The following is a 114,022-nucleotide window of genomic DNA, read 5'->3' on the forward strand; positions in this document are numbered from 1 at the left end:
GAGGATGAGCTATCTGGTCGTCGGTATCAGCCACCGCTCAGCTGACATCAACGTCCTCGAGCGCGTGGCGCTCGATCCGGACGCGGCGACCAAGCTGGCCCTGGCGGTCAAGAACACCCCGGCCGTCGCCGAGTCCGCGGTGATCGCCACCTGCAACCGGACCGAGGTCTACGCGACCGTCGACCGCTTCCACGCGGGCATGGACGAGGTCACCGCGATCCTGTCCGACGTCACCGGCGTACCGCTGCTGGACCTGGCCGAGCACCTCTACGTGCACTTCGAGGAAGGTGCCGTCGCCCACCTGTTCCAGGTAGCGGTCGGGCTGGACTCGATGGTCGTCGGCGAGAGCCAGATCCTCGGCCAGGTGAAGGAAACGCTGCGCGTCGGCCAGGACCTGGAGACCATCGGCACCGACCTGAACGCCCTGCTCCAGCACGCGTTGCGGGTCGGCAAGCGGGCGCACGCCGAGACCGGCATCGACTCGGCCGGTCGGTCGGTCGTGTCGGCCGGGCTGGAAGCTCTCGGCGGGTTCGAAGGCCGCCGCGCGCTGGTCGTCGGCGCCGGCTCGATGGCCTCGCTCGCCGCGCAGACGCTGCTCAACAACGGCGCGCAGAGCGTGACCATTGCCAACCGCAACTATGACCGCGCGGTCGCGCTGGCCGAGCGCGTCGGCGGTACGGCGATCCAGCTCGCGAACGTGCCCGACGCACTGGCCGAGGCCGAGCTGGTCGTGTCGTGCACCGGCGCGCGAGGCGTTGTGCTGACCGAGGAGATGATCCGGAACGCGACGGACGGACGGCCGTTCGGCGTACTGGACGTCGCTCTGCCGCGGGACGTGGCTCCTGAGGCCGCGCGCATCCCGGGCGTCACGCTGGTCACCCTGGCCGACATCGCCGGGACGGCCGGCGGCAGCGAGGCCGACATCGACGAGGTACGCCGGATCGTCAGCGAGGAGACCGGGGCGTTCGAGGCGACCCGGCGGGCCGCATCGGTCGCGCCGACGGTGGTCGCGCTGCGGGCGATGGCGACGGAGCTGGTCGACTCCGAGCTGGCCCGGCTGGAGCGCAGGCTCCCTGGCCTGGACGACGTTCAGCGCGAAGAGGTCACCCGGACGATCCGCCGCGTGGTCGACAAGGTGCTGCACAACCCGACGGTCCGGGTGAAGGAGCTCGCCGCTGATCCGGGCGGGCCGACGTACGCGAACGCACTGCGTGAACTCTTCGCCCTCGATCAGGCGACGGTCGACGCGGTGACCACGCCGAAGGCGCGCGGAGGTGAGCACGCATGATCAGGCTCGGCACCCGGCGGTCCGCGCTGGCGACCGTACAGGCAACCATGGTCGCCGACTGGCTGCGCGAGCTCGGCCACGAGGTCGAGCTGGTGCCGATCGTCACGACCGGGGACGTCAACAGGGCGCCGGTGGAACAGATCGGCGGCATCGGCATCTTCGTCAGCGCACTGCGCGACGCCTTGCTGGCCAACGAGATCGACATCGCCGTGCACTCGCTGAAGGATCTCCCGACCCAGCCACTCGAGGGGCTGGCCATGGGCGCGATCCCGGTCCGCGAGGACCCGCGCGACGTACTGGTCGCCCGCGACGGGCTGACCCTGGGTGAGCTGCCATCGGGTGCACTTGTCGGCACCGGCGCGGCTCGCCGGGTGGCGCAGCTCGACGCGCTCGGCCTCGGCATCGAATGCACCGGGATCCGCGGCAACGTGGACACCCGGATCGGGATGGTCACCGAAGGCAAATTGGACGCGGTGGTCCTCGCGAGGGCAGGGTTGTCCCGGCTGGGACGGCTCGCCGAGGTGACCGAGACCCTGGATCCGATCCAGGTCCTGCCCGCACCGGGACAAGGTGCCCTGGGCATCGAATGCCGGGCGGGCGACACCGAGGTGCTGGCCGCCCTGGCTCCGCTGGACGATGCGGCCACCCGGGCCGCGGTCACGGCGGAACGGCAACTGCTGGCCACGCTCGAGGCGGGTTGCACGGCTCCGGTCGGCGCCCTCGCCGAGGTGGTCGACGGTGAGGACGGCCCCGAGCTGTGGCTGCGGGGCGCGCTCGGCCAGGACGACGGCGTACGGCGGCTCTCCGCGAACGGGCCGGTGGACGATCCGGTGGCCCTGGGCAAAGCGCTGGCGAACGAGTTGCTGGAGCGAACATGACACCGGCACGGGGAACGACGGCCGCCCACAAGGGGGCCCATGAGACGGCGCACAAGACGAGCAGGACGAGGACGAGGGCGAAGGCAGACGTGAGCAGCGCGAAGACAGCGGCCACCGCAGCATCCAGCACACCTCAGAAAGTGCCGGCGAAGGCTGCAGCCACCAGCACGGTCAAGCAGACCAGACCACTCGGCCATGTCACGTTCGTCGGCGTCGGGCCGGGTGACCCGTCCCTGCTGACCCTGGCCGGCCGCGACGTCCTGGCGAACGCCGACGCGGTCGTTGTCGAGGGCCCCGAGCACAACGCGTTCCTGGCGTACTGCCGCCCGGGCGTCGAGGTGATCGACGGGTCCGGCGCCGAGGGCAGCCGGGCGCTGAAGGTCGCCGCCCGGGCCCGCCTGGTGGTGAAGACGGCCAAGACCTCGGCGAACGTGGTCCGCCTGCTCACCGGCGACCCGTTCACGTTCTCCAGCGGAGCCGAGGAGGCGTCCGCGTGCCGGAAGGCCGGTATCAGCTTCAACGTGGTCCCGGGTGTCAGCGAGGTCAGCGCCGTTCCGACGTACGCCGGGATCCCGCTGACGATGAAGGCTGACCGCGAGGTCACCGTGCTCGACCTGGCCGAGGCCAAGTTCGACCTGGGCCGGCTGCACCCGAAGCAGACGCTGGTGCTGCTGAACGCGGTGGACGTCCTGAAGGACACCGTGACCGCTCTGATCGAGTCCGGCTTCGACGGCAGCACACCGGTCGCGGTGACCGTCGGCGGTACGACGACCGCGCAGACCAGTGTGGTCGGGACCTTGGAGACGATCGTCGCGGACCTGCGCGCGGCCAAGGTGACCGGCGAGGCCGTGATCGTGGTCGGTGCCGTGGTCGAGCAGCGCGAGGCGCTGTCCTGGTTCGAGACCAAGCCGCTGTTCGGCTGGCGGATCCTGGTGCCGCGCACCAAGGACCAGGCCGGGCCGCTGATGGATCGGCTTCGCCGCTACGGCGCGATGCCGGAAGAGGTCCCGACGATCTCGGTCGAGCCGCCGCGCAACCCGCAGCAGATGGACAAGGCGATCCGCGGCCTGGTCGAGGGCCGGTACGAGTGGGTCGCGTTCACCTCGGTCAACGCGGTCAAGGCGGTCCGGGAGAAGTTCGACGAGTACGGCCTGGACGCGCGGGCGTTCTCCGGCCTGAAGATCGCCGCGGTCGGCGACAAGACCGCCGAGGCGATCGGTGCCTGGGGCATCCGTCCCGACCTGGTCCCCTCCGGCGAGCAGTCGGCCGCCGGGCTGGTCGAGGACTGGCCGCCGTTCGACGAGGTGCTGGACCCGATCAACCGGGTGTTCCTGCCGCGTGCGGACATCGCCACCGAGACCCTGGTCGCGGGTCTGACCGATCTCGGCTGGGAGGTCGACGACGTCACGGCGTACCGGACCGTGCGGGCCGCTCCGCCGCCCGCGCCGACCCGGGAGGCGATCAAGTCCGGCAAGTTCGACGCGGTCGTGTTCACCTCGTCGTCGACGGTGCGGAACCTGGTCGGCATCGCCGGCAAGCCGCACGCGTCAACGGTGATCGCGGTCATCGGCCCGGCGACGCTGAAGACGGCCGAAGAGCACGGCCTGCGGGTCGACGCGATGGCCGAGACCCCGGCCGCCGAGGAGCTGGCCGACGCCCTCGCCCGGTTCGGTGCGGACCGGCGTGACACCATGGTCGAGGCCGGTGAACCGGTCACCCGCCCGTCCGAGCGGCGCTCGGGCTCACGCAGGAAGAGCTAGGTCCGTGTCTGGTGGATTCCCGGAGGTCAGGCCGCGACGGCTTCGGTCGTCGGCGGCGGTGCGCAGGCTGGTCGCGGAGACCACGCTGGAGCCGCGGCAGCTGATCCTGCCGATGTTCATCCGGGAAGGCGCCCGGGAGCCGATCGCGATCAAGTCGATGCCGGGCGTCGTACAGCACACCCGCGACACCGCGCGGAAGGCGATCGCCGAGGCGGCCCAGCTCGGGCTCGGCGGCGTGATGCTGTTCGGCGTACCTGCCGTGAAGGACGAGGTCGGGTCGGGTGCGTTGGATCCTGACGGCATCCTCAACGTCGCGATCCGGGACGCTGTCTCGGAGGTCGGCGACGAGTTGCTGGTGATGTCGGACCTGTGCCTGGACGAGTTCACCTCACACGGGCACTGCGGCGTGCTCGACTCCTCGGGTCGCGTGGACAACGACGCGACGCTTGCGATCTACGCGGAGATGGGTGTCGCGCAGGCGTCCGCCGGCGCGCATGTGGTCGGCCCGTCCGGGATGATGGACGGCCAGGTCGGGGTTGTTCGTACGGCGCTCGACGCGGCCGGGTATCTGGACACGGTCATCCTGGCGTACGCCGTGAAGTACGCGTCCGCGTTCTTCGGCCCGTTCCGCGAGGCGGTGGACTCGTCGCTGCAGGGCGATCGGAAGACGTATCAGCAGGACAACGCGAACGCCCGCGACGCTCTGCGTGAAGTCGACCTGGACGTCGCCGAAGGCGCCGACATCGTGATGGTGAAGCCGGCCCTGGCGTACCTCGACATCATCCGCCAGGTCCGCGACCACGTGAACGTCCCGGTCGCGGCGTACAACATCTCCGGCGAATACGCCATGGTCGAAGCCGCCGCCGCCAACGGCTGGATCGACCGCGACGCCGCCGTCCTGGAGACCCTGACCTCAATCCGCCGAGCCGGCGCCGACACAATCCTCACCTACTGGGCAGCGGACGCCGTACACCTACTGAACCGCCGCTGAGCTACTGGAGTCTCACCCACGCGTGCTACGCCGGCGCTCCTGCGTCGCACCCGCTACGCGCGCTCCCACCCGCCCGGCTCTTCAACCGGGCTCCAGATAGTTGCTTCAAGCAACGATCAACGGGTCAACCACCGGGCGATGTCGTCCGGCAAAGCAGCGTCGACGCGGCGCGGATATAGGCATCGTGTGCCGGCTTGTCTCCGACGGACAGGAACCAGGACCCGGCCTGCGTGGCGAGGGCGAACAGCCAGGCCCTAGTGCCCTCGCGTTCAAGGCCGAGCCGGTCTGCCAGGGCATCAGCGCGCAGTGTGGTGGCGACGTCATTCATTTCGTTCATGAGGAACCGCGCCACGTCGAAGGACGGGTCGCCCACCATCGGGGCCGGGTCGATTGCGAGCCAACCACGTTCTGACAGAAGAACGTTCCGCCGATGGAAGTCGCCGTGGAGCAGGGCAGTACGACTCGTTGAACGAGGCAGAGCGGTGAACAGCCTGGCAGCCTCGTGGAACGGTCCAGGGTCAACGACCTCCCCGAACTGGTCGGCACGTGCTTCCATGAGCTTCGCGCGCTCGGCTGCGTTGCTGTTCACGGTATTCAGATCCATCGACGCGGGAAGGTCGGCCGCCCACAACTGCGGCAGGACTTCGGCGGCGATGTCATCTGCCTCGGCTTGAGGCAGGTCGGCGGCGTCGGTGCCTGGGGCACACAACTCGATCAACGTGGCCCGGATCGTCGCATCATGAGCGAATACCTTCACTGCGCCCCTACCTGCCCATGCCTGCAGTGCAATGAGGTGATCACGGCGTACGGGCATTGGCACGGTGATCTGGAGAACGGCCATCGCGCCAGTGCTCAGCTTCACCGGCGCCGTCCAGCTCGTGTCTCCACCTGGCTCGAAGGCGGGAAACAACGTGAGGCCCCACGTGGCGGCACAGCTCGCTATCAGGTCGGGCAGCTCCTGCAGCCAAGCCGCGCCGCTGGAGTGGTACGACCGGATCCTGTCGGCGAGGGATGCTGGTATCAGGTTCTCGAACTGACCTGACGTGGCGCCAGTCATGTCAGAGCCCCTTCACCCCAGCTGCCCTGAGGTGTGGTGTTTTTGGATGAACGCGAGGGTGGTGTCAGCCACGGGTTCCCAGCCTGAGTCAATGACCAGGGAGTGGCCTCGGGTGGGGAGTTCTTCTATTTCGGTGATGGAGGGGTTGGCTAGTTGCTTGCGGTACGACGCGTTGATGATGGCCCAGGGGACGGTGTGGTCCTTCTCGCCGGAGAGGAACTTCATCGGGCCACGGTTCGGGTTGGCTCGGTCGACCGTCGTCTCGCTGTTCGGGTTGAAGTTGGCGACCGCGGCCTGGAAGAGCGGCAGCCCAGGCGCCGGCACCGGGAACTCGTCGTACAGCTTGCGGGCCTCGTCCTCCGGTACGGCGTTCACGAAGGCGTACCGGAACTGGCGATACGTCAGCATCACGGCCTTCTTCCGGTTCGCCGGGTTCCGCAGAGCCGGGAACGACGCGCGCAGCGCGGACAGCGGCAACGGCAGGATGCCGCGCCCCGGCGCCGGGTCGATCGGGACCGAGACAGTCGCGAGGCCCATCCCGGCGAGCTTCTGCGTGATCAAGCCGCCGAACGAGTGCCCGACGATCGCCGGCCTCCGCTCGAGCCGCGAGATGATGTCCGCGTAGTACTCCGTGACCGCGCCGACCGACTTCCCCGCGAAACTCTCCGGATTCGCCCGCCCCTCGCCGACGCTCTCCGGATCATCCGGCCAGCCCGGCGTCACCGTTGCGTACCCGGCCGCCTCGAACTTGTCCCGCCATCGCTGCCAGCTCCCGGCCAGCAACCACAGCCCATGAATGAACATCACCACCGGCCGCCCCGAGGTGTTCGCGATCTCGACCTCGCCCAACTCTCGTGCAGTGGCCATCCGCCCGCACCCCCTTTCGCGCAGTAGACCACACTCCCTACGCGCGGAGAAGCGGACGAGCCGCAGCGGCGATCAGCCCTTCAGGCCGGTCTGGGCCAGGCCCTCGACGAACTGCCGTTGCGCCAGCACGAAGATGATGAGCACCGGCAGTGCCGACAGGGTCGCGGCAGCGAGCTGGGTGTTCCACATCGGGCCGCCGTACGCGTCGACGTACTGCGTGAGCGCTTGCGGGATGGTGAACTTGGACTTGCTGGACAGGAAGACGATCGGCTCCAGGTACAGGTTCCAGCTGTGCAGGAAGGTGAAGATGGCGACCGCTCCGACGGCCGGGCGGGCGAGCGGAAGACAGATCCGCCAGAACAGACCGAAGCGACCGAGACCGTCCACGCGGCCGGCTTCCTCGAGCTCAGCGGGGAGTGTGATGAAGAACTGCCGCATGATGAACGTCGCCAGCACGCTGGGCGCACCCAGCATCGGGATCAGGATGAGCGGCCAGTGCGTGTCCACCAGCCCGAGCGTGTCGAACATCCGGTACAGGGGGATGATCGTCACCTCGTTCGGCACCAGCAGCCCGGTCAGCACGATCATGAACACGATCCCCGCGCCATGGAACCGGATCCGCGCGAAGGCGTACCCGGCCAGCGCCGACACCGCCAGCGTCCCGACCGTGACCACCACGGCGATGTAGAGACTGTTCAGATACTGCCGGCCGAACGGTTGCAGCTCGAACACCTGCCGATAGGCGTCCAGCGTCGGCGACCCCGGCAGCAACGACGGCGGGAACGCGAAGATCTCGGACAGCGGCTTCAGCGACGTCGTCGCCATCCACCAGATCGGGAACACGAACGGCACACAGCACACCAGCAGTACGCCGTACAGCAGCACCTTGAGCTTAGGGCTCATGCCTAGCCTAGTTTTCATAGAAGGCCCACCTCCGGCGCATCCGCCACTGCACGACTGTCAGCACGAGAACAATCAGGAACAACAGCAGCGAGAGCGTCGCGCCGTACCCGAAGTGGTGGAACTGGAACGCCTGCTGGTACAGGTAGTACACGAGCACGGTCGTCGACGTCCCGGGTCCGCCCTGCGTCAGTACGGCGATCTGGGCGAACACCTGGAGTGAGCCGACGATCGTCAGGATCATCGTCAGCAGGATCGTCGGACTGATCAACGGCACGGTCACCCGGTGGAACCGCGCCCACGCCGACGCGCCGTCGATCCGCGCCGCCTCGTACAGCTCCGCCGGCACACCCTGCAGCGCGGCCAGGAACAGGACCATGTTGAGACCGACGTTCTTGAACAACTGGACCACGATCACCGATGCCATCGCCGTCCCGCCGGAGCGCAGCCAGTTCGGTCCGTCGATCCCGAGTACGTCGAGGAACGCGTTCACACCGCCGTTGTCCTGGAGCAGGAATCCCCAGACGATGGTCCAGGCGACCAGGGTCACCACGACCGGCGAGAAGAACAGCGTGCGGAACACCACCGTGCCCCGCAGCTTCTGGTTGAGCAGGACAGCCAGGAACAACGCCAGGCTGAGGTTCAGCACCACCAGGCCGGCCGAGAACAATCCCGTTGCCCTGAGCGCCGGCCCGAGCTGCTGGTCGTCCGCGAGCGCGGCGTAGTTGTCCGTTCCGATGAAGGTGAAGGAGCCGGCCAGCACGTTCCACTCGTGCAGGCTGTACCAGACCACCAGCCCGAGCGGAACGATGACGAAGGCAACGATCCCGGCAAGCTGCGGCGCGACCATCAGCCAGCCGGCCAACTCGTCACGCCGCCGCATCGTCCAGTACGGCGCTTTGTCCGTCATCGCCGGCGCCCGGGCCGGCTTCTCCAGGAGCAGGGTCATTTCGCCAGCAACGGGTTGATCTTCGAGCACACCCCGGCCAGGACGGACTTCACATCCGCGTCCGGCTTCCACAGCGGGTCGAGCGACGCACGGACGGTCTGCTGGATCTCGGCGTACCCGGTGTGGCTGGGTTTGATCGTGCCGCGTTCGATGCCCTGGACAACGACACTGTCCAGCTGTGCCGGTTTGAGCAGGGGATTGGCCTTGCCCAGCGTGGCGGCGTTCAGCTGCGACTTCCGAGGCGGCGGGAAGAACTGCGCGAGCTTGGCCGAGTTCTCCGCGTTGGTGAAGTAGGCCAGGAACTGCTTGGCCGCGTCGGCGTGCTTGCCGCGCTTGAACACTCCGATCCCGGCCTGGCCGACGACGGCGTAGTCACCCGCCGGACCCTTGGGCAGCGGGACCAGGTCCCAGGTGAACTTCGCCTTCTCCAGCAGGGCGGCCCGGCTGATCTGGGTCAGAATCATCCCGGAGTCACCCGCGAAGAAGTCCTTCGTCACGCCCGGACCCGGCATGCCCTTGTCGGTGAAGACCAGTTTGTGCAGGAACGTCATCGCGTCCACCATCGCCGGCTGGTCGAACTGGCACGTCTTGCCGTCCTCGCTCCACGGCCGCGCGCCCCAGCCGGCCCAGACCGCGTTCAGTGTGTCCCAGCCCTTGTAGTCGAAGTCGCCGACCACCAGCCCACCCTTGCCGCGAGCCTGAACCGCGGCTGCGGTCTTCGCGGCCTCGTCCCAGGTCCAGGTCCCGGCCGCGATCTGCTCGGCCGGCGACGGTCGCCCGGCCGCCTTTACCAGGTCGGTGTTGACGAAGACGCCGAGCGGCGAGGTGGAGAACGGGTAGGCGTACAGCTTGCCGTCCTTCTCCCAGTTGGCCGTCGTACTGGGCACCAGGTCGGCGTCCTTGTCGATCGGCTCGAGCGCGCCCGAGCTGACGAAGTCGGGCGCACTGCTCTCGAAGATCCAGGCCAGATCCGGTACGTTGCCGCCGCCGATCTGGGTCGTCAGCGTGGTCGTGTAGCTGTCGAACGGGATCGGCTCGAAGGTGATCTTTCCGACCTCGGGATGATCCTTCTTGTAGTCGGCCGCGATCTGGTCGAACAGCGCCAGGTGCTTGGCGTTCGCGCTCCAGATCGTCATCCGCAGGTCGACCGGTCCCTCGTCGGCCGAGCCGGACCCGCCACCACCACAGCCGGCCAACGCCAGCAGGGCCGCGGCGGACAGTGCCGCAGTCAGCGTCTTCATCAGGTGTCCTCCATCAGTAGCCGGTACTCAGTAGCCTGTGATGGCCGGCCAGTCGAGTTCGATGCCCTGGGCAATCAGCCGGTCCTGGAACTGGCCGAGCAGGGCGGGAGTGCCGCGGACCGCGCGCGGGCTGACGTCGCGGTCCAGGCAGAAGGCTGCGAGCAGGCCGGCGGCCTCGCCGACGTTCCACTCGACCGGGTGCAACCGGTAGCAGCCGTTGGTGATGTGGGTGGTGCCGAGGTTCTTGTTCGCCGGCAGCAGGTTCTCGACGCGTTGCGGGATCAGCGCGCCGAGCGGGATCCGGAACGGGCTGCTGGCCACGTCGATGTAGTTGTCCCCGCCGGTCGACGGGTGCAGGTCGATCCGGTACATCCCGATCCCGACGCTGTCGTCGTACTCGGCCGCGCCGCGGTCGCCGCGGATCGCAGCCGACAGGTCCTGTTCGACGATCGTGTACTCCGCCTTGATCCGCCGGGACTCCCGGATGTATGGCGCCTGGGCCAGGCCGTCCGTGGATCCGAGCAGATCGCCCCGCAACCGCAGCCCCCGGAAGCCGGCGCCACCATCGGACCGCGGCGCCTCGGTCTGCAGCCAGTAGAGGACGGCGTGCGACAACTCCTTGGCCGCGGCCAGATGCTTCGCCGCGTCCGGTACGTCGATGACCGGACCCTCGAAGTAGTCGATCATCGGCCAGTTCACCAAGCAGATGTCGCTGTCGTACGCACCGGGAACGAAGTGCCGGCGGGCCGCGATCCGGCGGAAGGTCCAGAGATTCGTGTCGCCGCCGGTCCGGCGCTGATCCGCGACCACAGCCAGCGGGTCGTCATCGGGGTTCGGCGTGAACGTACGCCGCGAGCTCTCCAGCGTGCGCGGATTCGGCGCCGTCCAGGACAGCAGCCGATCACCCCAGAACGAGGGCTGATAGTTCCGCCAGAACGAATAGTTGGCCGGCTTGTCGCCGAGGTGATCACCGTCGACGTGGTCGATTGCGAAGCAGTACGACACCGCCTGCATGTTGAGCGGCTGCGCCTCCGCCGGCGCGCTCGGCTCACCGGTCTCGCTCTGTGCCTCGAACCCGGTGACGTACTCCGTCCCGGTCAGCGGCAGCAACTCCCCGGTCTCCGTCGCGTCCAGGATGTACGGCGCCGTCACAGTGACCTGCTCATCGCCGACGCGATGCTGCACGGTCACCGCGGTCACGCGATCGCCGTCGGTGTCAGCGGCGACCGGGCGATACGGCTGCAAGACCTGCAACCGCCCACTCGCCCGGTACGGCGCGAGCATCGCCTCCAGCACCGCCAGCGCAACCCGCGGCTCGTGACAGAGCTTCGACACGTACCCCGCGCCAGGGTTGAGATGAACATCCGCGCGGGACGCCGACGTCAGCGGATAGTGGCGGCGGTAGTAGTCGCGGATGCCTTCCCGCAGAGCCCGGTACGACGCCGTGACGCCGAACTGCTCGACCCAGCTGTGCTCGTCCGGCGGGACGGCCTGACTGGTCGACTGCCCGCCGAGCCAGTCGAACTCCTCGGTCAGGACGACCGAGCGACCGGCGCGCAGCGCGGCCAAGGCTGCGGCGACTCCGCCGAGCCCGCCGCCGACCACGAGAACATCTGTATGCATCAGACCCCTTTGCTGGGTGGAGTGAGGGTGGTGCCGTCGGTCAGCTCGCAGGGGAGCAGCAGTTGGCGCTCGGTGGCGGTGCCGCTGAGGATGGCCTCCAGCAACTCGACCGCCTGCAGGCCCATCGCCCGCCGCGGTACGTGGAAGCCGGTGAAGTCGATGTCGCTCTCGGCCGGCCGGGTCGAGTCACCGAGTGCGATGACGGACAGGTCGGCCGGGACCCGGACGCCTCGCGCGGTCGCGGTCGCATGCAGGGCGACTGCATCGGCCCGCTCCTCCACGAAGACCGCGGTGACCTTCCGCTCGAGCAGAGCGTCGAGCAGCGCATCGGGATCGGCTCCCGGCAGCCACGGCACACGTGTGCCAGCGGCCGCCCGGAAGCCGAGCAGCCTGTCGGCCGAGGACTCGGCACCGGCCCCAGGCCCGGCGAAGGCGATGCGCCGGTGCCCGAGCGCCAGCGCCTGCTCCACCACGACCCGCGTGGCCTCGACGTAGTCGGCCCCGACGTACGGGACCGGGCCACCGGCGTCGTCGCGGCGGCCGACGGAGACGAACGGATACTCCTCCGCGATCAGCCGGGCCAGCTCGTCGGACGGGATCTGACGACCGAGGAGCAGACAGCCGTCGGCGATCCGGAGCCGGTTGTTCTCATGGAAGATCTGCCGTCGTCCGGACGTCACCGGGGCGCTGGTGAACAGCAGCAGGTCCAAGCCCAGTTGCTCCGCGCAGTCCTCGATGCCGGCCAGGAACGGGTGGTAGAAGTCGCCGCTCGCACTCGGGAACACCGACTCGTAGGTGAACACGCCGAGGATCTGGTTGCGCTGCTTCAGCATCCGGCGGGCCAGCGGATCCGCCTGGTAGCCGGTCTCGCGGATCACCTTGAGGACCCGGTCGCGGGTCTCGGCCGGGATCCGCGCGGTGGCGTCGCTGCGGTTGTTCAGCACCAGTGACACCGTGGTTTGGCTGACCTTGGCCAGCCGCGCGATGTCGCGCTGGGTGAGTCGGGTGGTCGCCTTGTCCGGCATCGATCAATCCTTCGCAGTAATACGCATTGCCGTGAACCGTAGAGCAGTCTCCGAATCGTCGTCAAGAGCCGGATCGTGCTGATAATGCGAATTATCATTACCGGGATCTTGACCAGCGGTACGGCGGCGAAGAACACTCACGGCAGTCCGCTCATCGCGAGGAGGTCTCCATGCTGAGTCGTCGCCACTTCACCGGTCTGGCCGCCGCAGCCGTCGCAAGCCCGGTCGTGCTCATCTCCCGGCCGGCGTCCGCGAGGTCGGCCGGCGTCGACCGTGACCCGATCAGCTTTCGGTCGGCGTACGACGCCTGCCCACCCGATCCGACCGCGGTCGTGCTCGGATCACCTGGCTTCGAGGTGTCCGGCGACGTGACGGCCGCTCTGCAGGCGGCGGTCGACGAGGCGTCCAGGCGCGGGACCGTCAACCGGCTCGGCGACATCCTCGGCGGTGGCCGCGACTTCCCGCTCGGCGACGGTGGCGGCATCGTCCTCGTCCCGCCCGGCACCTACCGCCTGTCCGCGCCGATCGACGTACACGACTCCGTGCGCATCATCGGCTTCGGCCGGAACCGCCCGCGGTTCGTGCTGGCGGAGAACAGCCCCGGGTACGCCGGGACCACGCCGCGCGACGTGTTCTCGTTCCGGCGCCGGCCGGTCGGCGGGCCGATCACCTACGCGAACAACGACACCTTCGGCTCCGGGCTGATCAATCTGGACGTCACGATCGGCGCCGGCAACCCGCAGGCGATCGCGGTCCGGTTCGGCGGCGCGCAGTTGTGCGTCCTGCAGGATCTCGATCTCGACGTCGGCGGCGGCTTTGCTGGGATCGACCACAACGCGAACCTGATCCAGCGGGTCCGCGTCCGCGGCGGCGCGGTCGGCTTCAACGCGTACGCCGCCTCGGCCGGGTGGCCGACCACCGTGCTGGACTGCCGCTTCACCGGACAGCGTGAGACCGCGATCCGGGCAAACAACGACGCGAAGCTGGTGCTCGTTCGCACTGTCCTGGGCGGCGCTCCGCGTGGCGTCGAGTGCGTGCCCGGTCAGTTCCTCCATCTCTACCTGGAGAACTGCGTGCTCGACGAAGTTGCCGAGGGCATCGTCATGAACGACAGCGATCAGTTGCCCGGGGCCACCGATCCACGGATCCGGAACAGCAACCAGGTCAACCTGATCGACAGCGTCGTCCGCAGTACGCCGACCCTGCTCACGCTGGCTCAGAGCGGCCGCCGTACCCCTGCCCGGGACGGCGTCGTCCGAGAGCTCACCTACGGCCTGCGGATCACGCGCGGACTGTCGTCGCGCGAAGCGCGTGCTGACGGTGTCGTGGTGTCGCTCGGGTCCCGCGATACCCGGATCGGTGAGTTGCTGGAGCCCGACGTACCCGATCTTCCGCCGGTGTCCACGTGGGTCAGCATCACTGACGTGGCTGCGCGGATGGGGCGAACGGTCGGCTCGGGCGCTGACGATCTCGCTGTCTTCCAGGCGGCCGTGGATCGGCATGAGACCGTCTTCGTGCCGATCGGTGCGTACGTGCTCGGCGGGATGTTGCGACTGCGGAAGAACTCCAACCTGATCGGTCTGCATCCCCGTCAGACTTGGCTACGCACACCGGACGCTACGGCGTACTTCGGTGATCCCGAGCGGCCGCGGGCGTTGGTCGAGACTCCGGCCGGCGGGCGCAACATCGTGCACGGTCTGGGGCTGGACACCGCCCAGAACACGCCGGGTTCGGTGAACATCAGTTGGCGGTCGGGGCGTGGGTCCTACCTGGCCGACATCACCACCCAGTTCGTGAAGTGGCATCCCGACGACGTCGCCAGTGGTGATCCCGGCTACACGTACAAGGGCAAGCACAAGTACGGCGTCTGGGTCCGCGGTGGCGGAGGTGTCCTGTCGAACATCTGGAGCGCGGCCGGCTGGGCTGACAACGGACTCCTGATCGAGTCGTCGAGCGTCCCGACGTCGGCGTACGAGCTCTCGATCGAACACCACCAGTACCGCGAGGTCGTCCTCCGGCACGTGTCCGGCTGGCGGTTCTTCGGCCTGCAGACCGAGGACCACATCTACGGCTGGCAGTCCCAGGCCGTGGAACTCGACCACTGCCACGACCTGCTCTTCGCCAACTCGGTCCTCTTCCGCGTCGCCACGGTCCTCGGCCCTTCTCCGTACGGCGTCGGCCTCAACCAGTGCCGCGACATCACCTTCCGAGGCAACCGCGGCTACCGCGACAAAACCCCCGAGTTCACCCAGTGGGCCGCCTCGGCCGCCGACATCCGCACCACCCGCACCATCCCCGACCCAGAATTCACCCTCCTGGAAATCCGATGACCCGGCGACCCTAGGCGGTCCGCAGGCTGAGGACCTGGCGGGTTGGGATGCGGCCGGTGAGGTAGACGCGGAGGCCGTCCGGGGTCAGGTTGCCGCCGAGGTAGGTGTAGCGCTCGCCTGGGTCCATACCTACCCGGGCGGCGCCCGAACCCGGGCCGAACTCGATCCGGTTGGAGCCGACGGTGTAGCTGCCGGTGCCGGCCACCAGCTGGTAGTTGCCCGGGGCATCTAAGGCCTCGACGCCGGCCAGCGTGCCGCCGGGCCGGAAGCAGAGCTCGATCGCGTACGCCGTCTCGTCGCCGTCGAGCTCGAAGGTCAGGTCGAAGCCGTTGCCGACTTCGACGACGGTCACCTCGGTCCGCAGCGTGCGGTACTGCTTCGGCCGGTGCGGGAAGTCCATCGATGCGTAGAACCGTCCGTCAGGCGTCAGTGCGTACATCCCGTCCTTGCGCCGGTACCGCTTCGGCAACGGCAGGTGGTACGGCACCTTCACCTCGTCGGCCAGCTTGAAGCTGCTATCGCCCGTACGACGCAATCCGTCGCTGCGGAAATGCCCGGTGCTGAAGAACTGTGGCGACAACCGGACCGAGTCGAGGATCGCCGCACCCTGGCGGAGCTTGAAGAAGGTCGGGTTGGTGGACAGCCCGGACGAGATCACCGGGAGGTCGTGGAAGTCGGTCCCGCCGAACACGGTCGCGGTCCGATCGCCGCGCCGGATCCGGGCCGACCCCTGGGTCGGGAAGTGCTGGGCGAAGTCGGTCGGTACAGCCTCGGCGGCGGGCAGGACCGCGGCCAGCTCCGGCCGCTCGAGCACCTCGGCGAGGAAGTCGCCGAGCTCACCGGTCCCACGCTGCTCGATGCTCTTGGCAACGGTCGCGAACCGTCCGTCCCGGTCGTGCAGGGCGAGCTCGCGGTACTGCGTCAGGTACCACCAGACCTCGCGGATACTCTTCTGGTCCTGCCGGCGGGACGCGGTCGTGTCGACCTCCCCGTTCGGCTCCAGCAGGTACAGGGTCGAGTCCAGGTTCCGCCGGACGAACCCCAGCAGTTCGGGCTTGTCCCGCAGCCACGCGATCGTCAGCAGACAAGGGTTCGTCACCTCGGCGGCGTACGTCGAACTCCGCTCGCTGTAGAAGCCCTCCGGGGTCGCGTCGATGCCCTCGTCGAGCCAGTCGTCGATCCGCGCGGCGTACCGGCGATCCGGGAACAGGTGGTGCGTGCGCGCCAGGGCGGCCGAGACCTCCCAGCGGTGGTTGGGCGTGTGCACACCACCGCTCGCCAGCGCCGGTCCGGCCTTCCGCAGTACCTGCTCGAGGATCGTGCGGTGCGGCTGCGTGGCCGGCTGGTCGTCTGCGTCGAGCAAGGCGTAGAGCATGCAGACGTCCTGGATCGCGAACGCGCTGTCCGGCGGTGAGTGCAGGTTGCCGACGTCGTACAGGCCGTCGTCGTGCTGCCGCGCGGCCAACTGCTCGACCAGCCACTGCAGCGGTGCCAGCAGTGAGGCGTCATGGTGGTACGACGACCGTCCCCAGACGTACCCGGAGATGAGGCGCCGCGCCTTGCGGGCCACGGTCCGGATGCTGTCGGAGGCGTTCTGGTAGTTGCCGAGCACCAGCGGGATCTGCTTCTGGTTGGCGTTGGTGAGAACGGTCAGGAAGTCGTCGTCCACGGTGGCTCCTGCGGCGTTCGCCGCGGCGGTCTGGGTAGTCGAGTGCAGTGCGCCGACCGTGAGAGTGGTCAGCGAACCGGCGAGAAAGGTACGGCGCTGCATCGGGCGGCCTCCACCGAGAATCATAGGAAAGCGGTTTCCCACTGCGCAGAACTGTTGCCTCGGGAGTTTGTCCTGTCAAGACCTCGCAGCTGACCGCATCCGGTCAGTCCGGGCCACACCGAGGTCTTGTGTAAACCGGTTTCTCGTACTAACTTGACCGGCCAAGGCAAACGCTTTCCGGCAACCGCCTGGAGCTTTCCGGAGGGAAGAAAGTATGAGTGCGCTGGGTGAGCTCGGCAGCCTCCGGCGGAAGAAAGTGGCCGGGCAGCAGCCGAATCGGAGCAGGTGGACCGGGAAGGTCAAGAAGAAGGACAACCTGTCCGCGTACCTGTTCCTGACGCCGTGGCTGCTCGGGTTGTTCCTGATCACGATCGGGCCGATGCTGGCCTCGCTCTACCTGTCGTTCACGGACTACAACCTGATCCAGGCGCCGAAATGGATCGGGCTGGAGAACTTCACCCGGATGCTGTCCGACGAGCGGCTGCACAACTCGCTGCGGGTGACCTTCACCTACGTGTTCGTCTCGGTCCCGCTGCAACTCGCGATCGCCCTGCTGCTCGCCGTCGTGCTCGACCGCGGCGTTCGGGGGATGGCGTTCTACCGTTCGGTCTTCTACCTGCCGTCGCTGCTCGGCTCGAGTGTCGCGATCGCGGTCCTGTGGCGCCAGGTCTTCGGCACCGAGGGCCTGTTCAACCAGTTGCTCGGCCTGGTCGGCGTCGACGGCAAGGGCTGGATCTCCGACCCGAGTACGGCGCTCGGCACGCTGGTGGTGCTGAACGTGTGGACGTTCGGGTCGCCGATGGTGATCTTCCTGGCCGGACTGCGGCAGATCCCGACGATGTACTACGAGGCCGCGTCCGTCGACGGTGCCGGCGTACTGCGGCGGTTCTTCAGCATCACGCTGCCGCTGCTCACCCCGATCATCTTCTTCAACCTGGTGCTGCAGATCATCCACGCGTTCCAGTCGTTCACCCAGGCCTTCGTGGTCTCCGGGGGCAGCGGCGGGCCGTCGGACTCGACCATGTTCTTCACGCTCTACCTCTACGACCGGGGCTTCGGCAATTTCGACATGGGCTACGCGTCCGCGATGGCGTGGTTCCTGCTCGTGATCATCGGGGTCTTCACCGCGGCGAACTTCTTCGCCTCGAAGTACTGGGTGTTCTATGACGACTGAGACGATCCGCAGCAGTGTCGCCGCGCGGCGGACCACCGGTGTGAGCTGGGCCCGGGTCCGCCCGGTGCTGATCCACGTCGCGCTGGCCGCGGCCGCCCTGGTGATGCTCTACCCGTTGATCTGGATGGTGGTCAGCTCACTGCGGCCGGGCAACGAGATCTTCCGCGAGCCCGGGATCCTGGTGAAGGACCTGCACATCGACAACTACCGGCTCGGCTGGAACGCGCTGGCCGAACCGTTCACCCGCTACCTGCTGAACTCGGCGGCGGTGGTGCTGGGCGCGATCATCGGCAACCTGGTGTCCTGCTCGATGGCGGCGTACGCGTTCGCCCGGCTCGACTTCAACGGCAAGAAGTTCTGGTTCGCGATCATGCTGGTCAGCATCATGCTGCCGATCCACGTGGTGATCGTGCCGCAGTACATCCTGTTCTCGCAGGCCGGCTGGATCAACACGTTCCTGCCGCTGGTGGTGCCGAAGCTGCTGGCCACCGACGCGTTCTTCGTCTTCTTGATGGTGCAGTTCATCCGCGGCATCCCGCGCGAGCTGGACGAGGCGGCCCGGATCGACGGCTGCGGCCGGGCCGGGATCTTCCTGCGGGTGATCCTGCCGCTGATGACGCCGGCGCTGGCGACCACCGCGATCTTCACCTTCATCTGGACCTGGAACGACTTCTTCAGCCAGCTGATCTACCTGACCGATCCGAAGATGTACACCGTGCCGGTCGCGCTGCGGTCGTTCGTCGACGCGACCTCGAGTACGAACTGGGGATCGATGTTCGCGATGTCGGTCGTCTCCCTCGTTCCCGTCTTCCTCGCATTCCTGCTCGGCCAGCGGTTCCTGATCAAGGGCATCGCCACCACCGGCATCAAGTAACCCCCTGAAAGGTGCACATCATGAGGCCGCTCATCCCACCCACCGCAGGCCGGCGCCTGCGGGCCCTGGCCGCCGTCGCGATCGCTTCCACCCTGCTGGCCGCCAGCGCGTGCGGTGGTGACTCCGGCGGTGGCGGCGGTGGCGACTCCGCCAACGGCGAGGTCACGCTCCGCTTCACCTGGTGGGGCGGTGACACCCGGCACAAGATGACCCAGCAGGCCATCGAGGCGTTCCAGAAGGACCACCCGAACATCAAGATCAAGGGTGAGTTCGGCGAGTGGGCCGGGTACTGGGACAAGCTCGCCACCACGGTCGCGGCCAACGACGCGCCGGACATCATCCAGATGGACGAGAAGTACCTGCGTGAGTACGCCGACCGCGGCGCGCTGCAGGACCTGAAGAAGTCCGACGGCCTGGACACCGGCAAGTTCGAGAAGGACACCCTCAGCGCCGGTGAGTTCGACGGCGGGCTGTACGGGCTGAACGCCGGCATCAACTCGTTCGCGATCGTCGCCAACCCGGCCGTGTTCAAGGCCGCCGGGGTCGCGCTGCCGGACGACACGACCTGGACCTGGGACGACTACACCCGGATCGCCGCGGAGATCACCGCGAAGACCGGCGGCAAGGTCTCCGGTACCGGTGCCCCCGGCACCAACGAGGCCGCGCTGAACCTGTGGGCCCGCCAGCACGGCGAGTCGCTGTGGACCCAGGACGGCAAGCTCGGCATCTCGGCCGGCCAGGTGACCGACTTCTACACCAACCTGCTGAAGATGCGGGACGCCAAGGCGATCCCGTCGGCCGAATCGGTCTCGCAGGACATGAACGCGCCGCTGGACCAGTCCGCGCTGGCGACCGGCAAGCTGGCGATGAGCTTCATCTGGAGCAACCAGCTGGTCGCGTTCAGCAAGGCGGCCGGGACCGAGCTCAAGCTGCTGCGGATCCCGAGCACCGACGGCAAGGCGGCCGACAACGGCTCGTACTACAAGGGCTCGATGTTCTGGTCGATCTCGTCGCGCTCGAAGCACCAGAAGGAGGCGACCGAGTTCGTCAACTTCCTGGCCAACAGCACCGCCGCCGGCAACATTCTGCTGGCCGAGCGCGGCGTGCCGCCGAACACCGAGATCCGCGCGGCCGTGGACCCGAAGCTGCAGCCGGCCGACGCCGCCTCGTCGAAGTTCATCCAGGACATCGGCAAGGAGCTCGGCGACCCGTCGCCGGCGCCGCCGGTCGGTGGTGGCCAGGTGGAGAAGATCACCCAGCGCTACACCACCGAGGTTCTGTTCGGCCGGCTCACGCCCGACAAGGCGGCCCAGCAGTTCATCGACGAGGTCAACGGGGAGCTCAAATAGTGTTGCTGATGGCAACTGATTGGCAATGACTGCTCGCGTGGCCGTGGCGGGTGTCCACGGCCACGGGGCGTCCCACGTACGCAACGTCGTACGTCTGGCCGCCGAGGGGAAGGCGCAGCTCGTCGCTGTCGCCGACCCTCGGCCGGCCGAGGATCTGCCCGCCGGGGTTGAGGTTTTCGGTGGGCTGGACGAGTTGCTCGCGTCGACGGCGGTCGACGTGGTGATCATCAGTACGCCGATCCAGACGCACGTGGCGCTGGCCGAGGTGGCGATGCGGGCCGGGGCCGACGTACTGCTGGAGAAGCCTCCGACGGCGTCGCTGGCGGAGTTCGAGAAGTTGTCCGCTGTTGTCGCTGAGACCGGGCGTGCGTGTCAGGTTGGATTCCAGGCTCAGGCGTCCGAGGCCACGTTGACGTTGGCGTCGATGGTGGCTGATGGGCGGCTTGGGGAGATCCGCGGGATCAGCGCGGTTGGTAAGTGGGTGCGGAAGGCGCGGTACTTCCAGCGGGCGCGGTGGGCCGGTCGACGGACGCTCGACGGTGTTGCGGTGGTCGACGGTGCGGTGACGAATCCGCTTGCCCATGCGACTGCGGCTGCGTTGTCGCTTGATGGGTCGACCGGGGTGGACGACGTACGGTCCGTCGAGACGGAGTTGTTCCGGGCGAACCCGATCGAGTCGGACGACACGTCCACGGTCCGGATCGTGACGAGCCGCGGTACGACGATCCTGATCGCGGTGACGCTGTGCGCGTCGGAACATCTCGAGCCGCGGGTGATCGTGCACGGGTCCGCTGGTCGCGCCGTACTGCGGTACACGACGGACACGCTCGAGATCACCGACAGCAGTGGTACGAGCGAGACGACGTACGACCGGGCCGGGCTGCTGGAGAACCTGCTCGATCATCGCGCGGATCCCGGCGTACCGCTGTATGTTCCGCTGGCCGCGACCGGCGGATTCACCCGGGTCGTCGACGCGGTCCGGTTGGCGGACGCGCCGTCCGAGATCCCGAGCGAATACGTCCGCTGGGAAGGCGAGGGACTCGAGCGACGGCCGATCGTCCTCGACATCGAGAAGTGGGTAGACCGAGCCGCCGACGAGCTAGCCCTCTTCAGCGAACTCAGCGCCCCCTGGACGCCAGGCTCAGCGGGGTAGCGCGAGAGTGAACGTCGTGCTCGCGGGCTGGGAGGTCAGGCTGAGAGTGCCTTGGTGGGCTTGGGTGATGGATTGGGCTAGGGAGAGGCCCAGGCCGGTGCCGCCGGTGGTTCGGGTTCGGGCGGTGTCGGCTCGGGTGAAGCGTTGGAAGACGGTGGGTTGGAGGTCGGTGGGGATGCCGGGGCCGTCGTCGTGGATGGTGAGTACGGCGGAGTGCGCGGACGAGGTCAGGGCGATCGTGACCGTCGTACCCGGTGGAGTGTGACGGCGGGCGTTGCCGAGGAGGTTGGTGACGACCTGGTGCAGGCGTTGCTCGTCGCCGATGACTACGAGGGGATCCGGCGGCAGGCTCAACCGCCAGACGTGCTCAGGCGCCACGATCTGCGCGTCGGCGATCGAGTCGCTCGCCAGCCGGCTGAGGTCCACCGGGCGACGGTCGAGCGGACGACCCGCGTCGAGGCGAGCCAGCAACAGTAGGTCCTCCACCAGCGCCGCCATCCGCGTCGCCTCGACCATCACCTTGCCCATCGCCTGCGTGTACAACTCCGGATCACGCCGCTGCAGACTCAACTGCGCATACCCGTGAATCGTGGTCAGCGGCGTACGCAGCTCATGGGACGCATCGGCAACGAATTGCCGCACCTGCACCTCACTCCGATGCCGTGCATCCAGCGACCGCTCCATGTGTCCCAGCAACGTGTTCAACGCGACAGCGACCTGACCGACCTCAGTCCGTTCATCCGTCAGCCGTGACGGCACTCGCGCCGTCATCCCGATCTCACCAGTGTCCAGCGGCAGCCCCGCCACCTCACGAGCCGTCTGCGCGACTCGCCGCAGCGGCCGCAGTTGCCGTCGTACGACAAACACCGCGACACCGCCCGCGGCCAGTACGCCGACGCCGCCGAACAGCACCTCCCATCCGATCAGACTGTTGACCGTGTCATCGATGTCCTTCGTCGGCAGTCCGGAGATCACCGTGACGTCGCCGATCCGGGAGGCGTGCACGCGGTACTGCCCCAGACCGGGAACGGCCACGGTCGCATTCGTGCCACCGGTCGGTACGGCCTCAAGGACAGCGAGGTCCTGGTCGGACAGGGTCGTGACCTCGCCGGCGCTCGTGATCACGTTGCCGATGGCATTCGACGTACTCCGGTAGACGGTGACCGTGCCGGCGTCCTGCCCGTGCGGGACGTCCGGGGGCGGCTTGTTCCCGCCGCCGTTGGTCAGTACGCCGAGCGCCCGCCCGTGCGTCGCCATCACCTTGGTGTCGAGCTGCTTGGTCAGGTACGAGCTGATGGCAGCCGTCGTCAGCACACTGATCAGCACACTCACGACCGCGACCAGCAGCACGACCGCGGCCGCGACCCGGGCGGTCAGCGAGGCAGGCACGAACCGCGTCATGCATCCCAGCATGAGCGACCACCCCTGGAGGAACCTCCGCGCCGGCTGGGGAAATGCTGTGAGTCAAAGGATCTCGGCCGCGTCCTGCCGCAGCGCGTCGAGCTCGCCGGCAGCCCACCCTTCGGCTCGCGACTCGGTGCCCCGGAACGCCGGCTTGTCGACCAGGTGGAAGCGCAGGTTGAAGATCCGCCCGACGACCCGCAGGTATGGAATGGCTGCTTCGTCGGACGCCGAGATCGGTCGCCGAGTCCTGTACCCCCACTTGAACGACGACCAGTACGGCGTCGACGCGACGCCGGTGAAGTCCGCGGCCCGGGGACCGATCGCGGCGAGGTCGAAGTCGAGTAAGAGCAGTCCCTGCGGCGTCAGTAAAACGTTGTCGAGACTCACGTCGCCATGGCAGACACCGTGGTCGGAGTACTGCGTGACGTTCTTCCGTACTGCGGCCGCCAGCTCCCGGAGCAGGTTTTCCTCCGCGCGATCAATCGCGAGGATCTGTTCGAGCGGTTCGTCGAGCCGATGGGCGACATCCGCCGGACGACGCCCGTACGGCGACGAGTAGTTGTCGGCGGCATCGTGGAACGCGGCGAGTTGCGCGCCGAAGGCAGCGTACAGATCGTCGTCGAACGGCGGCCGCGGTGTGGTGCCGTCGACGAATGTCGACAGGGTGAACGGCCGCGGTCCCTCAGGTGCATCGAGTACGCCGACAAGGTCACCGGAAGGCAACGATCGAATTGCTGGAACGAGCAGTCCGGTGGATCGCACGTGTTCCGAAAGCCCTGCCTCCCAACGGATTTCGTCCATGTGGCGTGCGTCGTACCGATAGAGCTTGAAGACGTACCGGGCGTCCCCGGTGGTCATTACATAGACGTCGTTGACCAGCGACCGGAGCAACTCGCAGCCGGTGAAGCGGAGACCGTAGAGCTCGCCGAGGTGAGCGCTCAGAGCGCGTGGGTCAGGCAACGATCGCAACGTCTGGACCATGGCCCGACCCTAGGAGACGGGGTTGGATAATTCCTGTGAATTCGAGGTGTGAAGTCCGGACGGAGTGGGGAGGTTCGCAATGTTTCCGGATTCGCCTCCCCTTCTGGGGCCGGAAACCGGTAGCCTCGTTCAGCGGTCCTTGGGGGAGGCCTACCGAGCCACCGCATCCATCCCGACGAACTGCCGGAGAGCCCAAACCGGTCAGGAGACCACGTCTTGCAGGAGAACACCAGCAATCCCAGTACTGGCGAACTGGCGAACGTACCCCTTACCGGTGCGGACAAGGTCGCCTATGCCTTCTACGCCACTGCGGCTGCGGCCGCACTAGTCGGCCAGGTCTGGGCCGGCGTGACCCATATCCCCTGGCCCGAGGAAGGCTTCTCGCAGTTCCTCAAGATCGCCGTCGTGACGCCCGCGGTGGCCGTGCTCGAGCTCGGTGGTGTCGCCACCGCAGCGCTGGCCGACCTGCGCCGGCGCAAGGGTGAGCAGGCCTATGCCTACCGCGCGATGTCGTTCTTCGCGGCGCTGGTCGCGGTCGTCTTCAACGTCGTGGGTCACTGGCGCCCGGAGGAGCGGTTCCTCGCCTTCGGCTTCGGCGGCCTGTCCGCGTTCGCCTACGTGCTCTGGCTGATCCACAGCTCGGCCCGGCGCCGCGACGCGCTGCGCCGGGCGGGACAGATGCGCGAGACCGGCCCGGTGTACGGCGTGGTCCAGTGGGTGCGCGAGCCGCGGGTGACCTGGCTGGCGCGGTCGCTGGCGATCGAGCACGGGTACAGCCTGTACGAGAGCCTGCGCGCGGCCCATCACCAGATCCGGAACAAGTCCCGGCGCGACGCCATCGCCGGGACCGTTGCCGAGTACATCCGTTCCGAGCACCAGGACGAGCGGCTGGCGAAGATCGCCGAGACGACGTACGACCCGGACCGGCTGGCCGGGATGCTCGAGGAGCGGATCAACTACGAGGTCATCACCAGCAAGCTGACCAAGGCGATCTCGCCGCCGCCGGAGCCCGAGGAGCGGCCGGCAGTACCGGCTGCGGTCTGGGTGCTCGAGGGCGGGCAGCCGCGGCGCGCGGACAGCACCGGGGTGTCGTTGCGCGACGAGGACGCCTGGACCGGCGAGCTGATGGCCATCGTCGACCAGCCCGACACCGACGAGCCGGTCGCCGAGGCGATCGTGGTCGAGGACGAGAGCGAGCCGGAGCACGTCGTCCAGAACGGTGCGTCCAGCAGCCCCTCCAACGGTGCGGTGAATGGCAAGCTCAAGCCGCTCGCGCCGCAGCCGAAGGCCGAGCCGGTGGTGCAGAAGCCGCAGCCGCCGTCGCCGTTCGCGGACGCGACGGACACCCAGCCGCCGGCGTTGATCACGACGGCGCCCGCCGAACCGGTCGCGCGGAAGTCGGTCGTCGACGAGTCGGTGGTGGCGAAGCCGGCGATGGAGTCGATGAAGATCGACGAGCCCGCCGCCGAGCCGACCGCCTTGGAGAAGAAGCGGATGCGCGCGTGGGCGCTGCTGTCCGACTGGCCGGAGGGACACGAGCGTACGGCGAAGAAGCTGGCCGACGCGATCGGCTCCAGCGAGCCGATGGCCGCGCGCTTCATCGACCAGTACGAGGCCGAGCACGGCCTCGTCTTCACCTCGCAGAACTGACGAACCCCGCGCCGGCCGCACCCCGGCGCGGGTCGATCAGTTCCCGAGGTTCACCGGTAGTTCCGCGAGGCCGCTGACCAGGACGCGGCGCCACTCGAGGTCCTCGGCCGGCTTGGCCAGGCTCATCCGCGGGAAGCGTCGTACCAGGGCCAGCAACGACTCCTGCAGTTCGATCCGGGCCAGCTGTGCCCCGAGGCAGAAGTGCGGTCCGAACCCGAACGACACGTGCTTGTTGTCCTTCCGGTCCAGCCGCAGTTCGTCGGGTGCGTCGTACGCGCGGGGATCCCGGTTGGCCGAGTTCAACGCCGCCATCACGCCTTCGCCTGCCTTGATCTGTACTCCGTGCAGCTCGACGTCCTCGAGTGCGACGCGCAACTGGCCGACCTCGCTGAAGCGGTTGAAGCGCAGCAGCTCCTCGATCGCGGACGGGACCAGTGTCGGATCGGCGACGAGCTTGGCCCAGTTCTCCGGCCGGCGCAGCAGGGTCGCGACGCAGCTCGAGATCTGGTTCGCCGAGGTCTCGTGGCCGGCGACCAGCAGGTTCACCCCGAACGCGATCAGCTCTTCCTGACTCAGCCGGTCGCCTTCCTCGCGGGCCCGGACCAGTTCGTCCAGCAGGTCCTGCGCGGGCTGGTCGGTGTTCGCCAGCTTCTTCGTGACCAGGTCCTCGATGTACGCCGTCAGGTTGGTCATCGCGTCCTCGACCAGGTCCTTCTCGGCCATCTTCATGCTGTACCCGAGCTCGGTCCACTCACGGAACTGCGCGCGATCCGCGTACGGTACGCCGAGCAGCTGGCAGATCACCTGGATCGGCAGCGGCAACGCGACCAGTTGCCGGATGTCCGCACCGTCTCCGGCCGCCGCGACATCCTCCGCGAGCTGCGCCGACAACTCCGCGACCCACGGTCGCGTCTGCTCGATCTTCCGATGCGCGAACGTCGGCACGACCAGCCGGCGCAGCCGGGTGTGCTCGGGCGGGTCGGTCGTGGTCAGACTGTTCGGCATCGGCTTGGCCAGCGCGACCCGGGGAGCACCTTGCTTGACCACCGCGGCCCGCGAGAAGCGCGGGTCCGCGAGCACCATCCGTACGTCGTCGTGCCGCGTGACCAGCCAGACCTCGGCCCCGGCCAGAGTCCGCACCCGAGCCACGGGCCGGTTCTCCCGTAGCTCGGCGAACGTTGGCGAGGGATCGAACTGAAAGGCATCCTGGAACGGAATCTCCAGTACCGGCTCCGACATGTCTTCGACCCTAAGCGACTTAGGTAACCCTTGCCCGGTCCTCAGCGCGTCGTTGGGGAGGGGCGGGTGGCGACGGCCGGGACGATGAAGGCGGCGGCGATGAGCAGCATCAGGACGGCGCCGATGAGGGAGCCGATGGTGATGCCCTCGACCACGGGCAGGGTGCCGCCCAGGCTGAGCGCGGCGTCGACGTTCGGCGAACCGTCGGCGTTCATGATGACGACGGACCAGTCGCCTCCGGTGGCGTTCCAGTCGAGGGTTCTGGTGCCGGAAGCGACCCAGAAGGACTGGTCGGCGGGGGCGCCGACGGGTGTGTCTCCGGCATGTGCCGTGGTCGAGAGCTTGAACGGATCGACGTCGAAGTCCGCGACCTCGTCGTGGCTGACGCCGTTCAGGTACGTCGCAACCTCGGCCGCCGGACCGATCCCGACGAACACCGGCGTGCCGTTCTTCGACTCGATGTCGATGCGGACGTCACCGAGGAAGTCGTCGGTGTAGAAGGCGTCCGGCCCGGTGCCGCCGACATCCAGTGTCGGCGCCAGCAGAGCGTAGGAGCCGGTCGTGACGCGCTCCGGTCCGGCGGTGAAGTAGCCGTTGTCGCGTTGCTGCTGCGCCCAGAGGCCGAAGCCGCCGATCGCGAACAAGAGGAGGCTGACCATGCCGAAGAAGGTGCCGATGACAACGAGCAGAGTACGGCGGCCGCTCCACGAGCGTTGGACTGTCGGAGTGGTGGTGGTCATGAGACTGTCTCCTTGACGTTGAGCTGGTCGATGGCTGCGGATGGTGCGGGACTGGTCCAGAAGCGGCGGTAGGCGATGAGCAACACAGCGGCGACGGCCCACCAGACACCGACGTACAGCCAGGTCTCCCGGGTCAGATCGGCGCCGGTCGGCCAGAGCTCACTGGTGTTGATGCTGCCTTCGGTGGCATGGGCGATCAGCGTGATGAGGACGCTGCCGGCAGCGTGGTTGAACAGCCACGCGTACCAGAACGTGACGCCGACAGTGGTCAGGGCCTCGAAGGGCCGGAGCCCGAACGAGGAGATGAAGAACAGCGGCGCGTGCCAGCCGGTGATCGCCACGGCCAGGATCGCGGTCGCCGCGAGCGGAGTGCGGGTGGCCTGCAGCTTCGGCTGCGCGTAGCCGCGGAAGCTCGGTTCCTCGTTGAACGGGCCACCGGTCGGGTCGACCATGATCAGGCCGACGACCATCGCCAGGCTGTACCAGGGCGTGAACTGCCCGGTGTCCGGCGCCGGTGCGCCCAGTGCCACATTGAGCGACATCGTGACGAAGTGGACGACGAGCGGTACGGCGATCGCGACGACGTACCAGACCCAGCGGACCCGCCAGCGGATCACGCGGGCGCCGAGGGCGCGCAGACCGGCGAGTCCCTCGGTCAGGAAGACGACGACGATGGCGGCGACCAGGGCGCCCGGGGCGAAGAAGCTCCCGAACGGGACGCCTCCCCAGGCGAGGACGTAGGCGAGCACGAAGAAGCTCAGCACGGGGTGGTTGCGGATGAAGGTCATGACGGATCTCCTACGGATCGGGGGCGGCGGACTCGGTTGATGGCTCGGCCGGCGTGGAGGCTCGGGGTCGTTCTGGATCACGCGGGACTTGTGCACTGCTCCTCCAGGGACTCGGTCTACGTCCGAGACTCGCGCTCCTGGGCGCGTTCGGGAGACCGGTCGACCGGTGGAGGAATGGTTCGGGTTTCTGGTGTCAGGCGCGCAGATAGAGCAGTACGGCGAGCACCCGGCGGGATTCGCTGCGGGTGGACGGGATGCCGAGCTTGGTGAAGATGCCGGACACGTACTTCTCCGCGGCGCGCAACGTGATCGTCAGCGCGTCCGCAATGCCCTGGTTCGAGGCACCGGTCGCCATCAACTCCAGCGCCTCGCGCTCGCGCGGCGTGAGCACCGCGAGCGGATCGTCACCACGCCGCCGCTTCAGCAGAGTGGAGACGATCTTCGGGTCGATGGCCGAGCCGCCGGCGCTCACCCGGCGTACTGCGGCGACGAAGTCGTCAACGTCGCTGATCCGGTCCTTGAGCAGGTAGCCGACACCCTCGGCGGACTCCGACAGCAGTTGCATCGCCAGACCGAGTTCGAGGTACTGCGACAACACGAGTACGCCGACCCCCGGATGCTGCGCGCGGATCCGCAGGGCGGCGCGCATCCCTTCGTCGTTGTGCGTCGGTGGCAGCCGGATGTCGAGGATCGCGACCTCCGGCGGGAAGCTGCGGACGTACCGCAGCAGGTCGTCGGCATTGTCGTACGCCGCGACGACCTCGAGGCCGGCACCACTCAGGATCCGGGTGAGCCCCTCGCGCAGCAGGACACTGTCCTCGGCGATCGCTACTCGCACGGGAACTCCGCTTCGAGCCGGGTGCCGTGCCCGGCCGGGCTCCAGATCCGCAACCGGCCACCGACCGCCTCGACCCGGTCGGCGAGTCCGCGAAGCCCGGTCCCGCGCTCGGTGTCCGCCCCGCCGACGCCGTCGTCGACGACCTCGACCACCACCGTGTCCGCCGATCGCGTGACGTGGATCGAGGCCACTGTCGCGTGGGCGTGCTTGGCGATGTTGGTCAGGCTCTCGCTGACGACGTAGTACGCGGCGACTTCGATCCGCTCGGTCAGCCGTCCGTCGACCGCGACCTCGAGCTCGACAGGTACGGCGGCCTGTGCGGCCAGCGACTCCAACGCGACGGCCAGGCCGTGGCCGGTGAGTACGGCAGGATGGATGCCGCGGGCAACGTCTCGCAACTCGTCGAGCGAGACGCTCACCTCACGCTTGGCCTGTAGCAGTCGCTCCGAGGTCTCGCCGCCGGAACTTCCGGCGAGCAGACCGAGTTCCAGCGACAAGGCAACCAACCGCTGCTGGGCACCGTCGTGGAGATTACGCTCGAGTCGCTGCCGCTCCTTCTGGCCGGCGTCGATGACCCGGGCCCGGGAACCCTGCAGTTCCTGCAGCCGGGCGCGGAGTTCCACCTGCAGGCGGTTGTTCTCCAGCGCGATGCCCGCCGCCGCGGCGACGGCGTCCAGCAACTCCCGCTCGTCCTCGAGCGACCGGTCGAACTCCAGCGCGATGATCGGCTCGTCATCGCGGTTGACGACCCGCGTCGCCCGCCCGTCCTCGGCTCCCCGCAACGTGATGGCCCGTCCCTCCTGGTCCGCCCAGGTGTCGTACTGCGGTAACCAATAGGCAAGCGTCAGGGACGGATCGTGCAGTGCCCGCGCCAGTGGTTCGCGCAGATCGCCGGCCGGGTGGGCTCGTAACTCCATCAGGAGTGCGCCGACGTCGGTCCGGGCCAGCCGGGCATCCAGCAGGCCGAGCAGGAACGCGACCGGCGCGAGCCCGAGGGCGGCGAAGGCGATGTGGCGGACCGCTTCGATCTGCGGCCAGCCACGCAGACCGGCGACGTACAGGAGCGCGAGTGCGATCAGGGCCAGTCCGAACGTGTCCACCAGCAGCGTCACCGGGCGTCTACGCGTGCCGCCCGTGAACGGACGCCGTACGAAGAGCAGAACGGTGCCGATCAGGAGCAGCACGCTCATGGTGATCAGCTGGACTTGCTCGATCCGGGCCGCCAGCGCGGGCTCGGAGCTGATCGCGAGCAGGCTGTCGGGATTGCCACCGAGCAGGATCTTCGCCAGTTGGAGGACCACGACGTTCACGTAGGCGGCGATGACGACCACTTGGCGTGGCCGGGTCTCCAGCCGTCCGGTCGGATACGCGAGGAACACGTGCAGGAACATGGCCGACGGAACCATGTCGAGCAGGTGGCCGAACGAGTGCAAAGCGGGCACCGAGGACCACTGCAGAGCGGTCAGCGCCATCACGAACGCCGTGGCGATCATCAGTGGACCGAGACGGCTCTCCGGTCGGCGCCACCAGGCCAGGGTGCCGCTGATCAGGTACGGAATGGTGATCCAGTTGAACAGCAGTGCCTGCAGACCCGGCCGGACCAGTTCGTCGCCGGCCATCGCGAGGACCACCGAAACCACCAGGGTGCCGAATCCCGCCACGACGGTCGCCCACAAAGCCCACGGCCGCGGCGCTCTCCGCGCCGCCCACCCCTCCACACGTCCACCACCCTCCCACCCCTACCTGCCACAGTGCATCCGCCTCCCACCCCGCACAATGCTTCAGCCCTCGGAGCGGCTGAAGGTTCGGCGGTGGGTGGTCGGGGTGGTGGAGAAGGTCCTGGTGAAGTGCTGGCGGAGGTGGAGCGGGGAGGTGAAGCCGCAGGCGGTGGCGATCCGAGAGACCGGGAGCGTCGTGGTTTCGAGGAGCTCCTGGGCTCGCGTGAGGCGCTGACGGATCAGCCACTGCAAGGGCGTGGTGCCGGTCTGGACCCGGAACTGGCGTGACAGGGTGCGCGGGCTCATCGCGGCCTGGGCGGCGATCGTGGTGAGGCTGAGCGGTTCGTCCAGATGATCGAGCATCCAGCGCATCACCGGTTCGAGTGAATCGGTGCCGGAGAGCGCGGGCGCGGTACCGAACTGGGCCTGGCTGCCGTCGCGATGCGGCGCCATCACCATTCGCCGGGCGACGGTCGCCGCGACCGCCGAGCCGTAGTCGTTCCGGACCAGGTGCAGGCAGAGGTCGAGTCCCGCGGTGACCCCGGCGGAGGTCAGTACGTCGCCGTCGTCGACGTACAGCGCATCGACGACCACCTTGACCTCGGGGTAGCGCCGCGCCAACTCGTCCGCGTGTGCCCAGTGCGTCGCGGCACGTCGCCCATCGAGTACGCCGGCCGCGGCCAGCAGGAACGCACCCGTGCAGATCGACGCGATCCGCACACCACGCCGATGGGCTTCCCGCACGAGCTCCACCACCTCGTCATCCGGTTCGAAGGACGCGGGCACGATCAGGGTGTGTGCGTTGAGCGCTTCCTCGAGCGGGTACGGCGGGTCCACGCGGAGGATGGGCAGGTCGTGCGCGACCAGCGTCGTACCGGGCAGGCCGCAGACCCGTACGTCGTAGCGGCCCGCGGCGGTGGCGAACACCTGGCAGGCGCCGGCCAACTCGAGACCGATCGTGCCGTCCAGGGCGAGCACAGCGACCGTGAGCATGGCGCGAATCTATCTGATGATGTCTTTCCAGCCACTCCCGCCCGATGGTCCACCGGCCGCAGGGTGGTCCGCATGCGGATCGACGTACTGATGTTCGAAGGAGTGGCCGAGGTCGACGCGCTGTCGACGTACGCGGTGTTCGCCAATGCCAAGCGCCGGGGGCTGGCGGTGGATCCCCGGCTGGTGACCGCGGATGGGGCGACCGAGGTGACTGGTTGCTACGGGACGACGTTCGCCGGGCTCGAGCCGTGGTCACCGCGGACGGCTCGGGTCCTCGCGGTCTCCGGCGGATGGATCCTGGAGGAGATCGAGCGCGGGGTGATCCCGCGCCAGCTCGCCGAGGCGAAACGGGCCGGAGGCAACGACCTGGTCCTGGCCGGGATCGACTCGGGCGCCCTGCTGCTCGGTGCCGCCGGGCTGATCGAGGGCCGCCCGGCGACGACCCACCGCGCCGACTACGAGCGGCTCAAGCAGTGGGCGGAACTCGTCGACGCCCGGATCGTCGACGACGGGGATCTCGTCACCTGCGGCAGCGGCTGGTTCGCCGGTGTGGACCTCGCCTACTGGCTGCTGGAACGCGAGCTCGGGGCCGCGGCCGAGGTTGTCGCCATGGAGCAATGGATCGGCCGCGACCGGCAGGGCACGGTCTGGCGGCCGGCGGCGGGGAAGGTGTAGGCGCCTTCCCCACCACAGGGCGACTACTTGGTGCCGAAGGTGTAGACGGTGGTGGTCGCGTAGGTCTCGCCGGGGCGGAGGACCGTCGACGGGAAGTTGGGCTGGTTGGGGGAGTCCGGGAAGTGCTGGGTCTCGAAGGCGAAGGCGTCGCCCTGGCGGTAGGCCTTGTTGCCGATGCCCAGGAACGTGCCGTCGAGGAAGTTGCCGCTGTAGAACTGCGCGCCCGGCTGGTCGGTGTGGACCGTGACGGTGCGGCCGCTCTCGGGCTCCCAGAACCGGGCGGCGAAGCGCAGGCCGTCGTGATCGGTCTTGCCGCCGAGGACGAAGTTGTGGTCGTAGCCGCGGCCGACGATGAGTTGCGGGTGGTCGCCGCGCAGCCGCGCGCCGATCGGAGTCGGCTTGTTGAAGTCGAACGGCGTACCCGCGACCGGGGCGATCTCGCCGGTGGGGATCAGGCCGGCGTCGACCGGCGTGTACGACGGAGCGTTCAGCTCGAGCACATGGTCGTCGATGGACCCACTGCCCTCACCGGCCAAGTTGAAGTACACATGGTTGGTCAGGTTCACCACGGTCGGCTTGCCCGCGACGGTCGCGTGGTAGTCGATCCGCAGGTTGTCCCGCCGGTCCAGCGTGTAGGTGACCGTCGTACTCAGCTCACCTGGGAAGCCCATCTCGCCGTCCGGGCTGACGTAGCTGAACGCGACCCCGACCGAGTCGTCGGTGCGCACGGTCTTGGCCTTCCACACCTTCTTGTCGAAGCCGATGGTGCCGCCGTGCAACGCGTTCTCGCCGTTGTTGACCGGGATCTGGTACGTCGTCCCGTCCAGCGTGAACCGGCCCTTCGCGATCCGGTTGCCGTACCGGCCGATGGTGGCGCCGAAGTACGGGCTGAGCGCCGCGTAGTCGGGCAGGTTGTCGAAGCCCAGGCTGATGTTCTTGGTCCGGCCGCGCCGGTCCGGGGTCTCGACCCGCTGGATGGTGGCACCCCAGGTCAGCATCGAGATCGTGACCCGGCCGTTGGTGAACGTGTAGACGTCCACCGCAACGCCCTCCGGGGTGGTGCCGAACGGGTCCTTGCGGATCTCCAGCTTGCCGTGGTGTGCGCCCATGGCGGCCAACTTATCCGGCCTACCAGCGACCGAACCGGCCTGGGTGGTCGCCTCCGCGGTACTGCTCAGGGCGCCCGCGGCGGCGGCACCCAGACCCAGGGCGCCGGCCGTACGCAGGACCTGGCGGCGGGGCAGGTGATCGGGCATCGCATTCCCCTCACTGAGTCGACGGTCGTCGGCGAGAGCGTTTCCACGCCGACCCGGGCACGATACGCACGGCTGTCCAGTGTTTGGAACAGTTCGTAACGGTTTGAATTCGTCCGATGACTGCACGAGTATCGAAAGGTCCGCCGACCGCTGACCGGATCGGTCCGGTCCCGGCCCCGATCGGGTCTTCTCCGGTACGCCGGGAGCACGCGAGCATGGATGCTATGAGCGCAACCGCACTGATCGTGATCGACGTCCAGGAATCCTTCCGGGTCCGGCCGAACTGGCAGGCCGTCAACAACCCCGACATCGCCGATCGGGTCGGCCGCCTGGTCCGCGCGGCCCGGGACCAGGGCGACCTCGTCGTCTGGGTGCTGCACACCGAGCCCGGCACCGGCGGCGCGTTCGATCCGGCCAACGGCCACGTCCGGCTGATGGCAGGACTCGAGCCGATCGACGGCGAGCCGGTCCTCACCAAGACCTCGCACAACGCCTTCACCACAACGAATCTGCAGCAACTCCTGACCCAGCACGGCGTCACCGAGTTGGTCATCGGCGGCATCCGGACCGAGCAGTGCTGCGAGACCACCACCCGGATCGCCTCGGACCTCGGGTACGCCGTCACGTTCGTCACCGAGGCCACGGCGACGACCCCGCTGCCGCACTGGACGATGCCGGCCGACGCGACCCTGGCCGAGATTCTGGCGGATCCGCGCACGCTCAGTCCTGAGCTCGTCACCGAGCGGACCGAGTACGCGCTGGCGGGCCGGTTCGCCACCATTCGGACACTCGACGAACTGACCGGCGTACCCGTGTCATCCTGACCAGATCATGAGTAGTACTCGGGTCGTCTTCCTGCTGGTGCCGAAGCTGCACCTGCTGGATCTGGCCGGGCCGGCGCAGGTCTTCTCGACCGCGAACGATCTCGGCTACGGCTACCAGCTGAGCTATGTGGCGGAGGTTGAGGAGATCGCCACCGCCCAGGGCGTGCCGGTGAAGGCGCAGCTGCACTGGCCGGAGCTCGGTCCGGACGACCTGATCGTCGTACCCGGTTGGCGGTCGCCGCGGTTGTCGCCGGTGCCGCCGATCGGGCCCGAGACCAAGCAGCGGTTGCGCACTCATCACGCGGCCGGCGGATCGGTGGCCAGCGTGTGCTCCGGCGCCGATGCACTCGGCGCCGCCGGACTGCTCGACGGCCACCGGTACACCACGCACCACGACCTGACCGAGGAACTGGCCGCGCGGTACCCGAAGGCGAGCATCGTGCGGGATGTCCTGTACGTCGTGGACGACCGCGTCATCACCTCCGCCGGGATCGCGAGCGGGATCGACCTGGCCCTGCACCTGGTCGCGGTCGAGCGCGGCGCCGAGGCGGCGGCACGGGTAGCGCGGGAGATGGTCGTGTACGCGCGGCGCAACGGCGACGAACTGCAGGACAGCGTGATGCTGCGGCACCGCGGTCACCTGAGCGACCTCGCTCACCGGGTGCAGGACGTGATCGACGCGCGGTACGCCGACCGCCTCCTGCTCGCCGAGCTCGCGCACGAGGTGGGCGTGAGCGAACGGACCCTGACCCGGATCTTCACCAATGCCACGGGTCTGACCCCGCTGCGCTACCAGCAACTCCTCCGCCTCGAGCGGGCCGAACACCTCATCGGCCACGGTGCCACCGTCGAGTCCGCCGCCCGCACCGTCGGCTTCGAGGACGCCCGGATGCTCCGCCGTCTCCGCGCCCGTACGGCGGAGCCGGTCGCGGGGTAGACCTAGGTCCACCCGGCCGGGGGACTCAGCGCTCCTGAGTTCCGCCCGCCGTCCCACGAGGCTCGTTGTGTGCGAACAACGAGAGGTGGGGACAGCGTGAGCGCTGGTGGCGTGACCGTGCGGGTTGCACGGTGGAGTGCGATCCATCCATGGCGAGCGATCGGCCTCTGGCTGCTGCTCGTCGTCGTCGCGGTCGGGATGTCGGTGGTCATCCCGAAGCAGCAGATGCAGAGCAAGGACACCTGGGTCGGCCAGTCCGGCCAGGCAGCCGAGATGATCGAGCAAGCCGGGCTGGGCGACCGGCCCGCGGAGACCGTCCTCGTGACCGATCCCGACGGTCGGTTGGACAAGGCGGCCGCGACGACCGCGATGACCCAACTGCGGCAGAAGCTCACCACGCTGGACTCGGTCCAGGCGGTCGGTCAGCCGGTCTGGTCGGACAACGGCAATTCTGCCTTGCTGCCGATCGAATTGAAGGGAACGGCGGACGACGCGGCCGACGCGATCGAGAAGGTCGTCGCCACCACCGCCGAAGTGCAGCAGGCCAACCCGGACCTCAGCATCAACCAGGCCGGCACGGCCTCACTGGACGCGGGGATCTGGAAGCAGGTCGGTTCGGATCTCGCGAAGGCGGAGAAGCTCAGCCTGCCGATCACGTTCGTGCTGATGCTGCTGGCGTTCGGTGCGCTGATCGCGGCCGGGATCCCTGTCCTGCTGGCGTTCTCGGCGGTCGGCGCCGCGCTCGGCTTCTACGCGCCGCTGTCGTTCCTCTTCCCCGACGGCGGTTCGGTCGCCAACGTCGTCCTGCTGATCGGGATGGCCGTCGGCGTCGACTACTCACTCTTCTACCTCAAACGCGAACGCGAGGAACGCCGCAAGGGCCGCAGCACCCTCGACGCCGTCGAGATCGCCGCGGCGACGTCCGGTCACTCGGTGGTCGTCTCCGGCCTCGCCGTGATCGTCTCGATGGCCGGCCTGTACGTCGCTCAGGACATGACGTTCTCTTCGATGGCAACGGCAACGATCGTGGTCGTCGCGGTGGCCGTCCTCGGTTCCTTGACCGTGCTGCCCGCACTACTCGCGAAGCTCGGGCATCGGGTCGACCGTCCGCGCGTTCCGCTGCTCTGGCGGCTCAACCGGCGCATCGGTCCCGGCGGGATCAGCCGCCGCATCCTGGCTCCGGTACTGAGCCATCCGCGGGCCGCGCTGTCCGTCTCGATCCTGGCCGTGGCGGCTCTCGCCGTCCCGGCACTGGGGATGAAGACCGAGCCGTCCGACCTGAACACGCTGCCGCAGAGCATCCCCGAGGTGCGCACGTTCAAGGCCCTGCAGGAGAACTTCCCGTCCCAGGGCGGTCTCTCGTACGACGTGGTGGCGCGTGGCGAAGATGCCGTCGGGGCGTTGACCGGGCTGCAGGAATCCGCAGTACAGAGCGGCAAGTTCGTCGTACCGCAAGGAGCGGCGATCCGGCAGGCGGACGGCACCGCGGTGCTCACGTTGGTGTCGGTGTTGCCGGAGAGCAGTGCGAACGCCGAGACTGCGTTGAACCAGTTGCGGTCGGACTTCGTACCTACCTCGCTCGGGTCTGTGCCGACCTGGGCGGTCGGTGGGGAGCAGGCGGAGTCGGTTGACTACGGCAACAATCAGCGGGACAAGCTGCCGTGGGTGATCGCGTTCGTGCTGGCGCTGACGCTGGTGATGATGGCGGTGACCTTCCGGAGCGTGGCGATCGCGTTGCTGACCACGGTGCTCAACCTCGCGTCGGTGGCGGCCTGCTTCGGAGTGCTGTCGCTGGTGTTCCAGCACAGCTGGGCCGAAGGGCTGCTCGGGTTCACGTCCTCAGGCTTCGTGGTGTCGTGGATCCCGCTGTTCCTGTTCGTGATCCTGGTCGGGCTGTCGATGGATTACCACGTGTTCGTCCTCGGCCGGATCCGCGAAGGAGTGGCCGAAGGGCTGACGCCTCGCGAGGCGGTCCGGAAGGGCATCACCGAATCGGCCGGTGTGGTGACCAGCGCGGCCGCGGTAATGGTGTCGGTGTTCGCGGTCTTCGCCACCCTCGGCATGCTCGAGATGAAGCAGATGGGCATCGGCCTGGCCGTCGCCGTTCTCATCGACGCGACCCTGGTCCGGATCGTCATGCTTCCCTCCATCCTCGTCCTGCTGGGCCGCAAGGCCTGGTGGCCGAACCGCCTGCACCGGCAGGAGCCGGCGCAGCCGGAGCGCGAGCTGGTGACGGTCTAGTCCTGTTCGAACTTTCCCCGCGACCGCGTCGTCTACTCAGGCGGACCAACCAGCAAGGGGGAATGCGACATGAAGACTGGGAAGACGATGCGGACGGCAGTGGCCGCCGGAGTCGCGGCTCTGGTAGCCGCCGGAGGAATCGCAGCCGTGGGTCTGGGGACCGCGGCTGCGTCCACGGCTCAAGCGGCGGCACTGAATCGGACGCAACTGCTGACGATCCAGCAGGTGGCCGCAGCCGATCCGGGTGGCGAATGGATCAAGCAGGTCGACCGCGGCATCCTGCCGAAGACGTACTGCGGACCGGCGTCGACCGAGGGGAAGCGGGTCTCGGAGCGGATGGCCCGGGGCTTCACCGACGACATGGCCAAGTACGGCGCGCAGTACGTGAGCCGGTATCCCGACGTGGCGACCGCGAAGGCGGCGTACGCCTCGATCAAGGCGACGTTGAAGAGTTGCCCGGCGGGCAAGCCGGCGCCCACGCACACGCGCCGGCTCACCGACAACCGCGTGGTCACGGGGGCCTCCGGCGACGGGACCGTGGTGATCCGCTGGTACGACTACCCGCTGCCGAGCGATCCGGGCAGCGAGGACGGCGCGTTCCCTTATGCGGTCACGCTGAAGGGACGCACCGTCTCGGTCCTCGCGTTCAGCTCGATGGGTCAGGGCATGTCGCGGACGAACGTCGACAAGGTCGCCCGTCTGGCCGCGGCGAAGATCATCCGCTGAGCCTCGACGCCGCCGTCAGTTTGCTGACGGCGGCACTCAGCTGTCCGGTCAGGAGCAGGTGCTCGGCGTCCGACGTGAGTTTGGACGCCGGCTCTGTGACGTTCTGACCGATGTGGTTCTGCGCGATCCAGCGGGCGGCGCCTACTACCGCATCGCCTTCGGTAAAGGCGTCCGCCTTGGTGCGCTCGAGGTACCGGGCGGACTGGGTCAGAGCGGCGAGAGCAGTAGTTGCCTGAGGCCCTGACCAGTCCTTCGCCTGGAGTGCGACAGAGGCAGCGACCGCAGCGGCCAGCGCGTACGGATCATGCTTCTGCAGAAGGGTGTTCCGGGCGTCCGTCAGCTTCTGCCGAGCCGTGGCCTGGGTGGTCAGACCCCAACCATAGGGGTACTGCGGATCGTAGGAGGCGTCACCGACATTCAGTGGCTCCTGCGCCTCCGTACGCGGCCAGCTGACCGGAAGCCGACCGGTGAACGGCCGCTTGCCGAACAGGACATCCGCGACCCCGGCGCCCTCAGTGCCCGGCAACCACGACGCGACCACGGCGTTCATCTTGCCGAGCTGGTCGGCGATCGCCTGAGGCCGGCCGGACACGATCAGCACGACACACTTCATCGCGCCGCAGACCTTGTCCACCGCGGCCTTGTCGGCGTCCGACAGCAGTAGGTCGTGACCGTTGCCGACGTCACCGATCCCCTCGGCGTACGGGCGTTCGCCGACGACGACCACGCCGACGTCGTGACCCTCCAGTGGAGCGGAGGCGCCCGCGCTGAACGTTGCCGTCGGCACCACCTGCTTGATCCCGTCCAGGATCGTCGTACCGGTGGTCGTCGGACCGGAGCCGCCCTGCCAGGTGATGCTCCAGCCGCCCATCTGGTTGCCCAGGTCGTTCGCGTTGCTGCCGGCCACGTAGACCTTCGACGTGGATGCCAGCGGCAACAGGTTGCCGTCGTTCTTGAGCAGCACCTGGGACTTCGCCGCCGCTTCCCGGCCGACCGCACGGTGTGCGGCCGATCCGATGTCGGCGAGGTGCGTGGTGTCGGCGTACGGGTGCTCGAACAGGCCGAGCTTGAACTTCTCGGTCAGGATCCGCCGGACCGCGTCGTCGACCCGGGCCATCGGCACCCGGCCGGCGGCGATCTCGTCGGTCAGGCCCTGGGTGAAGCCCTGGTAGTTCGTCGGCACCATGATCATGTCGAGCCCGGCGTTGATCGACGTACGGATGTCGCTCGCGTAGTCGCCGGGCAGTTGGTCGATCGCCTGCCAGTCGCTGATCACGAACCCGTCGAAGCCCATCCGCTGCTTGAGTACGCCGTTGATCAGCTCGCCGTCACCGTGCATCTTGACCGGCGCCCCACCGTCGATGGCGACACTCGAGTACGACGGCATCACGGTCCCGACCCCGAGATCGACCGCGGTCCCGAACGGCGCCAGGTGCAGCGTCTCCAACTGCTGACGAGTGACCTCGGTGATGCCCTGGTCGATCGTGTAGTTACCGGTCGTCGAGGACCCGTACGTCGTACCGCCGTCGCCGACGAAGTGCTTCGCGGTGGCCAGCACGCGGGTGTTCTGTGCGAGTTGGCTGCCGTCCGCCTTGCCCTGCATGCCGGTGATCACGGTCGCCATCGACTGCACCAGCGCTGGGTCCTCGCCATACCCCTCATACGCCCGACCCCAGCGGTCGTCGCGGACCACGCAGACGCACGGCGAGAAGTCCCACGGGATGCCCGTCGCGCGTACCTCGGTCGCGGTCACCTCACCGGTACGGCGGGCCAGGTCCGGATCGCGGGTCGCGCCGATGCCGATGTTGTGCGGCAGGATCGTCGCGCCGACCACGTTGTTGTGGCCGTGCACCGCGTCGACGCCGTAGATCAGCGGGATCTGCAGCCGGGTGGCCTGGGCGTTGAGCTGGAAGTTGTCGATCATCGCCGCCCACGCGGCCGGGGTGTTCGGCGTCGGCACCGAGCCGCCGCCGGACAGCAACGAACCGAGCGCGTACGACGCGATGTCGGTGCGCGACCGGAGTGCGTTGCGCTCGGCCTGGGTCATCTGGCCGACCTTCTCGGCCGTCGTCATCCGGGCGAGCAGGTCGGCGACCCGCTTCTTCACCGGGAGCTTGCTGTTGAGGTACGGCAGGTCGTGGGCGTTGATCACGACGACCGGCTGGGTCGTCGGTGCCTTCGCGCCAGTGACGGTGAGCTCGAGCGGAATCGTCTCGGCGGCCTCCGCGGAGTGGTCCTTGCGAGTCGTCACGGCCACGGTCTGCGCGGTGCCGGAGGCCGTACCGGCCGGGAAGGTGATCGTGCCGGTGACCGGGTTGTAGTCGTCGGCGCCGGCGGACCCGGTGCCGGTGCGGTACTCGACGGTGACCGGCTCTTCGAGCGGGGTGCTGCCGGTGGTCGCGACGGAGATCTTGACCTGCGCGGTGCCGCCTTCCTTGACCGGGTAGACACCGGCGTCGGTGACGACACTCGCCTTCAGAGCGGGGTCGGCCTTGCCGTAGATCTCGACCTGGTCGATCGCGAACTCACCCGGTGAGCCGACCGGCATGGTGATCGCGTAGCCCCACATCTGGGTCAGGTTGAGCACCTGGTCGATGCCGCCGACCGGCTGGTAGTCGGCGCGGTAGACCAGATCGCTGAACGGGATCTCGACCAGGTGCCAGCCCTGCCAGTCGTCGGTGAAGCTGGTGTTCCACAGCTCGGAGGCCTCCGCGTTGGCGCCGCCGTCCTTGATCTCGAAGAAGATCCGCTTGCCGGAGCCGGGCGGCAGCGGTGCGGTGTTCTGGCCGTACCACCAGAACCGGATGCCCTTGTGCGCGGACCAGTCGCCTGGGTTCTGGTCGAACGTCACGTCGTGGCTGAATCCGCCGTACCCGCTGATGTTGTAGGTGCCGTGCAGCACCTTCTCGCCGGACGGCGCGTCGGCGCGCGCCTGCAGTTCCATCGTCGGCGGGTCGTCGGCGTCGCTGCCCCAGCCGAAGATCCCCGGGTTCGGCGGCGACGCGAACGGCTCGGCGCCCTCGAAGGCGGCCAGCACGATCGGCGCCGGGTCGTCGGCGCCCACCGCCGGCAGCGGGAGTAACCCGGTGATCAGGGCCGCTGCCGCGACCAGTGCTGTCTGACGGAAACCACGCATGGCCGACTCCCCACTCCGCGCGAGCCTCACACCCGCGTTCGGCCCCGACTCTCAACCAGCCCAACCACCCGGTCAAGACCTCACCGGTTCCGGAACTAGTGTCCCGTGAGCGGTGTGGCTTGGCGCTCTCACGATCGGCCGCATATGCGTGCGATCCCCACCCTGAAGGCAGAAATGAACGAGCTCGGGTGCCTCGACCTCGACCTCGCCGATGGGGGTGGTCCGGCGTTCGGACACCCAGTCGATCAACTTCAAAGGTTCAGGGATGTCGGAGGTGAAGTGGAGCAGGTTGAGGTACCAGATGTCGCGGCGTCCGTGTGGGCGTTCGAACCAGTCGTCGGGTCCGAGCTCGGTGGCGAACCGGTCCAGGAAGGCGTCTGCTGCTCCGTCGAGGGGGATGGCGGACGCCATCACCGACCCCGGGGTCAGGGTGAGACCGGTGACGCGGAAGCGAGTCGGGCCGGCGGTGGCCCGCCGCAGCGCGGACAGATAGCGCTCGATCGCGGGGTCGTCCGGGGCGATGGTGGCGCGGTAGCCCTCGAGAGCGCGGACGGTGAGGTGGGCCGATCCCAGTTGACCGGTCTGCCAGTGCCCCGGACCGGCCAGCTCGGCCGCCTCGGCGGTGACGGCGTCCAGGTGTTGCGCGAGGTCACTGTCCGTCGGGGGACGCAGCACGACGCTCACTGGCCAGCGGCCGCCCTCGCGGGGAGGTTCGTCGCGCTGATGGGCTCCGCGGGCGATCAGGGGTACGGCGGTGGCGAACAGGTCGTCGAACGTGGTCACGGGCGGTACGACGCCGGACGGGATTCAGAAGTTGTAGTGGTCTGATTGAGAACGAATTCAGTAGCCAGAGTGATGGACCCTGACCGGCGTGGCCGGAAAGGATGAGGGCATGACTACACGTTTCGGGATTTTCGTACCGCAGGGCTGGAAAATGGATCTGGCGCAGATCGCGGATCCGGTGGAGCAGTGGGAGGCGATGACCGACGTCGCCAAGCGGGCCGATGAGCAGTCCTGGGACTCGATCTGGTTGTTCGACCACTTCCACACCGTGCCGGAGCCCAGTGACAACACCACCTTCGAGTGCTGGAGCGCGACGGCCGCGCTGGCCCGCGACACCAGCCGGGTGAACATCGGCCAGATGGTCGGCTGCAACGGGTACCGCAACCCGGCGCTGTACGCGAAGATCGCGTCCACCGTCGACGTCGCCAGCCATGGCCGCCTGTACGCCGGTATCGGCGCGGGCTGGTACGAGCACGAGTGGAAGGCGTACGGCTACGAGTGGACCGACATCCCGCCGCGGATGGCCGCGTTCCGGGAGGCCACCGAGATCATCTACAAGATGTGGACCGAGGACAAGCCGGTCTACAACGGCAAGCACTACTCGATCAACGAGCCGATCAACGAGCCGAAGGGCGTGCGCAAGCCGCACCCGTCGTTCTGGATCGGTGGCGGTGGCCCGAAGGTGACGCTGAAGCTGGTCGCGCAGTACGGCGACGCGGCGAACATCGGCGGCGGCAACCCGCAGGTGATCAAGGAGAAGGCCGACATCCTCCGGGGCCACTGCGAGAAGGTCGGCCGCAACTACGACGACATCATCAAGTCGACCAGCTTCAACGTGTTCCCGATCGACAAGGGTGACGACCCGCAGAAGGCGACCGAGAAGGCGCTCGGCCCGATGAACCGGGACAAGTTCGACAACGACAACCTGATCGGCACCGAGGACGAGATCGCCGACAAGGTCGAGGCCGCCCTCGAGGCCGGCGCCGACTACGTCATCTTCTACGTCCCGGGCGTGGCGTACGACCTGGATCTGGTGGACCGCGTCGAGCAGGTCACCAAACGCTTCGCCTGAGAAAGAAAGAAAAGAAGAAGTGAGGGGTGGCGTCGAGCAGGTCACCAAGCGCTTCGCCTGAGGGTTTCACAGCACGCGGCGGACGCCGGGGAGCCGGCGGACGGGGGCCGCGAGCAGGAAGCAGGCAGGAAGTACGACGATCGCGGCGATGGCGACCTTCGCCAGAGTGGGCACGTCCAGCACGCTGAGGGCGTGCCCCGCCGCGATCACCAGGAGCGCGTGAATCACGTAGACAGTGAACGCGTGGTTGGACAGATAGCGGCGCAGCGGACCCGGCGCGTCGTACCTGCGCCGGAACAGCATGAGCAGCGCGAGCACCAGACCGACCGCGAAGGTTGAGTCCCACAGCGCATAGGACAGCGACGTCACGGTCCCGTGCCCCATCCACTTGTCCGGCCCGCCGATGATCGCGACCGGTAGGAACACGATCGTCGCGCCGATCGCCAGCCCGAGGCCCACCTTGCCCATCCGCCCGGCGATCGCGGACAGCCACCCGTTGCGGTAGGCGACAGTCCCCACCACGAAGAAGCTCACGTACTGCGGCAGGTACCCGCTGGTCGGGAAGTCGATGATCGGGACGAACACGTCCATCGAGACCACAGCGCGCCAGGCGTACGTCGCCAAGGCCAGGGCCAGCGCGAACCCGATCACCTTGGGGTAGGTCAGCGGCTGGGGTCGGCGCAGCACGCGATTCCGGGTCGCGTGCCGGATGCCGGCGTACGACACGTCGAAGACGAGCAGTGCGAGTACGAACCACAGCGGACCGCTGCCGATGGTGTGCAGGTACGACTGGTGCGATCCGAGGTACAGGATCGGATTGACCACGAAGTAGAACACCACCAGCGGGATCCCCAGCCGGATCAGCCGGTCGCGGAGGAACAACCGCGGGCTCTTGCGCTCGTACGACCCGGGCGTGAAGTAGCCGGCCAGCAGGAAGAACGCGCCCATGAACCAGGCCTGGTTGACCAGCAGGAAGACGGTCAGGACGAGCGCGACGATCCCGTTGGCCGGCTGCTCGGTGTAGTACCACAGCGGGATCCCGCTGTAGGTGACCGCGACGTGGTGCAGGACCACCAGCACGGTCAGCAGGACCCGCAGGTTGTCCACGAACCACAGCCGCGTCGGTGCTTGTTCCATGTTTCCGTCTCCTTGTTCGGTGTGGTTTCGACGCTAGAAACGGCGCGATCCCGGCGGTATCCGGCTGGACGCACGGCGGGGTGGGGCTGGACCCACTTCCGGGCCTGACCACAACCGGCCCTGACCAGAACCGGCCATGGCGGGAGTCCGTCACCGGCATCGGTGGACCGGCCCGAGGGCAGCTGACAGGCTCGCGAGGATGGCCTCGCGAGGGTCGGGGCATCGGGAGGACCGCCCCGTGACTACTCGATTGCCACGCCTCACCGCAGGCCTGCTCGCGACGGCGGTGGTCGCCAGTTCCCTGCTGCTGGCGACCACCCCGGCCCACGCCGGAGCGACCACTGCGCACGCGACGCCGGCCGGCAGCACCCACCGGATCACGCTGGTGACCGGCGACGTCGCCGAACTGACCACGAGCTCCAACGGCCAGGTCTCGGCCCACCTGACCGGCGACGAGCCGTACTACTTCGGCAGCTTCGACGGCGACCTCAGCGTGGTCCCCGCCTCGGCGTACCCGCTGCTGAGCGAGGGCCGCCTCGACGAGCGCCTCTTCAACCTGACCGAGCTGGTCGAGCAGGGGTACGACGACGCGAGCAGCGACGAACTGCCACTCCTCCTGGCCGCGCCGTCCACCCTGCGCAGTACGCCGGCCGCCCCGCAGGCCGCGACAGTACGCCGCACCCTCCCCAGCGTCGGCAGCACCGCGGTCAGTGTGGAGAAAGCCGACGCGAAGACCTTCTGGAACAGCATCAGCGGGCCGACCACCTTCAAGACCGGCAGTCAGGTGTCCAAGATCTGGCTCGACGGCCGGACCGAGGCGACCCTCGACCAGTCCACGAAACAGATCGGTGCCCCAACCGCCTGGCGGTCCGGATACGACGGCCAGGGCGTCAAGGTGGCCGTGCTCGACACCGGCTACGACGCGGGTCACCCGGATCTCGCCCAGCAGGTCGTCGCGTCCCAGAGCTTCGTCCCGGACCAGCCTGTCCAGGACCTGCACGGCCACGGCACGCACACCGCGTCGATCGTCGCCGGCCTCGGTACGGCGTCTGACGGTGAACGCAAGGGGGTCGCGCCGGGCGCCGACCTGCTGATCGGCAAGGTGCTCGACAACAGCGGCCACGGTCTCGACTCCGAAGCGATCGCCGGGATGGAGTGGGCGGTCCAGCAGGGTGCCAAGGTCGTCAGCATGAGCCTCGGCGGCAAGCCGTCCGACGGTTCCGACCCGATGAGCCAGGCCGTCGACCGGTTGTCGAAGTCGAGTGGTGCGTTGTTCGTCGTTGCCGCAGGCAACGCCGGTGCGGAGGACTCTGTCAGCTCACTCGGTGCCGCAGCGGAAGCACTGACCGTGGGCGCCGTCGACCGTGACGACAACCTGGCCAGTTTCTCGAGCCGTGGTCCGCGACTCGGCGATGGTGCGCTGAAGCCTGAGGTCACCGCCCCAGGCGTGGAGATCGCGGCCGCCCGCGCGGCGGGCACCGAACAAGGCCACGTGCTCGGCCAGTACTACACGCGACTGAGCGGCACCTCGATGGCCACGCCACACGTGGCCGGCGCCGCGGCGATCTTGGCCCAGCGGCATCCGGACTGGTCCGGCCAGCAGTTGAAGGCAGTGCTCGCCGCGACAGCGGTGCCGTCCAAGGATGCGACCCCAGCCCAACAGGGCCTCGGCCGGATCGACATCCCGAACGCCCTCGACCCGGCGATCCTGCCGGACGCGGGGAGCCTGTTCTTCGGCGATCTCTCCTGGAGCGGTACGACGGCCCCGGCGCCGGTCAGCCGCACGGTTGCTTATCGCAACAACTCAACCCGGAAGGTGACGCTGGACCTGAGCGTGGGCGCGCAGTCGCCCGGCAAGGTGAACGCGGCAGTCACGGTAAGCCCCGCACGGCTGACCATCCCAGCCGGCCGTACGGCGTCCGCCACCGTCACCCTCGACCTCGCGAAGACCCAACCGGCCAAGTACACCGGCGTCCTCACGGCCCGCAGCGGCCACACGTCGTACCGGACCGGGCTCGGGTTCGCTGCCGGCGGGCGGCTGAACACCGTGACCGTGAAGGCGATCGGCCGCGATGGCAAGCCCGCCAGCCTCAAGGGTGGGTCCAGTGGAGTGCAGCTGTGGAACCAGGACACCGGTGCCGTGAAGGTGGTCGCCTTTGACAGCGCCACCGGCAGCCGGACCCTCGAAGTACCGACCGGACGGTACGCCGTCATGGTGTTCGTGGTCGGCGCCGACCAGGCGGGCTGGTCCAACTCGTACTCGTTGCTCGGCGATCCGGACGAATGGATCGACGGCGACCGGACGTTCAGCTTCGACGCGCGTACGGCGAACAAGGTCACCATCAAGACCCCGCGTCCGGCCGACGCGCAGAAGGTCGGGTTCGCCTGGCACCGCAACGTCGGCGCCCGTGACGCGGTGTCGGGCTGGACGGTGCCGCAACGGGCCACCGGCGGCATCTACGTGCAGGACTTCGGGAAGGTTGCCAACGGCACCTTCCAGGTCGTGCAGCGGTGGGATCTCGCCCAGCCCGAACTGACCGCCGATGTCACCGGTGTGGACGGGACTTTCCGGTTGCCGACCCCGAGCGAGACGACGTTCGATTCGTCGTACGTCGGCAGCACGACACTGCCGCTGGTGAACGGCGGCGATGGTACGGCCGCCGAGCTGACCGGGGCCAAGGATGCCGCGGTTCTGCTGCGCTTCCGAGGTTCCAGTCAGACGGCGGCGCAGATCACCGCGGCCAAGGAGGCAGGGGCGAAGTTCGTCCTGATGTACAACGAGATCCCTGGCTACTGGTCGACGGGTTCCAACCAGGGCGTTCCGTTCTATCTGCTGCGTGCCGAGCAAGGCCAGCAGTTGCTCGACGTTCTGGCCGAGGGCCCAGCCTCTGTGCGGCTGAACGGCTTGCGTGACAGCACCTACCGGTACGACGTGGTCCTGGGGCCGTCCGTCGTCCGCGGACCGCTCATCTATGACGTTGCGCAGATGCGGCCGGCTGTGGTGACGACAGACTTCCAGCGCAACGACGCGTTCAAGTTGCACAACGACGAGCGGATCGCGCACCTGCCGGGTGTGCCGGCCGGCCTGAGCTCGATCCGTGGCGTCACGGGACCGGTCACTCGCACCGACTACCTCGCGAGCGACGTGAAGGGCGTCCTGTGGGACGAGCAGACGTCGGCAGGGGACTGGAACGAGTCCGGCTTCGAGTACACGATCGCGCGCGGCTACCGCCCGAACGAGAAGGCGAACCGCGGCTGGTGGGAGTCGCTGACGCGTCCCGCCGTTCCGGACGGAGGGGGAGCCGCGAACGAGGTGCAGGGCTGGCCGCCGGCGCGGTACGAGAACGCGTTGCGGTTCGCGATCCCGCAGTACGTCAGTGGTGATCGCACCATCTACGGCTGGGCCGACCGCGGTGACACGACGAGCATGAAGCTCAGCAGCAACGGCGTACAACTCGGCAGCGAGGCCTGGTCTGTCGGACAGTTCGCGGTGCCGGCCAAGGCGGCCTGGTACGACCTGACGCTGGACCAGAAGCGTGGTCCGAGCAGCTGGGCCAAGACCTCGACCGCGACCCACACCGAGTGGCATTTCTTGTCGACGCCGACCAGCGGGCGGTCGGTGCTTCCGCTCGTCCAGGTCGACTACCAACGGGCCGGCGATTGGCTCCAGCTCAAGCCGGCGTACCAGCCTGGCTTCCACGGCCTGGGCATCTTCCGCACTACCGCGGAGATCTCGTACGACGGGACGACGTGGCAACGGCTCACGCTGTTCCCGCAGGGACTCGACGGCACGGTCACCGCACGGATCCCGGCGGCACCGGACGGAGCGTCGGCGGCGAACCTCCGGGTCACGGCGACCGATCTGGCCGGAAACAGGATCAACCAGACCATCGAGAAGGCCTGGCTGGTCCAATGATGTGATCGATCAGCAGTGCTTGATCGATCAGCAGTGCTTGATCGATCAAAAAGGGCGACGCCACGAAGCCGGGGGGAGTTGCTCCGTGGCGTCGCCAGAGGCGCGCCAAGGGAGGGGTGGGGGCAGGCGCGCCGGTCTGTGTGGATCAGCTCCCGAGGATGCCTCCACCGAGAACGCCCAGCAGTCCGAGCAGGGACAGCAGGTTGCGGATGACCTGGTCGACGGCCGCGACACCACCGGTCTGGTACGCCGTCACGCACTTCTGCAACTGGTCCTGCGTCGGCGAGGTGATGGTCACCTTCTTCATCTCCGCCTGGCAGTACTGCGTCGCCTTGGTCAGCTCGGTCACCGTGCTGCCGACCGTGCCGACGATCAGGCCGGCGGTGGTCTGCAGGGTTGCGAGGCCCGGCGCCGGCGGCTTCGATGTCGGTGGCTTCGGCGTCGGCGTGGTCGGGTCGTCGGTCGACGGCTTGTCGCCCGGCGTCGACGGTTTGCTGCCCGGCGGGGTCTTGGTCGGCTGCGTGCCCGGCTTGCCGTCGCCACCCTGGACCGGCCCGGTCGTCGGCTTGGCCGCGCCCGGGTAGGTGGGCAGGTCGTTCGCCTGCGGCAGGTTGTTGTCGGCCGGGGCGTCGATGGTCGGGTCGCCGACCTGGTCGCCGGCGGTGTCGATGCCCTGGTCGTCGGTCTCGGTCCCGTTGCCGACCGCGATCCAGCTGCCACCGGCGTACGCCTTGGCGATGCTGATCACGAGATCGGCGTACTGCTGGGAGTGGTTGTAGCGCAGGATCGCCGAGTTCAGGTCGCTTGCCTTGGACAGGTCGGTCTTGCCGGAGCACAGGTACACCGCGGTGGACATGGCCGCGTCGTCGATGTCCTGCGGATTCCGCACGCCGTCGCCGTCGCCGTCCACGCCCATCGACCGCCAGGTGCCAGGGATGAACTGCATCGGCCCGACCGCGCGGTCGAACGCGCCGTCGCCGTCGAACGCACCGGCGTCCGTGTCGTTGATCTTGGCCGTGCTCACGCCGTCCAGCCGCGGGCCGAAGATGCCCGGCACCGCGATACCCTGGGAGTTCAGCGCGTTGCCGCCGAAGCGGCCGTGGTTCGACTCGACCCGGCCGATCGCAGCCACCAGCGTCCACGGCAGGTTGCAGGCCGGATCGACCTGAGCCATCACCTGCTGAGCCCGGGAGTAGGCCTTCAACGCGGCGTTCGGGATGCCGTTGCGGGACAGGCCGGAGACGACCTGGGTCGGCTGCTCGCCGGGATCGACACCGTGGCCGACCACACCGGGCACCGGCACGTTGGCCGGCTCGGCGATCGGCTGCTTCGGTACGACGACCGGACTCTTGCCGGACAGACCCTGCTCCAGCGACGCCGTGGCGATCGCCGGATCATCCGTGGCACTGACGGTGAATGCGCTCGCGAACAACGCCAACGGGATGAGCGGCGCCACCTGACGCCACCCGCTACCCGTGGCGCGGCGCTTGCCCTTCGCCATCGATGATCCCCTCCGTGACTCATCGACCTGTCCAGCCCCACGCTGCAGACAAATCATTTCGTCGCTGTCGGTTGCCGTCGTACTGGGTCTAACGTCCAGTCCGTGCGTGGGTTACGCACCGAACTCAGACCATCTACATCCGGTCACCGGGTACCCATACTGGCGCGTAACAACGCGCCTGTGAACCCCCCGGTGGGAACGAACCGGCCTGCCCGCCCATCGGCCCGCCTGGCCGGTCGGGGAGAATGGCGGCCGTGCCCGACCACACAGAACAGTCCGCCGGCCTCTTCGACAGGGCGTCCGCAGTCACGCCGGGCGGGGTCAACTCTCCCGTACGAGCGTTCCGCGCCGTTGGCGGCGTACCGCGATTCATGGCATCGGGTGATCGATGTCACATTACCGATGTCGACGGCAACCGCTACGTCGATCTGGTCTGCTCCTGGGGGCCGATGCTGCTCGGCCACGCCCATCCGGAGGTGACCGCCGCGGTGCAGGCCGCCGTCGCCCGCGGTACGTCGTTCGGTACGCCGTCCGAGACCGAGGTACTGCTCGGCGAGGAGATCGTCGGGCGGACCCCGGTGGACAAGGTCCGGCTGGTGTCGTCCGGCACCGAGGCGACCATGTCCGCGCTCCGGCTGGCCCGCGGGTACACCGGCCGGGCGAAGATCGTGAAGTTCGCCGGCTGCTACCACGGACACGTCGATGCCCTGCTCGCGCAGGCGGGATCCGGCGTTCTGACGCTGGGCATCCCCGGTACGCCGGGCGTGACCGAGGCGACCACGGCCGACACCATCGTGCTGCCGTACAACGACCAGGCCGCCGTCTCCGCCGCGTTCGCCGAGTACGGCGACCAGATCGCGGCCGTCATCACCGAGGCGTCCCCCGGCAACATGGGCGTCGTACCGCCGCGGGACAACTTCAACGCCTTCCTGGCCAAGACGTGCAAGGACCACGGCGCACTGTTCATCTCCGACGAGGTGATGACGGGCTTCCGGATCACCCGCTCCGGCTGGTACGGCGTCGACGGCGTACAGCCCGACCTGATGACGTTCGGCAAGGTGATGGGCGGTGGCTTCCCGGCCGCGGCGTTCGGCGGGCGGGCCGACATCATGTCCCACCTGGCCCCGGAGGGCTCGGTCTACCAGGCCGGCACCCTGTCCGGGAACCCGATCGCCACCACCGCAGGCCTGACCACGCTGCGACTGGCCACCGACGAGGTCTACGCGAAGCTCGACGAGACGTCGGCAACCATCCAGCGGCTGGTCTCGACGGCGCTGGACAAGGAAGGTGTGCCGCACGTCATCTCGGCGGCCGGGAACCTCTTCAGCGTCTTCTTCGTGGAGTCCTCGGAGGGACCTGCCGAGATCCGGGACTTCGCCGGTGCGAGCGCCCAGGTGCTGCCCCGGTTCGCGGCGTTCTTCCATGCCATGCTGGACGCCGGCGTCTACCTGCCGCCGAGCGCCTTCGAGGCCTGGTTCGTCAGCGCCGCCATCGACGACGACGCCCTGGCCGAACTCGAGTCCGCCCTGGCCTCAGCGGCAGCCGCGGCGGCCGCCGTACAGAACTGACCGCACGGCGGCAGCCGTCTAGATCGAAGGGAACGGCAGCGGTGACCGAAACGACGGTCGTGCACCTGATGCGTCACGGCGAGGTGCACAACCCGACCGGTGTGCTCTACGGCCGGATCCCCGATTTCCACCTGTCCGAACTGGGCCGCGCGATGGCTGAGCGGGTGGCCGAGTCCGTGAAGGGCCGGGACATCGTCCACCTGGTCAGCTCGCCGCTGGAGCGGGCCCAGGAAACGATGGAGCCGATCGCCAAGGTGTTCGGGCTGACCCCGGACATCGACGAGCGGGTGATCGAGGCCGCGAACCTGTTCGAGGGCAAGAAGTTCGGAGTCGGCGACGGAGCCCTGCGCAACCCGAGTGCCTGGTGGTTGCTCCGGAACCCGATCAAGCCGTCCTGGGGCGAGCCGTACCAGCAGCTCGTCCGGCGGATGCGGGACGCGATCGAGACCGCCCGGCAGAAGGCCGCCGGGCACGAGGCGCTGATCGTGTCGCACCAGTTGCCGATCTGGATCGTCCGGTCCGCGATCGAGGGCCGCCGGCTGCCGCACGACCCGCGCAAGCGCCAGTGCAGCCTGGCCAGCCTGACCTCGTTCACCTTCCACGGCGAGTCGATCGTCTCTGTCGGGTACGCCGAGCCGGCGAAGGACATGTTGCCGGTGAAGAACCCGAAGAAGTTCGTCGGTGGAGCCTGATGAAGAACTACGGGAGGGGTGGGGGTGGGGGTGAAGAACCCGAAGAAGTTCGTCGGGGGCGCGTGATGAAGCGTGCGGCCGCCGTGGTGGCCGGGTCGTTGCTGGCGCTGACCGCGTGCTCGTCTGGACAACAGGCCGCGGAGAACCGGCAGGGCCAGGCCGGATTCGTGAGCGGGACGAACAACGTGTCCGTCTTCGCTCCGGCCGACCGCAAGCCGGCGCCGGTCTTCACCGGTACGACGCTCGACGGCAAGACCTGGACGCTGTCCGACCACCTGGGCAAGGTGGTCGTGCTGAACGTCTGGGGCTCGTGGTGCCCGCCCTGCCGCAAGGAGGCGCCGGACCTGGTCGCGGCGAACAAGGAACTCGGTCCGTCGGTCCAGTTCATCGGCCTGAACACGCGCGATCTCGACCCGGCCCCGGCCAAGAAGTTCGTCCAGGAGTTCGGCGTGCAGTACCCGAGCGTGTACGACCCGAACGGCAAGTCGCTGCTCCGCTTCCGCGGTCAGATCTCAGCGGCGTCGATCCCGAGCACACTGGTGATCGACAAGACCGGCAAGGTCGCGGCCAGGGTGATCGGCGACGTGACCAAGCAGACGCTGGTCGGCATGGTGAAGGACGCCGGTTGACCTGATGGGTGAGTGGTTCGCGCAGTCGATGACGGGTTCGATGCTGGTGGCACTGCCGATCGCGGTGCTGGCCGGCGCGATCTCGTTCTTCTCGCCCTGCGTCGTACCGCTGCTGCCCGGCTACCTCTCCTATGTGACCGGGCTGTCCGCGGCCGAGCTCGGCTCGAAGCAGCGCGGCCGGATGCTGGCCGGGACCGCCTTGTTCGTGGCGGGATTCTCGGCGGTCTTCATCCTGACCGGCGTACTGTTCGGCACCGCCGGCGACCTGCTGATCGAGCACCAGACCGCGATCACCCGGGTGCTCGGCGGGCTGACCGTCGTACTGGGACTGGTCTTCCTCGGTGGATTCGGGTTCCTGCAGAAGGACGTGCGGGTGCACCGGGTGCCGGCGGTCGGGATCGCGGCCGCGCCACTGCTCGGCGTACTGTTCGGATTCGGCTGGACGCCCTGTATCGGTCCGACGCTCGGGACCGTGATGACGCTGGCCGCGACCGAGGGCAGCACCGGGCGGGGTGCGACGCTGGCGTTGGTGTTCAGCCTCGGGCTGGGCATTCCGTTCATCGTCGCGGCGCTGGCGTTCCGGCGGATGCTGGCCGCCGTTGCGTGGGTCCGGCGGCACCAGTTGCTGGTGATCCGGATCGGCGGCGTACTGATGATCGCGGTGGGACTGCTGCTGCTGACGGGAGTGTGGGATTCGATGACCGCGGACCTGAGGCAGTGGGTCGCCAACTTCGGGTCGGCGGTGTGACGTGACCGACGTCAAGGATCACATCACCGCACCGACCGGCGGCTCCGGGAACGAACCGCCCGCACTCGGCTTCGTCGGCGGGCTGCGCTGGATGTGGCGCCAGCTCACCTCGATGAAGACCGCGCTGGTGCTGCTGTTCCTGCTCGCGCTGGGGGCGGTGCCGGGATCGCTCATCCCGCAGACGCCGATCGACCCGATCAAGGTGTCGGACTTCCTCACCGCGCATCCGAAGCTCGGCCCGTTCTACGACAAGCTCGGGCTGTTCGACGTCTACAAGTCGCCCTGGTTCTCGGCGATCTACCTGCTGCTGTTCATCTCGCTGATCGGGTGTGTGGTGCCCCGGCTCGGCGTGTACCTGAAGGCGGTCCGGGCCCGCCCGCCGAAGCCGCCGCGCAACCTGAACCGGCTGCCCGGCTACCAGCGCTTCACCATCGACTCCGAGGGCGACTTCCTGGCGACCGCGACGCGTGAGCTGCGTCGCCGCCGGTTCCGCGTCCAGGCGTACGACGGTGCGGTCGGCGCGGAGCGTGGTTACCTGCGCGAGGCGGGCAACCTGCTCTTTCACTTCTCGTTGATCCTGGCGCTGATCGGTGTCGCCTGGGGTTCGCTGTTCGGGTACCGAGGCACCGTCCTGGTTGTCGTGGGCAACGGTTTCGCGAACTCACTGGCGCAGTACGACGACTTCGCGCCGGGCCGGGTGTTCAACGGCGACAACCTGCCGCCGTTCTCGCTGACGGTCAAGGACTTCGAGGTGAAGTTCCAGCAGGACGGTCCGCAGAAGGGCGCGGCGCGCGAGTTCAAGGCGCAGCTGAGCTACCAGGAGACGCCGGACGGGCCGGAGAAGCCGTACCAGCTCGAGGTCAACCACCCGCTGAAGCTCGACGGCAGCAGTATCTACCTGCTCGGCCACGGCTACGCGCCGCGGGTCACGGTGAAGGACGGCAACGGACAGGTCGCGTTCTCCGGGCCGGCACCGTTCCTGCCGCAGGACAGCAACTTCTCGTCGTTCGGCGTGATCAAGGCGCCGGACGCGCGGCCGATGCAACTCGGCTTCGAGGGCTTCTTCCTGCCGACCGCGGTGATCGACCAGCGCGGCCCGGTGTCGGTCTTCCCCGACGACCTGAACCCGGCGCTGGTGATGACCGGGTACTACGGCCGCCCGCAGCCGGAGACCGGGAAGCCGGAGTCGGTGTACCAGCTGGACAAGTCGAAGCTGACCCAGTTCGAGAAGGACGGCGACAAGCTGCGCTTCCAGCTCGCCCCCGGGCAGACCACGACGCTGCCGGACAAGGCCGGGTCGATCACCTTCGACGGCTACAGCCGCTGGGTGAAGCTGCAGGTCAGCCACACCCCGGGCACGAATCTCGCGCTGGCGGGCATCCTGCTGGCCATCCTCGGCCTGATGGGCTCACTGTTCGTGCACCCGCGGCGTACCTGGGTGCGCGTCCGCACCGAGGACGGGCGTACCGTTGTCGAGGTCGCGGGTCTGGACCGCGGACCCGAGCGAGGGCTCGGCGACGAGATCCGGGCCATCACCGACAGCCTGAAACCAGAACCAGACCGATCGAGCACCCAGGAGCAGCCATGAGTGCGGAGACCTTCGCGCACGTCTCCAACCTGGTCGTCCCGACCGCCACGGTGATCTATGCGCTGGCGATGATGTCGCACGCGCTCGAGTGGGCGCTCGGCCGCGCTGTCGTGGTCAAGGACGCCGAGGTCAAGCAGGACGTTCTGGTCGCGTCCGGTGGCGAAGCGGTCACCGCAGGTACCACTGGCACTGCTTCGGCTGAGGTCGCCGAGCCCGCCATCCCGGGGACGGAGCGGCTGGAGGCGGCGAGCCGGATCGGGCTGACGCTGACCTACCTGGCGTTCGTGCTGCACCTCGCGGGTGTGGTGACTCGCGGTCTCGCCGCAGGGCGGGTGCCGTGGGGAAACATGTACGAGTTCTCGATCACGGCCTCGCTGGCTGTCGCGGCCGTCTACCTGATCTTCGTGCAGCGCTACAAGCTGCAGTGGCTGGGTCTCGGCGTGACGCTCGTGGTCACCGCCGTACTCGGACTCGCCACGCTCGCGCTCTACACCCCGGCCGGTCCGCTCGTGCCGGCACTGCACTCGTACTGGCTCGTCATTCACGTGTCCGCGGCCGCGATCTCCGGTGGCGCGTTCACCATCGGCGGCCTGGTGTCGGTGCTCTACCTGGTCAAGGCCCGTGCGGAGCGCCGGGTGCTGGCCGGCGGCACGATGTCGGCGTCGCTGCGGCGGCTCCCGAGTGCCGAGGCGATGGACGGTACGGCGTACAAGGTGCTCGCGTTCGCCTTCCCGCTGTGGACCTTCGGCGTGCTGGTGGCCGGGCCGATCTGGGCGGAATACGCCTGGGGCCGCTACTGGGGCTGGGACCCCAAGGAGGTCTGGTCGCTGGTCACCTGGGTGGTGTACGCCGCCTACCTGCACGCGCGCGCGACCGCGGGCTGGCGCGGCCGGAACGCCGCGACGATCGCGATCATCGGGTGGTTCGTCTTCATCTTCAACTTCGTCGGAGTGAACCTGCTGGTCTCCGGTATGCACTCCTACGCCGGGGTGTGACATGAAGGAGTTCGCCATCTACACCGGCCTGCGGGCCGCGTTGTTCGCGGTCTGCTTCGCCGTTGTGTGGTTCGCGCTGAACGCACAGCTGAGTGTCTTCCCGTTGTTGCTACTGGCACTGATCGTCTCCTCGATCCTGTCCATCTTCGTCCTGCGCGCCGCCCGCGAGCGGCTGGCCGGCCAGATCGAACGCCGGGCCACGAAGATGTCGCAGCGGATCGAGCAGGCCCGCTCGGCCGAAGACGAGGACTGAACGCCGTACCACTGGTTCAACTGGTACGGAGAGTGACCTAGGCCACGGCCAGTTTCTTGGCAAAATCGTTTGTGCACCCCTTCACATGAGTCGTAGAGTCGTGGATAGAACGAAACCGTTTCGTTCTATCTGCTACTACGAACTCACACAGGGTGATCATGGTCGAGACAGCCGGGGTGCGGCACCGTCCGCGGGTCGAGGGTGGTCGCGAGGAAGAGATCCTCGATGCGACCGTCGCGCTCGTGGCCGAGCTGGGGTACGACCGGCTGACCATGGACGCGGTGGCGACGGCGGCGAAGGCCAGTAAGGCGACGCTGTACCGGCGCTGGACCAGCAAGGCCGAGCTGGTGGTGGACGCGGTCAGCCGAGCCAAGGGTTGCCCGATGCCGGAGAACGTCGACACCGGCAGCCTGCGCGGTGACCTGATCTCGCTGGCCTGCGGCACCGGCGGGTTCACCGACGAGATGCCGATGTCGGTGATGGCCGGGCTGCTCACCGCGTTGCAGCACGACGCCGAGCTGCAGAAGGCGTTCCAGCAGCGGTTCCTGGCGCCGCGGCTGGGGCTGGTGGCAACGGTCTACCAGCGTGCGATCGACCGCGGCGAGGTCAGCCCGGACATCGACGTCGAACTGCTGGCCAACACGCTGCCGGCGGTGATCATCCACCATGCCTTCCTGCTCGGCGTCGAGCCGACCGACGACCTGATCCTCCGAGTGATCGACAACGTCATTCTGCCTGCGGCGCGGGGGTCGCAGGCGAGCTGACCGGTGAGGGGCCGGTCCGCGACCACAACGCAGTTACGCCCAAGAGGGGAATAGTTCTATGTCCGAAGACGTCGTCAAAGCCGATCCGCCCGAGGGCCGGCCGGTTGACGCGGTGACGGAGACCGGTCACGGCCACCGGAACCTCGGTATCGCGCTCGCGCTGATCTGCATGGCGCAGCTGATGGTGGTGCTGGACGGCACCATCGTCAACATCGCCCTTCCGCACATCCAGAACGATCTGGGCTTCAGCAACGCCTCGCTGCCGTGGGTGGTCAACGCCTACGCGCTCGCGTTCGGCGGTCTGCTGTTGCTCGGCGGCCGGATCGGGGACATCCTCGGCCGCCGCAAGGTGTTCATCTTCGGCGTCGTGCTGTTCGGTGTGGCGTCGTTCATCGGCGGGATCGCGCAGAGCGAGAGCGTGCTGCTGGCCAGCCGCATCCTGCAGGGTGTCGCCGCTGCTGCGGCCTCGCCCAACGCGCTGGCGCTCATCACCACCACCTTCCCGGCCGGCAAGGAACGCAACCGGGCGATGGGCGTGTACGCCGCGATGTCCGGTGCCGGTGCGGCCGTCGGCCTGATCCTCGGCGGTGCGCTGACCGAGGCGTCTTGGCGGTGGACCTTCTTCATCAACACCCCGATCGGCCTGATCGTGGCGGTGCTGGCGTTCCGGTTCCTGGGCGAGTCAGCCCGGCAGACCGGGAAGTTCGACCTGCCCGGCGCGATCACCGGCTCGGTCGGTCTGGCTGGTCTGGTCTACGGCCTGAACCACGCGGCCACGAACGGCTGGGGTGACCCGGTGACGCTGACCTTCATCCTCGGCGGCTTGGCGCTGATCGCGGCCTTCCTGCTGATCGAGGCCCGGTCGCGGCACGCGTTGATGCCGTTCCGGATCCTGGCCAACCGGACCCGCGGAGTCAGCTTCTTCGTGATGCTGGTGGTCGGCGCGGCGATGTTCTCGATGTTCTACTTCCTGGGCATCTTCGTGCAGAACATCATGGGCTACAGCGCGCTGAAGACCGGCTTCGCGTTCCTGCCGTTCAGCCTCGGCATCGTGGCTGCCGCGCAGGTCGCCTCGTCGCTGATCGCCCGGATGGACCCGCGGTGGATCGCCGGTGCCGGTGCGGTGCTGGTCTCGGGTGGGATGTTCGGGTTCAGTCAGCTCGACGTCGACTCGTCGTACCTGGTCCATCTGCTGCCGTTCATCCTGCTGCTGTCGTTCGGCATGGGTCTGATCTTCGTGCCGCTCACGCTGACCGCGGTCAGTGGTGTCGCCAACGAGGACTCCGGTGTCGGCTCCGCCGTACTGAACACGGTCCAGCAGATCGGTGGTGCCGTCGGCCTGGCGCTGCTGGGCACGATCTCCACCAACGCGATCAAGGACAAGTTCACCGAGCTGGCCCCGGGCCTGCAGAAGGCGGCCGAGTCCGGTCAGTCGCCGACCCAGCTGAAGCAGCTGGAGGGTCAGTTCACGGCGGTCGCCACCACGCACGGCTTCACCCGCGCGTTCCTGTGGTCGACGTTCCTGATGCTCGGTGCGGCCGTGGTCACGCTGGTCGGTCTGTCGATCAAGCACCAGGATCTTGCCAACGACAACCAGAACGGCCCGGTCCACATGGGCTGATCCAGCCCGCGAAACTCGAAGGGTCCGCTTTCCACGGGAGGAGGGGAAAGCGGGCCCTTCGTCGTATGACGTCAGAGCTGTTTGCGCAGCCAGGACTCCATCCGGACGCCGTCCGGCATCAGGTTGCCGGGGGCACCGGAGTCGGTGAATCCGTTGCGGAGATAGAGATTCCGGGCGGGTTCGTTGCCATCCGCAACCGCCAGCTCAAGAGTGTGGGCGCCGGTGGTGCGAGCCCAGTCTTCGATCGCGGCCATCAGCGCGTCGCCGACTCCCTTGCCACGGCCTGTCGGGGAGATCCACATCGAGACGAGCTCAGCGACACCGGGCTCGTCGGCCGGCAGACCGCCGGCCATGCCGACCGCCGTACCGTCGAGACTCGCGATCACCTGGTAGCAGCCGGGCAGGGTCAGCCGCTCGCGCCACCGCTCCTCCGGCGCGTCGACCCAGTCCGCGTGGACCGAACCGAAGGCGGACGGTGTGTCCGCCAGCGCCGCCAGTCGTAGTTCGCGCCAGAGCTTCCAGTCGTCAGGCCCGATGTCCCGTAGTTCGATCACGACGGACAGAATCCCCGCAGACGAGTGTGCGGCGCCAGTCAGTTTCTGGGCGGGAACCTGTTGGACACCCAATCGCGGACGCCACCCATGCCGTCGCCGAGGTCCCGGAGGAACTTGGCGAGCGGATCCTGCGAGCGGCTGAAGGCGTCGGAGTACGACTTGGCGGCGTTCTTGGCCTCCTGGGAGATGGAGGCGGTGTCGTCGTCCTGGCGCTTCGGGTAGGTGCCGGACACGATCGTGGTGTACTCGCCCTCGTCCACCCAGCGCCGCAGCTCGTGCGCGCGGATGACGGCCAGCGGGTGCGACTGCGCCTCGAGCAGCAGCAGCTTCAGCAGGCTGTCGCGCAGATCGCCGGCGCTCTCGTACTCCGTCCCCTGCGCCAGGAACGCCGTGGTGTCGAGCTCACCGAGCTCCCCGCCGCTGGCCAACTTCATCTGCACGCGGAGCGCGACGGCCGGGTCCTGGGTGGCGAGCAGGCCGGCCCGGTCGCCGGAGAGCTCGGCCTTCCGGGACCACTCCTGCAGGGCGGCGATGATCGCGCGGACCCCGAGCGCGCCGATCGGCATCCAGTTCACCGCGCCGGTCAGCCTGATCAACCAGAACAGCAGCGACTGGTAGAGCGCGTGCCCGCTCTGCGCGTGGCCGAGCTCGTGACCGAGGATGAAACGCAGTTCCTCCTCGTCCATACCCTTCAGCAAGGCGCTGTTCACGACGATGAACGGCCGGTCCATACCGATCGTGACGGCGTTCCAGATCGGGCTGTTGATGACGTACAACTCGGGCAGCTGGCGGACGTCGAGGGTGCTGCCGGCCTCGGTGTAGAGCCGGTGCACGCGGGGGAACTGGCGCTCGTCGACGCGGATCGCCGAGCCGAGGAACTGCAGCCGGAAGGCCCGCTCGTTGATCAGGCCGGACATCTTCTTCAGCATGAAGTCGAAGCCCTTCAGCTGCCGCAACGCCACCAGCGCACCGCGGTCGGCCGGGTGCTCCCACGCCCGCGAGCTGATGTCGGTCAGCGTGACCCGCTGCCGGGTCGGGCGCTCTTCGTTCTCGCTCATCGTTCCCCCTGCTGGCTGGGCCTCGTGTCCGTCCAACCTAGCTCGCTCCCGGGTCGCCGTACCTTCGGATTGAGGATCCAGGCGAGCAGGAGCGGGAGCGGCCAGCTCAGCGGGACGGACCACCAGGACGGGTGCACGAAGAGGATGCCGACCACGCCGGCCAGCGCGAGGGCGGTGCCCCACAGCCAGTACCAGAAGGCGTTCCATCCGGGGTGGCGGATGCCTCTGCGGTAGCCGACCGCCGCCAGCGTGGCCGTTGCCGGCAGGGCGCTGAACACTCCGAACGCGACGACGACAGTTGCGATCAGCACGATCTCGCCGGTGGAGAAGTGCGGCTCGAATCCCAGGGGCACCATACGTCTCATCGTTCCGTCCGGAAGCCCGCTTGCTCAGCGTAGGAATACTCAAATCGCCTGCTACGCCCTAGCCTGGCCCGCATGAGTGAGGTTGACGTGTGCCGTGAGGTGGACCGGCGCGACGACAAGGCTCGCGCCTGGGTGTCGGAGGCGATCCGGATCGTGGACGCCGACGCGAACCGGAGCGCGGACACCCACCTGCACGTGTTCCCGATGCCGGACGCGCTGGGCGTGGACCTGTACCTGAAGGACGAGTCCGTGCACCCGACCGGCTCGCTCAAGCACCGGCTGGCCCGGTCCCTGTTCCTCTACGCGCTGTGCAACGGCTGGATCGGCGAGGGCACCACGGTGATCGAGGCGTCCAGCGGCTCGACCGCGGTCAGCGAGGCGTACTTCGCCCGCCTGCTCGGCCTGCCGTTCGTCGCGGTGATGCCGCGGTCGACCAGCCCGGAGAAGGTCGAGCTGATCGAGTTCTACGGCGGCAGCTGCCACTTCGTCGAACGGTCCGGCCAGATCTACGGCGAGGCGAAGCGGCTGGCCGAGGAGACCGGCGGCCACTACATGGACCAGTTCACGTACGCCGAGCGCGCCACCGACTGGCGCGGGAACAACAACATCGCCGAGTCGATCTTCGACCAGCTCCGCCTGGAACAGCACCCGGTGCCGAGCTGGATCGTCGTCGGCGCCGGCACCGGAGGTACGTCGGCCACCATCGGCCGCTACGTCCGCTACCAACGGCACGACACCTCGGTCGCGGTCGTCGACCCGGAGAACTCGGCCTTCTTCCCCGCCTTCGAAGCCGGCGACGACGACTACTCCACCGGCCGCCCCTCCCGAATCGAAGGCATCGGGCGCCCCCGCGTCGAACCGTCGTTCGTCCTCGGCGTGGTCGACCGCATGATCTCGGTCCCGGATGCCGCGTCAATCGCAGCCATGCGCTTCTGCTCCCGCGTCACCGGCCGCTTGGTCGGCGGCTCCACCGGCACCAACCTGTGGGGGTCGCTGCGGCTGGCCGCGGAGATGCGCCGTACGGGCGTCCGCGGCAGCATCGTCACGTTGTTGTGCGACTCCGGCGAGCGCTACGGCAACACGTACTACGACGACGCCTGGCTCCGCACGAGCGGCATCGACATCACGCCGTACACCACCACCCTCGAAACCTTCGCCACCACAGGCCGCTGGCGCGAACCGGGGGAGTAGTTCTTCCCAGCGTGCTACGCAGCCGCTCCTCCGTCGCGACCGCTACGCGCGCTCCCGCCCACCCGACGTTCCTTGCGGGCTGCCGCCCGCGGTTGGGCTCCTTCGTCGCCCGCGGTCGCTGCTTGGCCTGAGCACCTCGGCGAGACGACCGCGGGTGGCTGACATCGTGTCAAACACATCTGCGAGGAAGGTCAGAACGAGACTCGCTCAGCGCCCTCCGGCCAGACGATTGTGATCTCTCGGCCGAGCGAGCGAGCGTAAGCGACGGCATCCGCCGTACCGCTGGAGTCGCCGCCATCCCAGACCGCGATCAGCCTGTCGCAGCGGTCTACAAGCAGTTCACTCGCAGCGAGATAGGCCGCCGATCCTGCGTGTGCGTGCGGCAGCGTGTGCACCGAAGCGGCCCGCTGCCGGAAGGCAGTACACCGCGCACGCTGTTGCTCGTCGGAGATGTGGTCGAAATAGTCGATCGACGGCGCGATGATCTCCAGGCGACCGCCTCGGTCAAGGATGGCATCAGCAAACAGCTGGTCCGCGCCTCGCGCCAGGCAGGTAATCCCGACCAGCTCCTCAGCCGGGTAACCGGCCACGTGCTCAACAAGATCGCGGTAGACGAGTTCGGCGCCACGTTCGCTGAGCTGGCTGTGTCCAGTCACGCCGAGTGTTGTCATGTTCTACATTGTGAAGGTTCAGCAGGTAGCGGATGAGGGCAGGCGGGGAAGTGCCGGACCTGAAGGCGCTGACGACCGGCGAGCGCATCGAGGTGCTTCGCCGAGAGCGAGGCATGTCGCGCGCTGTGCTGGCTGGATTGGTCGGGCGTAGTCCTGACTGGTTGAAGAAGGTCGAGAGGGGCCAGCGCCAGATCACGAAGCTGCCAATGCTCCTGGCGGTCGCGGACGCGCTAGGCATCGCCGACCTGTCCGTCTTGACTGGTGACGACAAGCCGGTGGATTCGAGCGCGTGGGACGGCGAGATCCATCACACTGTCCCCGCAATCCGAGACGCCATCAGACAGGTCGGATTCGCCGCCTTGATTCCGTCCGGACATCCTTTGCTGACGCCCGAGGACCTCCAGCAACGCGTGAGTCGGCTCTGGCGAGTTTGGCACTCCACGCCCCGGCAACGCACTGTTGTAGGGACGGAACTGCCGACCCTGATCCATCAGGCACACGGGGCGATTCAGGCACACCAGGGCTTTAAGCGGAGGCAGGCGCAGGCTGCGGCCGGCGACCTCTACAGGCTCGTCCAGCGTCTCTTGGCGCACATCAGCGAGCCGGAGCTTCATGCCGTGGCCGTTGAACGTGGACGCGCCATGTCCGAGAGCGCGGACACCCGGCTCTCGGTGACCCTGGCCGCGTGGTCGTCGTCGGTCAGCCTTAGTGCTTCGGGCTACTTCGACGAAGCTGCCCACCTGGCTGACGTCGGGGTCAGGACGCTTGCGCCGGTCCTGGCAAAGCCGACCCCCGAGGTTCTCGGTGTCTTGGGGGCATTGCAACTTGAGGCTGCGGCCGCTCACGGGTTCGCCGGCCGAGCGGGTGACGCGTTCCGATACCTCGATCAGGCCGCGTTGACCGCCCGGATGATGCCCCCAGGCGCATCACACCTACAGTCGGGATTCGATGGGACGAACGTTGAGATCATCGGTGTGATCGTCAGCGGCGGCCTGCGCCGAACCGGCGAGGCAATCGTGCACGCGAGACGTCTGGACCCTACGACTATTCCGTCCGTCGTACGCCGATCGCGATTCCTGCTGGAGATTGCGCAAACTCATGCACTACGGAATGACCCGAAGGTCGCCATCGAGTATCTGCGAGCCGCCGCCGATGTGTCCGACGAGGCGGTGGCGCTCATTCCATGGGTGCGACAGCTGGCTGACCAGCTGGTGGCGGATGCGCCTGCACACGTGAGGCGGAGCGCGACACAACTTGCCGACCAGCTCAAAGCTGTCCGCTGACGTTGACAGGCTGGGGGGACAATCTGTCCCCATCGCCTCCTGTGCGCCCACTTAGCGTCTCCATATGCACACCGATGCGGGGTACGGAGCCGTTAGCGGGGTGGAGTGGGGCGGGGGCCAGGAGAACTCGCCTCCGAAGGTGGAGACGCAAAGCGGCTGGCCGATCCTGGACGCCGACGAGCCGTGCGATGGAGCCAACCCGATGACAGGTCGACGATGTGTCATCGGCTATCACCAGGGCTACCACCGCGACAGTACGGGCGCGAAGTGGCTCGACGATGAGTAAGACCGGCGATTCTCACGACCGGCACGGTGCGTGCCTGTAGAGCGTCTGCCCTGCTTCGCGCCCGACTCGAAGACCGGTGGGGCGTACGTGTTGATGCACACACGTCCGCGTACGTCCCACCTTCCAACCGTCGATGGGTTGTCGCCAGGGCGGTCGTACTGCTGACGGGCGCCGGCCAGGGGTTCGGTGGCGCGCGGCAGCGCTGGGGAGGGAACGCTTACAGCAGGCGGTCGACGAGGCTGTTGATGTAGTCGGGGGTTAGGGGGTCTGCGCCGAAGAGGACTCGGATGTACATCGGGGCCATGATGTGGTCGAGCACGGCGAGTGCGTCGGGTGGGTTTTCGCCGCGTTCCTGAGCGCGATCGAGCATGGACTGGAGCTGGCGTCTGCGTTCGCCGAGGAAATCGTCGCGTGCCTGCAGGCCTTGTTGGCCGCTGCTGGTCAGGGCCATGGTCAGGCGCAGTACTGCCAAGCCGTCGGGTCCGGTGATCTCGCGGGCCACCGCGGCCGCATACGTGCGCAGGTCGCCGGCCAGGCTGCCGGTGTCGGGCATCGGCGAGCGCGCGTTGAGGCGGGTGAGCGCCACATCGGTGAGCAGGGTTTCCAGGTTGCCCCACCGGCGGTAGATGCTGCTGTCGGCCACGCCCGCGCGGTCGGCGACATCGCCGACGGTGAAGCTGCCGTAGCCGCGTTCGCCGACCAGATCCGTGACGGCCTGGTGCACTGCCGCGTTGACACGCGCGCTGCGGCCGCCAGGTCGCCGGGTTCGCTGCCGATCCTCCATGAGCCCCACCTTAACGCAGTTATCAGTTGCTTTTGCGGGGCCAACCGCCGTACTGTCCCTTAACGCAGGCATCGCCTGCTTTTGGGTGCGAACAGACGGAAGAGGAGCGGCCGTGACCGCGTACGAAGACATTGCGACGACTGCGCCGGCAGCCGGTCGATCGAGCCGGGCAGCGTTGCTTGCGGTGACTTGCCTGGGCCAGTTCATGGTGCTGCTCGACAACACGATCGTCGGCGCGGCGCTGCCCGACATGCAGCACCGACTGCACACTCAGTTGACCGGCCTGCAGTGGATCGTCGACGCCTACGTTCTGGTGGTCGCCATGCTGCTGCTGTCCGGCGGAGTTCTCGCCGACCGGTTCGGCCGCAAGCGGTTGTATCTGGCCGGTGTCGCGGTGTTCACCGCAGCGTCCGTACTGTGCTCCCTCGCGCCGTCGATCGGTTGGCTGATCACCGGGCGGGTGCTGCAGGGGATCGGTGCCGCGGCGCTCAGCCCGGCGTCCCTGGCATTGCTCGCTGCCGCCTGTCCGAGGCCTCAGGAGCGAGTCAGGGCGATCGGGCTGTGGGCCGGCATCAGCGGCATCGGTCTGGCCGCCGGTCCCGTGGCCGGCGGAGTGCTGGCAGATGCGTTCGGTTGGCCCGCCATCTTCCTCGTCAACGTGCCGATCGGTGTCGTACTGGTGCTGGTCGGTCTGCGCATCCTGGGCGAGTCGCGCAACCCGAGCGCCGCCGCAGTCGACGTCCCTGGGACGATCCTGTCGGTCCTCGGGGTAGGGGCGCTGACCTACGGACTGATTGAGGGCGGTTCCCGCGGCTGGACCTCGCCAGTGATCCTGACCAGCTTCGCCGCCGCGGCACTGCTCCTGGCCGGCTTCGTCGTGGTCGAAGGCCGTCGGGTGGCGCCGATGCTGCCGCTGCGGTTGTTCCGGCAGCGGCTGTTCACGACAGCCAACACGGCGATGGTCGTGGTCGGGTTCGCGCTGATGGGCTCGTCGTTCTTCTTCTCCCAGTTCTTCGTGACCGTGCAGGGCAGTTCGATTCTGCGGGCCGGCCTGCAGACCCTGCCCACCTCACTCGCGATGGTCTTCGTCAGCCCGTACGCAGGCCGACTGGCCGCGCGGTACGGCTTCCGGATCGTGGTCACCATCGGCCTTGCGCTGGCCGGGGCGGGGCTGCTGACCCTGGGCTCGGTGCACTCGGACACCGGCTACGGGAATGTGTGGTGGCGGCTGGCAGTCGTCGGCGCCGGCTTCGCGTTGACCATGTCGCCGCTGACCGGTGCCGCCATCCAGGCGGTCAGCTCGCAGGAGGGAGGCCTGGCCTCGGGGATCAGCAGTACGACGCGGCAGATCGGCGCGGTGCTCGGCGTGGCGATGCTCGGAGCCATCGTCCGCACGAGCGAATCCGGTGGCGGCTCGTTCGAGACCGGCCTCGACAGCGCCTTCACCGTGGCCGGCGCCGTCACCTTGATCACCGCCGTCTTCACCGGCCTGTGGCTGACGAGATCCAGCACTTAGCCGCCGAGTGCGAGCCCGATTCCAAGGCCGATGGCATAGAGGAGTTCGGTGAGCCCAGTCCCTTTCAGGACGGGGATGAGGGCTGGGCCAACCGCGTCGCTGAGGACTACTCGGATGGACTGGACGGCCAGGGGGATGGCGATGAAGGCCAGCAGGGTCCAGGGAGTTGCCAACGCGGAGACGGCTGCCAGGACGAACGCCAGTACGACGAGGGCGGCGTACAGGCGGCGGGAGTTAGCGGCGCCGAGGACTACGGCGAGGGTGCGTTTGCCGGTGACGGTGTCGGTGGGAATGTCGCGGAGGTTGTTGGCGACCAGAAGGGCGCAGGCGATGGACCCGATCGAGACCGCACCGGCGACGGCCGTCCAGCTCAGCGTCTCCGCCTGGACGTACGTCGTACCCAGTACGGCGACCAGCCCGAAGAAGAGGAAGACGCTGACCTCACCGAGTGCGCGGTACCCGTACGGTTTCTTGCCGCCGGTGTAGAACCACGCACCGAGCAGAGACGCCGCCCCAGCGACCAGCAGCCACCAGTTGGAGGTGGCGCACAGGATGATCCCGAGTACGGCGCCCACGCCGAAGCAGGTGAAGGCTGCGGTCTTCACCTGTCCCGGAGTGGCGACCTTGGAGCCGACCAGGCGCAGTGGGCCGACCCGGTTCTCGTCGGTGCCGCGGATGCCGTCGCTGTAGTCGTTGGCGTAGTTGACGCCGATCTGCAGGGTCAGCGCGACGCCGAGCGCGAGCAGGGCCTTCCACCAGACGAAGCCGTCCAGGTACGCGGCCGCACCGGTTCCGACGAGGACAGGGGAGATCGCGGCGGGCAGCGTGCGTGGGCGCGCGCCTTCGATCCACTGGGCAGGGGTGGCCATGACCGTCGATTCTGTCAGCCGCGAGTCCGGCGTCCGACGCCGGGCCGTACGCTCGGAGTGACATGTCTAGCCTGCGCCTCGTCCCCGGTACGCCGGATGCCGTGTTGTCCGCGTTGAGCGGCGTACTGGACGGCAGTGGTACGCCGTTCGCGCCAGTACCGTCCGATCCGGCCGCGGCCGCACGCGTCAGGCAAGCGGCCGCACCGGACGAGCCGCTCGAGGATGGCTGTGCGGTGGTGCTGACCACATCCGGGTCGTCCGGTGAGCCCAAGGGCGTGCTGCTCTCCCGCGAGGCCCTGCTCGCGTCCGCGGTCGCAACGCATGCTCGCCTCGGCGGACCGGGGCAGTGGCTGCTCCCGATGAAGCCGTACTTCGTGGGCGGTCTGCAGATCCTCACCCGCTCGGTCGTAGCCGGCCAAACGCCCGTCATGCTCGGCGACAGCTTCACCGAGTCGACTCAGGAGTTGACCGGCCCACGCCGCTACACCGCGATGGTGCCGACCCAGCTGGCGCGCTACCTGGACACCGATCTGGATGCACTGCGCTCGTTCGACGCCATCATCATCGGTGGCGCCGCCACTCCGGCCCCGCTGAAGGCTCGTGCGGCCGAGGCAGGGGTTACCGCGATCCCGGCGTACGGGATGACCGAGACCGGCAGTGGCTGTGTGTACGCCGGTGAGCCGCTGGATAGTACGTCGATCGCGCTGGACGACGGCCGGGTCCTGATCAAGGGCACCACACTGTTCTCCGGGTACCGGCTGCGGCCGGAGCTGACCGCGGAGGTGCTGCGGGACGGCTGGTTCCGGACGCAGGACCGCGGCGAGATCGTGGACGGCCGCCTGCGCATCATTGGCCGGCTCGACGACGTGGTGATCTCCGGCGGTGTCAACGTCACCCTCACCACCGTCCAGGCTCGGCTGCTTGAGCATCCCGGCGTGAAGGATGCCGTGGTGCTGGGAGTGCCGGACGCTGAGTGGGGGACCAGAGTGGTCGCCTTCGTCGTCGGTGAGCCCGGCCGCGACGAACTGCGGGACTTCGTGGCGGAGGCACTGCCGCGGACTTGGGCGCCACGTCAGGTGGTTGCCTTGGACACCTTGCCGATGCTTGCCTCGGGCAAGGTCGATCGGCAGCGGCTGCTGGAGACCGTGCGGTGATCACGTACTCGATCGGCCTGAAGAACAAGTTCCGCGGCATCACCCTGCGCGAGGGCATGGTGTTCGAGGGTCCGGCGGGCTGGGCCGAGTGGAGCCCGTTCCTCGACTACGACGACGCCACCTGCGTCTCCTGGCTGCGGGCTGCCCGCGAGGCGGCTGTCCACGGTTGGCCGGCGCCGGTGCGGGACGTCGTACCGGTGAACTGCACGGTGCCGGCGGTCGGCCCGTCCAAGGCGGCGGAGATCGTCCGGGCGTCCGGGTGCGGCACGGCCAAGGTGAAGGTGGCCGAGCCGGGGCAGACGCTCGCTGACGACCTGGAGCGAGTGGAGGCTGTGCGGGACGCCATCGGCGCGGGCCGGGTGCGGATCGACGCGAACGGCGCGTGGTCCGTGGATGAGGCCGTGAAGAGCCTGAAGGAGCTGGCCCGCTTCGACCTGGAGTACGTCGAGCAGCCGTGCGCGGCCGTGGAGGATCTGGCCGCGGTACGACGGCGTACCGACGTACCCGTGGCCGCGGACGAGTCGATCCGGCGAGCCGAAGACCCGCTGCTGGTGAAGAAGCTGGAGGCGGCGGACATCGCCGTACTCAAGGTGCAGCCGATCGGCGGAGTCCGTGCCTGCCTGGAGATCGCCGAGCAGATCGGACTCCCGGTGGTGGTGTCGTCAGCTCTGGAGACGTCCGTGGGGATCGCCGCCGGTGTCGCACTCGCTGCAGCGCTGCCGGACCTGCCCTACGCATGCGGCCTCGCCACGGTGTCGATGTTCACCAGTGAGGTCGTCGCGGAGCCACTGCTGCCGGTGGACGGCTTCCTGCCGGTCAGACGCGTGCAGCCTGACCCGGCGCTGCTGGCCGCGGCCCGTGCGGATGAGACCAGGACCGCACTGTGGGAAGAACGCATGACCCGCGTGCAGAAGAGGAGTGCCGGATGAATCCGTCCACAGCGTTCGCGACGGTGGTGGTCGACGAGCTGATCCGGAACGGTGTGCGCGAGGCCGTGGTCGCCCCCGGCTCGCGTAGCGCCCCGCTGGCGTTGGCGTTCGCCGCTGCGGACCGGGAGGGACGGCTGCGGTTGCACGTCCGGATCGACGAGCGTACGGCGGGCTTCCTCGCGATCGGCCTGATCCGCGGGACCGGACTGCCGGTGCCAGTGCTGACAACCTCCGGTACGGCGGTCGCCAACTTGCACCCGGCGGTCCTCGAGGCATCGCACAGCGGACTGCCCTTGATCGTCCTCAGTGCGGACCGCCCACCGGCGCTGCGGGGGAGCGGTGCCAACCAGACGACGGACCAGTTGAAGGTGTTCGGCTCCGCGGTGCGGCTGTTCCACGAGATGGGTACGCCGGTCCGTGAGGTCGGGCAGGTGGCCTACTGGCGTTCACAGATAGCGCGCGCCATAGCCAATGCCGTGGGAGCGCGGTCTGCCGATCCGGGCCCGGTGCAGCTCAACTGCCCGCTGTCAGAACCGCTGGTGCCAACCGATGGTCCGGACTGGCCGGAGTCCCTGGCTGGTCGTAGTACTGGGCCTTGGACTGCCGTGCATGCGGCCAGTGGGCCGCCGACGGCGATCTCGCCTGGCCCTAAGACTGTGGTGGTTGCAGGCGACGGTGCATCGCAGGCGGCGCGGCTGGTGGCGGAGGCGGGTCAGTGGCCGTTATTCGCCGAGCCGTCCAGTCGGGCGCGGACCGGTCCGGCGGTCATCTCGGCGTACCGGTTATTGCTGCAGGCAAACGCTTTGGCCGGGGAGATCGAGCGGGTGCTGGTGTTCGGGCACCCGACGCTGTCCCGGCCGGTCTCCAAGCTGCTGGCTCGCCACGACCTCGAGGTGGTCGTGGTCTCGCCGACCGGGCTGTGGCCGGACCCGGCCCGCCGCGCGGCGTCCGTCGTCACCGGGCTCGAGGTCACCGGGCCGGACACCACCGACTGGCTGGAGCGCTGGCAGCAGGCCGATCAGCTGGCCCGCCCGGCGATCGACAAGGTCGTGACGGACAGCCTGACCGGTCCGGGCGTCGCCGCCATCGTCGGTGAGGCGGTCGGTGCCGACGGCATGCTCGTGGTCGCCTCCTCCAACCCGGTGCGCGACCTCGACCTGGCCCCGGTGGTCCCGATCCGGACCATCGCCAACCGCGGCCTTGCCGGCATCGACGGCACCATCTCGACTGCAGTCGGCGCAGCCCTCGCGAACGCCGGGCCGACGTACGCGCTGATCGGCGACCTGGCCTTCCTGCACGACTCCAACGGCCTGATCATCGGGCCCGACGAGGCGCGGCCGGATCTGCGCATCGTGGTGGTCAACGACAACGGCGGCGGCATCTTCTCCACGCTCGAGCAGGGCGATCCGACCCACGCCACCCACTTCGAGAGAATCTTCGGCACGCCCCACAACACCGACCTCGGTGCGTTGTGCGCAGCGACCAGTACGCCGTACACGCTCGCGGAAACGCCAGAGGCCCTCCGCGCCGCACTCACCCGCACGGTCGCCGGCCTGGACGTTGTAGAAGCCCGCATCCCGCGCACCGCGCACCGCCCGATCACCGAGGCACTGATAGCGGCACTCAGCCAGCAGTAACCGCGACCCGGGCCTTCTTCGAGGGCTGCAGCGTGCGCAGGTGGTTGAGCAGCGGCGCGATGGTCGCGATCGCCAAAGCCGTGGTGGTGAGGATCGGCATGGTCGCACCGCGCAGTGACGAGTTGAGTGGCGCGGCGATCGTGAAGATGAGGCTGATCGCGGTCATGGTGGTGGTCAGCCTGCGCCCAGGCCGCGCAACAGCCAGGAACGGCAGGCACCACAGGAAGTACCAGTCGTGCGCCGTCGGCCCCAGCAGGACCACTGCCAACAGAGCGATACCCACTGCCCGGGCCGCGTGGTGGATAGACGAGCGCAGGCTCAGAACCGCTATCAGTCCGATCGCCAGGACCATGCCGACCAGCCGGACGATCTGGAGCGACTGCTGCGCGGCAGTGTCCTCGCCCAACCACTCCAGTACACCGGACGCCGCCATACCGATCAGGTTCGCGATGGAGAACGGCGATCGGACCAGTCCCGGTACGTCGAGCGCGCCCAGCCACCCGGACCCCACGCCGGTCAATTCCCCGATCGTCACCAGCGTGAGAACCGACACCGCGCCCGCGATCACCAGACTGGCGAAGCGAAGCGCCCGTCCGGCCAGCGGGCTCATGACAGCAGCGATCGCGATGACCACCAGCCCACCAGGTAGCTTCACCGCTGCCGCTGCACCTGCGATAACAGCCGCCGTGCCCCAGCGGCCGGTGAGAGCCACAGCGAAGGCGCTGCACGCCAGTCCGAGCATCAGAATGTCGTTGTGCGCGGCACCGATGCCATGCGTGATCAGCATCGGGTTGGCCACCACCAGCCAGGTCGCGATGGCCGGATCGACGCGGCAGGCCGTTGCCAGCCGTGGCACGGCCCAGGCGATCAGCACGATGCCCAGTACGGCGAGGAGCCGGTGGGCCAGCATCAGCACGTACGGATCCATCGTGAGGTGCGCCATCAGGCCGCCGTACGCGAGTGGCAGCGGCCCGTACGGCGCCGGAGTCTGCATCCACATCGGGTCGACCGCTTCGACGATGTGGCCGGACAGTGCGCCGGGACCGACCTCGTACGGGTTGTATCCCTCGGCCACCAGTGCGCCCTGCGCGGCGTAGCTCCAGGCGTCCCGGCTGAACAGCGGCGGGATCAGCAGCAGCGGCGCACTCCAGTACGCCGCCATCCGCAGCAACGGTGTGCGTTGCCCAGTCATGACCTGGCGGCCCGAGGACAGCCAGGCCCATGCCATCAGTCCGAGCCCGGCCACCATGAAGGTGAGTCCGACCATCCGGCCGGCCAGAGTGGTCCGCAGGTCACCGGTGATCGGCAGGTCCGCCACCCATGACGAGGGCGGCACCACCGAGGTCACCAGACTCGCGACAGCGACGACGGCGGAGCCGACCACTCCACGGATCATCGGCGAGCGCACAGCCGGAGGCTAGGCAGGCTGGGCGACTCCCCGATGAACAACAACTTGCGTCAGGCGGATTCCTTGCGGAAGGTGCGGGCTCCGACGGCCAGGCCGACGACCGTCAGCAGCACGACCCAGAACAGGCCCCACAGCGACGACGAACTGCTGATGTCGCCGCGGAACAGCGAACGGACGCCGTTCACCACGTGCTTCAGCGGGCTGATGTCGGACAGCCGCTGCAGCCACTCCGGGCCGATCTGCATCGGCAGCAGGATGCCGGACAGCAGCAGCAACGGCATCGCGATCCCGTTCAGCAGCGGGGCCAGTGCGTCCTCGCTCTTCGTGATGAGCGCGACGGAGTACGACAGCGAGGCGAAGGTCGCGCCGAGAAGTGCGACGATCACCAGCGACAGCAGTACGCCGCTCCACGGTGCCCGCAGGCCGAGCGGGATGGCCGCGAGGAGCAGGAGGATGGACTGGACCACGAGGACGACGACATCACGCAGTACTCGCCCTGCCATCAAGGCGATCCGGGATGCCGGCGTCACCCGGTCGGCCTCGATCACACCAGCCCGGTACTCCGCGATCAGGCCGAAGCCGACGAACATCGCGCCGAACATGCCGAGCTGGACGATCAGGCCCGGAATGAACACCTGGTAGGCGTTGGTGGTCGCGCCCTGGCTGATCTCCGCGGTGATCGGCTTCAGCAGCGGGCCGAACAGGAACAGATACATCAGCGGCTGGCTGAGCATCAGAATCGACCACATCGGGTTCCGTAGCGACAACCGCATGGCCCGGTGGAACACGATCCAGGTCTCGCGAAGCGTGGTCACGCCACAACCTCCTGCTTCTCCTCGGTCTCGGCCGGGGTGACGTCGTCGTCGCGCAACGACCGGCCGGTCATGCTCAGGAACACGTCGTCCAGCGTCGGTCGATGCACCTCGACCCCCTGCAGTTCGATGCCCTGGGCATCGATCGAGCGGAGCAGGCCGGGCAGCACCGACCCGCCGCGCGGGATCCGGAAGCCGACCACGTCGCCGTCGGTCTCCACCTCGACCGCACCGTCCAGTTCGCCGACGATCTTGCTCACCGCGGGCGCCCGGCCGGCATCGGCCAGACTGAGCCGGACCGCGTCGCCGGAGACCTGCTGCTTCAGCGCCTCAGGGGTGCCGGAGGCAACGATCTTGCCGTGGTCGATGACCAGGATCCGGTCGCACAGCGCGTCCGCCTCGTCCAGGTAATGGGTGGTGAGGAAGATCGTCGCGCCCCGGTCGCGCAGGCCGCGGATGTGCTCCCACAGGTTGGCCCGCGCCTGCGGGTCGAGGCCCGTGGTCGGCTCGTCCAGGAAGATCAGCTTCGGCTCGTGGATCAGCCCCATCACGATGTCGAGCCTGCGACGCTGACCGCCGGACAGCGTCTTGCACTGCCGCCGCCACAGCCCAGGCAGATCCATCTCCTCGAACAACCGCTGACCGTCCGCGGCCGCCTTCGCCTTCGGTACGCCGTACAGCCGGGCATGGTCGACGACCTCGTCACCGGCGATCGCCTCGGGCAGGGTCGACCCGCTCTGCGGCACGTAGCCGATCCCACGTCGTACGCCGACCGGATCCTTGGCCAGGTCGCAGCCGGCCACCGTTGCGGTCCCACTGGTCGGCTGGATCAGCGTGGCCAGCATCCGCAGCGTGGTGGTCTTGCCGGCCCCGTTCGGGCCGAGAAAGCCGACGATCTCCCCGTCGGCGACATCCAGATCAACCCCCTGCACGGCCTGCACCGGCCCGCGCTTGGTTTTGAAGGTGCGGACAAGTCCGCGAGCTTCGATCATCATGCGGACAGTCTGAGCGATCAACTTTGACTAGTCAATGTTGATTAAACCCCGAACCAGATACCGGGTGGAGGGGCGGCCGAGGGGGGTGTGGGTCAGTCGGCGGAGTGGTCCGGGCTGTCGCCGGAGCGGTCGGGGATCTCACGCCAGTGGGTGACCATGCCGGGGTACGGCTCCCAGTCGGCGGCCTCGCCGGCGAACGAATAGGCGCCGTCGGCGACGCGCTGGTGGAACTCCCGGGTCCACTCCAGCTCGCCCTTGTCCCGGGCGGTCGAGATGCGGAACATCTCGACCACGTGGTTGGGGGTGGCGGGGGCTTCGAGGATCTGGCGTTCGGAGAAGGGCTCGGCCTTGAGCCACGACTCCACCTGGGTCATGCGGGCCTCCAGGGCCGCTAGGACCTCGTCGCGGCGCAGCGACCAGAGGAAGGCCAGCGCCGCCTGCATCTTGTCGGGGTGGAAGCTGTCGACCGTCCAGAGCATGCCGCGCAGCAGCGAGAAGTACTCCGTCTCGCCATCGGCCGTCAGCTTGTACGAGGTGCGCCCCGGCCGCTGACCGCTCTCCTCGTCGAGTTCCTGCAGGTAGCCGTGCTTGGCCAGCGTCCGCAGCCCGGTGTAGATCGAGCCCGGGTTGATGTTGGCCCAGTCCTGCACGTCCCAGGTCAGCAACTCACGACGCAACTGGTAGCCGTAGGCCGGCTGGAAGATCCGCACGACCCCGAGCAACAGCAACCGCGTCGTCGACATGCTCGCAGTGTAAATCCGCGCGACCGGAACCGGGCCGAGGCGTACTCTCCCGGGCATGGATGTGCGTGTGACGAGTGATGCCGAGGCCTTCGAGCGGACCGTGTTCCCCTTCCTGCAAAGGGATCCGGTGCTGAACACGCTCATCATGAGCAACGTCCACCAGCGCGCCGCCGAGCGGCTCGAGCCGGAGCCGTCGTACTTCGTCTCCGTGCACGACGGCGACGTGGTCGGGGCCGCGATGCGGACACCCGGCCGGTTCGTCTACCTCGGCGCCCTCCGCGCGGACCTCGCCGAGCCGGTGGCCGATGCGTACGCCGGCGTCCTGCCGGAGCTGGCCGGGGTGACCGGCGATCGTCCGGCGGCGCAGCGGTTCGCGGCCCGCTGGTGCGAGCGCCGCGGCGGACGGGTGAGTGAGTCCAAGGGCACCCGGCTGCACAAGCTGACCACCTTGACGCCGCTCCCGGCCGAGGCTGGTCAGGCCAGGCTCATGCGGGACGACGAGGTCGACCTGGTCGCGGCCTGGGGGAAGGACGGCTTCCGCGAGGAGTTGAGGAGCGGATACCGCGAGTGGGCAGACAGGCAGCTGCAGCTGGGCACGCTGTGGATCTGGGCGACCGACGCCGAACCGGTGAGCATGGTCGGCTTCCACCGCCCGGTCTTCGGTGTCTGCCGGGTCGGGCCGGTGTACACGCCGCCCGAGCACCGCCGGCACGGGTACGCCGGTGCTCTCACCGGTCACGTCAGTGCGAAGATCCTTGCTGAAGGCAACCAGGCGTGTCTCTACACCGACCTGAGCAACCCGACGTCGAACAAGCTCTACCACCGGCTCGGCTACCGCTCGGTGGCCGACTTCGTCGAGATGGAGTTCAGCCGATGATCACCCGGACGACCAGCGATCCGGCTGCGTTCAAGAAGCTTGTTTTCCCTTTCCTGCAGCGCGATCCGGTGCTCAACTCGGCGCTGCTGACCGGCACCGCGGACCGGGAGGATGCGGTGCAGTTGTTCGCCGAGCTGTACTCCGCGCGGACCGGCGGCTTCCAGCCCGTCCAGGACTTCGTCGGCCATGCCTTCAGGCGCGCGGCTGGAGTCCGTGGCGTGAGCTGATGCCGAGCTTGGTGTAGATGTTGCCGAGGTGGTACTCGACGGTGCGTGGGCTGAGGAACAGCCGGCTGCCGATCTCGGGGTTGGAGAATCCGTCGCCGGCCAGGCGGGCGATCTGGCTCTCGCGGGCGGTGAGCTGGGTGGTGGTGGCCGGCGTGCGTTTGCGGGGCTTTCCGCCGGTCGCGACGAGTTCCCGGCGGGCGCGTTCGGCGAAGGCTTCGGCTCCGATCTCGGTGAACAGGTCGTGGGCGGTGCGCAGTTGTTCCCGGGCGTCGTTGCGGCGGCGTCGCCGGCGGAGCCATTCGCCGTACACGAGGACGGCACGGGCGAGGTCCGTGCGGACGCGGGTCCTGGCGAGTCGGTCGATCGCTTCGCGGTAGAGGGCTTCGGCCGTACGGTCGTCGCTGACCAGCGCGCGGGAGCGGGCCTCGATCCCGAGTGCCCAGTCGGTACCGCTCGCGCTGGTCATCGCGGTGATCCAGCCCAGGGTTTCCCTCGCAGCCTCGATCTTTCCGCTACGCACGGCCGCCTCGACGTACTCGGTCGCGGCCCAGTTCACCGCGCCCGGGGTCCGCACCACGGGAGCGTTCACCCCGCCGAGTGCGCGGTGCGCGGCCGCCATCGCCTCGCGGTAGCGGCCTAGGCCGTTGTAGAGCACCGCGTTCGCGCGTTCGGCGACGCCGACCCCGATGCCCTCGCCCCGCTGGCCGGCGTCTGCGATGGTGGCTTCGATCCGGGTCGACGCCTCGGCGCGCTCGCCGCGCAGAGCGGCAACGGCGAGTGCGCCGTAGGGCGCCGGGTTGCTTCCGGTCGCCTCGGTCACGGTCTGGATCTCGTCGACGAGTTCCCCGGCGGCGCCGAGATCGCCGGCGAACAGCAGCAGGTACGCGCGCATGCTGAGCGCGAGCGGTAGCTCACTCAAAGCGCCGGTCTTGCGGGCGAGCTCGAGGTATCGGGCGGACAGACCGTCCCAGCACTCGTCAGCCCACAGATGCAGGGCCGCGACGCAGGCCAGCCAGGACCAGCGCAGCTCCTCCGCCGCGGACATGCCCTCGCCGAACGAGGTCACTGCTCGCCGCAGCACAGGGACGCCGGCCGCGTAGCCCTCGGTGAAGTTGGCGGCCAGGCCGGCCAGGAGGAGATCCGGCGGGGAGGGCTCTTGCGGCCGGGGCGTCGTACTGGCGGCGCGCGCCACGGTCACCGAACTGCCATCCGGACCGGCCAGCCGGTCCGCGAACATGGCGGCCGTCAGTGCGTCCAGGTACGTCTCCCGGGAGAGCACGATGTCGATCGGCTCGAGGCGCTTCGCGGCCTTGAGCAGCAGCGGCGCGGCGTCCCGGCCCCGGTTGGTGGCGAAGGCGACCTGCGCGCGCAGGAGGTCGACGCGAGCCTGTTGCAGTTCGCTGAGCGGTCCGGCTTCGGCCATCGCCAACAGGTTCAGCGCCGCATCGAACGCGCCGGCCCGGCTCTTGGTCTGCGCCGCCGCCAGCGCCCGCGTGGCCCGCTGCGCCGGGTCGAGGGTCAGCTGCGCGGCGCGTTCGAGGAACGCGGCGGCCGCGGCCAGGCCGCCGCGGGCCTGGGCGCGGCCGGCGGACTGTTCCAGTTCCGCGGCGACGGTGTCGTCGGGGCCACTCGCCGCGTGGGCGAGGTGCCAGACGCGGCGGTCGGCGTCGCGCCCAGGATCGGTCACGTCTGCCAGCGCGCGGTGCGCCTCCCACCGTTCCTCCGGCGTCGCCTCCCGATGGATCGCCGAGCGCACCAGCGGATGCCGGAAGATGATCCGCTCGTCGAACCGCACCAGGCCGGCGAACTCCGCTGGATCGACCGTGTCGACGGCGATCCCCAGTCGTTGCGCGGCACGACGTACCAGGGCCGCGTCGCCGGTCGGTTCGACCGCGGCGACGAGGAGCAGCCGGCGGGTGTCGGACGGCAACGGTGCGAGCCGGCGCTGGAAGGTGTCTTCGATCCGATGGGTCAGTTGCTGTGCGTCGGGCAGGCCGAAGCCACCGGCGAGTTCGGCGTAGCTGAGGTCCTGGGGCAGCTCCAGCAGTGCGAGTGGGTTTCCGCGGGTCTCGGCGAGGATCCGGTCGCGGACCCGCTCGTCGATGGGCCCGGGGATCGCCGCGCTGAGGAGCTCTCGTGCGTGTTGTGGCGGGAGGCCTTCGACGTCGAGCCGGGGCATGCCGGAGAAGGGCCCGTCGTCGGCCGAGTCGCGGAGGGCGAAGACTATGGCGACGGATTCGGCCATCAGCCTGCGGGCCACGAAGGTGAGAGTTCGTGCGGAGGTGTCGTCGAGCCATTGCGCGTCGTCGACAGTGCAGAGCACTGGTTCTTCGGCAGCGGCGTCGGCCATCAGGCTGAGGACGGCCAGGCCGACCAGGAAGCGATCCGGTGGCGGACCGGTCCGAAGGCCGAAGGCGGTGCCGAGCGCGTCAGCCTGTGGGGACGGAATGTGGTCGAGCCGGTGCAGCAGTGGTGCGCACAGCTGATGCAGGCCGGCGAACGCGAGTTCGGATTCGGCCTGTGCGCCCGCCGCGCGGATCACCCGGCAGCCGGACGCCTCGGTCACCAGGTATTCCAGCAAGGCCGACTTGCCGATCCCCGCCTCCCCGCGGATCGCCAGAGCCTGGCTCAGGCCGTTGCGGACATGGTCGAGGAGGTCGTCGAGCTGCCGGCGCTCGGCGTACCGATCAACCAGCCGATCAACCAGCATGGTCTGAAGCTAACCCGGTTCGATCCCTGGGACTAGGCCCTTGATTGCCCCGGGCCCAAGTAATCGCGCCAGGGACTCACGGATACGAACAGCGGTACGACGCGGCAGACTCCAACTGATCACCAGCCGGGAGGTACTCGCGCCATGACCAGTGTCGAAGAAGCAGCGACAGGTGTTCCGGTGCCGCTCCGGATCAACGGCCGCGAGCACGTCGTCGTACTCGAGCCGCGCGTCAGTCTGCTGGACGCGTTGCGTGAGCACCTGGATCTGACCGGTAGTAAGAAGGGCTGCGACCAAGGAACGTGCGGGTCGTGCACGGTGTGGATCGACGGCCGGCGGGTGCTCGCCTGCCTGACGCTGGCGGTCGCCGCCTCGGGGCACGAGGTCGTCACGATCGAGGGGCTCGCCGACGGCGACCAGCTGCATCCGATGCAGCGGGCGTTCATCGAGTACGACGCCTTCCAGTGCGGCTACTGCACGTCCGGCCAGATCATGTCCGCGGTCAAGGTGATCGAAGAGGGCAATGCCGGCACCGACGAGGACATCGGCGAGTTCATGAGCGGCAACATCTGCCGGTGTGCGGCCTATCCGAACATCCGGGCGGCCATCCGGCACGTCCGCGACGCAGCGGGAGGAAGGTCATGAGGCCTCTGACCTACAGCCGGGCCGGGGATGTGCAGCACGCGATCGCGCTGGCGACGGCGAACCCGGCGAGTGCCTTCCTCGCGGGCGGAACCACCGAGGTCGACCTGATCCGGGCCGGCATCTCCCACTCCGAGCACCTCGTGGACATCAACGAGCTGCCGCTGCGCGGAGTCGAGGACCGGCCCGACGGCGGCTTGCACATCGGTGCTCTCGCGCGGATGAGCGACGTCGCGCGTACGCCGAGTGTCGTCGAGCGTTACCCGGCGATCTCCCGGGCGTTGCTGCTGGGCGCCTCGGAGCAACTGCGCAACATGGCGTCGATGGGAGGCAATCTCCGTCAGCGCACCCGCTGTGCCTACCTGCGCGACGGCGTCTCGCCGTGCAACAAGCGCGAGCCGGGGTCCGGCTGCGCAGCGCTCGAAGGCCTCAACCGCGGCCACGCGATCCTCGGCACGAGTGAACACTGCATCGCCACGCATCCGTCCGATGTCGCCGTCGCACTGGTGGCGTTCGACGCCGTCATCCGGACCGTCGGGCCGGCCGGCGAGCGCGGGATCGCCTTCGACGACTTCTTCCTGCTCCCCGGTGACACACCGCAGCTCGAGCACCCGATCGCCCCGGGCGAGCTGATCGTCGGGATCGACGTTCCCGGTACGCCGATCGCCCGCGGCTCGGTCTATCTCAAGTTCCGCGACCGGCAGTCGTACGAGTTCGCCCTGGTGTCGGTCGCGGCCGCGATCGAGGTGGACGACAACAGGGTCGCGGGCGTTCGGATCGCCATGGGCGGTGTCGGGACCAAGCCCTGGCGGGCGCGCCGGGCCGAGGCCGCCCTCGTCGGACGCCCGGCGAACGAGACGTCGTTCCGGTACGCCGCCGCGGTCGAGCTGGCGGAGGCCGTCGTACGGGAGCACAACGCGTTCAAGGTCGAGCTCGCCCAGCGGGCGATGGTGCGCGGCCTGCTCCACAGCTTGAACGGGAGGCGGCCATGATTGCCGTCGGTACGCCGGTCACCCGGGTGGACGGCCCGGCCAAGGTCACCGGCGCGGCGCGCTACTCCGCCGAGATCAGTCTGCCCGGGATGACCTATCTGGCCGTGGTCGGAGCCACCATCGCCAACGGGCGGGTGACCGCGATCGACGCCGACGTCGCGCGCGCCGCCGAGGGCGTGCTGGCGGTGCTCACGCCGGAGGATCTGCCGAAGATCGCCGCCGAGCCCCACCTGTTGCCGTCCCTGGCCGGCGGCCCGGCTCCGGGCGAGAGCTTCTTCCCGATGCAGGACGACGTCGTCCAGTACGCCGGACAGCCCGTCGCGCTGGTGATCGCGCAGGAGTACGAACAGGCGCAGCACGCGGCGTCGCTGGTGCGGATCTCGTACCAACCGGCCAGGTCGATCACCACGATCGAGGAGGGCCGCGACCAGGCTTACGAAGCGCAGCGGCTCTTCGGCGGCCTGATGCCGGCGCGGAACGAGCGCGGCGATGTCGAGGCCGGCCTGGCCGGAGCAGACGTGCGGGTCGACGTCGCCCACACGATGGCGGCCAACCATCACAATCCGATCGAAGCCCCATCGACGGTGGCTACCTGGGACGGCGGCAACCTGACGCTGTACGAGTCGACCCAGGGCATCCGTGCCACCCAGCAGACCGTGGCCCTCCTCCTCGGTCTGCCCATCGCCCGCGTCCGGGTGATCACCCGGTTCGTGGGCGGCGGCTTCGGTGCCAAGGCGATGGTGTGGCCGAACGTGACGCTCACCGCGATGGCCGCGCGGTACGTCGGCCGGCCGGTGAAGCTGATGCTCACCAGGCCGCAGATGTTCACGTCCAACGGGCACCGTGAGGAGCAGGAGCAACGGATCACCATCGGCGCCGCGCGCGACGGACGGCTGACCGCGATCCGGCACGAGAAGTTGTCGATCACCTCGCCGTTCGACGACTGGGCCGAGCCGGCGACCGGTGTCTCGTCGCAGCTCTACGGCTGCGAGAACTACCTCGGCATCCACCGGCTGATCAAGGGCAACACCATGACGCCCACGTTCACCCGCGGCCCGGGCGAGTCGCTCGGCGTGTTCACCCTCGAGACGGCGATGGACGAGCTCGCCTACGAGTTGGCCATCGACCCGGTCGAGCTGCGGCTGCGCAACCACACGCCGGTGGACCCGTTCGGCAATCCCTGGTCCAGCGATGGGCTGATGGAGTGTCTTCGCCTCGGCGCCGAGCGGTTCGGGTGGTCCGGACGGAACCCCGCGCCACGGACGACCCGTGACGGCGAATGGCTGGTCGGCACGGGCGTGTCGGCCGCGGCGTACCCGATCGCGTTCTTCATGCCACCGCAACGGGCGCGGGCCCGGATCTTCGCCGACGGCAGCGCGATCGTGCAGACCTCGACGCAGGAGTTCGGCACCGGCGTCCTCACCATGGCCACCCAGGTCGGCGCCGACGCCCTCGGCGTCGCCCTGCGCGACATGGAGTTCCAGGCCGGCGACAGCGACCTGCCGAACAGTACGGCGGCTGTCGGCTCGGCCGGTGCCGGCATGGTCAGCTCCGCCGTCCACGCAGCCGGTACGGCGCTGCGCGAGCAGCTGATCGCCTTGGCGGTCGGCGATGAACAGTCTCCCCTGCACGGAGCCGGACCGAGCTCGGTGAAAGTGGCGGACGGACACCTCACGTCCGCCGAACGTCCGGGCGCGGTCGACACGTACCGCGAGCTGCTGTCGCGCAATCACCTGTCCGACGCCGAGGCGCTCGGCACGTGGCGGCCGCCACCCTTGGACACGCCGCACGGGCTGCTGACGTTCGGCGCCCAGTTCGCCGAGGTCGCGGTCGATCCCGAGCTCGGTCTGATCCGCGCGCGCAGGCTGCATGGCGCGTTCGCGCCCGGGCGGGTGCTCAACCCGCTGCTGGCCCACAGCCAGCTGATGGGCGGCATGCTGTGGGGGATGAGTCAGGCGCTCCTCGAGGGCAACCACATGGATCCTCGCTACGGCCGGTGGGCGGAGACGAACCTGGCGGAGTACCTCGTGCCGGTCAACGCCGACGCCCCCGAGGTCCACGTCGACTTCGTGGACGTGGACGACGAACTGGTCGGCCCGCTCGGCGCCAAGGGCGTGGGCGAGATCGGTCAGGTCGGTGTCGCGGCCGCCATCGCGAACGCGGTCTTCCACGCGACCGGCCGGCGGATCCGCAGCCTGCCGATGGCGCCGGAACTCGTGATGGACCCCGCCAGCGACGGGCGATGAGCGATAGTGGGCCGGCGGGCTCCGCGGTGCCCGCCGGCCGGTCCCGGCTGCCGGAACGACCACCACTGTCGCAACCACGCAGTACCGGCTCGCGATCGTCCCGCCAGCCCGCGCTCGGGCTGCTCGGCCTGCTGCTCGTCATCCCGGTCGCGGTGGTACTGGCGATCGGTGCCGGCGGCGAGGGGTCGATCCGCGTCCTCGCACCGCTGGTGACGTTCTCCCTGCCGCTTGTCGTGATGATCGCCTTCTGGTGGGAGGACTGGCCCGGCACCCGGTTGCGCAGTAGCTGGTCCGGCTGGGCCGACACCGTGCTGATCATCGCGGGCGCGATAGTCCTGACCGCTGCCGGTCAGGCCCTGGCCGGTCGGCTCGATCCCGCAGCCCTGTTCGATCCCACGCCCGGTCCAGGGCATGTACCGACCTTTCCCGCGACCATGCCGCCGGCCGGACTGGCCTTCGTCGTCACGCTCCAGATCACGCTCGTCGGTGAGGGGTGGCCGTTGCGGCGCCTCAACCCGCTGGTCGCCGGTCCGATCGCGGTCGCGATCGCCTGGGCCATCGCGGTCGTCGGCTACCTCACCGTCGTAGAGATCGAGTCGCCCCCTGGTTCGGACGTGATCGCGCGGGACGGGCCGGTGCCAGGCGCCGTGCTCGGCGCGACGCTGGTCCTGATCGGCGCCTGGCAGGTGCTCTTTTTCGTCGTCTGGCGCGGCTGGCCGTTCGCGACTGTCGCGCGTCGAGCGGCTCGCCTCACCATCGGCCACGTGACGGTGATCGGCGGCGGGATCGTCAGCTACCTCGTGATGCGTGAACTGCTGGGGCTGACTCCTGCCCGGATCACCGCGCTCAGTGGCTGCTTCATCGCCGCCGGCCTGTTGCTCGGCATGCTGCTCGAGGGCTGGCTCGGCAATCTCAGCCCCGCCGTCGAACGCGCCACCCTGCTGCTGGCCACACTCGCCTTGGCGGTCCTGTTGGCGATCACCTTGCAGGCAATCGCCGACCGGGCCATGCATCTGACGCCCAGGACCGCCGACGACTGGGTCGGCCATGCCGCCCTCAACGCCCTCGCCACGGCGACCATCCTGCACGTCGCCATCGGACGTCGCTGGCCGTTCCCACACCCGGCCGAGCAGGCAGTCAGTTGATGTCTAGCGTGTCGCCCGGGGCGAGGGCGTGGTACGGGCGCTCGTCGGAGTTGAGGAAGCGGCCCATCATGCCGAGGCCGAGCGGGCTGAGCAGCGCGTCGTGGATGCCGACCAGCTGCTGGGACTTGATCTCGCGGGCGTAGCCAACGGCCGGCGGCAGCGCGAACCACGGGCCGGAGATCGGCACCAGGTTGGTGTGGACGGCGCGGTCCGGCTGGGTGAACGAGTCGCCCGGGTGGTACACCGCGTCCTCGATCAGGAAGCCGATGTTCTCGCACGGAACGCCCAGCTCCGGCAGGATCACCGCGTGGTCCTTGCCGTAGGCACTGATCCGGAATCCGGCCGCCTCGAACGACTGCCCGCCGGCCACCACATTCACCCGGTCGCCCAGGTCGGACAACTGCTCGGCGACACCGGAGTTCGTGTAGACCGGCGCGTCCAGTGCCTTCACCCGATCGATGTCGATGTGGTCCTGGTGCTCGTGCGTGACCAGGATCGCGTCGGCCCGCTCGAACGCGGCGTCCTCACTGAACGACCCCGGATCGACCAGCAGCACCTTCCCGTCCTTCTCGATCCGCACACAAGCATGCGTGAACTTCGTGAGCTTCATCAGTCTCCCAACGCGTCTCTCATCGGAACCAGCTTGGCGTTCGTTTCCGCCAGCTCGGCGACGGGATCGGAGCCCGCCACGATGCCCGCGCCGGCGAAGAGCCGCATCCGGCGTGGGTTGTCCGGGTCGGCCTGGCCACAGCGCAGTGCGATGCACCACTCACCGTCCCCGGCCGCGTCCATCCATCCGACCGGTCCGCTGAACCGGCCGCGCTGCATCCCCTCGATCTCACCGATCAGGTTGCGGGCGACCGGCGTCGGCGTACCGCAGATCGCCGCGGACGGGTGCAGCGCGGCGGCGAGGCCGAGCGCGGACGCTCCGTTCGCGGCGACGCCGGCGACGTCGGAGGCGAGATGCATCACATTCGGCAGGTGCAGGACGAACGGCGTCTCGGGCACCTGCATCGACTTGCAGTGCGGCTTGAGCGCTTCGGCCACCGACCGTACTGCGTACTCGTGCTCCTCCAGGTCCTTGCTCGACCGGGCCAGCGACGCGGCCAGCGCCAGGTCGTGCGCGTCGTCCCCAGTACGGCGGATCGTGCCGGCCAGCACGCGGGACGTGATGAGGCCCTTCTCCCGCCGGACCAGCAGCTCCGGGGTGGCACCGATCAGGCCGTCGACGGAGAACGTCCAGCAGTTCGGGTACGCCGCGGCCAGCCGGCGCAACGGCCAGCGCAGGTCGATCGGCTGCTCGGCGATCGCGATCAGATCGCGGGCCAGCACCACCTTGTCCAGCTCGCCGGCCGTGATCCGCTGGACCGCGTCCGCGACGATGCTCGACCAGTCCGTTCCGGACCGGGCTCCGTCGGAGAACGTCACGTCGTACACCGGGTTCGGCTCGTTCGCGACCAGCTCGGGCGGCGCGGTCAGCGAACTGGCCGGCGAGATCGTGGTCACCCAGGTGGTGCCGCCGCGGCGGCCGACGATCACCTCGGGAACGACCAGCTCACTCGGGTCCTGGTCGGTGAACCCGAACGATCCGAAGCAGACCAGTCCCGATCCTGGTACGCCGACCTCGTCGCGGATCACGGCGGCCGCGACCAGCTCCTTCCACCAGGACACCGCATCCTGGAAGCGGTTGCTGCCGGCAACATCGAGGCGGGCCGCGACGCCCCAGCCGACCTGGCCGTCGCCACGTCGTACCCAGGCCAGGCCGCCCTCGGTGGGCAGATGGTCCATCAGTTGCGCCGACACTCCGTCGACGGGCTGGCTGCGGATCACCAGATGGGGCGCCGGCTGATGACCGGATCGGACCGGGTCAGACAAGCTCACGGCACCACTCCTCGCTAGCGCTCCGGCCCCGGGTCGCGATGGCCGGTCGAAAACACGGAGATGCACTCACGAGATGCAAGCGTATGCCTGCCCGATGTCCAGTGAGTTTCGGCGCCCGTCTGGCCCGTGATGAACTAGACAGGTGACCCGCGCAGATCTGACCAAGGAACCGCAGGCCGTGGCGGCCATGTTCGACAACGTGGCCGAGGGGTACGACCGGACCAACGCGGTGGCGACCATGGGTCTGGAGAAGCACTACTGGCGGCCGCAGACGCTGGCCGAGATCGCGCCGCGCAAGGGCATGAAGATCCTCGACCTGGCCGCCGGGACCGGTGCGTCCAGCATCAGGTTGCGGGAGGCCGGCGCCGAGGTGGTGTCGTGCGACTTCTCGGTCGGGATGCTGCGGGTCGGCAAGCGCCGCTACCCGGACCTCGACCTGATCGCCGGGGACGCGCTGCGGCTGCCGTTCGCCGACTCGACGTTCGACGTGGTGACGATCTCCTGGGCGCTGCGGAACGTGAACGACGTCACGGTCGCGCTGCAGGAGATGCTGCGGGTGACCCGGCCGGGCGGACGGCTCGTCGTACTGGAGAACTCGCACCCGACCTGGAAGCCGTTCCGGATCGCCTACCTGGAGTACATGATGCGGGCGGTTCCGGTGGTCGCGAAGGCGGTGTCGACCAACCCGGACGCGTACGAGTACCTGGCCGAGTCGGTCCGCGCCTGGCCAGGTCAGGCACCGTTGGCCAGGACCATCGAGGCCTCGGGCTGGACCCGGGTCCAGTGGCGCAACCTGACCGGTGGTCTGGTCGCCATCCACCGGGCGGTCAAGCCCGCGTAATTACGCAAGAAAATCTGCGCGTAATTTGCTTGCAGGCAAGGGAGTCAGGGCCGGTTTCGTGTCCGCGTCAGGCAGTCCTAGACTGTCGGGTGACGAGGCTTAGTGAATCCCTTCACGAGCGCACAGCCCCCAAAATCAGGCCGGGAATCGAGATGAGCCAGAGCGTGCCGCACGGGCAGCAGGCCGAGACCGCCGATGTGATCGTCGTCGGCGCCGGACCCGCAGGCTCGGCCGCCGCGTACCACCTGGCCAACGCCGGCCTCGACGTCCTGCTGCTGGAGAAGACGGCCTTCCCGCGCGAGAAGGTGTGCGGCGACGGGCTCACCCCGCGCGGCACCAAGCAGCTCATCAACATGGGCATCGACATCTCCGAAGAGGCCGGCTGGATCCGCAACTACGGTCTGCGTATCCAGGGCTCCGGACATGTCCTGCAACTGGACTGGCCGGACCTGTCCAGCCACCCGAACTACGGCCTGACCCGGAACCGGATGGACTTCGACGACATGCTCGCCCGGCAGGCCGTGAAGGCCGGGGCGCGGCTGCGCGAGCGGACCAACGTGAGCGGCCCGATCCTGGACGACCGGGGCCACATCGTCGGTGTCACCGCGAAGCCGGTCGACGACAACGGCCGCCGGGCCGGTGACGACCTGGAGTTCCGGGCGCCGCTGGTGATGGCCGCCGACGGCAACTCGTCCCGGCTGAGCATCGCGATGGGCCTGCACAAGCGCGACGACCGCCCGATGGGTGTCGCGGTCCGGACGTACTTCACCAGCCCGCGGACCAACGACGACTACCTGGAGTCCTGGCTCGAGTTGTGGGCCGACGACCCCAAGCAGCCCGGTGGCCGCGTGCTGCTGCCCGGGTACGGCTGGATCTTCGGGATGGGCGACGGCACGGTGAACGTCGGCCTCGGCATCCTGAACACCTCCGACGCCTTCGGCAAGGTCGACTACGCCGACCTGCTGAAGCAGTGGCTGAAGAACACGCCGGAGGAGTGGCAGTTCCGCGACGAGTTCCAGACCATCCCGATCCGTGGTGCCGCGCTGCCGATGGGCTTCAACCGGCAGCCGCACTACACCCGCGGCCTGATGCTGCTCGGCGACGCCGGCGGCATGGTCAACCCGTTCAACGGCGAGGGCATCCCGTACGCGATGGAGTCCGGGGCGTTCGCCGCCGAGGTCGCCGCCCAGGCACTGCGCCGGCAGCCGAACCAGCGCGAGCGTGCGCTGACGGCGTACCCGAAGGCGCTGAAGCAGGAGTACGGCGGCTATTACACACTCGGCCGGATCTTCGTGAAGCTGATCGGAAATCCGGAGGTGATGCGGCTGTGCACGAAGTACGGACTGCCGCGCACCACGCTGATGAAGTTCACCTTGAAGTTGCTCGCGAACCTCACCGACCCGCGGGACGGGGACGTGATGGACAAGATCATCAACGGTCTCACCAAGCTCGCACCGGCGGCCTGACCGGCGGGGCGAGTGAGTTGAGCCACAGCAGTACTGATAACACAGTGCTGTTCCGAAACAGACAGAAGAAGACAGACCACCGGCTGAAGGAGAGGGAGCACGAGACCGATGCACCCTTACGTACCGATCCTCGTTCTCGGTGTACTCGCGGCGATCTTCGTGGCGGGCACGCTGGTGACGAGCGCGCTGGTCGGACCCAAGCGCTACAACCGGGCCAAGCTCGACTCCTACGAGTGCGGGATCGAGCCGACCCCGCAGCCGGTCGGTGGCGGGCGCTTCCCGGTGAAGTACTACATCACCGCGATGCTCTTCATCGTGTTCGACATCGAGATCATCTTCCTCTACCCGTGGGCGGTCGCCTTCGACCAGATGGCGCTGTTCGGGTTGGTCGAGATGGTCATCTTCATCGTCACCGTCTTCGTCGCGTATGCCTACGTGTGGCGTCGCGGCGGACTGGAGTGGGACTGAGCTATGGGTGTTGAGGAACAGCTTCCGGCCGGCGTACTGCTGACCACGATCGAGGGCCTGTCCGGCTACATGCGCAAGGCCTCGTTGTGGCCGGCAACCTTCGGGCTGGCCTGCTGCGCGATCGAGATGATGACCACCGGTGCGCCGCGCTACGACGCGGCCCGGTTCGGGATGGAGGTCTTCCGGGCGTCGCCGCGGCAGGCCGACCTGATGATCGTGGCCGGCCGGGTGAGCCAGAAGATGGCCCCGGTCCTGCGCCAGATCTACGACCAGATGCCGAACCCGAAGTGGGTGCTGGCGATGGGTGTCTGCGCGTCGTCCGGCGGCATGTTCAACAACTACGCGATCGTGCAGGGCGTGGACCACGTCGTACCGGTCGACATGTACCTGCCCGGCTGCCCGCCGCGGCCGGAGATGCTGCTGGACGCGTTCCTGAAGCTGCACGACGACATCCAGCACAGCAAGCTCGGCGCGAACAAGCGGGCGGAGCTGCAGGAGCGGGAGGTCGCCGCACTGGCTGCCTCGCCGACGATCGAGATGAAGGGGCTTCTTCGGTGAGCGACACGCAACCCGAGAACCTCCCGGCGACTTCGGCCGCTGGGGACGCTCAGACTCCGTCGGCCGAGGTGGTGGACCAGCGCGAGGGCATGTTCGGTGTCCGCGGCACCGGTGACACCTCCGGCTTCGGCGGTCTGCGCCGCCAGGTCGCACTGCCGGGTGGTACGCCGAAGCCGTACGGCTCCTGGTTCGACGGCGCGACCGAGCGCCTCGAGGGCCTGGTCGGCGACGGCGCGATCGAGAAGGTCGTGGTCGACCGCAACGAACTGACCCTGCACATCAAGCGCGAGGACCTGGTCGAGGTCTGCCGGCACCTGCGCGACGACGAGGCGCTCCGGTTCGAGTTCTGCTCCGGCGTCAGCGGCGTGCACTACCCGAACGAGACCGGCCGCGAACTGCACGCGGTCTACCACCTGCTCTCGATCACGCACAACCGGCGGATCCGGCTGGAAGTCTCCTGCCCGGACGCCGACCCGCACATCCCGTCGGTCGTCTCGGTCTACCCGGCCAACGACTGGCACGAGCGGGAGACCTGGGACTTCTTCGGCATCGTCTTCGACGGACACCCGGCCTTGACCAGGATCCAGATGCCGGACGACTGGCCCGGACACCCGCAGCGCAAGGACTACCCGCTCGGCGGGATCGACGTCGAGTACAAGGGCGCGGTCATCCCGCCGCCCGATACGCGGAGGTCGTACAACTGATGACCACAACTGACCCGTACGCGACCACTCGCGACACCACCGAGGGCAAGGTCTTCACCGTCACCGGCCAGGACTGGGACTCGGTCGTGGCCGGCCTCGGCGACGAGCCCGAAGAGCGCGTCGTCGTCAACATGGGCCCGCAGCACCCGTCCACCCACGGCGTGCTCCGGCTCATCCTCGAGCTCGAGGGCGAGACGGTGACCGAGGCCCGCTGCGGCATCGGCTACCTGCACACCGGCATCGAGAAGAACATGGAGTTCCGCTCCTGGGTGCAGGGCGTCACGTTCTGCACCCGGATGGACTACCTGTCGCCGTTCTACAACGAGGCGGCCTACAGCCTCGCGGTCGAGCGGCTGCTCGGGATCGAGGACCAGATCCCGGAGAAGGCCAACGTGATGCGGGTGCTCCTGATGGAGCTCAACCGGATCTCGAGCCACCTGGTCTGCATCGCCACCGGTGGCATGGAGATCGGCGCGCTGACCGTGATGACGATCGGCTTCCGCGAGCGCGAGATGACGCTGGACCTGTTCGAGCTGATCACCGGCCTGCGGATGAACCACGCGTTCATCCGGCCGGGCGGTGTCGCCCAGGACCTGCCGCCGGGCGCGCTGGACAAGATCCGCGAGTACATCACCTGGATGAACAAGCACCTGCCCGAGTACGCCGAGCTGTGCAACGCCAACCCGATCTTCAAGGCCCGGCTGCAGAACGTCGGCTACCTGGATCTGGCCGGCTGCATGGCGCTGGGCATCTCCGGTCCGCCGGTGCGCTCGACCGGTTACGCGCTGGACCTGCGCAAGTCCCAGCCGTACTGCGGGTACGAGACGTACGACTTCGACGTACCGACCTGGGACTCCTCGGACTCCTACGGGCGGTTCCGCGTCCGGCTGCAGGAGATGCACGAGTCGCTGAAGATCGTCGAGCAGTGCGCCGACCGGCTGGCCAAGATGGAGGGCGAGCCGGTGATGGTGGCCGACAAGAAGATCGGCTGGCCGAGCCAGCTGGCCGTCGGCACCGACGGGATGGGCAACTCGCTCGACCACATCAAGCACATCATGGGCGAGTCGATGGAAGCGCTGATCCATCACTTCAAGCTGGTCACCGAGGGCTTCCGCGTGCCGGCCGGCCAGGCCTACGTGGCACTGGAGTCGCCGCGCGGCGAGCTGGGATGCCACCTGGTCTCCGACGGCGGCACCAAGCCGTACCGGGCGCACTTCCGTGACCCGTCCTTCGCAAACCTGCAGGCGATGCCGATCATGTGCGAGGGCGCACAGGTCGCCGACGTGATCGTCGCCGTCGCCAGCCTTGACCCGGTGATGGGTGGAGTGGACCGATAGATGGCCGAGAACCACGCGACTGCGACCGATGTCCCGGTGCCGTACAGCACCGGTGACTCGAAGATCACCGACACCACGATCGCGGAGATGCGCGAGCTGGCCGCCCGGTACCCGGTCGGCCGGTCCGCGCTGCTGCCGATGCTGCACCTGGTGCAGTCGGTCGAGGGCCGGGTCACCCCGGAGGGCATCGAGGCGTGCGCCGAGATCCTCGGGCTGACCGGTGCCGAGGTGTCCGCGGTGGCGACCTTCTACACGATGTACAAGCGCCGCCCGGTCGGTGACTACCACGTCGGGGTCTGCACCAACACGCTCTGCGCCGTCATGGGTGGCGACGTGATCTTCGACCGGCTCAAGCAGCACCTCGACGTCGGCAACGACGAGACCACCGAGGACGGCAAGATCACCCTCGAGCACCTGGAGTGCAACGCCGCCTGCGACTACGCGCCGGTGATGATGGTGAACTGGGAGTTCTTCGACGACATGACGCCGGAGTCGGCCACCCAACTGGTCGACGACCTGCGCGACGGCAACGAAGTGAAGTCCCCGCGCGGCGCGACGATCTGCACCTGGAAGGAAGCCGAGCGCGTGCTGGCCGGCTTCCCCGACGGCCGCGCCGACGAGGGCCCGACCGGTGGCAAGGCCACTCTGGCCGGCCTCCGCCTGGCCCGCGAACGCAACTGGACCGCCCCTGGTGCTACGCAGGGTGCCGACACCCAGAAGGAGGACTGACCATGCTGACCCCGGTACTGTCCGACAACTGGGACCAGATCCGTTCCTGGCAACTGGCGTCGTACCAGCGGTCCGGCGGGTACGACGCTCTGCGCACCGCGCTGCGGATGCAGCCGGCCGACGTGGTGAACGCCGTCAAGGACTCCGGCCTGCGCGGTCGTGGTGGCGCGGGCTTCCCGACCGGCATGAAGTGGTCGTTCATCCCGCAGGACAACCCGAAGCCGAAGTACCTGGTCGTGAACGCGGACGAGTCCGAGCCGGGCACCTGCAAGGACATCCCGCTGATGCTCGCCTCGCCGCACACGCTGGTCGAGGGCGTCATCATCGCGTCCTACGCGATCCGCGCGTCGGTCGCGTTCATCTATGTCCGCGGTGAGGTGCTGCACGTCGTCCGCCGGCTGCAGCAGGCGGTTGCCGAGGCCAAGGAAGCCGGCTTCATCGGCACCGACATCCTCGGCACCGGCTACGACCTGGACGTGATCGTGCACGCCGGCGCCGGCGCCTACATCTGCGGCGAGGAGACGGCGCTGCTCGACTCGCTGGAAGGTCGTCGCGGTCAACCTCGGCTGCGTCCCCCCTTCCCGGCCGTGGCCGGTCTGTACGGAAGCCCCACTGTCATCAACAACGTCGAGTCGATCGCATCGGTTCCCGTCATCATCAAGAACGGCGCCGACTGGTTCTCCTCGATGGGCACCGAGAAGTCCAAGGGCATGACGCTGTACTCGCTGTCCGGGCACGTCACCCGCCCGGGGCAGTACGAGGCGCCGATGGGCATCACGCTGCGGCAGCTGATCGACCTGGCCGGCGGGGTCCGCGAGGGCCACGAGCTGAAGTTCTGGACGCCGGGTGGTTCGTCCACGCCGCTGCTGACCGCCGAGCACCTCGACATCCCGCTGGACTACGAGGGCGTCGGCGCGGCCGGCTCGATGCTCGGCACCAAGGCGTTGCAGATCTTCGACGAGACGACCTGCGTGGTCCGCTCGGTGCTGCGCTGGACCGAGTTCTACAAGCACGAGTCCTGCGGCAAGTGCACCCCGTGCCGCGAGGGCACCTGGTGGCTGGTGCAGATCCTCGAGCGCCTGGAGCACGGCAAGGGCAGCAAGGACGACCTGGCCACCCTGCTCGACCTGTGCGAGAACATCACGGGCCGGGCGTTCTGCGCGCTGGCCGATGGTGCGACCGCGCCGATCACCAGCTCGATCCAGCATTTCAAGGACGAGTACCTGGCGCACTTCGAGAACGGCGGCTGCCCGTTCGACCCGATGGCAAGCACAGTCTTCGCTACCGCTGGAGCAAGCGCATGACGATCCAAGCGAACCCACCGGCCGGGTCGGAGGTGGAGCGGACCGATCTGATCACCGTCACCATCGACGACATCGAGGTGAAGGTTCCCAAGAACACCCTGCTGATCCGGGCGGCGGAGCAGATCGGGATCCAGATCCCGCGGTTCTGCGACCACCCGCTGCTCGACCCGGTCGGCGCCTGCCGCCAGTGCCTGGTCGAGATCACCGATGCCGGCAACGGCCGCGGGATGCCGAAGCCGCAGGCCTCCTGCACGATCACCGTCGCCGACGGCATGGTGGTCCGCACCCAGGTGAGCTCGCCGGTGGCGAACAAGGCGCAGCACGGGAACATGGAGTTCCTGCTGATCAACCACCCGCTGGACTGCCCGGTCTGCGACAAGGGCGGCGAGTGCCCGCTGCAGAACCAGGCGATGAGCAACGGGTACGGCGAGTCCCGGTTCCACGAGGTCAAGCGGACCTTCCCGAAGCCGATCAACATCTCGGCCGAGGTGCTGCTGGACCGCGAGCGTTGCGTGCTGTGTGCCCGCTGCACCCGGTTCTCCGAGCAGATCGCCGGTGACCCGTTCATCGCGCTGGTCGAGCGCGGCGCGCTGCAGCAGGTCGGCATCTACGAGAAGGAGCCGTTCGAGAGCTACTTCTCCGGCAACACCATCCAGATCTGCCCGGTGGGTGCGCTGACCAGCGCGGCGTACCGGTTCCGGTCCCGGCCGTTCGACCTCGTCTCGGTGCCCTCGGTGGCCGAGCACGACTCGTCCGGTGCGGCGATCCGGGTCGACTACCGGCGCGGCAAGGTGATGCGCCGGCTGGCCGGCGACGACCCGCAGGTCAACGAGGAGTGGATCTCCGACAAGGACCGGTTCGCGTTCAACTACGCGACCACCGGTGACCGGCTGACCCACCCGATGATCCGCGAGGACGGCGAGCTGCGGCCGGCGTCCTGGCCGGAGGCGCTGACCTTCGCCGGCCAGAAGCTGACGGCGGCCCGCGGCAACGCGGCGGTGCTGACCGGTGGCCGGCTGACCCTCGAGGACTCCTACGCGTACTCGAAGTTCGCGCGCGTCGTCCTCGGCACGAACGACATCGATTTCCGGTCCCGGCCGCACTCGGCGGAGGAAGTGGACTTCCTCGCCGCCGCGGTCGCCGGCACCGGCCTCGGTACGACGTTCTCCGACCTGGAGAAGGCCGGATCGGTGCTGCTCGTCGGGTTCGAACCCGAAGAGGAAGCCCCGGCCGTGTTCCTGCGGCTGCGCAAGGGCGTCCGGGCGCATGGCACCAAGGTCTTCAGCGTGGCGGCGTACGCATCCCGCGGGGTCGAGAAGCTCGACGGTGTGGTTGTCCAGGCATCGCCTGGCACGGAGGCCGCCCTGCTGGCCGACCTCGGCAGCGCGGGCGAGGCCGGATCGGCTGCGCGGGCCGCGCTGGGTTCGGATTCGATCATCATCGTGGGCGAGCGGCTGGCGAGCGTTCCGGGTGGCTACTCGACCGCACTGCGGCTGGCGCTCGACACGGGCGCGCAGCTGGCCTGGATCCCGCGGCGTGCGGGTGACCGGGCTGCCCTGGAGGCCGGTTGCCTCCCGGGTCTGTTGCCCGGTGGCCGGCTGGTGACCGACCCGCAGGCGCGGGTCGACCTGCAGGCCGCCTGGGGTGTGGACAGCCTGCCGTCGAACGTCGGCAAGGACCTGACCGAGATCATCGCCTCAGCGGGTTCGCTGGACGCGCTGGTGGTCGCGGGTGTCGAGATCGACGACCTGCCGGACCCGGCCGCGGCGCTGGCCGCGCTGGAGGCCGCGCCGTTCGTGGTCAGCTTCGAGGTCCGCAAGTCGCAGGTGACCGAGTACGCCGACGTCGTCTTCCCGGTGGTTCCGCCGGCGGAGAAGGACGGCACCTTCGTCAACTGGGAGGGCCGCGAGCGGTCGTTCCCGGTGGTGCTCAAGGTCGCGGCCGCGATGCCCGACGTACGGGCGCTGGCGGCGCTGGCGCAGGAGATGGACCGGTCGCTCGGGTTCAGCACTCCGGCCGGCGCGAAGAAGGAGTACGACGAACTCGGCCGCTGGGACGGTGACCGCGCGCAGGAGCCGACGTACCAGGCCGGTCCGTCGCTCGGCGCCTTCGACTCCACCCGGCTGGCGACGTGGCGGATGCTGATCGACGACAGCCGCGCGAACGACGGTGAGCCGCATCTGACGGCCACCGCCCGTACGCCGGTTGCCCGGATCTCGCGGACCACGGCGCACCGGGTGGGTGTCGCCGACGGCGACGAGCTCGTGGTGAGCACCGACGCCGGATCGATCCGGCTGCCGGTCGTGATCACGCCGATGCCCGACAACGTGGTCTGGCTGCCGACCAACTCGGCCGACTCCCATGTACGCCGGTCGCTGCACGCAGACCATGGCTCGATCGTGACGATCGCCGGAGGGAACGCATGACTATGATCCCGCTCGCGGTGCCGGATGCCGGGGTCGGCCACGATCCCTGGTGGGTCGTAGTCATCAAGGTGCTGCTGGTCTTCGTCTTCCTGGTCGTGCTGACGCTGTTCAACATCTGGTGGGAGCGCCGGGTGGTGGCCCGGATGCAGCACCGGATCGGACCGAACGTGCACGGCCCGCAGGGTCTGCTGCAGTCGCTCGCCGACGGTATGAAGCTGATGTTCAAGGAAGACCTGATGCCGAAGGGCGTGGACAAGTTCGTCTACGTCGCGGCCCCGGTGATCGTGTCGATCCCGGCCTTCCTGACCTTCGCGGTGATCCCGTTCGGGCCGACGGTGAAGATCCCGTTCACCGACACCTACACCCGGCTGCAGATCACCGACCTGCCGGTCTCGGTGCTGTACGTGATGGCGGTCGCCTCGATCGGCATCTACGGCATCGTGCTCGGCGGCTGGTCGTCCAACTCGACGTACTCACTGCTCGGTGGCCTGCGGTCCAGCGCGCAGATGATCTCCTACGAGGTCGGCATGGGCCTCGCACTGGTGACGGTGTTCCTGTTCGCCGGGTCCATGTCCACCTCGGAGATCGTCGCGGCGCAGGGCTCGCACCAGTCGGTCAGCCTGTTCGGCGCGGACATCCCGATCCCGGGCTGGTACGCGTTCCTGCTGTTCCCGTCGTTCGTGATCTACGTGATCTCGATGATCGGCGAGACGAACCGGGCGCCGTTCGACCTGCCGGAGGCCGAGGGCGAGCTGGTGGCCGGCTTCCTGACCGAGTACTCCTCGATGAAGTACGCGATGTTCTTCCTGGCCGAGTACATCAACATGGCGACCGTGTCGGCGCTGGCCACCACGCTGTTCCTGGGCGGCTGGCGGGCACCGTGGCCGATCTCGATCTGGGACGGCGCCAACTCCGGCTTCTGGCCGGTGCTGTGGTTCGTCGGCAAGATGATGTGCTTCATCTTCTTCTACATCTGGCTGCGCGGAACGCTGCCGCGGCTGCGCTACGACCAGTTCATGAAGCTGGGCTGGAAGATCCTGATCCCGGTGTCGCTGGGCTGGATCCTGCTGGTCGCCACTGTCCGCGCGGTCGGCCGGGAGGCGTCCACGCCGCGCACCTGGCTGCTGGTCGCGGCCGGGATCGCCGTACTGCTGGCGCTGATCTCGCTGGCCGTCCCGCAGAAGCCCAAGACCGACAAGACCGAGGACGACGACGGCAAGGACTTCGACGCCTTCGCCGGCGGGTTCCCGGTGCCACCACCGCTCGTCAAGACTCCGAGCCGAAGCGAGGAAGCCCATCGTGGCTAGTGTCAAAGAGTCCCTCTGGGACCCGGTAGCCGGGTTCGGCGTCACCTTCCGGACGATGTTCCGCAAGGTGTTCACCGAGCAGTACCCGTTCGAGAAGAAGCCGACCGCGCCACGCTTCCACGGCCGGCACCAGCTGAACCGCTGGCCGGACGGCCTGGAGAAGTGCATCGGCTGTGAGCTGTGCGCCTGGGCCTGCCCGGCGGACGCCATCTACGTCGAAGGCGCGGACAACACCGACGGCGGCCGGTTCTCGCCCGGCGAGCGGTACGGGCGGGTGTACCAGATCAACTACCTGCGCTGCATCCTCTGCGGGCTGTGCATCGAGGCCTGCCCGACCCGGGCGCTCACGATGACCAACGAGTACGAGTTGGCCGACCGCACCCGCGAGTCCCTCATCTACGAGAAGAAGGACCTGCTGGCGCCGATGCTGCCGGGCATGCAGGAGCCGCCGCACGACATGCAACTCGGCGCCACCGAGAAGGACTACTACCTCGGTCTGACCGGTTCCGTCGTACCCGGCGAGGGTGGTGACGCGAGATGATCGGCATGGTCACCGGCGGGCAGTTCGCGTTCTGGATGCTCGCCCCGGTCATGATCCTGGCCGCGATCGCGATGGTGCTGGTCCGCAAGGCGGTGCACTCCGCGCTGCTGCTGGCGACGGTGATGATCTGTCTGGCCGTCCAGTACGCCGCCCAGGACGCGCCGTTCCTGTTCGCGGTACAGATCATCGTCTACACCGGCGCGATCCTGATGCTGTTCCTGTTCGTGCTGATGCTGGTCGGTGTGGACGCGTCGGACTCCCTGGTCGAGACGATCCGCGGCCAGCGGCTGCTGGCCGGGCTGGCGTTCCTCGGCTTCGCGGTCCTGCTGATCGCTGCCGTCGGCAACGCGATGTACGGCAACCCGGTCGGCCTGGCCAACGCACAGCCGGACGGCAACCCGAAGGGCATCGCGCAACTGCTGTTCGGCAAGTACGTGTTCGCCTTCGAGGTCACCTCGGCGCTGCTGATCACCGCGGCCATGGGCGCGATGATGCTGGCGCACCGCGAGCGGCTGACCAAGAAGCGGACCCAGCGCGACCACGCCGAGGAGCGGATCCGCAAGTACGCCGAGCAGGGGATTCACCCGGGTCCGCTGCCCACTCCGGGTGTGCTGGCCCGGCACAACGCCGTCGACACGCCGGCGCTGCTGCCGGACGGGTCGATCGCACCGACCTCGGTTTCGCGCGTGCTCCAGGCACGTGGCACCGTGTTCCCCGAAGCTGAGGAGCGGGCGGACGTCGACGAGGTCCGCAAGCTCAACGCCGGCGAGGTCGGCGACGAGGTGCCGTCCGAGCCCGAGAGCACGGACCTTTCCGGATTTGGCGAGGAGGACAAACTGTGAGCACCGAGCCGTACATCGTGCTCGCGGCGATCTTGTTCAGCATCGGTGCGCTGGGCGTGCTGGTGCGCCGCAACGCCATCGTCGTCTTCATGTGCGTCGAGCTGATGCTGAACGCGACCAACCTGGCGTTCGTCAGCTTCGCCCGCCAGCACGGCAACCTCGACGGCCAGATCGCCGCCTTCTTCGTGATGGTGGTGGCCGCGGCCGAGGTCGTGATCGGGCTGGCGATCATCATGGCCATCTTCCGCACCCGTCGCTCGGCCTCGGTCGACGACGCCAACCTGCTCAAGTACTGAGGTAATCACCGATGAGTCATGAGCTGACGTGGCTGCTGGTCGCGGTCCCGGCCGTGTCCGCGGCGATCCTGCTGCTCGGTGGCAAGGCCACCAACGCCTGGGGTCACCTGCTCGGCACGCTGGCACCGCTGATCGCATTCGCCTTCGGCGTCGTTCTGTTCGTCCAGATGCAGGGCCTCGGCAGTGAGGAGCGGTCCGAGACCTTCAAGCTCTTCGAGTGGTTCTCGGTCGGCAGCATCAAGGTCGACTTCAGTCTGCTGATCGACCCGCTGTCGATCCTGTTCGTGCTGCTGATCACCGGTGTGGGTTCGCTGATCCACATCTACTCGATCGGCTACATGGAGCACGACGACCGGCGGCGCCGCTTCTTCGGCTACCTGAACCTGTTCATCGCCTCGATGCTGCTGCTGGTGCTCGCGGCCGACTACCTGCTGGTGTTCGTCGGCTGGGAAGGCGTCGGCCTGGCGTCGTACCTGCTGATCGGGTTCTGGCAGCACAAGAACTCGGCCGCGGTCGCCGCGAAGAAGGCGTTCGTGGTGAACCGGGTCGGTGACATCGGCCTCTCGCTCGCGGTGATGAGCATGTGGGCGCTGTTCGGTTCCTCCGCCTTCTCGACCGTCGACGCCGGCGCCGAGCACCTCTCCTCGACCTGGGCCACGCTGCTCGGGCTGATGCTGCTGCTGGCCGCCTGCGGCAAGTCCGCACAGGTGCCGCTGCAGTCCTGGCTGCTGGACGCGATGGAGGGCCCGACCCCGGTGTCGGCCCTCATCCACGCCGCGACCATGGTCACCGCGGGCGTCTACCTGGTGGTCCGTTCGAACGCGATCTACGAGGTCACCGACGCCGCCTCCACCGCGGTGGTGATCGTCGGTACGGTGACCGCGCTCGCCGGTGCGATCATCGGTTGCGCCAAGGACGACATCAAGAAGGCCCTGGCCGGTTCGACGATGAGCCAGATCGGCTACATGATGCTCGCCGCGGGTCTCGGCCCGGTCGGCTACGCCTTCGCGATCTTCCACCTGCTCACGCACGGCTTCTTCAAGGCCAACATGTTCCTCGGTGCCGGCTCGGTGATGCACGGCATGAACGACGACGTGAACATGCGGCACTACGGCGCTCTGAGCAAGTACATGAAGGTCACCTTCGTGACGTTCGCCTTCGGCTACCTGGCGATTCTCGGCATCCCGCCGTTCTCCGGCTTCTTCAGCAAGGACCACATCATCGAGGTCGCCTTCGCGGAGAACTTCGTGGTCGGTCTCTGTGCGCTGCTCGGCGCCGGCATCACTGCGTTCTACATGACGCGGCTGATGATGATGACCTTCTTCGGCGAGAAGCGCTGGGAGAAGGACGTGCACCCGCACGAGTCGCCGAGCGTGATGACCGGTCCGCTGGTCATCCTGGCGATCCTCTCGCTGGTCGGCGGTGCGCTCTACTTCGTCGGCCACTGGATCGTCGACTGGCTGGAGCCGGTGACCGGTTTCGAAGAGGCCGAACCAGGGATCAGCCCGCTGGCGATGACGCTGATCATCCTCGCGGTCGTGGTCGTCGGCGCTGCCATCGGTGTCGTGCTGTTCCGCCGGGACATCCCCCGCGAGGCGCCCGTCCGGGTCTCGCCGGTCACCACGTTCGCCCGCCGTGACCTGTACGGCGACGCGCTGAACGAGACAGTCCTGATGCGCCCGGGTCAGTACCTCACCCGGACACTGGTCTGGTTCGACAACCGCGTGGTGGACGGCCTGGTGAACGGGCTGGCCGCACTGTGCGGTGGGATGTCCGGCCGGCTCCGCCGGTTCCAGACGGGCTTCGTCCGTTCGTACGCACTCAGCATGGTCTTCGGCGCCGCACTCGTGGTCGTCGCCCTCCTCGCGGTGAGGTTGTCGTGAACATCGGTTGGTTGACCCTGTTACTGCTCCTGCCGTTCGTGGGGGCGATCGTGACGATGCTCGTGCCCAGGGCGAAGGCGCTGCTGGCCAAGCAGGTCGCGCTCGGCTTCTCGCTCGTCACGCTGGTGCTGACCGCGATCGTTGCGATCGGCTACAACCGCAACGGCGCCGAGGACTACGCCGAGACCTACACCTGGATCAGGGCCTTCGGCGCGCACTACGCGCTCGGCCTCGACGGGGTCGGCGTCGTCCTGGTGGTGCTGACCGCACTGCTGACGCCGATCGTGCTGATCGCCTCCTGGAACGACGCGCAGAACGGCCGCTGGTCGGAGAAGTCCTTCTTCGCCTGGATCCTCGGCCTGGAGGCACTGTCGATCGGCGTGTTCGCCGCCACCGACGTGTTCCTCTTCTACGTGCTGTTCGAGGCCACGCTGATCCCGATGTACTTCCTGATCGGTGGCTTCGGCGGCGCCCAGCGCTCGTACGCCGCGGTGAAGTTCCTGCTCTACTCGCTGCTCGGCGGTCTGCTGATGCTGGCGTCGGTGGTCGGTCTGTACGTCGTCTCGGCCAAGCAGGGCGCCCCGTCGTACCTGCTCAGCGACATGATGAAGCTCGACATGAGCCAGAACACCGAACGCTGGCTGTTCCTCGGCTTCATGATCGCGTTCGCGGTGAAGGCGCCGATGGTGCCGTTCCACACCTGGCTGCCGGACGCCGCCGGTGAGGCGACGCCGGGGACGTCGGTGCTGCTGGTCGGCATCCTGGACAAGATCGGCACCTTCGGGATGATCCGGTACTGCCTGGGCCTGTTCCCGAACGCGTCCGAGTGGGCCACCCCGGTCGTCCTGGTGCTGGCGCTGATCTCGGTCCTGTACGGCGCGCTGCTGGCGATCGGGCAGACCGACATCAAGCGGCTGATCGCGTACACCTCGATCTCGCACTTCGGCTTCATCGTGATGGGTATCTTCGCGCTGACGTCGCAGGGACTGACCGGGTCGACGCTGTACATGTTCAACCACGGTCTCTCCACCGCCGCGCTGTTCCTGGTCGCCGGGTACCTGATCTCCCGGCGCGGATCGGCCCGGATCGCCGACTACGGCGGGGTGGAGAAGGTGGCACCGGTCCTGGCCGGCACGTTCCTGTTCGCCGGCCTGTCCAGCCTCGCGCTGCCCGGTATGTCGCCGTTCATCTCCGAGTTCATGGTGCTGGCCGGGACGTTCAGCCGGCACAAGGTGATCGCGGTGATCGCAGTGGTCGGTATCGTGCTGGCCGCGCTCTACATCCTGCTGATGTACCAACGCCTGATGACCGGGCCGGTCCGCGACGGGATCGACAAGCTCAAGGACCTGAACGTGCGTGAGGTACTCGCGATCGCTCCGCTGATGGTGCTGATCGTCGGCCTCGGAATCTTCCCGAAGCCGATCGTCGACATCATCAAGCCGGCGGTGGAGTCGACCATGCAGCACGTCGGTGTGACCGACAAGGCACCGCAGATCCCCGTGACGGAGGGACAGAAGTGATCGCGCACATCCTGCCGCTGGCGGACTTCACCGCGCCGAAGATCGAGTACAGCGAGCTGTCGCCGCTGCTCGTGGTCTTCGGTGCGGCGTGTGTCGGCGTCCTGGCCGAGGCGTTCCTGCCTCGCCCGCTGCGGCACCTGGTGCAGCTGACGATCACGGTGGTCGCCGTGCTCGTCTCCGGCGTGCTCACCGGCATGCTGATGAACGACAACAAGGAGCTGATCGCGGCGCAGGGCGCGATCTCGGTCGACGGCCCGGCGCTGTTCACCTGGCTGGTCCTGCTGGCGCTGACGCTGATCAGCGTGCTGCTGTTCGCCGAGCGGTCGGTCGACGGTGGGCTGTCCGCGTTCGCCGGCCAGGCGGCCGCCGTACCGGGGTCCGAGGCCGAGCGCGAGGGCACCGCGGCCAAGGTCGAGCACACCGAGATCTTCCCGCTGACGCTGTTCGCGGTCGGCGGCATGATGCTGTTCGCGTCGGCCAACGACCTGCTGGTGCTGTTCGTCGCGCTCGAGGTGTTCTCGCTGCCGCTGTACCTGCTCTGCGGCCTGGCGCGTCGTCGCCGGCTGATCTCGCAGGAAGCCGCGATGAAGTACTTCCTGCTCGGTGCGTTCTCCTCGGCGTTCCTGCTGTTCGGCATCGCGCTGCTCTACGGGTACGCCGGCACCATGTCGCTGGGCGGGATCTCGGACGCGCTGTCCACCCAGACCGGTGGTGACACGATCCTGCTGGCCGGGACCGGACTGGTCGCTGTCGGCCTGCTGTTCAAGGTCGGCGCCGTACCGTTCCACTCCTGGACCCCGGACGTGTACCAGGGCGCTCCGACCCCGGTCACCGGGTTCATGGCGGCCTGCACCAAGATCGCCGCGTTCATCGGGCTGATGCGCGTCTTCTACGTCGCGCTCGGCGGCACCCGTTGGGACTGGGCGCCGATGATGTGGATCGTCGCGATCCTCACCATGGTGGTCGGCTCGGTTGTGGCCATCACCCAGACCGACGTGAAGCGGATGCTGGCCTACTCGTCGATTGCGCACGCGGGCTTCCTGCTGACCGCGTTCGTCGGGCTGGCGCAGGCCGGGAACGGCGTACACAACGGGATCACGTCGACCCAGGCGGTGCTGTTCTACCTGGTCTCCTACGGCTTCGCGACCGTCGGCGCCTTCGCCGTCGTCACGCTGGTGCGGGACGCGGGCGGCGAGGCCACCCACCTGTCCCGGTGGGCCGGACTGGGCAAGAAGTCGCCGCTGCTGGCAGGTATCTTCGCCTTCTTCCTGCTCTCCTTCGCCGGTATCCCGCTGACCGCGGGCTTCACCGGCAAGTGGGCCGTCTTCAGCGCGGCCTGGACCGGTGGCGCGTGGCCGCTGGTGGTGGTCGCCGTACTGTCCAGCCTGGTCGCCGCGTTCTTCTACGTCCGCGTGATCGTGCTGATGTTCTTCTCCGACCTCCCGGCCGACGCGCCGGACGTCGCCCTGCCCGGCTGGCAGACCACGAGCGCGGTCGCGCTCGGTCTCGCCGCCACGGTGGTGCTCGGTCTGGTTCCCGGGCCGCTGCTCGACCTGGCGGCGCGAGCAGGTGAGTTCATCCGGTGAGTCCGTCCCCGCTGCCGGCCGAGAGCCTGGGATTCGCGTTCGCCGACGAGGCGCTCGAGTCCCGGGTTCGCGACGGCCTGGAGTCGGTCGAGCGGGAACTGCACGACGCGACCCAGTCCGAGGCGCCGTTCGTCACGGCGGCCGCGCAGCACGTCATGGTTGCCGGCGGCAAGCGGTTCCGGCCGCTGCTGGTGCTGCTGGCGGCCGAGTTCGGTCCGTCGCCCGCCGCCCCTGAGGTGATCAAGTCGGCAGCCGTGGTCGAGCTCACCCACGTCGCGACCCTGCACCACGACGACGTGATGGACGAGGCCGCGCTCCGGCGTGGGTCGTCCACCGCGAACGCCCGGTGGGACAACTCGGTCGCGATCCTGTCCGGCGACTGGCTTTTCGCCCGGGCGTCGGACCTGGTCGCCGATCTCGGTCCGGAGGCGGTCCGGATCCAGGCCCGTACTTTCGGCCGGCTGGTCGAGGGGCAGATCCGCGAGACCCTCGGTGTTGGCGAGGGCCAGGACCCGCTGGCGCACTACCTGTCGGTGGTGGCCGACAAGACTGGTTCGCTGATCGCGACCTCGGCGCTGTTCGGAGCCCGGTACGCCGGTGCGCCCGAGGAGGTCCAGGAGTCGCTGCGCGCCTTCGGCGAGGAGATCGGCGTCGCGTTCCAGTTGGCCGACGACATCCTCGACATCGCGTCGGAGTCCGACCAGTCCGGCAAGACGCCCGGCACCGACCTCCGCGAAGGCGTGCCGACGCTGCCGGTGCTGATCTTTCGCGCACAGGCCGACCCCACTCAGCCGGACGACGCTCGCCTGCTCGCGTTGCTTGACTCCGATCTGTCCGACGACGCCCGCCTGGCCGAGACGATCGAGTTGCTGCAGGCGCACCCGGCGTTCCGTCAGGCCGAGGACGACGTACGCCGCCGCGCAGCCGACGCCCGCAAACTCCTCGCCGACCTCCCCGAAGGCCCCGCCCGCGAAGCCCTCGACTCCCTCTGCGACCTAGTAGTCACCCGCTCCGTCTGAACAGCCCTCTCAGTCCGCGGGGTCTGGCGTTCAGCTCCTCGGTCATGGCCGTGAGGGCTGCCCAGCGCTCGTCCTCGGTCGACTGAAGCGACGGCGGCAACTGCTTCTCCGGCAGCCGGCGCCGCCGGGCACAGGGCCGTGCCTTGCCCTCGAGGTGCTCGATCGCCGCCAGCATCACCGCCGGAGTGACGCCGCGCGGGCCGTCCGGCCAGAGCTTGGCGGCGCGACCGGACTCCTGCAGTTGGCCGGCCCGTTCGCCGATGCGTTTGGCCTCTACGGCGGTGAGCTTGGCGGCCCGCTCGGCCAGTTCCGGCTCGCCGAGCCGCCACAACTGCCGGGCGATCGAGATCGGAGGAGTGCGGATCACGAAGCTGCCCATCCGCCGATGATGCCGCAGCCGAGGGCGAAAGCGAATTGAAAGCGTGGCGTGGTCCTCTGTCGGTCTGAGACCGGGAGGTGCGTGGGTGAGCACAGTTGAGCAGGTGGAGCGGCGGCCGTGGGTGGTGCGGCGGTGGCCCGCGGCGGCGGGGATTGCGGCGGCGGCGTTCGCGGGGTGGGGAATAGAAGGCGGTGCCGACGTGGCGGCGATCGTGACAGCGTCGGGGTTCGTGTATCTGGGATCCGCTGCCCTGCAGCGCCGGAACGCCGCCTGGCCGGTGTTCGCCGTCAGCTTCGTTGCCGTCGGAGTGGGGACCAGAGTCGAGGGTGTCAACGCGACCTGGGTCATGCTGGCACTGGCCGCCGTTCTCGCCGTGTACGGCGTGCTCCGCGGCGCACTGCGCCCGCCGTGGGGCATGCCCCTCCAAGCCGCTGCACTGGTGGTCCTGGCCGCGGCAGCACTCGTCGCAGTCCAGGCGAACCAAACCCTGGCCGGACTCCTCGTGGCCGCCGGCCTCTTCTTCCACGCCTGCTGGGACACCTACCACCACCGCACCCGCCGAGTGGTCGCCCTCTCGATGGCCGAGTTCTGCGCCGTCCTCGACACCCTCCTCGCCATCGTCGTACTCGTCGTCACCTTTGCCTAGAAGGAGTTGCGGTGCCGGCGGGGGCGGCCGTCGGGGTCGTAGAGGTGGCGGGCCAGCCAGCCGGCCCAGGGGGACTGGAGACGGGAGACGGGCTGCGGGTGGTGCGGGCGGATCCGGCCAGGTGGCCGTGGCCCGAGGCAACCATTTGAATGCCAGGCGTCGAGCCTGGCGGCCGTCTCGCGCCACTGGTCGAAGCCGGCCAGCGGGTCGAGCTCGGGATCGTCGGTGCCGAGGTGTTCGGACCACAGTTCCGACCGCAGCGAACGGGCCAGGTCCTCGGAGTCGACCGCACAGGTCAGCTCGCTGTCGTTCGTCCAGGACCGGCGGTTGAAGTTGTCGGATCCACACGTCAGCCACTGATCGTCGACGATGCACACCTTCGCATGCACATAGATCGGTACGCCGGCTTCGTTCTCCAGGTTGTAGACCGCCGCGCGGTCCGAGTCCAGCAACCGCAACGCCTCCAGTTGGGCGTACCGAGCCGGCGGGCCGCTGATCCGCCCGTCCTGGTCCGGATAGCGCGGCACGACCGCGATGATCCGCAGCTCGGGCGACCGTACCAACGCCTCCCGCAAGCACTGGGTCACCGCCGCGGACCAGAGGTACTGATCCTCCACGTAGATCAGCGACCGTGCCCGCGCGAACGCCTTCAGGTAGCCACGGGCCACACTGTGCTCCCCGCGCGGCGCGAACGGGAACCCTGGATGCTTGTGCGCGTACGTCCGCAGCACCTGCACAGCGTGCGGTCCGGCCGCGGGCGGATCGGGGAACGCCTCCGGCAGATCCTCAGGATGCCGCGGCATCCGCGCCAGCCGCTGGATCACCATCCGGTACGGCGTCCGCCGGTCGAGCGGATGCGCATCGTCCCAGCGTTCGACGAAGCAGCGCAGCAGATCGCCCACCGCCGGACCCCGGATCTCGAACATGACGTCGTGCCACGGGGCCCGGGATCCGTACCGCGCATCCATCGGCACCGGCTGCGGATCACCCAGATGCCGTTCGTCGTCACGCCGTCCATGGCACAGATCGATGCCGCCGACGAAGGCGACGTCCGCGGCCGGATCGTCACGATGCCGGATCACGAACAGCTTCTGGTGGTGCGACGCCAGCCGACGGACCCGCTGGTCGAGCAGCACCTCGCCGCCGGCTTCGTTCAGTTCGGTCCCGAGCTGCTGGTTCTGCTGGGAGTTGAAGTTCAGGTGGTCCGAGTGGGACCGCCACAAGAGCGCCCGGACCTCGACCCCGGACCGGGCGAGGTCGCAGAGCACCGAACCCAGTCCGGGACCGCCCTCGACCAGCACCTCGTCCGGATCACCGCGCCAGTCGGTGAAGTACACCCGGTCTCCCGGCCGCAGGGCGCACAGTTCGTCGTACAGATGGCGGAAGTACGTCGCGCCGTGCACCAGGGCCTGGACTCGGTTGCCCTCCGTCCAGGCTCCGTCGGCGTCGATGTCCGTCGCCGGGTTACCCCGCTCGGCGGCGGTCAGGAACCAGTCATGCCTCATCAGGTCCCAGTGCCCGCCAGCGGCCCGTTCATGACTGGCGGGCCTGCCAGACCGGGCTGTCGACGTAGTGGTTGTCGTAGAGGTTGCTGGTCTCCGCGAGTTCGGAGGGGGCGGTTTCGCCGCGGTAGACGCGTTCGAGGAGGCGGTAGTAGTCGAAGCGCGGCTTCGCGTGGGTGAGGACGAAGAAGACCTCGGCGGCCTCGTCGCCGGCGGCCTCGAAGGCGTGCGGAGTGTTCGGCGGTACGACGAGTACGTCGCCCTTGGCCAGGGTGATGATGTCGTCTCCGAGCAGTACGCGCAGGCTGCCGGAGAGGACGAAGAACAGTTCGGACGCTTCCTTGTGCTGGTGCGGGGGAGCGCTGTCCTTGCCGGGCCTGAAGAACGAGCGGTGGCTGGTCAGGTGACCGCCGGTGTCGGTGACGTCGGCGAACAGGGTGACTCCGGCGGCGGGCAGGCCCTCGGCCTCGGCGGCGCGAATCAGGGCAGGCTGGATGGTGCTCATGACGGTTTCTCCTTCGGTAGTTGGGAAATCAGTTGCTGATGGCATCGACCAGGACCGGCGTACGGCGCCGGCCGGTGAGCGCGATCGCGGCGGTGACGACGACCCCGGCCGCGGTGAGCAGGACGGCGAGCCGGAGCCCGTGGGTGGTCGCCGTACGCAGCGACTCGCCCGTCAGGCCGGCCGTGCCGCGGTTGGCGATGGCCACGAGGATCGCGAGACCGACCGCGTTCCCGATCTGCTGACCGGTCGACGCCATCCCCGAGCCGATGCCCTGGTACTCCGCGGCGACGCCGGTGGACGCGGCGGCGAACATGGTGCTGAACGCGCTGCCCTGGCCGAAGCTGAGGATCAGCAGCGCCGGGACGAGGACGCCGTACGACGCGTTGCTCGACAGGACCAGGCCGAGGAGCGCGACACCGACCGCGGACACGGACAGACTGACCGCGAGAGTCAGATGGAGACCGAACCGCGTCGCCAGCCGCCCGCCCAGGTTGGAGCCGACGAAGATCGCCAGCATCGGGAGCAGGTACGCCAGGCCAGTCTCCAGCGCGTTGTAGCCGAGGACGTCCTGGAAGTAGACGGTCTCGAAGTACAGCAGCGTTCCCAGCGTCGCGGAGAACAGCAGGATCACGGTGACGCCGTTGCGGAGATTGCGAACGCGCAGCAATCTCAACGGCAGCAGGGGATCCGGCGACCGCAGTTCGATCAGGACGAACGCCGTCAGCAGTACGACGCCGGCCGCGACCGCGGCCACGCTGACACCGTCCCACCCAGTCGCCGGCCCCTGCACGAGCGCGAACACCACCGCGGTGATCCCCGCCGTCGCAGTCACCGCGCCAGGTACGTCGAACCTGCGGTGACCGCGATCCGTCCCGTCGACCGGGAGCAGGATGATCGCCGCCACCACACCGATCGCGGCGAGCGGGACGTTGACGAAGAAGATCGCCGCCCAGCCGAAGGACTGAGTCAGAACGCCACCCAGCAGCGAGCCGAGCGCCATCCCGCTGCCGCCGGCCGCGCCCCAGATCGAGAAGGCCCGGTTGCGTTCCCGGCCTCTGCGAACAGCGTGCCGATCAGCGACAGCGTGGCGGGCGCGAGGACGGCACCGCCGAAACCCTGCACCGCCCGGGCGCCGACCAACAGGCCGGGTTCGGTCGCGAAACCTCCGGCCAGCGACGAGGCGCCGTACAGGATGAGACCGGCGGTGAACATCCGGCGCCGGCCGAGCAGGTCGGACATCCGGCCGCCCAGCAGGAGGAACCCGCCGAAGGCGACGGCGTACCCGCTCACCACCCATTGCAGGTTGTGGGCGGCGAAGCCGAGGTCGCGGCCGATGTCCGGGACGGCGACGTACACGATGGTGTAGTCGATCGAGATGATCAGCTGGGCGAACGCGAGCAGCGACAGGATCAGTGGCCTATTCGGGATATTTGACATCCAGAATCAACTCCTGGGTCTGGACGGAGAGGTCGTGGGTGAAGGTCAGGACTTGAGGTTCGCGAACCGGTTCCGGGTGCTGGCGGGAGCGTCCGGAGACGTGCTCACCACCCGCTCTGCGATGTCCGCGATGGTCTGGCCGGCCAGCGTACGGCGATAGGTCAGCTCCGCGGAGCGCATCGCCTGGGAGACCACGCAGACCCTGGTGTAATCGGCCTTCGGGTCGGCGCCCGGGCCCTCCTTCAGGATCTGCGTGCAGCGAAACGCGTCGTCCGGCCCGTCGATCGCGACCACGATGTCGAGCAGGGTGATCTTGGACGGGTCGCGGGCCAGCTGGAAGCCGCCCTTCGGTCCGGAGACCGAGGTGAGGATGCCGGCCCGCGTGAGCGCCTGGAGCTGTTTGTTCAGGTACGCCGTGGGAAGGTTGTAGAAGGCGGCGAGTCGCTTGGCGGTGACCGCCTCGCCGGGCAGCCAGCTGAGATTCACGCAGCTGTGCATCGCCCACTCGACGCCCTCGTTCATCTTCATAACCTGGATACTAAATGTCCTGAATCCCGATCGTCAAGCGAGTGATCGCAGTCGTCAAGCGACTGATCACACCGCGGAGGCGGTGACCGCGGCGCGTTCGATCGCGATGGTGCGGCGGCGCCGGTTCATGCTGTCGAGGGTGAAGATCACCAGCGCGACCCAGACGAGCCCGAAGCCGGCCCAGCGCATCGGCGACATCTCCTCGTGGAACACCAGCACGCCGCAGATGAACTGCATGATCGGCGCGATGTAGTTCAGCAGGCCCAGCGTCGTCATCGAGACCCTGGTCGCGGACGCCCCGAAGAGCAGCAGCGGTACGGCGGTGATCGGCCCGGTCAGCAGCACCAGCGTGAGATAGCCGGCGCCGTGATGTGTGACCGTCGACTGACCCTGCGCGCCGAGTACGACGATCGCCGCGAGTGCGAGGGGTGCCACGGTGGCGGACTCGATCGCCATTCCCTCGATCGCTCCGGCGCCGGCCTGCTTCTTGGTCAGCCCGTAGAACCCGAACGAGAAGGTGAGGATGATCGCCACCCACGGTGGCCGGCCGTTCTCGATCGTCAGCCCGGCGACCGCGACGAAGGCGACCGCGAGCGCGACCCACTGTAGGGATCGCAGCCGCTCCTTCAGCACCACGACGCCGAGCAGCACGGTGAACAGCGGAGTGATGAAGTACCCGAGCGACGTCTCCACCACCCGGCCGTGGTTCACCGCCCAGATGTAGGTGCCCCAGTTGGCCGAGATGAGGAACGCGGCCGCGATCAACGGCCACCGGCGCCGCGGCTCCCGCAGCAGCGCCCTCACCTGGCCGAACTTGCGCAGTACGACGACCAGGATCGCGATCGTCACCAGCGACCACACGACCCGGTGGGCCAGCAGTTCGATCGCGCCGGAGTGGTCCAGCAGCTTCCAGTAGAGCGGGAACAAGCCCCAGATCAGGTAGGCGGCGAACCCGTAGATGAACCCTCTGCGCTGCTCTGGCACGCCGTCAGACTATGCCCACGCGACAGTCGCATCCAATTGCTTTGCTCATGACGTGAGACGGGCCGGAGTCCAGCACCCGTGTCACCGGGGAGCCGCTGGTGCGATGCGGTTGGATAGAGGGGTGGACACGAGGAGGCACGCGTGGGTGTGAGGACCGGTCTGGTCTCGGTGACGTTCCGCCAGTTGCCGGCCGACGAGGTGGTGGAGCTGGCGGCGAAGGCCAGTCTCGGGGCGATCGAGTGGGGTGGTGACGTGCACGTCCCGCTCGGCAATCTGGTCACCGCCAAACGGGTGAAGGCGCTGTGCGACGTCCACGGGTTGGGGATCGCGGCGTACGGCTCCTATCTGCGGGCTGGCAGCATCGACCGCGAGGAGATGCGCTCCGCGGTTGCCACTGCCGAGGCCCTCGGCGCGCCCCGGATCCGCGTCTGGGCGGGCAACGTCGGTACGGCGCAAGCGGGCGTGGGGGACCGGATGGCGGTGACGCGCGGGCTGGCCGAGCTGGCCGATGTGGCAGCCTCGTCCGGCATCGAGATCGCGATGGAGTTCCACCGCAACACGCTGACCGACGAGGTCGACTCCACCATCACGCTGCTGCTCGACGTCGGGGCTCCCAACCTCAAGACGTACTGGCAGCCGCCCGTCGACCTGGACGACGCCCAGTGCCTCGACCAGCTCGAAGCCCTGATGCCGTGGCTGACCACCGTCCACGTCTTCTCCTGGTGGCCGTCGAACACCCGGCTCCCGCTCGCGGGCCGCGAGTCCCTGTGGCGCCCGGTCCTGGACCGCCTCGCGGCCGAGCCTCGCGAGATCAACGCTCTCCTCGAGTTCGTCGCCGACGACTCGCCGGAGCAGCTGGCCAAGGACGCCGCCGACCTGCACGCCTGGGTCTAATTGACGGGTAGGTAGAGAGCGATCACGAGCTCGCCGCCGGTGGGACGGCCCGAGCTGATCCGGTAGTTGGCCGTCTTCGGCGTGTCCTGCGCGAGTTCGGTCGTCCAGCCGAAGCCGCTGGACGCGGGCGCTCCGTCCTGGTCCGCGGCCAATCCACCCCAGCGAGTGCGCACCTCCGGACCGAGATTCGTGTTGCCGTGGACCCACAGGAACGGCGTCCTGGCCGGTGTGGTGAGCTCCACCTTCCCGCGCGAGGCCGGCACGACCTCGGCCCGGACGAAGCGGTAGCGGGTGCCGTTGTCCTCCTTCTCCTTGTCGAGGTCGACCCCGTTCACCGTGACCTGCGGTCCCGCGTCGTAGATCGCCACCCCGATTCTTGCCTTCGGCACCGACATCGGCCGGCCGAACTTGTCCACCAGGCGTGCCGTCACCTGCACGGGCCGACCGGCCGGCACGGCCAGCTGGATGTGCTGGCTCGTGTCGAGCTGAGCCTGGTCGCCGATCGCGGGATAACCGTTCCCCGAGTTCCCGTCGCTGAGCCGCACCTGGATCCGGTACTCGACCTGGCCGGGCGGGGCGTAGTCATCCGGGTTCCCGACCGTCTGCACGACCACGGACCGGCTGGAGGCGACGAAGCTGGTGCCGACCTGCATCGCGGTCGGACGGATGGTTGCCTTCGCGTCGGAAAGTTTCGCTGAGCACTGGCCAAGCGGTGGATGGTGACGGAATGCTGGGCCGGGACAGGTTCCTTCACCGCCCCGGAGGTGTCCGATGTCCATCACCCGACCGTTGCCGCGGCTGATCGCCGTACTGCTGCTGTTCGCGGCGACACTCACGACCAGCCAGGTCGTGACCGCGACCAAGGCGCACGCGGATGGTTGTTACACGTGGGGCCGCACGCTCAGCCAGGGCATGAACGGCGAGGACGTGCGGCAGTTGCAGATCAGGGTCGCCGGCTATCCCGGGTACGGCGGTCACCTCGCCGTCGACGGGGACTTCGGGCCGGCCACCAAGGCCGCGGTGCAGCGGTTCCAGTCGGCGTACGGGCTGGGGGCGGACGGGATCGCCGGGCCGGCGACGTTCAGCAAGATCTACGGGCTGCAGGACGACGACTGTACGCCGATCCACTTCGCCTACACCGAACTCGATGACGGGTGCGGCGGATCCGGGTGGGACGGCGGACCGCTGTCTGCCGCGGCGACCAAGGCGAACGCGTTGCAGACCATGTGGCAGTTGGAGGCGATGCGGCACGCGCTCGGCGACCAGCCGCTGAACATCTCCAGCGGGTTCCGGAGTATTCCGTGCAACAACTCGGTCGGTGGCGCCAGCAACAGCCAGCACCTGTACGGCCGGTCCGCCGACCTGACCGGGGTCCACTCGTTCTGCACCCTCGCCAAACAAGCCCGCAACCACGGCTTCGGCGGCATCTTCGGCCCCGGCTACCCCGGCCACAACGACCACACCCACGTCGACATCCGCACCGGCAACGTCTGGGACGCCCCCAACTGCGGCATCTAACTCACCGGCCGATCTCCGAAGCTGGTCAGAGGCGGCAGCCCCAGAGCAATCGCCTCTGACAGCCGGGTCCAGCCCGTGGTGCCGAACGGCTCTGTGCCCTGGCTGAACTGCATTTCCAACGTGTGAGCCGCTTCGACGGCCGCCCCATACTCGTGATCGTTGATCAAACCAGCCGCGTGCGCCTCCGCAAGCTCATCCCAGTCCTCCGTGCCAACAGTCCCGTCCGGCCGCCGATACGGATCAAGCTCGAGATCGACGTACGTCCACTCGTCGTCCGCGAACTCCGGCGGCGTACTGACATCAGCCACCAACAACCCACCCGGCCGCCACGTCGCGAACCACCACCCGTCCCGCGGCGCAAGGTGCACAGCATGCTCACCCGGACCACCAGGCCCCATCTGCGCGACCTCGCACGTACTCCCGTCATCGCCCCGGTAACGCGAATGCGCCGGCGTGTAGAACCAGGTGCCAAAGGCATCCACATCCACCACATACGAAGCCCACAACCCACACCCCACCGGCCTCTTCCGCTTCCGGATGTACGTCGTCTTCACAGCAGTTGGCTGATCGTGTGGATGAGGAGGCCTACCAGGGCACCGACGACGGTGCCGTTGATTCGGATGAATTGGAGGTCTCGGCCTACGTGGAGTTCTATTCGGGCGGCGGCTTCGCGGCCGTCCCAGCGTTCGATGGTGTCGGAGATGACGGAGACGATCTCGTTGCCGTACGTGCGTACGACGTACCCGACCGCCTCCGAGGCACGGGCGTCGACCTTCCCGCGTAGCGCCTCGTCGTCCTGCAGTCGTTGCCCCAGGTCCTGGATGGCCTTGGTCGCGCGCACTCGCAGCGTGCTGTCCGGATCGGCGATGGAGTCGATCAGTGCGGTGCGTACGGCGTCCCACACCGCGGTCAGGCTGGAGCCCATATCTGGATGCGTCAGCATCCGCGCCTTGAACGCCTCGAACCGCGCCATCGTCTCGGGATCGTTCTGCAGATCATGCGCGAGCTGCCCGAGCAGCCGGTCGACCGCCCGCCGCGCCGCATGCGTCGGGTTGTCGCGTACGTCGGCCAGCCAGGCCAGCGCCTCGCGGTGGATCCGGTCGATCACCAGCCGGTCGACCCATTGCGGCGACCACCGCGGCGCGCGCGGACCAACCACGTCGGCGAGCAACTCGCGATTGTCG

The 114,022-nt window shown here is 68.5% G+C and carries 103 protein-coding genes (1 of these 103 cut by a window edge); 59 read left to right on the plus strand and 44 right to left on the minus strand.

The genetic code is table 11. The features are described 5' to 3' along the window. Positions 1–4: 4 nt before the first annotated feature. The 4 genes from E0H73_RS23745 (at position 5) to hemB (ending at position 4,917) form a co-directional block, all read left to right on the plus strand. The gene (locus E0H73_RS23745) at positions 5–1,288 is read left to right on the plus strand and encodes a glutamyl-tRNA reductase (protein WP_131360152.1); all 1,284 of its coding nucleotides are present in this window, start codon (positions 5–7) and stop codon (positions 1,286–1,288) included. Then, complete coding sequence (gene hemC / locus E0H73_RS23750; protein WP_131360154.1) at positions 1,285–2,166, plus strand: hydroxymethylbilane synthase; 882 nt, start codon at positions 1,285–1,287, stop codon at positions 2,164–2,166. The genes E0H73_RS23745 and hemC overlap by 4 nt, the downstream gene beginning before the upstream one ends. 89 nt (positions 2,167–2,255) lie before the next feature. After that, positions 2,256–3,926 carry a bifunctional uroporphyrinogen-III C-methyltransferase/uroporphyrinogen-III synthase gene (locus E0H73_RS23755; protein WP_131360156.1) on the plus strand — a complete coding sequence of 557 codons (1,671 nt, stop codon included), beginning with the start codon at positions 2,256–2,258 and terminating at the stop codon, positions 3,924–3,926. Between the two features lie 4 nt (positions 3,927–3,930). Next, positions 3,931–4,917, plus strand: coding sequence for a porphobilinogen synthase (gene hemB, locus E0H73_RS23760; protein WP_131360158.1), 987 nt, complete (start codon positions 3,931–3,933; stop codon positions 4,915–4,917). A 124-nt stretch (positions 4,918–5,041) separates the two neighbouring features. Here hemB and E0H73_RS23765 read toward each other — a convergent pair whose 3' ends face one another. The 7 genes from E0H73_RS23765 to E0H73_RS23795 form a co-directional block, all read right to left on the minus strand. After that, positions 5,042–5,974, minus strand: a complete 933-nt coding sequence (locus tag E0H73_RS23765; protein ID WP_131360160.1) for an aminoglycoside phosphotransferase family protein — start codon at positions 5,972–5,974, stop codon at positions 5,042–5,044. Positions 5,975–5,986: 12 nt separating this feature from the next. Next, the gene (locus E0H73_RS23770) at positions 5,987–6,841 is read right to left on the minus strand and encodes an alpha/beta hydrolase (RefSeq protein ID WP_131360162.1); all 855 of its coding nucleotides are present in this window, start codon (positions 6,839–6,841) and stop codon (positions 5,987–5,989) included. A 72-nt stretch (positions 6,842–6,913) separates the two neighbouring features. Further along, the gene (locus tag E0H73_RS23775; protein WP_202867527.1) at positions 6,914–7,744 is read right to left on the minus strand and encodes a carbohydrate ABC transporter permease; all 831 of its coding nucleotides are present in this window, start codon (positions 7,742–7,744) and stop codon (positions 6,914–6,916) included. 7 nt (positions 7,745–7,751) lie between these two features. Beyond that, entirely contained in the window at positions 7,752–8,690 is a 939-nt protein-coding gene (locus E0H73_RS23780; RefSeq protein ID WP_131360166.1) for a carbohydrate ABC transporter permease, read from the minus strand. Continuing rightward, on the minus strand, positions 8,687–9,931 hold the full coding sequence (locus tag E0H73_RS23785; protein ID WP_131360168.1) for an ABC transporter substrate-binding protein: 1,245 nt from the start codon (positions 9,929–9,931) through the stop codon (positions 8,687–8,689). Before E0H73_RS23785 ends, E0H73_RS23780 begins: the two co-directional genes overlap by 4 nt. A 27-nt stretch (positions 9,932–9,958) precedes the next feature. Further along, a complete protein-coding gene (locus tag E0H73_RS23790) occupies positions 9,959–11,554 on the minus strand; it encodes an FAD-dependent oxidoreductase (protein ID WP_131360170.1) in 1,596 nt (531 codons plus the stop codon). Further along, positions 11,554–12,579, minus strand: coding sequence for a LacI family DNA-binding transcriptional regulator (locus E0H73_RS23795; protein ID WP_131360172.1), 1,026 nt, complete (start codon positions 12,577–12,579; stop codon positions 11,554–11,556). Before E0H73_RS23795 ends, E0H73_RS23790 begins: the two co-directional genes overlap by 1 nt. Before the next feature lie 170 nt (positions 12,580–12,749). Between E0H73_RS23795 and E0H73_RS23800 the strand changes: the two genes are divergently transcribed. Further along, complete coding sequence (locus tag E0H73_RS23800) at positions 12,750–14,909, plus strand: glycosyl hydrolase family 28-related protein (RefSeq protein WP_131360174.1); 2,160 nt, start codon at positions 12,750–12,752, stop codon at positions 14,907–14,909. Between the two features lie 10 nt (positions 14,910–14,919). Here the strand turns inward: E0H73_RS23800 and E0H73_RS23805 are convergent, their stop codons facing one another. Then, complete coding sequence (locus E0H73_RS23805; protein WP_202867528.1) at positions 14,920–16,680, minus strand: prenyltransferase/squalene oxidase repeat-containing protein; 1,761 nt, start codon at positions 16,678–16,680, stop codon at positions 14,920–14,922. A 214-nt stretch (positions 16,681–16,894) separates the two neighbouring features. Here E0H73_RS23805 and E0H73_RS23810 point away from each other — a divergent pair, with 214 nt between their 5' ends. The 4 genes from E0H73_RS23810 to E0H73_RS23825 are packed head-to-tail and all read left to right on the plus strand — an operon-like array spanning position 16,895 to position 21,230. Then, complete coding sequence (locus tag E0H73_RS23810; protein ID WP_131360178.1) at positions 16,895–17,854, plus strand: carbohydrate ABC transporter permease; 960 nt, start codon at positions 16,895–16,897, stop codon at positions 17,852–17,854. Then, positions 17,844–18,728 (plus strand): carbohydrate ABC transporter permease, encoded by an 885-nt coding sequence (locus E0H73_RS23815; RefSeq protein WP_131360180.1) that lies wholly within the window; start codon positions 17,844–17,846, stop codon positions 18,726–18,728. Before E0H73_RS23810 ends, E0H73_RS23815 begins: the two co-directional genes overlap by 11 nt. Positions 18,729–18,748: 20 nt before the next feature. Next, positions 18,749–20,077 carry an ABC transporter substrate-binding protein gene (locus E0H73_RS23820; protein WP_131360182.1) on the plus strand — a complete coding sequence of 443 codons (1,329 nt, stop codon included), beginning with the start codon at positions 18,749–18,751 and terminating at the stop codon, positions 20,075–20,077. A 25-nt stretch (positions 20,078–20,102) separates the two neighbouring features. Beyond that, complete coding sequence (locus E0H73_RS23825) at positions 20,103–21,230, plus strand: Gfo/Idh/MocA family protein (RefSeq protein WP_131360184.1); 1,128 nt, start codon at positions 20,103–20,105, stop codon at positions 21,228–21,230. Here E0H73_RS23825 and E0H73_RS23830 read toward each other — a convergent pair. After that, entirely contained in the window at positions 21,219–22,631 is a 1,413-nt protein-coding gene (locus E0H73_RS23830; RefSeq protein ID WP_131360186.1) for a sensor histidine kinase, read from the minus strand. The two genes, E0H73_RS23825 and E0H73_RS23830, sit on opposite strands and share 12 nt — an antisense overlap. Before the next feature lie 63 nt (positions 22,632–22,694). Beyond that, positions 22,695–23,615, minus strand: coding sequence for a phosphotransferase enzyme family protein (locus tag E0H73_RS23835; RefSeq protein WP_131360188.1), 921 nt, complete (start codon positions 23,613–23,615; stop codon positions 22,695–22,697). A gap of 216 nt (positions 23,616–23,831) precedes the next feature. Between E0H73_RS23835 and E0H73_RS23840 the strand changes: the two genes are divergently transcribed. Further along, the gene (locus E0H73_RS23840) at positions 23,832–25,265 is read left to right on the plus strand and encodes a hypothetical protein (protein WP_131360190.1); all 1,434 of its coding nucleotides are present in this window, start codon (positions 23,832–23,834) and stop codon (positions 25,263–25,265) included. 36 nt (positions 25,266–25,301) lie between these two features. Here E0H73_RS23840 and E0H73_RS23845 read toward each other — a convergent pair whose 3' ends face one another. The 6 genes from E0H73_RS23845 to E0H73_RS23870 all read right to left on the minus strand — a co-directional run bounded on the left by E0H73_RS23845 (position 25,302) and on the right by E0H73_RS23870 (position 31,581). Continuing rightward, positions 25,302–26,504, minus strand: coding sequence for a cytochrome P450 (locus E0H73_RS23845; RefSeq protein WP_131360192.1), 1,203 nt, complete (start codon positions 26,502–26,504; stop codon positions 25,302–25,304). Between the two features lie 41 nt (positions 26,505–26,545). Further along, positions 26,546–27,244, minus strand: a complete 699-nt coding sequence (locus E0H73_RS23850) for a hypothetical protein (RefSeq protein ID WP_131360194.1) — start codon at positions 27,242–27,244, stop codon at positions 26,546–26,548. Continuing rightward, entirely contained in the window at positions 27,241–28,032 is a 792-nt protein-coding gene (locus E0H73_RS23855; protein ID WP_131360196.1) for a CPBP family glutamic-type intramembrane protease, read from the minus strand. The genes E0H73_RS23850 and E0H73_RS23855 overlap by 4 nt, the downstream gene beginning before the upstream one ends. Before the next feature lie 193 nt (positions 28,033–28,225). Further along, on the minus strand, positions 28,226–28,870 hold the full coding sequence (locus E0H73_RS23860) for a response regulator transcription factor (protein WP_131360198.1): 645 nt from the start codon (positions 28,868–28,870) through the stop codon (positions 28,226–28,228). Continuing rightward, positions 28,861–30,588 carry a sensor histidine kinase gene (locus E0H73_RS23865; RefSeq protein ID WP_131360200.1) on the minus strand — a complete coding sequence of 576 codons (1,728 nt, stop codon included), beginning with the start codon at positions 30,586–30,588 and terminating at the stop codon, positions 28,861–28,863. The genes E0H73_RS23860 and E0H73_RS23865 overlap by 10 nt, the downstream gene beginning before the upstream one ends. A 63-nt stretch (positions 30,589–30,651) precedes the next feature. Next, the gene (locus tag E0H73_RS23870) at positions 30,652–31,581 is read right to left on the minus strand and encodes a GlxA family transcriptional regulator (protein WP_131360202.1); all 930 of its coding nucleotides are present in this window, start codon (positions 31,579–31,581) and stop codon (positions 30,652–30,654) included. A 72-nt stretch (positions 31,582–31,653) separates the two neighbouring features. Here E0H73_RS23870 and E0H73_RS23875 point away from each other — a divergent pair, with 72 nt between their 5' ends. Beyond that, the gene (locus E0H73_RS23875; RefSeq protein WP_131360204.1) at positions 31,654–32,256 is read left to right on the plus strand and encodes a DJ-1/PfpI family protein; all 603 of its coding nucleotides are present in this window, start codon (positions 31,654–31,656) and stop codon (positions 32,254–32,256) included. Positions 32,257–32,279: 23 nt separating this feature from the next. Here E0H73_RS23875 and E0H73_RS23880 read toward each other — a convergent pair whose 3' ends face one another. Beyond that, positions 32,280–33,512, minus strand: a complete 1,233-nt coding sequence (locus tag E0H73_RS23880; protein ID WP_131360206.1) for an aldose epimerase family protein — start codon at positions 33,510–33,512, stop codon at positions 32,280–32,282. A gap of 224 nt (positions 33,513–33,736) precedes the next feature. Here E0H73_RS23880 and E0H73_RS23885 point away from each other — a divergent pair, with 224 nt between their 5' ends. The 4 genes from E0H73_RS23885 to E0H73_RS23900 all read left to right on the plus strand — a co-directional run bounded on the left by E0H73_RS23885 (position 33,737) and on the right by E0H73_RS23900 (position 38,240). Further along, positions 33,737–34,336 carry an isochorismatase family protein gene (locus E0H73_RS23885; protein WP_202867529.1) on the plus strand — a complete coding sequence of 200 codons (600 nt, stop codon included), beginning with the start codon at positions 33,737–33,739 and terminating at the stop codon, positions 34,334–34,336. A 7-nt stretch (positions 34,337–34,343) separates the two neighbouring features. Beyond that, the gene (locus tag E0H73_RS23890) at positions 34,344–35,273 is read left to right on the plus strand and encodes a GlxA family transcriptional regulator (protein ID WP_131360208.1); all 930 of its coding nucleotides are present in this window, start codon (positions 34,344–34,346) and stop codon (positions 35,271–35,273) included. Between the two features lie 96 nt (positions 35,274–35,369). After that, the gene (locus tag E0H73_RS23895) at positions 35,370–37,514 is read left to right on the plus strand and encodes an MMPL family transporter (RefSeq protein ID WP_238164192.1); all 2,145 of its coding nucleotides are present in this window, start codon (positions 35,370–35,372) and stop codon (positions 37,512–37,514) included. 69 nt (positions 37,515–37,583) lie between these two features. Continuing rightward, a complete protein-coding gene (locus E0H73_RS23900; RefSeq protein ID WP_131360210.1) occupies positions 37,584–38,240 on the plus strand; it encodes a hypothetical protein in 657 nt (218 codons plus the stop codon). On the opposite strand, the gene E0H73_RS23905 is transcribed toward E0H73_RS23900, so the two are convergent. Together E0H73_RS23905 and E0H73_RS23910 are read right to left on the minus strand one after the other, a co-directional pair. Further along, complete coding sequence (locus E0H73_RS23905) at positions 38,230–41,376, minus strand: glycoside hydrolase family 3 N-terminal domain-containing protein (RefSeq protein WP_131360212.1); 3,147 nt, start codon at positions 41,374–41,376, stop codon at positions 38,230–38,232. The two genes, E0H73_RS23900 and E0H73_RS23905, sit on opposite strands and share 11 nt — an antisense overlap. A gap of 72 nt (positions 41,377–41,448) precedes the next feature. Next, positions 41,449–42,159 carry a hypothetical protein gene (locus E0H73_RS23910; protein WP_131360215.1) on the minus strand — a complete coding sequence of 237 codons (711 nt, stop codon included), beginning with the start codon at positions 42,157–42,159 and terminating at the stop codon, positions 41,449–41,451. A 109-nt stretch (positions 42,160–42,268) separates the two neighbouring features. Here E0H73_RS23910 and E0H73_RS23915 point away from each other — a divergent pair, with 109 nt between their 5' ends. Next, positions 42,269–43,231 (plus strand): LLM class F420-dependent oxidoreductase, encoded by a 963-nt coding sequence (locus tag E0H73_RS23915; protein WP_131360217.1) that lies wholly within the window; start codon positions 42,269–42,271, stop codon positions 43,229–43,231. 66 nt (positions 43,232–43,297) lie between these two features. Here E0H73_RS23915 and E0H73_RS23920 read toward each other — a convergent pair whose 3' ends face one another. Then, positions 43,298–44,368, minus strand: a complete 1,071-nt coding sequence (locus E0H73_RS23920; RefSeq protein WP_131360219.1) for an acyltransferase family protein — start codon at positions 44,366–44,368, stop codon at positions 43,298–43,300. A 238-nt stretch (positions 44,369–44,606) separates the two neighbouring features. Here E0H73_RS23920 and E0H73_RS23925 point away from each other — a divergent pair, with 238 nt between their 5' ends. Beyond that, a complete protein-coding gene (locus tag E0H73_RS23925; RefSeq protein WP_238164194.1) occupies positions 44,607–48,284 on the plus strand; it encodes a S8 family serine peptidase in 3,678 nt (1,225 codons plus the stop codon). Between the two features lie 145 nt (positions 48,285–48,429). Here E0H73_RS23925 and E0H73_RS23930 read toward each other — a convergent pair whose 3' ends face one another. After that, positions 48,430–49,785 carry a lytic transglycosylase domain-containing protein gene (locus tag E0H73_RS23930; protein WP_131360223.1) on the minus strand — a complete coding sequence of 452 codons (1,356 nt, stop codon included), beginning with the start codon at positions 49,783–49,785 and terminating at the stop codon, positions 48,430–48,432. 245 nt (positions 49,786–50,030) lie between these two features. Between E0H73_RS23930 and hemL the strand changes: the two genes are divergently transcribed. The 9 genes from hemL (at position 50,031) to E0H73_RS23975 (ending at position 58,643) form a co-directional block, all read left to right on the plus strand. Further along, entirely contained in the window at positions 50,031–51,353 is a 1,323-nt protein-coding gene (hemL, locus tag E0H73_RS23935) for a glutamate-1-semialdehyde 2,1-aminomutase (RefSeq protein ID WP_131360225.1), read from the plus strand. Positions 51,354–51,421: 68 nt separating this feature from the next. Next, positions 51,422–52,045, plus strand: coding sequence for a histidine phosphatase family protein (locus E0H73_RS23940; RefSeq protein WP_238164220.1), 624 nt, complete (start codon positions 51,422–51,424; stop codon positions 52,043–52,045). Between the two features lie 65 nt (positions 52,046–52,110). Continuing rightward, entirely contained in the window at positions 52,111–52,674 is a 564-nt protein-coding gene (locus tag E0H73_RS23945; RefSeq protein WP_131360229.1) for a TlpA family protein disulfide reductase, read from the plus strand. A gap of 4 nt (positions 52,675–52,678) precedes the next feature. Then, positions 52,679–53,422, plus strand: coding sequence for a cytochrome c biogenesis CcdA family protein (locus tag E0H73_RS23950; RefSeq protein ID WP_131360231.1), 744 nt, complete (start codon positions 52,679–52,681; stop codon positions 53,420–53,422). 1 nt (position 53,423) lies between these two features. Beyond that, positions 53,424–55,010, plus strand: a complete 1,587-nt coding sequence (gene resB / locus E0H73_RS23955) for a cytochrome c biogenesis protein ResB (protein WP_131360233.1) — start codon at positions 53,424–53,426, stop codon at positions 55,008–55,010. Beyond that, positions 55,007–56,005, plus strand: a complete 999-nt coding sequence (gene ccsB, locus E0H73_RS23960) for a c-type cytochrome biogenesis protein CcsB (protein ID WP_131360235.1) — start codon at positions 55,007–55,009, stop codon at positions 56,003–56,005. The genes resB and ccsB overlap by 4 nt, the downstream gene beginning before the upstream one ends. Before the next feature lies 1 nt (position 56,006). Next, complete coding sequence (locus E0H73_RS23965; protein ID WP_131360237.1) at positions 56,007–56,258, plus strand: DUF4229 domain-containing protein; 252 nt, start codon at positions 56,007–56,009, stop codon at positions 56,256–56,258. A gap of 158 nt (positions 56,259–56,416) precedes the next feature. Next, positions 56,417–57,022 (plus strand): TetR/AcrR family transcriptional regulator, encoded by a 606-nt coding sequence (locus tag E0H73_RS23970; RefSeq protein ID WP_131360239.1) that lies wholly within the window; start codon positions 56,417–56,419, stop codon positions 57,020–57,022. Between the two features lie 58 nt (positions 57,023–57,080). After that, positions 57,081–58,643, plus strand: a complete 1,563-nt coding sequence (locus tag E0H73_RS23975; protein ID WP_131360241.1) for an MFS transporter — start codon at positions 57,081–57,083, stop codon at positions 58,641–58,643. A 71-nt stretch (positions 58,644–58,714) separates the two neighbouring features. Here the strand turns inward: E0H73_RS23975 and E0H73_RS23980 are convergent, their stop codons facing one another. From E0H73_RS23980 to E0H73_RS23990, 3 genes are read right to left on the minus strand one after another with little or no spacing between them, the layout of a single operon-like run. Continuing rightward, positions 58,715–59,197 (minus strand): GNAT family N-acetyltransferase, encoded by a 483-nt coding sequence (locus tag E0H73_RS23980; protein ID WP_131360243.1) that lies wholly within the window; start codon positions 59,195–59,197, stop codon positions 58,715–58,717. Positions 59,198–59,235: 38 nt separating this feature from the next. Then, the gene (locus E0H73_RS23985; RefSeq protein WP_131360245.1) at positions 59,236–60,255 is read right to left on the minus strand and encodes a M48 family metallopeptidase; all 1,020 of its coding nucleotides are present in this window, start codon (positions 60,253–60,255) and stop codon (positions 59,236–59,238) included. Beyond that, positions 60,252–60,611 carry a hypothetical protein gene (locus E0H73_RS23990; RefSeq protein WP_131360247.1) on the minus strand — a complete coding sequence of 120 codons (360 nt, stop codon included), beginning with the start codon at positions 60,609–60,611 and terminating at the stop codon, positions 60,252–60,254. Before E0H73_RS23990 ends, E0H73_RS23985 begins: the two co-directional genes overlap by 4 nt. An 81-nt stretch (positions 60,612–60,692) precedes the next feature. Here E0H73_RS23990 and cds1 point away from each other — a divergent pair, with 81 nt between their 5' ends. Beyond that, positions 60,693–61,811: an L-cysteine desulfhydrase Cds1 gene (gene cds1, locus E0H73_RS23995; RefSeq protein WP_202867530.1), complete on the plus strand. Its 1,119-nt coding sequence runs from the start codon at positions 60,693–60,695 to the stop codon at positions 61,809–61,811. Positions 61,812–62,002: 191 nt separating this feature from the next. Here the strand turns inward: cds1 and E0H73_RS24000 are convergent, their stop codons facing one another. Continuing rightward, positions 62,003–62,482 (minus strand): hypothetical protein, encoded by a 480-nt coding sequence (locus tag E0H73_RS24000; RefSeq protein ID WP_131360249.1) that lies wholly within the window; start codon positions 62,480–62,482, stop codon positions 62,003–62,005. A gap of 50 nt (positions 62,483–62,532) precedes the next feature. On the opposite strand from E0H73_RS24000, the gene E0H73_RS24005 reads away from it, so the two are divergent. Beyond that, entirely contained in the window at positions 62,533–63,765 is a 1,233-nt protein-coding gene (locus E0H73_RS24005; protein WP_165555796.1) for a helix-turn-helix domain-containing protein, read from the plus strand. Between the two features lie 139 nt (positions 63,766–63,904). Then, entirely contained in the window at positions 63,905–64,051 is a 147-nt protein-coding gene (locus E0H73_RS24010) for a hypothetical protein (protein WP_238164196.1), read from the plus strand. Between the two features lie 217 nt (positions 64,052–64,268). Here the strand turns inward: E0H73_RS24010 and E0H73_RS24015 are convergent, their stop codons facing one another. Further along, positions 64,269–64,835 carry a TetR/AcrR family transcriptional regulator gene (locus E0H73_RS24015; RefSeq protein ID WP_131360254.1) on the minus strand — a complete coding sequence of 189 codons (567 nt, stop codon included), beginning with the start codon at positions 64,833–64,835 and terminating at the stop codon, positions 64,269–64,271. Between the two features lie 112 nt (positions 64,836–64,947). Here E0H73_RS24015 and E0H73_RS24020 point away from each other — a divergent pair, with 112 nt between their 5' ends. Continuing rightward, positions 64,948–66,351, plus strand: coding sequence for a DHA2 family efflux MFS transporter permease subunit (locus E0H73_RS24020; protein WP_202867531.1), 1,404 nt, complete (start codon positions 64,948–64,950; stop codon positions 66,349–66,351). On the opposite strand, the gene E0H73_RS24025 is transcribed toward E0H73_RS24020, so the two are convergent. Next, entirely contained in the window at positions 66,348–67,220 is an 873-nt protein-coding gene (locus E0H73_RS24025; RefSeq protein WP_131360256.1) for a 1,4-dihydroxy-2-naphthoate polyprenyltransferase, read from the minus strand. The genes E0H73_RS24020 and E0H73_RS24025 overlap by 4 nt on opposite strands. Positions 67,221–67,282: 62 nt before the next feature. Here E0H73_RS24025 and menE point away from each other — a divergent pair, with 62 nt between their 5' ends. From menE to menD, 3 genes are read left to right on the plus strand one after another with little or no spacing between them, the layout of a single operon-like run. Further along, positions 67,283–68,374: an o-succinylbenzoate--CoA ligase gene (menE, locus tag E0H73_RS24030; RefSeq protein WP_131360258.1), complete on the plus strand. Its 1,092-nt coding sequence runs from the start codon at positions 67,283–67,285 to the stop codon at positions 68,372–68,374. Beyond that, positions 68,371–69,303, plus strand: coding sequence for an o-succinylbenzoate synthase (locus E0H73_RS24035; RefSeq protein WP_131360260.1), 933 nt, complete (start codon positions 68,371–68,373; stop codon positions 69,301–69,303). The genes menE and E0H73_RS24035 overlap by 4 nt, the downstream gene beginning before the upstream one ends. Then, positions 69,300–70,940 (plus strand): 2-succinyl-5-enolpyruvyl-6-hydroxy-3-cyclohexene-1-carboxylic-acid synthase, encoded by a 1,641-nt coding sequence (gene menD / locus E0H73_RS24040; protein WP_131360262.1) that lies wholly within the window; start codon positions 69,300–69,302, stop codon positions 70,938–70,940. Before E0H73_RS24035 ends, menD begins: the two co-directional genes overlap by 4 nt. Here menD and mptB read toward each other — a convergent pair. From mptB to E0H73_RS24060, 4 genes are all read right to left on the minus strand, one after another. Then, entirely contained in the window at positions 70,927–72,348 is a 1,422-nt protein-coding gene (mptB, locus tag E0H73_RS24045; RefSeq protein WP_238164197.1) for a polyprenol phosphomannose-dependent alpha 1,6 mannosyltransferase MptB, read from the minus strand. The genes menD and mptB overlap by 14 nt on opposite strands. 50 nt (positions 72,349–72,398) lie before the next feature. Continuing rightward, complete coding sequence (locus E0H73_RS24050; RefSeq protein WP_131360264.1) at positions 72,399–73,163, minus strand: ABC transporter permease; 765 nt, start codon at positions 73,161–73,163, stop codon at positions 72,399–72,401. Then, positions 73,160–74,155: an ATP-binding cassette domain-containing protein gene (locus tag E0H73_RS24055; RefSeq protein ID WP_131360266.1), complete on the minus strand. Its 996-nt coding sequence runs from the start codon at positions 74,153–74,155 to the stop codon at positions 73,160–73,162. Before E0H73_RS24055 ends, E0H73_RS24050 begins: the two co-directional genes overlap by 4 nt. Before the next feature lie 92 nt (positions 74,156–74,247). Next, complete coding sequence (locus E0H73_RS24060; RefSeq protein ID WP_131360268.1) at positions 74,248–74,898, minus strand: PadR family transcriptional regulator; 651 nt, start codon at positions 74,896–74,898, stop codon at positions 74,248–74,250. Between the two features lie 55 nt (positions 74,899–74,953). Here E0H73_RS24060 and E0H73_RS24065 point away from each other — a divergent pair, with 55 nt between their 5' ends. Together E0H73_RS24065 and E0H73_RS24070 are read left to right on the plus strand one after the other, a co-directional pair. Continuing rightward, complete coding sequence (locus E0H73_RS24065; RefSeq protein ID WP_131360270.1) at positions 74,954–75,775, plus strand: GNAT family N-acetyltransferase; 822 nt, start codon at positions 74,954–74,956, stop codon at positions 75,773–75,775. Next, positions 75,772–76,002, plus strand: coding sequence for a hypothetical protein (locus E0H73_RS24070; protein ID WP_131360272.1), 231 nt, complete (start codon positions 75,772–75,774; stop codon positions 76,000–76,002). The genes E0H73_RS24065 and E0H73_RS24070 overlap by 4 nt, the downstream gene beginning before the upstream one ends. Here E0H73_RS24070 and E0H73_RS24075 read toward each other — a convergent pair. Then, complete coding sequence (locus E0H73_RS24075; RefSeq protein ID WP_131360273.1) at positions 75,968–78,712, minus strand: helix-turn-helix transcriptional regulator; 2,745 nt, start codon at positions 78,710–78,712, stop codon at positions 75,968–75,970. The two genes, E0H73_RS24070 and E0H73_RS24075, sit on opposite strands and share 35 nt — an antisense overlap. A gap of 144 nt (positions 78,713–78,856) precedes the next feature. On the opposite strand from E0H73_RS24075, the gene E0H73_RS24080 reads away from it, so the two are divergent. The 4 genes from E0H73_RS24080 to E0H73_RS24095 are packed head-to-tail and all read left to right on the plus strand — an operon-like array spanning position 78,857 to position 83,737. Then, entirely contained in the window at positions 78,857–79,357 is a 501-nt protein-coding gene (locus E0H73_RS24080; RefSeq protein WP_131360275.1) for a (2Fe-2S)-binding protein, read from the plus strand. Next, positions 79,354–80,346: an FAD binding domain-containing protein gene (locus tag E0H73_RS24085; protein WP_131360277.1), complete on the plus strand. Its 993-nt coding sequence runs from the start codon at positions 79,354–79,356 to the stop codon at positions 80,344–80,346. Before E0H73_RS24080 ends, E0H73_RS24085 begins: the two co-directional genes overlap by 4 nt. Beyond that, on the plus strand, positions 80,343–82,592 hold the full coding sequence (locus tag E0H73_RS24090; protein ID WP_131360279.1) for a xanthine dehydrogenase family protein molybdopterin-binding subunit: 2,250 nt from the start codon (positions 80,343–80,345) through the stop codon (positions 82,590–82,592). The genes E0H73_RS24085 and E0H73_RS24090 overlap by 4 nt, the downstream gene beginning before the upstream one ends. Then, positions 82,589–83,737 carry a hypothetical protein gene (locus E0H73_RS24095; RefSeq protein ID WP_131360281.1) on the plus strand — a complete coding sequence of 383 codons (1,149 nt, stop codon included), beginning with the start codon at positions 82,589–82,591 and terminating at the stop codon, positions 83,735–83,737. The genes E0H73_RS24090 and E0H73_RS24095 overlap by 4 nt, the downstream gene beginning before the upstream one ends. On the opposite strand, the gene E0H73_RS24100 is transcribed toward E0H73_RS24095, so the two are convergent. Both E0H73_RS24100 and E0H73_RS24105 read right to left on the minus strand, forming a co-directional pair. Continuing rightward, a complete protein-coding gene (locus tag E0H73_RS24100) occupies positions 83,730–84,347 on the minus strand; it encodes an MBL fold metallo-hydrolase (protein ID WP_131360283.1) in 618 nt (205 codons plus the stop codon). The two genes, E0H73_RS24095 and E0H73_RS24100, sit on opposite strands and share 8 nt — an antisense overlap. After that, a complete protein-coding gene (locus tag E0H73_RS24105) occupies positions 84,347–85,618 on the minus strand; it encodes an isochorismate synthase (RefSeq protein WP_131360285.1) in 1,272 nt (423 codons plus the stop codon). Before E0H73_RS24105 ends, E0H73_RS24100 begins: the two co-directional genes overlap by 1 nt. A gap of 142 nt (positions 85,619–85,760) precedes the next feature. Between E0H73_RS24105 and E0H73_RS24110 the strand changes: the two genes are divergently transcribed. The 17 genes from E0H73_RS24110 to E0H73_RS24190 all read left to right on the plus strand — a co-directional run bounded on the left by E0H73_RS24110 (position 85,761) and on the right by E0H73_RS24190 (position 104,445). Beyond that, positions 85,761–86,459, plus strand: coding sequence for a demethylmenaquinone methyltransferase (locus tag E0H73_RS24110; protein ID WP_131360287.1), 699 nt, complete (start codon positions 85,761–85,763; stop codon positions 86,457–86,459). A 152-nt stretch (positions 86,460–86,611) separates the two neighbouring features. Then, positions 86,612–87,925 carry a geranylgeranyl reductase family protein gene (locus E0H73_RS24115; protein WP_131360289.1) on the plus strand — a complete coding sequence of 438 codons (1,314 nt, stop codon included), beginning with the start codon at positions 86,612–86,614 and terminating at the stop codon, positions 87,923–87,925. 108 nt (positions 87,926–88,033) lie between these two features. After that, the gene (locus E0H73_RS24120) at positions 88,034–88,393 is read left to right on the plus strand and encodes an NADH-quinone oxidoreductase subunit A (RefSeq protein ID WP_131360291.1); all 360 of its coding nucleotides are present in this window, start codon (positions 88,034–88,036) and stop codon (positions 88,391–88,393) included. A gap of 3 nt (positions 88,394–88,396) precedes the next feature. After that, positions 88,397–88,951, plus strand: coding sequence for a NuoB/complex I 20 kDa subunit family protein (locus E0H73_RS24125; RefSeq protein WP_131360293.1), 555 nt, complete (start codon positions 88,397–88,399; stop codon positions 88,949–88,951). Next, positions 88,948–89,655, plus strand: a complete 708-nt coding sequence (locus E0H73_RS24130) for an NADH-quinone oxidoreductase subunit C (protein WP_131360295.1) — start codon at positions 88,948–88,950, stop codon at positions 89,653–89,655. The genes E0H73_RS24125 and E0H73_RS24130 overlap by 4 nt, the downstream gene beginning before the upstream one ends. Further along, the gene (locus E0H73_RS24135) at positions 89,655–90,992 is read left to right on the plus strand and encodes an NADH-quinone oxidoreductase subunit D (protein ID WP_131360297.1); all 1,338 of its coding nucleotides are present in this window, start codon (positions 89,655–89,657) and stop codon (positions 90,990–90,992) included. Before E0H73_RS24130 ends, E0H73_RS24135 begins: the two co-directional genes overlap by 1 nt. Next, entirely contained in the window at positions 90,993–91,721 is a 729-nt protein-coding gene (nuoE, locus tag E0H73_RS24140; RefSeq protein WP_131360299.1) for an NADH-quinone oxidoreductase subunit NuoE, read from the plus strand. A gap of 2 nt (positions 91,722–91,723) precedes the next feature. After that, positions 91,724–93,025 (plus strand): NADH-quinone oxidoreductase subunit NuoF, encoded by a 1,302-nt coding sequence (gene nuoF / locus E0H73_RS24145; RefSeq protein ID WP_202867532.1) that lies wholly within the window; start codon positions 91,724–91,726, stop codon positions 93,023–93,025. Then, positions 93,022–95,451: an NADH-quinone oxidoreductase subunit G gene (locus E0H73_RS24150; RefSeq protein ID WP_131360301.1), complete on the plus strand. Its 2,430-nt coding sequence runs from the start codon at positions 93,022–93,024 to the stop codon at positions 95,449–95,451. Before nuoF ends, E0H73_RS24150 begins: the two co-directional genes overlap by 4 nt. Next, positions 95,448–96,758: an NADH-quinone oxidoreductase subunit NuoH gene (gene nuoH, locus E0H73_RS24155; RefSeq protein WP_131360303.1), complete on the plus strand. Its 1,311-nt coding sequence runs from the start codon at positions 95,448–95,450 to the stop codon at positions 96,756–96,758. Before E0H73_RS24150 ends, nuoH begins: the two co-directional genes overlap by 4 nt. Next, positions 96,751–97,299 (plus strand): NADH-quinone oxidoreductase subunit NuoI, encoded by a 549-nt coding sequence (gene nuoI / locus E0H73_RS24160; protein WP_131360305.1) that lies wholly within the window; start codon positions 96,751–96,753, stop codon positions 97,297–97,299. Before nuoH ends, nuoI begins: the two co-directional genes overlap by 8 nt. Further along, positions 97,296–98,141: an NADH-quinone oxidoreductase subunit J gene (locus tag E0H73_RS24165; protein ID WP_131360307.1), complete on the plus strand. Its 846-nt coding sequence runs from the start codon at positions 97,296–97,298 to the stop codon at positions 98,139–98,141. The genes nuoI and E0H73_RS24165 overlap by 4 nt, the downstream gene beginning before the upstream one ends. After that, complete coding sequence (gene nuoK, locus E0H73_RS24170) at positions 98,138–98,437, plus strand: NADH-quinone oxidoreductase subunit NuoK (protein WP_130441814.1); 300 nt, start codon at positions 98,138–98,140, stop codon at positions 98,435–98,437. The genes E0H73_RS24165 and nuoK overlap by 4 nt, the downstream gene beginning before the upstream one ends. Before the next feature lie 11 nt (positions 98,438–98,448). Next, positions 98,449–100,320 (plus strand): NADH-quinone oxidoreductase subunit L, encoded by a 1,872-nt coding sequence (gene nuoL / locus E0H73_RS24175; RefSeq protein ID WP_131360309.1) that lies wholly within the window; start codon positions 98,449–98,451, stop codon positions 100,318–100,320. After that, positions 100,317–101,840 (plus strand): NADH-quinone oxidoreductase subunit M, encoded by a 1,524-nt coding sequence (locus E0H73_RS24180; protein ID WP_131360311.1) that lies wholly within the window; start codon positions 100,317–100,319, stop codon positions 101,838–101,840. The genes nuoL and E0H73_RS24180 overlap by 4 nt, the downstream gene beginning before the upstream one ends. Next, the gene (gene nuoN / locus E0H73_RS24185; RefSeq protein ID WP_420323432.1) at positions 101,840–103,426 is read left to right on the plus strand and encodes an NADH-quinone oxidoreductase subunit NuoN; all 1,587 of its coding nucleotides are present in this window, start codon (positions 101,840–101,842) and stop codon (positions 103,424–103,426) included. Before E0H73_RS24180 ends, nuoN begins: the two co-directional genes overlap by 1 nt. Continuing rightward, on the plus strand, positions 103,423–104,445 hold the full coding sequence (locus E0H73_RS24190) for a polyprenyl synthetase family protein (protein WP_131360315.1): 1,023 nt from the start codon (positions 103,423–103,425) through the stop codon (positions 104,443–104,445). The genes nuoN and E0H73_RS24190 overlap by 4 nt, the downstream gene beginning before the upstream one ends. Here E0H73_RS24190 and E0H73_RS24195 read toward each other — a convergent pair. Next, positions 104,429–104,824 carry a hypothetical protein gene (locus tag E0H73_RS24195; protein WP_131360317.1) on the minus strand — a complete coding sequence of 132 codons (396 nt, stop codon included), beginning with the start codon at positions 104,822–104,824 and terminating at the stop codon, positions 104,429–104,431. The genes E0H73_RS24190 and E0H73_RS24195 overlap by 17 nt on opposite strands. Before the next feature lie 85 nt (positions 104,825–104,909). Between E0H73_RS24195 and E0H73_RS24200 the strand changes: the two genes are divergently transcribed. After that, positions 104,910–105,470 (plus strand): hypothetical protein, encoded by a 561-nt coding sequence (locus tag E0H73_RS24200; RefSeq protein WP_131360319.1) that lies wholly within the window; start codon positions 104,910–104,912, stop codon positions 105,468–105,470. Here the strand turns inward: E0H73_RS24200 and E0H73_RS24205 are convergent. The 6 genes from E0H73_RS24205 to rarD form a co-directional block, all read right to left on the minus strand. Then, positions 105,467–106,975 (minus strand): phospholipase D-like domain-containing protein, encoded by a 1,509-nt coding sequence (locus E0H73_RS24205; protein WP_131360321.1) that lies wholly within the window; start codon positions 106,973–106,975, stop codon positions 105,467–105,469. The two genes, E0H73_RS24200 and E0H73_RS24205, sit on opposite strands and share 4 nt — an antisense overlap. A gap of 28 nt (positions 106,976–107,003) precedes the next feature. Then, on the minus strand, positions 107,004–107,477 hold the full coding sequence (locus E0H73_RS24210) for a cupin domain-containing protein (protein WP_131360324.1): 474 nt from the start codon (positions 107,475–107,477) through the stop codon (positions 107,004–107,006). A 28-nt stretch (positions 107,478–107,505) separates the two neighbouring features. Beyond that, on the minus strand, positions 107,506–108,477 hold the full coding sequence (locus E0H73_RS24215; protein WP_202867552.1) for an MFS transporter: 972 nt from the start codon (positions 108,475–108,477) through the stop codon (positions 107,506–107,508). Beyond that, complete coding sequence (locus E0H73_RS46630; protein WP_202867533.1) at positions 108,444–108,914, minus strand: MFS transporter; 471 nt, start codon at positions 108,912–108,914, stop codon at positions 108,444–108,446. Before E0H73_RS46630 ends, E0H73_RS24215 begins: the two co-directional genes overlap by 34 nt. Before the next feature lie 45 nt (positions 108,915–108,959). Beyond that, positions 108,960–109,442, minus strand: a complete 483-nt coding sequence (locus tag E0H73_RS24220; protein WP_131360326.1) for an RrF2 family transcriptional regulator — start codon at positions 109,440–109,442, stop codon at positions 108,960–108,962. A gap of 66 nt (positions 109,443–109,508) precedes the next feature. Continuing rightward, positions 109,509–110,426: an EamA family transporter RarD gene (gene rarD, locus E0H73_RS24225; RefSeq protein WP_131360328.1), complete on the minus strand. Its 918-nt coding sequence runs from the start codon at positions 110,424–110,426 to the stop codon at positions 109,509–109,511. 141 nt (positions 110,427–110,567) lie between these two features. On the opposite strand from rarD, the gene E0H73_RS24230 reads away from it, so the two are divergent. Then, a complete protein-coding gene (locus E0H73_RS24230) occupies positions 110,568–111,320 on the plus strand; it encodes a sugar phosphate isomerase/epimerase family protein (protein WP_131360330.1) in 753 nt (250 codons plus the stop codon). Here the strand turns inward: E0H73_RS24230 and E0H73_RS24235 are convergent. Beyond that, positions 111,317–111,973 (minus strand): hypothetical protein, encoded by a 657-nt coding sequence (locus E0H73_RS24235; protein ID WP_131360332.1) that lies wholly within the window; start codon positions 111,971–111,973, stop codon positions 111,317–111,319. The two genes, E0H73_RS24230 and E0H73_RS24235, sit on opposite strands and share 4 nt — an antisense overlap. A 118-nt stretch (positions 111,974–112,091) precedes the next feature. Here E0H73_RS24235 and E0H73_RS24240 point away from each other — a divergent pair, with 118 nt between their 5' ends. After that, positions 112,092–112,838 (plus strand): D-Ala-D-Ala carboxypeptidase family metallohydrolase, encoded by a 747-nt coding sequence (locus E0H73_RS24240; RefSeq protein WP_131360334.1) that lies wholly within the window; start codon positions 112,092–112,094, stop codon positions 112,836–112,838. On the opposite strand, the gene E0H73_RS24245 is transcribed toward E0H73_RS24240, so the two are convergent. Next, a complete protein-coding gene (locus E0H73_RS24245; protein ID WP_475009304.1) occupies positions 112,835–113,392 on the minus strand; it encodes a DUF402 domain-containing protein in 558 nt (185 codons plus the stop codon). The two genes, E0H73_RS24240 and E0H73_RS24245, sit on opposite strands and share 4 nt — an antisense overlap. Beyond that, positions 113,389–114,022, minus strand: partial view of a DUF445 domain-containing protein gene (locus tag E0H73_RS24250; protein ID WP_131360338.1) — the 3' portion only. It continues 614 nt past the right edge of the window; only the last 634 of its 1,248 coding nucleotides appear in the window; the start codon falls outside the window, past its right edge; it ends in the stop codon at positions 113,389–113,391. Before E0H73_RS24250 ends, E0H73_RS24245 begins: the two co-directional genes overlap by 4 nt.

Source organism: Kribbella pittospori (genome assembly GCF_004331465.1).
In the GTDB taxonomy this organism is placed as follows: domain Bacteria; phylum Actinomycetota; class Actinomycetes; order Propionibacteriales; family Kribbellaceae; genus Kribbella; species Kribbella pittospori.

What these genes read in the sequence shown, in the direction of transcription:
- E0H73_RS23745 (WP_131360152.1), top strand. Translation starts at nt 5, where the DNA reads ATGAGCTATCTGGTCGTCGGTATCAGCCACCGCTCAGCTGACATCAAC.
- hemC (WP_131360154.1), top strand. Translation starts at nt 1,285, where the DNA reads ATGATCAGGCTCGGCACCCGGCGGTCCGCGCTGGCGACCGTACAGGCA.
- E0H73_RS23765 (WP_131360160.1), bottom strand. Translation starts at nt 5,974, where the DNA reads ATGACTGGCGCCACGTCAGGTCAGTTCGAGAACCTGATACCAGCATCC.
- E0H73_RS23770 (WP_131360162.1), bottom strand. Translation starts at nt 6,841, where the DNA reads ATGGCCACTGCACGAGAGTTGGGCGAGGTCGAGATCGCGAACACCTCG.
- E0H73_RS23775 (WP_202867527.1), bottom strand. Translation starts at nt 7,744, where the DNA reads ATGAGCCCTAAGCTCAAGGTGCTGCTGTACGGCGTACTGCTGGTGTGC.
- E0H73_RS23780 (WP_131360166.1), bottom strand. Translation starts at nt 8,690, where the DNA reads ATGACCCTGCTCCTGGAGAAGCCGGCCCGGGCGCCGGCGATGACGGAC.
- E0H73_RS23785 (WP_131360168.1), bottom strand. Translation starts at nt 9,931, where the DNA reads ATGAAGACGCTGACTGCGGCACTGTCCGCCGCGGCCCTGCTGGCGTTG.
- E0H73_RS23790 (WP_131360170.1), bottom strand. Translation starts at nt 11,554, where the DNA reads ATGCATACAGATGTTCTCGTGGTCGGCGGCGGGCTCGGCGGAGTCGCC.
- E0H73_RS23795 (WP_131360172.1), bottom strand. Translation starts at nt 12,579, where the DNA reads ATGCCGGACAAGGCGACCACCCGACTCACCCAGCGCGACATCGCGCGG.
- E0H73_RS23800 (WP_131360174.1), top strand. Translation starts at nt 12,750, where the DNA reads ATGCTGAGTCGTCGCCACTTCACCGGTCTGGCCGCCGCAGCCGTCGCA.
- E0H73_RS23805 (WP_202867528.1), bottom strand. Translation starts at nt 16,680, where the DNA reads ATGCAGCGCCGTACCTTTCTCGCCGGTTCGCTGACCACTCTCACGGTC.
- E0H73_RS23810 (WP_131360178.1), top strand. Translation starts at nt 16,895, where the DNA reads ATGAGTGCGCTGGGTGAGCTCGGCAGCCTCCGGCGGAAGAAAGTGGCC.
- E0H73_RS23815 (WP_131360180.1), top strand. Translation starts at nt 17,844, where the DNA reads ATGACGACTGAGACGATCCGCAGCAGTGTCGCCGCGCGGCGGACCACC.
- E0H73_RS23820 (WP_131360182.1), top strand. Translation starts at nt 18,749, where the DNA reads ATGAGGCCGCTCATCCCACCCACCGCAGGCCGGCGCCTGCGGGCCCTG.
- E0H73_RS23825 (WP_131360184.1), top strand. Translation starts at nt 20,103, where the DNA reads ATGACTGCTCGCGTGGCCGTGGCGGGTGTCCACGGCCACGGGGCGTCC.
- E0H73_RS23830 (WP_131360186.1), bottom strand. Translation starts at nt 22,631, where the DNA reads ATGACGCGGTTCGTGCCTGCCTCGCTGACCGCCCGGGTCGCGGCCGCG.
- E0H73_RS23835 (WP_131360188.1), bottom strand. Translation starts at nt 23,615, where the DNA reads ATGGTCCAGACGTTGCGATCGTTGCCTGACCCACGCGCTCTGAGCGCT.
- E0H73_RS23845 (WP_131360192.1), bottom strand. Translation starts at nt 26,504, where the DNA reads ATGTCGGAGCCGGTACTGGAGATTCCGTTCCAGGATGCCTTTCAGTTC.
- E0H73_RS23850 (WP_131360194.1), bottom strand. Translation starts at nt 27,244, where the DNA reads ATGACCACCACCACTCCGACAGTCCAACGCTCGTGGAGCGGCCGCCGT.
- E0H73_RS23855 (WP_131360196.1), bottom strand. Translation starts at nt 28,032, where the DNA reads ATGACCTTCATCCGCAACCACCCCGTGCTGAGCTTCTTCGTGCTCGCC.
- E0H73_RS23870 (WP_131360202.1), bottom strand. Translation starts at nt 31,581, where the DNA reads ATGCTCACGGTCGCTGTGCTCGCCCTGGACGGCACGATCGGTCTCGAG.
- E0H73_RS23875 (WP_131360204.1), top strand. Translation starts at nt 31,654, where the DNA reads ATGCGGATCGACGTACTGATGTTCGAAGGAGTGGCCGAGGTCGACGCG.
- E0H73_RS23880 (WP_131360206.1), bottom strand. Translation starts at nt 33,512, where the DNA reads ATGCCCGATCACCTGCCCCGCCGCCAGGTCCTGCGTACGGCCGGCGCC.
- E0H73_RS23885 (WP_202867529.1), top strand. Translation starts at nt 33,737, where the DNA reads ATGAGCGCAACCGCACTGATCGTGATCGACGTCCAGGAATCCTTCCGG.
- E0H73_RS23890 (WP_131360208.1), top strand. Translation starts at nt 34,344, where the DNA reads ATGAGTAGTACTCGGGTCGTCTTCCTGCTGGTGCCGAAGCTGCACCTG.
- E0H73_RS23900 (WP_131360210.1), top strand. Translation starts at nt 37,584, where the DNA reads ATGAAGACTGGGAAGACGATGCGGACGGCAGTGGCCGCCGGAGTCGCG.
- E0H73_RS23905 (WP_131360212.1), bottom strand. Translation starts at nt 41,376, where the DNA reads ATGCGTGGTTTCCGTCAGACAGCACTGGTCGCGGCAGCGGCCCTGATC.
- E0H73_RS23915 (WP_131360217.1), top strand. Translation starts at nt 42,269, where the DNA reads ATGACTACACGTTTCGGGATTTTCGTACCGCAGGGCTGGAAAATGGAT.
- E0H73_RS23920 (WP_131360219.1), bottom strand. Translation starts at nt 44,368, where the DNA reads ATGGAACAAGCACCGACGCGGCTGTGGTTCGTGGACAACCTGCGGGTC.
- E0H73_RS23930 (WP_131360223.1), bottom strand. Translation starts at nt 49,785, where the DNA reads ATGGCGAAGGGCAAGCGCCGCGCCACGGGTAGCGGGTGGCGTCAGGTG.
- hemL (WP_131360225.1), top strand. Translation starts at nt 50,031, where the DNA reads ATGGCGGCCGTGCCCGACCACACAGAACAGTCCGCCGGCCTCTTCGAC.
- E0H73_RS23940 (WP_238164220.1), top strand. Translation starts at nt 51,422, where the DNA reads ATGCGTCACGGCGAGGTGCACAACCCGACCGGTGTGCTCTACGGCCGG.
- E0H73_RS23945 (WP_131360229.1), top strand. Translation starts at nt 52,111, where the DNA reads ATGAAGCGTGCGGCCGCCGTGGTGGCCGGGTCGTTGCTGGCGCTGACC.
- E0H73_RS23950 (WP_131360231.1), top strand. Translation starts at nt 52,679, where the DNA reads ATGGGTGAGTGGTTCGCGCAGTCGATGACGGGTTCGATGCTGGTGGCA.
- ccsB (WP_131360235.1), top strand. Translation starts at nt 55,007, where the DNA reads ATGAGTGCGGAGACCTTCGCGCACGTCTCCAACCTGGTCGTCCCGACC.
- E0H73_RS23965 (WP_131360237.1), top strand. Translation starts at nt 56,007, where the DNA reads ATGAAGGAGTTCGCCATCTACACCGGCCTGCGGGCCGCGTTGTTCGCG.
- E0H73_RS23970 (WP_131360239.1), top strand. Translation starts at nt 56,417, where the DNA reads ATGGTCGAGACAGCCGGGGTGCGGCACCGTCCGCGGGTCGAGGGTGGT.
- E0H73_RS23975 (WP_131360241.1), top strand. Translation starts at nt 57,081, where the DNA reads ATGTCCGAAGACGTCGTCAAAGCCGATCCGCCCGAGGGCCGGCCGGTT.
- E0H73_RS23985 (WP_131360245.1), bottom strand. Translation starts at nt 60,255, where the DNA reads ATGAGCGAGAACGAAGAGCGCCCGACCCGGCAGCGGGTCACGCTGACC.
- E0H73_RS23990 (WP_131360247.1), bottom strand. Translation starts at nt 60,611, where the DNA reads ATGGTGCCCCTGGGATTCGAGCCGCACTTCTCCACCGGCGAGATCGTG.
- cds1 (WP_202867530.1), top strand. Translation starts at nt 60,693, where the DNA reads ATGAGTGAGGTTGACGTGTGCCGTGAGGTGGACCGGCGCGACGACAAG.
- E0H73_RS24000 (WP_131360249.1), bottom strand. Translation starts at nt 62,482, where the DNA reads ATGACAACACTCGGCGTGACTGGACACAGCCAGCTCAGCGAACGTGGC.
- E0H73_RS24015 (WP_131360254.1), bottom strand. Translation starts at nt 64,835, where the DNA reads ATGGAGGATCGGCAGCGAACCCGGCGACCTGGCGGCCGCAGCGCGCGT.
- E0H73_RS24025 (WP_131360256.1), bottom strand. Translation starts at nt 67,220, where the DNA reads ATGGCCACCCCTGCCCAGTGGATCGAAGGCGCGCGCCCACGCACGCTG.
- menE (WP_131360258.1), top strand. Translation starts at nt 67,283, where the DNA reads ATGTCTAGCCTGCGCCTCGTCCCCGGTACGCCGGATGCCGTGTTGTCC.
- menD (WP_131360262.1), top strand. Translation starts at nt 69,300, where the DNA reads ATGAATCCGTCCACAGCGTTCGCGACGGTGGTGGTCGACGAGCTGATC.
- E0H73_RS24055 (WP_131360266.1), bottom strand. Translation starts at nt 74,155, where the DNA reads ATGATGATCGAAGCTCGCGGACTTGTCCGCACCTTCAAAACCAAGCGC.
- E0H73_RS24060 (WP_131360268.1), bottom strand. Translation starts at nt 74,898, where the DNA reads ATGTCGACGACGCGGTTGCTGTTGCTCGGGGTCGTGCGGATCTTCCAG.
- E0H73_RS24065 (WP_131360270.1), top strand. Translation starts at nt 74,954, where the DNA reads ATGGATGTGCGTGTGACGAGTGATGCCGAGGCCTTCGAGCGGACCGTG.
- E0H73_RS24070 (WP_131360272.1), top strand. Translation starts at nt 75,772, where the DNA reads ATGATCACCCGGACGACCAGCGATCCGGCTGCGTTCAAGAAGCTTGTT.
- E0H73_RS24075 (WP_131360273.1), bottom strand. Translation starts at nt 78,712, where the DNA reads ATGCTGGTTGATCGGCTGGTTGATCGGTACGCCGAGCGCCGGCAGCTC.
- E0H73_RS24080 (WP_131360275.1), top strand. Translation starts at nt 78,857, where the DNA reads ATGACCAGTGTCGAAGAAGCAGCGACAGGTGTTCCGGTGCCGCTCCGG.
- E0H73_RS24085 (WP_131360277.1), top strand. Translation starts at nt 79,354, where the DNA reads ATGAGGCCTCTGACCTACAGCCGGGCCGGGGATGTGCAGCACGCGATC.
- E0H73_RS24090 (WP_131360279.1), top strand. Translation starts at nt 80,343, where the DNA reads ATGATTGCCGTCGGTACGCCGGTCACCCGGGTGGACGGCCCGGCCAAG.
- E0H73_RS24095 (WP_131360281.1), top strand. Translation starts at nt 82,589, where the DNA reads ATGAGCGATAGTGGGCCGGCGGGCTCCGCGGTGCCCGCCGGCCGGTCC.
- E0H73_RS24100 (WP_131360283.1), bottom strand. Translation starts at nt 84,347, where the DNA reads ATGAAGCTCACGAAGTTCACGCATGCTTGTGTGCGGATCGAGAAGGAC.
- E0H73_RS24115 (WP_131360289.1), top strand. Translation starts at nt 86,612, where the DNA reads ATGAGCCAGAGCGTGCCGCACGGGCAGCAGGCCGAGACCGCCGATGTG.
- E0H73_RS24120 (WP_131360291.1), top strand. Translation starts at nt 88,034, where the DNA reads ATGCACCCTTACGTACCGATCCTCGTTCTCGGTGTACTCGCGGCGATC.
- E0H73_RS24125 (WP_131360293.1), top strand. Translation starts at nt 88,397, where the DNA reads ATGGGTGTTGAGGAACAGCTTCCGGCCGGCGTACTGCTGACCACGATC.
- E0H73_RS24135 (WP_131360297.1), top strand. Translation starts at nt 89,655, where the DNA reads ATGACCACAACTGACCCGTACGCGACCACTCGCGACACCACCGAGGGC.
- nuoE (WP_131360299.1), top strand. Translation starts at nt 90,993, where the DNA reads ATGGCCGAGAACCACGCGACTGCGACCGATGTCCCGGTGCCGTACAGC.
- nuoF (WP_202867532.1), top strand. Translation starts at nt 91,724, where the DNA reads ATGCTGACCCCGGTACTGTCCGACAACTGGGACCAGATCCGTTCCTGG.
- E0H73_RS24150 (WP_131360301.1), top strand. Translation starts at nt 93,022, where the DNA reads ATGACGATCCAAGCGAACCCACCGGCCGGGTCGGAGGTGGAGCGGACC.
- nuoH (WP_131360303.1), top strand. Translation starts at nt 95,448, where the DNA reads ATGACTATGATCCCGCTCGCGGTGCCGGATGCCGGGGTCGGCCACGAT.
- E0H73_RS24165 (WP_131360307.1), top strand. Translation starts at nt 97,296, where the DNA reads ATGATCGGCATGGTCACCGGCGGGCAGTTCGCGTTCTGGATGCTCGCC.
- nuoL (WP_131360309.1), top strand. Translation starts at nt 98,449, where the DNA reads ATGAGTCATGAGCTGACGTGGCTGCTGGTCGCGGTCCCGGCCGTGTCC.
- E0H73_RS24195 (WP_131360317.1), bottom strand. Translation starts at nt 104,824, where the DNA reads ATGGGCAGCTTCGTGATCCGCACTCCTCCGATCTCGATCGCCCGGCAG.
- E0H73_RS24205 (WP_131360321.1), bottom strand. Translation starts at nt 106,975, where the DNA reads ATGAGGCATGACTGGTTCCTGACCGCCGCCGAGCGGGGTAACCCGGCG.
- E0H73_RS24210 (WP_131360324.1), bottom strand. Translation starts at nt 107,477, where the DNA reads ATGAGCACCATCCAGCCTGCCCTGATTCGCGCCGCCGAGGCCGAGGGC.
- E0H73_RS24215 (WP_202867552.1), bottom strand. Translation starts at nt 108,477, where the DNA reads ATGGCGCTCGGCTCGCTGCTGGGTGGCGTTCTGACTCAGTCCTTCGGC.
- E0H73_RS46630 (WP_202867533.1), bottom strand. Translation starts at nt 108,914, where the DNA reads ATGTCAAATATCCCGAATAGGCCACTGATCCTGTCGCTGCTCGCGTTC.
- E0H73_RS24220 (WP_131360326.1), bottom strand. Translation starts at nt 109,442, where the DNA reads ATGAAGATGAACGAGGGCGTCGAGTGGGCGATGCACAGCTGCGTGAAT.
- E0H73_RS24235 (WP_131360332.1), bottom strand. Translation starts at nt 111,973, where the DNA reads ATGCAGGTCGGCACCAGCTTCGTCGCCTCCAGCCGGTCCGTGGTCGTG.
- E0H73_RS24240 (WP_131360334.1), top strand. Translation starts at nt 112,092, where the DNA reads ATGTCCATCACCCGACCGTTGCCGCGGCTGATCGCCGTACTGCTGCTG.